The following is a 115,343-nucleotide window of genomic DNA, read 5'->3' as shown; positions in this document are numbered from 1 at the left end:
TTGGGGCCTGTGACGGCTACTTTGGGAAGAATGCATGAAATGTATTTCATGACCATTCAGTGGTTTTTGCACTTCCAGCTCAATGCTTGGTTTGTACTCGGTACGCTCGGCTTAATCGTTTTTTTTGCCGAAAAAAGAGGTATTAAGATCTTAATTTCCAGCATTCAACAAGGGCTTTTAATAGGTTCTGTATTCTTGACTTTTGCCTTGGCAATTACCTGGGCGGAACCATCGCCAATCTTCTTCTGGATCAATTCCTTGGCGGTTTTGATTCAAGCCTTGGCGTACTACCTTCTTCTTCAAAAAATCATAAAGATTCTTCCCGGGCTTTTCCTTCAGCCCTTTCCCAAAATGCTGATTGTTCTTGCTTTGGTAAGCTTGGTTGCAAAGGCAATTCTTCAGGTTCTTCTGGTATTTCCGGAGGTTGCTGTGATTTCTTATACCATCCGACTGTATGTCATCGGCTTCCTTCATCTGGTTATGCTGGGAGCAATGACTTTCGGAATAGGGGGCTTAGCCCTGGAAGAAGGCAGACTTCCTGCTACGCTTTCTTCCAAAATTGGATGGAGCCTCATTTTGGGAGGATTTCTGGGGACCGAACTTCTGCTCTTTGGGCAAGGCACTATGGTCTGGATGCAGTGGGGATACCTTTCGTGGTATCACTTGGGACTGTTTGTTTTTTCCGCCCTCTTCCCTTTAGGTCTTGCCTTGTCCTTTATCAGTCTGTTTTCTGAAAAATATGTCCAACCTCAATCAATCTTAAAGTATCCCAACTCTAATCAACTCAATGTCGAAACTATGAAAAAAGTAATGATTTGGTCAATGGGCATCATAGCGATGCTGATGACCTCCTGTGGTGGCGGAAGCGAATCTCAGTCTTCCTCTTCCGAATCGGGTTCCCCTGCTGAAGCCGCTGCGCCCGCTGCCGATCCCAAAGGGATAGGCGAAATAAAATCTGTTGATCTCGGATCGGGCGTCGACGCCTCCTTGGCTGACCAGGGAAAGGCTATCGTGGACATGAAGTGCACCGCCTGTCACCAGCTCAATGACAAGCGACTGGTCGGTCCAGGATTCCAAGGAGTGACCAACCGACGTCGTCCGGAATGGATCATGAATATGATTACCAATGTGGACGTGATGCTGGACCAAGACCCCGAAGCACAAAAGCTTCTGGAAGAATGTCTTACCAGAATGCCAAATCAAAATATCTCCATGGATGATGCAAGAGGTATTCTGGAGTTTATGAGAAAAAATGACGAAGAAAAAGCAGGCCAGCGCGATGCTGCCGTGAAATAACCCAGTTAAACTAAAATCCAAATGAAAACAAACAAATGGCTACTTGCTGCAGGTCTGATTGCGGCAGCAATAGCGCCCGGATGTAAGCCCAAAGGAGCCCAAAGTGCCATCACAGGTGATGCGGCTGCTAAGGTCTATGTAGCGCCAGGACAGCATGATGAGTTTTACAACATTGTCTCTGGTGGTTTTAATGGTCAAATGTCCGTCGTAGGTCTTCCCTCCGGTCGGGTATTGAAAATCCTCCCTGTTTTTTCCGTTCACCCGGAAAACGGCTGGGGATATTCGGAACAATCCAAGCCCATGCTCAACACCTCTCTGGGATTCGTACCCTGGGATGATTTGCACCACATCGCTATTTCTACCACCAATGCAGAACATGATGCTAGATGGGCATTTGGAAATGCAAACAATACCCCTCGGATTGCAAGGGTAGATTTGAACAGCTTCAAGACGGTGGAGATCATAGAAATCCCTAATTCTGCGGGTAATCACTCATCTCCGTTTATTACTCAAAACACCGAGTATGTAGTGGCAGGTACTCGTTTCTCTGTGCCCGTTGGGGATAATCAGGACGTGTCCATTGACTCCTACAAGGAGAACTTCAAAGGGTATATATCCTTTATCGGGGTGAATCAGGAGACAGGAGAAATGAATCTTTCATTCCAGATTGAAGCACCTCCTTTCAATTTTGACTTGGCCCGAGCCGGTAAAAATAAATCTCATGGGTGGTTCTTCTTCTCCACCTACAATACCGAAATGGCCCATACGCTTTTGGAAGTGAATGCTTCTCAAAAGGATAAGGACTTTATCATGGCGGTCAACTGGAAAAAAGCAGAAGAATATGTGAAGGCGGGAAAAGGGACCAAGAAAAAAGCAAGGTATGCACATAACAAATGGAATGAGGAAACCCATTCTGCTACCTCCACAATGATGGAGGAGGTGTTAACTTTGGACCCAACTGTGTTGAAAGACATTGTTTATTTCATCCCATGTCCAAAGTCTCCACATGGTACTGATACCGACCCAACTGGAGAATACATCATCGGTTCAGGTAAGTTGGCAGCGATCATTCCAGTTTTCTCATTCACCAAAATGCTGGCCGCAATCGAAAAGAAAGATTTTGAAGGAGATATCCAGGGCATGCCGGTTTTGAAATATGAATCAGTACTACATGGCGAAGTTCAAAAACCAGGTTTAGGTCCTTTGCACACGGAATTTGATGGAAAAGGAAATGCCTACACATCCATGTTTGTGTCCTCAGAGATCGTGAAATGGAATATCGAAACCCTTGAAGTGCTGGATAGAGCGCCTACCTATTATTCAGTAGGTCACTTGAGTATCCCAGGTGGACCTACCGGAAAACCTCATGGTAAGTATCTGGTGGCTTACAACAAAATCACCAAAGACAGATACCTACCTACAGGTCCCGAACTGGCCCATTCAGCTCAGCTCTACGATATCTCGGGAGATAAAATGCAGTTGCTTCTCGACTTTCCAACCATTGGTGAGCCTCACTATGCAGAAGCCTTTCCTGCCTCTTTGATCAAAGACCGTCAGGTGAAATTCTATCCTATCGAAAAAAATCACAGCCCTTATGCCCTCAAAGGAATTAATGACGCCCGAGTGGAGCGAAAAGGCAATCAGGTACACGTGTATATGACTTCCATCCGATCCAACTTCCGACCTGATAATATCGAAGGGGTACAGGTAGGGGATGAGGTTTACTTCCATGTCACCAACTTGGAGCAAGACTGGGATGTGCCTCACGGATTTGCAATCAAAGGAGCCAATACTGCGGAGCTCTTGATTATGCCGGGAGAGACTTCTACGCTGAAATGGATACCCGATCGCGTAGGGGTGTTCCCATTCTACTGTACCGACTTCTGTTCTGCACTTCACCAAGAGATGCAAGGCTATCTGAGAGTTTCGCCTAAAGGGTCGAATGTCTCGCTGAAATACTCCACCGGAGACTCTGAATAAAACTATCCACTTTCGCCGGTGGAGATTCCACCGGCGATTTTCACAAATTGATTATGAAATCCCTTAGCCTCACCAATCGGATATTGCTTTTACTGGCGGTATTGACTTTGATTCCTGCGTATTTCACTCCACTTTGGCAGATTAGCCTCTGGGCTCCTCAATATCCTGAGGGTCTGAATATGAAGATTTGGATCGACCAGCTTAGTGGTAATGTGGACCAGATCAACGGCGTCAACCACTACATCGGAATGAAGCATATCGGGGTAGAGATGTTTCCTGAATTCACTTACCTAAAGTATGTGATTGGTGCAATGATCGGACTAGGTCTGATCTTTTTCTTAGTGGGAAAAAGATGGTCGATTTACTCCTTTCTGGGGCTTCTTTCCGCCTTTGGTATTGCTATTCTGGTGGATATGTACCTCTGGGGCTATGAGTATGGCCATGAGCTTGACCCAAAGGCAGCTATCAAAGTAGAGGGAATGAGCTACCAGCCACCTCTAATTGGTTATAAACAACTTCTAAACTTCTTGGCGTATTCCGGTCCTGATACCGGTAGCTGGATATTGATAGGAGGAATGGGCCTCTTGGTATTGGCTGTTTACCTGGATTGGAAAGGAAAATAAATCTCATCCACCTGCTGAATTAAAAACTTTCATTTAACCCAACTGATCATGAAACGAATATTGATTGCTCTGATCCCAATTCTGATACTGATGGCTTGCAATGCAGACCCGCGTCCGATTGTACTAGGGCAGGACGCTTGTCACCATTGCAAAATGACCCTAATGGATCCAAAGTTTGGGGCAGAATTGGTTACAGAAAAAGGGAAAATATTCATTTTCGACGATGTCAACTGTATGCTTGGCTATATGGATTCTGAGGAGGGAAAAGGCCAGGTGTTTAAACATATACTCGTTATGGACTACCTGAATCCAGGCACCTTACTGGATGCCAATTTCGCCCATTACCTCAAATCTCCCGAATTTAAAACTCCCATGGCTTCTGAAGTGGTTGCTTTCCCGGACTACCAATTATTAAAAGAATATAAAGTCAAAAATGGTGGGGTGTACCTCGCCTGGGGAGAATTAACCACTCAATTTAAGTGATGCTCAAACTCAGAAAAGCCATGAACCGAATCTTTCCATTTATTTTGACTTTGTGCCTTTACGCCATCCATGCTGAGGCAGGCAAGATCATTCTCAAGCCCGGACAATCCATTCAAGCTGCGGTAGATCGCTCAGCTGCAGGGGATACTTTGATTTTCTCCCCCGGAACCTATCAAGCTTCGGCAGTGAAAATACGAAAGCCTTTGAGTTTAATCGGAAATAATCACCCGGTCATGGACGGTGAGAATAAAGGCAATATTTTTCTGGTAGCTTCCGAAAATGTACTGATCCGGGGCCTGAAATTTATCCGAACCGGGAAATCCAACATGGACGACTCTGCGGCAATCAAGTTCTTTGATTCCAAAAATTGCGTCATTGAAAATAATATTTTGGTGGATACTTTTTTTGGATTACACTTTTCCAACTCCTCAAATCTGACCATCCGAAACAATAAAGTGAATGCATCGGCTAGTCGGGAATTTGAAGTAGGAAACGGTATTCATCTCTGGAAATGCAAGGACAGCCTGATAGAGAAAAATGAGGTCTCTGGTCATCGAGATGGTATTTACCTCGAGTTTGTGACCAATACTCTAGCAAAGGAAAACTTCATCCAAGGCAATATGCGCTATGGGCTTCACTTTATGTTTGCTCATAACAATACCTATCTGAAAAACACCTTCAAAAGAAATGGAGCCGGTGTTGCGGTCATGTATACTAAAAACGTCACAATGCAGGAAAACCGATTTGAAGAAAACTGGGGAAGCAGTGCCTATGGAATTTTGTTGAAAGATATATCAGACAGCAAAGTGATCGGCAATGTCTTTCTGAAAAACACAGTTGGGATCTACATGGAAGGCAGCAGCCGAATCGATTTTAAAGAAAATACTTTTAAAGAAAACGGTTGGGCTCTCAAGCTGATGGCGAGCTGTGACCAAAATCTATTCCAAGCCAACAACTTCACAAGAAACACCTTTGATATCAGTACGAATGGCAACTTAGTACTCAACCAACTTAATGAAAACTACTGGGACAAATACGAAGGTTATGATCTCAATCGAGACAGAATCGGTGATGTGCCTTTTCGTCCTATTAATCTTTATAGTGTGATTGTGGAAAAAATTCCTGCATCAGTTATGCTTTGGAGGAGTTTTCTGGTGACCTTATTAGATAGGATGGAAAAAATCCTTCCTACCATGACCCCAGATGAAATGATTGATCATTCACCCAAAATGAGACCCTATGATTTCGGTACATAACATATCCAAAAAATTTGGCAAGCTGCAAGTGCTCAATGAATTCAATCTGGAATTTGAGCTCGGCAACAGCTATGCGCTCATGGGGCCAAACGGCTCCGGCAAAACTACCCTGATCAAAACCATCCTCGGTATGGTGATTCCTGATAGTGGGGATATTAGGGTGGGAAATCAGTCTATCAAAGGTGATGTGTCCTATCGGAAACAGATTGGCTATATGCCTCAGATTGGGCACTACCCGGCCAATATAAAAATCGGTCAGCTATTTTCGATGATGAAAGACATGCGTCCCGAAATCAAAAAATACGATTTGGAGCTTGTAGAAGCTTATGGCCTCGAAGAAATGAAAGATAAAGCTATGGGGACACTTTCTGGCGGTACTCGCCAAAAAGTCTCTGCAGCCTTGGCTTTTCTTTTCCACCCAAGCATTCTTATTCTCGATGAGCCTACTGCCGGGCTTGATCCCATTGCCGTTGAGGTACTTAAAGCCAAAATCAAAAAGGAACGGGATCAGGGGAAGCTGATTCTGATTACTTCCCATATTCTCAGTGATCTGGAAGAGCTGACCAACCGTGCGATTTACATTTATGAAGGGGAGGTGTTTTTCTCCAACACCATCGAAGAGCTAAAGGAAATCACCGGAGAGTGCAAGTTTTCTCCTGCCATTGCCAAGCTGATGGAGTGGACCCTGAAAAAGAAGTCAAAAAAAACGATACTGAATCATGTTTAAGTTACTCAAATACGCGCTATACGATATTCTGAAATCACGCTTTGCCATCATTTATACAGTTTTTTTAGCTTTGGTGGCGATTTCGATCTATCAGGTTTCGGACGATCTGAGCAAAGTCTCTCTGAGTCTGATGAACATCATGATTTTATTTATTCCGTTGATTTCGGCGGTTTTTGCTACTACTCATTTTTACAATAATCTGGAGTTTATCGAATTAATGCTGGCTCAGCCGGTAAAGCGGATTCATGTGTTTCTCAGCCAACTCCTGGCCGTTGTGATTATGTTGAGTTTATCTATTTTGCTAGGATTTGGACTTCCTATGCTACTTTGGGGCGCTGATAGCAGCTTAATCACGCTACTGGTTGTTGGAGTAGTGCTAAGCTCAGTCTTTGCAGGATTTGCATTTTTGGCGAGCGTACTTACTAGGGACAAAGCCAAAGCCATCGGTATAAGTTTGGCACTCTGGATTTACTTTTCCTTGGTCTATGATGGTTTAGTCTTGTACATCATTTACAGTTTTGCCGATTATCCTCTGGAAAAAGCCACCTTGGCATTGGTTATGTTAAATCCTGTTGACTTGGGAAGAATACTCATGTTGATGCAGTTGGATATTTCGGCCTTAATGGGTTATACAGGGGCATTTTTCCAACAGTTCTTTTCCAGTGGATCAGGCATTTTTATTGCCACATTTGCATTGTTGATATGGATGCTTGTTCCGAATTATCTTGCTACTCGGATTTTTAGAAAAAGGGATTTTTGATCTAATAGCTTAAAATTAAAACTCAACTGGTTATAAGTTGGGTTGTCTTATACTTTAAGTTTTTAGGAATTTGTTTTCAATTCGAAGGATGTTTTTCGGATGGACAATGCTTTCAATCATTAGTTTGTACATTTTTTTTATCTCCAATTCTCAACCTTCAAAGGTTTTTCTTACTAAAAGGGTTGATAATACATTTTTTTATCAACTGAGATGGGTTTGCGTCTGATCGATCATTAGATCAATTTGAAAAAAATATGGAGATAACTCTGAGATTTCTCAGCGATATCTGAATGAATACTTGGATCACCTGGAAAAGACCCAACAGTTTGGTGGGGGAAATAAGGAGGTGACTAAGCAATTGTTGGAAAATAGAAAGTCGGAGATGGAATAATCTATTATTTCACTCCCAAGAGTCGAAATGGAAGCATAAAAATGCCTCGGACAAAGTCAAATGAAATATCTATGGCAAGTCCCAGCAATTTGAATGGAAGCAAAAGCAACCAGACAAATGGGTAGAGAATTAAAGCTATGATCGCAATGGGCCAGCATAGGACAAGCAAGATTAACCAAAGTAGAAAGTTGAGCATGCTTTTATTCTATCAAGGAAAGTGCCTTTTATTTAAGTGTCTAATTTTTAGCTTCTTAAAATGTGAAGCTTTTTCGTAATGTTTCATTACCGAACAATTCTATGGACAAAAAAATAATTTAAAACATTGAAGTAATATCTTCTTTAAAGTACTTTTTTCGGACCTTTACGGAGCAGATGGAATTATTTAAGAAGCAAAGAAAAAAAATAATTATTTAACAATATGAATACGCCAACAGAGATTTTTGAAAAAGCAGAAAGGCTTATGGATGATTTGGGATTTGATATAATTAAATCAGACAGAAGTAGACCTTGGGGAGGATTTTTGGTAATCAATGAAAACCAAGCTAAAAAGTTTGCCAAGCAATTTTTTCCAGAAGAGGATTTTGAGGCCTTAAAACTTTCCGATAAGCTGAGCCCGAAAATTCTTTTGGTGGCACCCGAGAAAAGACTTAGCTGGCAATATCATTTTAGAAGAGCTGAAATTTGGCGTTGTATAGATGGGCAGGTAAATGTGGCAACCAGTATGACCGATGAACAAAAAGATGTTACTACCCTTCGAAAAGGAGATAAAATCAAATTACAACAAGGGGAAAGACATAGGCTAATTGGGATGAAAGACTGGGGAATGGTAGCTGAAATCTGGCAACATACAGATTCAACAAACCCATCTGATGAAGATGACATTGTTAGGCTTGAAGATGATTTCGGAAGGTAATTGTCTTTTGTTTATTTAGTGAACAAAGCTTAATTCTTGAAGTATAAATTTATGAAAGTGTTGTTTGACCCTCAAATGACACTTTTTTTCATTTGCTAGATACTATTCTTGAAAATGAGATTTTATATTCAGTTGTAAGCGATTTTGGATTTAAAGCTCTGTTGAAATTTTCAATACTTTATGCAGGTCTGAAGTTTTTATCCATGATTCGAAGAAAGAACCTTTAGAATAAAGGAGAACAAATTCCTTTGAATATTCAGCAAAAGTGTAATGAATATGAATTACTTCATTAACAAAGCCTAAGTCACATTCAGTTAGTTTTCTTATGTCCAAATAGAATTTATTAGCGTTTTGTAAAAGTAAAGAAGGAATAACCTCTCTGATTTTTTCAATTTGAGACCCTTTTGCATCTCCTTCCAATTCAATCCTTATAATAGGCTTATTTTCCTTTTCGTCATTATATTGATTAATAGTAACTGTCATTTTTTTATGTATTTGTATTAGTCCTTCAAAATAAAAGGTAATCCACCGAGCTTTCATTTACCTTGAAAGGTTAGTTCATGAGGGTTACGATCTTCCTACAATTGCTAAACTAAGTCATTCTATCCAATATTTTTTAAAGATTTTGGATATAGGCATTATGAGTACCACTTAAGTTAGAAGCTGGGCCGAGTTTATCAAGAGTCATTTACTGTGGAACATTTTAGGATTGGAATCCAGGTTTATTTTTTTTTTGTTCAATTCATAAATTCAATAACTCTTTTTGGCCTATTGAATTAAGGTGTCTTCTTACCCCAAACAAGAAGGATTAGGATTGATGAATTTTTCTCGATTGATTAAAATTAAATATCGCCTAGTTATATTTTTTAAAGAGAAAAATATAAATTTAATTAGACCAAACACCTTGCACTATGAAAATCCTAAAGTATGTGGGACTTATAGTCCTAATCATTATCGCGATTCCCTTGATCTCTGCTCTTTTCATCTCAAAGGATTATGAAGTTGTTGAAAAAATTATTATCGAAAGACCGATTGCCGAAGTTTACGAGTTTACCAAGTATCTGAAAAATCAGGATCAATTCAGCAAATGGGCGCTGATGGATCCCGAAATGGAAAAGTATTATGAGGGTGAAGACGGAACGGTTGGTTTTGTTGCAGGATGGAAAAGTGAAAACCCTGATGTAGGACATGGAGAGCAGGAGATTTTAGCAATCAAGGAGATGGAGAGGATAGATTATGAACTAAGATTCATCGAGCCTTTTGAAAGTACTGACAAGGCTTACTTGGCCTATGAACCTTTAGGCCCTAATCAAACAGAGGTCACCTGGGGATTTGAGGGACGCATGAGTTACCCCATGAATGTCATGATTCCCTTGATGAATATAGAAAATATGCTGGCTGAGGATTTTCAAACTGGTTTATCCAACCTTAAAAAGATTATGGAGAAATAGGTTGAATAAGAATAAGAAATGAAAGCTCAAGTCCATGAAGGATTTGAGCTTTTTATTTTGAAAGCTCGACCAGTCTGCCCACCATGATTCCGGATTGAGTTCTATTTCCTTGAAGATAATCATGTAGGGGAAGTGCAGAGATTTCCACTTCTTTATTTTTGGAGCTGGCATGTAAAAGATGAATTCTTCCATTTTTTTCAATGGCAAAACCCACATGCACCATATCCAAATTGGGGATTGTAGTGGTGATGGCAATGATGTCTCCTGACTGAATTTTTTCTTCCACTGAGTGGATTTGGTCCTTGGGAATAAAATAATAAGACCTTTTTGCTATTGCAGATTCTATTAAGCGCAATTGATCAACATTTGCTTTTTGACTCAATTGGGGATAAAACTGTGGATTTTCAGTCATAAATGAAGGCTTGTTGGTATAAGAAATCCCACCTATTGCCTGAGTCATATCCATGACAATTCCTTTTTGCTCATTGTCATAAATCCAATCTGAGAAATAATGAAGTCTACTGGTATAGCCTTTGTTTTCTCCTTGTCTGTATCGAATCTTCTCTAATTCTTCTTCAAAGTTTTTCATGCTGAATTTCCCCATTTGACTTATTCGGGTGAGCCCAAGGACAGTTTCCACAAATGTAGTGCAATCCACACCCATTAGATTGATAACCAATTGCTCAGGACCTGGAACCTCCAATGTTTTCTCCACATAGGGAGTTTTTAAAAAAGACTGACCTATCTCAATAGCTTGGAGATGGATGGGATTGTTTGGATTGTTTTCTTGAGAGAGGTTTTCAAGTGTGCTTTCTAATTTTTCCCTGCTTTGAAGGTCGCAGACAGTCTGAGCAGAGAGTTCAAATGATAGAATGAAAAAAAGTATAAAAAAGCGTTTCATTAGGAAAGGAAGTTTAGAATTATTGAATTGACCAGATTTGAATAGGCACTGCGCATTGAAGGTACAAAGTATTTTTTTTGACCACTTTTAATAGGAATTAGAATTTAGATCGACTTTGTGTTCCTTGAAATTAAAATAGCTCGTTTTCTATGACTTAAAGTGAAAGCTTAAAGCCCCCATTGATTACAAATCCATCCACAGGAGCATAAATGTCCCTGAATTGGGGATCACTGATATTTCCTGTGAAAATGGTGTCAAATCTGGTTTGTCGAGTATCTAAGAAGTTTTCGAAATTGAGAAATAAGGAAAAGGATTCCCCCAATTTTTTTTCTGTCATCAGGCCCATAATCCAAAAAGATTTGCCTGTTTCACCATCGTTCAAAAGCTGTGGACTGTAGTAATAAGCTTCCAATCCTATCCAAAAATTATCATGCTTCTCATACATCAACACATTATTCAGCCTATGCTTGGCTACTAGGGGATAGGGGCTGCTTTGATTTTGGAAGCTCTGGATTACATCTGCAAAGGTATAGCCCGTAAATAGCTTCAAATCCTTATAATTCCATTTTAAATTCAGCTCAAGACCTTGGGTTCGGAAGTAGCCTCCGTTTTGTTGAAATTCGAATACAGCGCCATTTCTGACTAGCAATAATGGGTCTTGAATTCGGGTATAAAATAGCAGGCTGTTCATCACCAGGGACAGTTCTTCACCTAATGAAACCTTGTAGTTAATATCAAAATTTGCTCCTCCAGACCTTTCAGCTTCCAGTTCCCTTGGATTAATTGGGAGAATATTTCTGAATTGGAGACGCTCAGCATCTTCCGTAAAGACTGTCGGGGACTTGTAACCCAATCCTCCTCCTAATCGAAAAGTCCATGCATTTGAGGGTTCGTACATGAATGAAATCTTTGGAAGGGGAAAAACGCCATAGTCTTTCTGATAATCCAATCTGAACCCAGACTCGATAGTCCATTTTTCAGATGTATTCCAGATGTTCTGAACAAATGCCCCTACGGTATTTAGCGTGTAATCGAGATTTTGATTCAAATTCCCTTGCTGCTGTGTAAAGCGATCTGTCCAGAGATTTAGACCGGTAATCCATTCAGTTTTAGAGTTGGCAGTGCTAAGATTGATCTCGCTGAAGGATAGCATTTGCCTTCCAGAAAATTGATAATCTGGAATGAAAATGCTCCTATCATAAAAGCTAAAAGTGTTTTTAAAAGTTAGCCTGGAGTTATCAGCGAATTGATTAAAATATTTCAGTTCGGTGGATATTCTTTCAGTCTGATTTTCTTCGAAATAAGGGTTTGCTACAGATTCGCCATGGATAAAGTCAACATTTCCACCCAATCGTTTTTCAGTCATCAAATTCAGTCCGGCTACGATTTCAGACCGTTCATTGACCTCCCAAAATAATTTTGGATTGAGCGTAAATCTATCAAATTTCGGAATTGCTGTCAGGCCAATATCTGCAGGATCATAGGCTGTACCCTTGTTGTAAGAAGTGAAAATAGTAGTCCCGAACTTTTCACCTTTGGCCGAATAAAAGGCGCTTGCATCCAGGCCAAGCGCAGAGGTTCCATTGAGCATCAAAGAAAGTTCTGGACTCTCTCCCGGAGTTTTTGAAATTAGGTTCACTAGCCCGGCAATAGCTCCCCCTCCGTAAAGGGTGGAAGCAGATCCTTTGATGACTTCCACCTGTGCCAAGTCCAAAGGCGCAATTTGCATAAGACTCAAGCCTCCGGAATAGCCTGAATAAAGTGGTAATCCATCTCTTAGCAGTTGGGTGTATTTCCCGTCCAAACCTTGGATCCGTATGCTGGAATTATAGCTGGTGGCAGATGTTTGTTGGGTTTGTATACCTGTACTTTCATTGAGAAGCATACGAATATCTCCGGGTTTCATATTGCCCTTTTCAGACAGTTCTTCGCCAGCGATAATCTCTACCCGGGTGGGTACATCTTCTATTACTCTACTGCTACGATTAGACTGAACGACCAATTCCTCCAGTTCTTCATCAGCATGTTTGAGGAAAAATATTTCCGGTGCACTTCCTGCTTCCAGTGGAATAGATCGCTTGAATTGTATGGGTTGGTAGCCTAAAAATCTGATTTCAAATAAATAGGTACCATCAGGAATATTGTCAATCTGAACCATCCCAGACTCATCTGAAATGTCTCCTATCCCCAATGTTGGAATTGAAATGCTGGCCCCAGGGAGAAAATCTTTGGTTTCGTAGTCTTTGATTTGAGCTCTAAAGCTATGTTGCGCCAGAGCCTGATTTATGCAGAAAAAAGTAATAGCCAGGGTTAGAAGTTTCATGCTTCAAATGTATCAATCCTGAGCCTGAGAAAATTGAATTTTTCCAAAAAGGGAGAAAATTAACTCTGATCTGTCTACCGCTAAGAGTGAAGGATAATTTGACGGAATTTTATATGTTATAACTAATTTTCTTAAACATTTTGGGTGTAAAAGGCTTTAATAAGTAAACCAACGTATTGATTTTAACATGAAAAGATTCACATTTTTATTTGTTTTTATGATGGCATGGGTTCTGGAAGTCAACGGACAAACAGCCACTACTGTTAAACTTCAGGAAACTTTGGAAGACCTGGTTAGCCTAGATAGATTGGTGAGACAGGTTCATTGGAATGCACGAGGAACTGCTGCCTATTCCTTACATGAGCTAACTGGCGAGTTTCACGCGGAATTGGATTCACAGCAAGATATTTTCGCTGAGCAGCTTTCAATATTGGGTGTTGATCCTGTAGTCTCTTTTGAGAAGTTGACCCAAAACGTACACGCAGTTCCCAATGCCAATCAAAAGCATATGAGAAAAGCCGGAATTGATTTATTGATTAAGCACTACCAACAAATGATTAATCAAGTCAAGGAAAGAATGAAAGGAATTGATGATCTGGTGGTTGAGGATCATTTTATCGGCTTAAGAGCCATGCTGGAATTACAGCAATGGAAACTGAAACTGGAACAAGAGATTTAAAAAAAAGCTGCCATTTGGCAGCTTTTTTTATGTTTAATTCTCAATGGTCACTATCAATTTTTGAATAACAATTAACTCAATAACTAATACCTATTCACTAATAACAAATAACTATTCACCAATAACTAACCCCCGTTTCACAGATTCTCAATAGCCTCCTGAATCGAATGCTCACCCTCCAAGATTTCAAAGGAAGAATTGCTTGCAATGTTTTTATTCAGCACATAAATAAGGGTTCCTGCCACATCTTCTCTGGAAATCTTTCCTCTTTTATTGAGAGCATAAGCCGCTTGAATTTTTCCCTTTCCAGCATCATCGGTTAAACCACCAGGCCTGACTATGCTGTAGGAGATACCGGATTTTTTCAAATACTCATCTGCCTCATGCTTCGCCTCCAAATAAAAATGAATAGGGGAGTCCGGGTCTGGATTACCGGCACCCATGGAGCTCAGCATCACATATTTTTCAATTCCGTTTTCTAGAGCTAAATCCACACTTTTTTTAGCGCCTTCCTGATCTACTGCTATGGTTTTATCTTTCCCTGTGGAGGAACCTGAACCCGCTGCGAATATTACCAAATCCATGTCTTCATAGGCTCTGGAAAAGTCTTCCTCCAAATCTCCCATTACTGTGGGAACTCCCAGTTCTTCAAAAAACTCTTTCTGAGATTCTTCTCGGATCATGGCTGTTGGCTGATAGTGTTGTGAGTTTACTAATTTTTTGCAAATCAGCCTTCCGGTAATTCCATTAGCTCCGATGATTAATACATTCTTTTTTGACATGTTAAAAAGGATTTAGATGAGAAAATTGATTTTATAGGATTTAAATCTGTTTGAGCAGAATTAGCTTTAATGCAAAAACCCCAAAAGCTTAAACTCATTTACTAAACCTCCAAAAAGAGGAAAAGTTACTTTTTTTCGTTTTGATAGGCTTTTTCATATTGATTGTGAATCACCATGATCACCAGACCAAAACAAATAGCAGCCAAAATCAGAAAATTATTCATCAATCCTTCCACTGAAAAAGAAAGGCGAATCAATATGGTCGATACGATGAAACCGGAGTTTCTCATGACTTTGTGAAACTGGTCCGTGTAGTAAAAGGAAGCCAGTAGAAGTATGACATCGACTACAATCAAAATCATAAAGAATTCGTCAAAAAATATGGCGTTGATATTTTTGAATGAAGTACCCAAACTGCCTTCAGGGAATAAAATATAGGTACTCCAGCTACCTAGGGTATATAGCGCAATGCCCAATAAAATAGGAACCAGAATGGTTGCAGTTAATTTCTTGAATTGAATGAAAGCTTTCAGTTCTTCTGATGGGGCTGTTTTGACACCTTCCGTTTCTTGCTTTTTACTGTTTTTGTAAAAGAGTAATAGCAAAAAGAACAATGCTACCGATGTCAGAAGGTCATAAGTGAATTGCAGATCATCCTTAATTTGAAACCAATCGGAAGAAAGCTCCAAAGTGGCTAGGTCTTTAAAAAGTCTACGGATTATGATGAGAGAAATGATCTCATACTGTTTGCCAATGTAGGTAGTGAATGACTTGGGTAAAAAATAGACGAGTAGATAAACTTCATAGACCAGAATAAACGAGAATGGAGTATAAATTGCTGAAATTGGATTTTCGAAGAGCTCGGACTCAACATCATAAAACCCTAAATCTGCCAGAAAAATTAAGATCAAATGGATGATAAAACTTCCAATAGCAATCCCTAAAATCCAACCTTCCCCTTTAGCCTTAGTTTTTTCAGAAAGCAGCTTGGTGTATAGACTATGAAAAAAACTTGGTACTTGCATTTAAGATGGATTTATCCCATTAACATAGACTTAATCCAAAAATGAATGAATTGTTTAATAGATTGATAATAAACAAATTGCTACTTGTAATGGGTTCTTCCCAAATGAGGATCTGTTTTAATTATTTCAAGAAAATAACTGTTTGCTTTCTTGTTTATCAAAATAACTCCCAATAGCTTTACGGCTTGTAATGAATAAGATGCTCCGATTTTTATTGGCCTTCGTGATTTTCCTATCCCTGGGAATAGGTCAAGTTGCATCCATATTTCTTATACCCGAGCATCAGGAGTATTCCTATAATGAGGAAGGTGTTCAATTGGATGAACCAATTCTTCCTTTGTCAGATCAGGCCATTTGGTTGGTACCTGATTCTTCCATAGAAAGAGGAAGTTTAAATCTGACTTCTGAGACAGTGGAAGAAGAAACGGAGGATAAAAACTCTCATTTCTTTTTACTGATTCAAGTTGCTCTTTCTTCTCTTTTCTTTTTCTTATTAATCGGAAGCTTCCGAGCTTATTTGACCAAGTTCTTGTTATTTAATAAGAACTTCTCTTTCACCCACCCCTGTAGAATACACCTGTCAAACTGTGTTTTGACGATATAGGATTTTTCGTCAATTGAGCAAACCTTGCTCAATTAGAGCATACCTCTATTGGAAATCAGAAACAATAAACCCTTGTGTCATTCCTTGGCATTGACTTGGGCTTAGTCTCATGTTTATGCGCGGAGTGGAATTTCCATCACTCAATTACTTACGAAAAATCATCATGAATAATCATAGATTAACTTTGATTGTGGGCTTGTTTGCGCTTTTATTTCAAACTGCCTGCAATTCACATCATCAATCCAAAGAAGAAGAATCTACTTTTTTGGTCACTAGTCCAATTGTTAAGGACACAGTTATTTACAAAGAATACGTCAGTCAAATTCATTCTATACAGCACATAGAATTAAGAGCTTTAGAGAAAGGTTACCTTCAAAACATTTATGTGGATGAGGGTCAATTTGTCAAAAAAGGACAATTGATGTTTCGCATCATGCCAACTATCTACAAAGCAGAGGCACAACGTGCGAAGGCTGAGGCAAATTTTGCGGAAATAGAATACCTCAATACCAAAAGCCTTGCAGACAATAATGTGGTTTCTCCCAATGAATTAGCATTGGCTCAGGCAAAATTTGAAAAGGCCAAGGCAGAACTGAATCTTGCCGAAACGCATCTTGGATTTACAGAGATTAGAGCTCCATTTGATGGCATCATGGGGCGTTTTCTGGTAAGACAGGGTAGTTTGCTTGATGAAGGTGAGCTTCTAACCACACTATCAGACAATAATCAGATGTGGGTTTATTTCAATGTGCCTGAAGCCGAATATCTCAATTATGTTTCTTCCAACACGCTGGAAAAGTTGCCTAATGTGATATTGCAGATGGCTAACAACAAGGAGTTTGAGGAAAAAGGAAAAATTGAAACTATTGAGGCAGATTTCAATAATGAAACAGGAAATATTGCCTTTCGGGCAACCTTCCCGAATTCTAAGAAAATCCTTAGACATGGAGAAACAGGGAATATCAAAATGCCTGTTATTTATGAAGATGCCTTAATAATACCTCAAAAGGCAACTTTCGAAATATTGGATAAAAAGTTTGTCTTTGTTGTCGACAAGGATGGTTTAGTCAACTCCAAACAAATCACGGTATTGACTGAACTTCCACATCTCTATATCATTGCTCCGGATTTAGGGGAGGATGATAAAATTCTGATCGAAGGGCTCCGAAAAGTTGAGAACAAACAGCGAATCAAATTTGATTTCGTGCATCAGGAGAAGGTGTTAGCTGAGCTAAACGGATTACATGCTGAGTAAAGTAAAATTTTAATCACAGGTAAAATGTTTAGCAAATTTATACAGAGACCGGTATTGGCGATAGCCATATCGCTCGCCATCGTATTTCTGGGTATTCTAGCCATAGCTACCAGACCCATCTCCCAGTTTCCTGAAATTGCACCTCCACGGGTAAATATTTTTATCGCTTATCCGGGATCGAGTGCTGATGTTTTGGTTCAGTCTACCCTCATTCCTTTAGAAAGGGCAATCAATGGAGTTCAGGGTATGCAATACTTAATTTCGGATGCTACCAGTGCCGGAGAGGCGACTATTCAGATTGTTTTTGAACCCGGAACTGATCCCAATGCGGCTGTAGTCAATGTCAAAACGAGGGTGGACCAAGTAATGAATAATCTCCCGCCTTTAGTGCAGCGGGAAGGAGTAATTATTACCCCTATTCAGCCAAGTATGCTGATGTATGTAAACCTTTTCAGTACAGATAAAAATGCTGATGAGAAGTTTTTGTACAACTATGCCAATGTGCACATACTACCAGAACTGCAAAGAATCAGCGGCATGGGTAGGGCTCAAATCCTAGGAAGTAGACAATATGCAATGAGGGTTTGGCTTAAGCCTGACCGAATGAGAGCTTACAATATTTCTACCGAAGAGGTATTGGCCTCCATAGATGAGCAAAGTGTGATCGGTAGACCGGGCCGCTTGGGTCAAGCATCCGGAAAAACGGCTCAATCTCTGGAATATGTTCTAACCTATAAAGGCAGATTCAATAAACCTGAGGAATACGAAGAGATTATTGTAAAAGCGAATCCTGAAGGCGAAATCATCAAACTGAAGGATATAGCCGAAGTGGAGCTTGGCAGTGAGTTTTTCGATATCTATTCCAATAAGGATGGTTACCCAGCTGCCTCCATCGTATTAAAGCAAAATATCGGAAGTAATGCCAGCAAAGTTATTGAGCAAGTGAAAAGCAAACTGGAGGAAATGGAATCTGACTTTCCTCCGGGGATGAGCTATGAGATTAATTATGATGTGTCCAAGTTTGTTAATGCATCCATTGATAAAGTGATGCATACCTTGGTGGAGGCCTTCATATTGGTTGCCTTGGTAGTCTTTTTATTCTTGGGGGACTGGAGGTCCACCTTGATTCCAGCAATTGCAGTTCCCGTTTCCTTGATCGGAGCCTTTGTGTTTATGCAGCTTTTTGGTTTGACGATCAATTTGATCACCCTGTTTGCATTGGTATTGGCTATCGGAATTGTGGTTGATGATGCCATCGTTGTAGTGGAGGCGGTACATGCAAAAATGGAAGAAGAACACCTATCTCCCTACAAGGCTGTGAAAAAAGTGTTGGGAGAAATCAGCGGTGCAATCATTGCCATCACCCTCATCATGACTGCTGTATTCGTGCCAGTGGCCTTTATGACTGGACCTGTGGGCGTCTTTTACAGGCAGTTTTCCATTACCATGGCCAGCTCCATTGTGCTATCAGGTGTGGTTGCATTGACCCTAACTCCGGTTTTATGCGCGATGATCTTAAAAAACAATCATGGCAAAGCAAGAAGAAAATCTCCTGTTGATCGCTTCTTGGATTGGTTCAATAGAAAATTTGAAAAACTTACCGGAAGATACGTTTCATTACTTCGCCTGATTGTGAATAGGAGAGTGGTGACTTGGGGAATTCTAATAGCATTTGGATTGGGAATTTTTGCAGTCAATGAAAAACTTCCTTCTGGGTTCATCCCTAATGAGGATCAGGGGATGATTTATGCCATTATTCAAACTCCTCCGGGATCTACCTTGGAGAGAACCAATGAGGTTTCCAGAAAGCTTCAGGAAATTGCAGAAGAGGTGGATGGAATTCAATCTGTTTCCTCATTGGCAGGATATGAAATCTTAACCGAGGGAAGAGGCTCCAATGCAGGTACTTGTTTGATCAACTTGAAAGATTGGTCTCAGAGACATCATTCTGTTAGGAAAATTATTCATGAACTGGAAGAGAAAACCAAAGATTTGGGAGCTGTAATCGAATATTTCGAACCGCCTGCTGTTCCCGGATACGGTTCATCTGATGGTTTTTCTCTGAGAATGCTAGACAAAAACAGCACGGTGGATTATCAAGAGTTTGATCAGGTTAATTCGGAGTTTATGACAGAATTGAAAAAAAGGCCTGAGCTCTCAGGGCTCTTCACTTTTTTTGCTGCCAATTATCCTCAGTATGAGCTGATTATTGATAATGAATTAGCCATGCAAAAGGGAGTGTCAATAGGTAAGGCCATGGAAAACCTTGATGTTTTGATTGGTAGTACCTATGAACAGGGATTTATCCGTTTTGGAAATTTCTTCAAGGTATATACCCAATCAGCTCCTGAGTACAGAAAACTTCCCAGTGATATTCTGAATCTTTTCATCAAGAGCGAGCATGGAGAAATGGTGCCTTACTCAGCCTTTATGAAAATGGAGAAAAAGCAAGGGCCTAATGAGATCACTCGATTCAACCTCTATACTTCTTCCTCTATCAAAGGAGTTCCTGCTCCAGGATACACCAGTGGGGATGCGATACAGGCCATTCAGGAAGTGGCGGAAAAAACTCTGCCAAATGGGTATGATATAGCATGGGAAGGACTTTCCTACGATGAGGCTAGAAGAGGAAATGAAGCACTCTATATTTTTATTGTAGTACTGATTTTCGTGTACTTGGTCTTAGCAGCGCAGTACGAAAGCTTCATAATTCCTTTGGCTGTAATATTCTCCCTTCCTGTGGGGGTATTTGGATCTTTCTTACTTCTAAAAATGATGGGTTTGGCGAATGATATCTATGCACAGATAGGCCTTATCATGCTAGTGGGCTTGCTAGGTAAAAATGCCGTCTTGATAGTGGAGTTTGCGGTGCAGAAGCATCAACAGGGATCATCGGTTTTAGAAGCAGCGATAGAAGGAGCTAAAGTCAGGTTTAGACCTATTTTGATGACTTCCTTTGCCTTTATAGCAGGTCTGATTCCTTTGGTGATAGCTACCGGCCCTGGAGCTATCGGAAATAGGACAATCGGCTCCTCCGCCATGGGAGGGATGTTGTTTGGGACAATTTTCGGGGTACTCATTGTACCCGGGCTCTACTTCTTATTTGGCAGCTTGGCCGAAGGTAGAAAGCTAATCCGGGATGAGGATGAAAACCCATTGAGCGAGGATTTTGTGGGCTCTGGAACCCGAAATTCTTTATTGAAGAAAATCAAAAAATTACTGTCTAAAAACAATATCAATCATGAAGAAGTCTAATTTCATTCAATTGTGGGCAGTCGTTTTTGTACTGCTCCTGAGTTTTGCCTGCAAAGTTCCGGAAGCAGCTTTGAGGCAAGAAAATAAGGAACTTCCTCTTGCTTACAATGCATCAGGAGACTCTATCAATTCAGCTCAAATTCCATGGAGATCTTTTTTTGAGGACCCCAATCTGAAAGCTTTGATCGATTCTGCTTTAAGCAGAAATCAGGAGTTGAATATTTTCCTGCAGGAAATTCAAATCGCCAATAATGAGATAAAGGCCAGAAAAGGAGAGTATCTCCCATTCGTCTCGATTCAAGGGGGAGCAGGTGTGGATAAAGTGGGCAGATATACCCGTTTTGGTGCACTGGAAGCTACGACCGAAATCAAAGAAGGGAAAGAGTTTCCAGAGCCATTTACAGATTTGATGGTTGGAGCTTTTGCTTCTTGGGAATTGGATGTTTGGAAAAAGCTCAGGAATTCCAAAAAGTCAGCTGTTTTTGAATATTTAGCAACTGTGGAAGGGAGAAATTTCCTAATTACAAATTTGGTGTCTGAAATCGCCAGTTCTTATTTTGAATTGATGGCTTTGGATAATCAACTGGAAATAATCAGTCAGACCATAGAAATCCAGAAAAATGCCTATGAGACTGTCAAACTTCAAAAAGAAGCTGCAAAGGCCACAGAGTTGGCGGTAAAGAGGTTTGAAGCCGAATTGGCTAAAAACAGAAGTTTGATTTACGCGATTCAACAGGAAATCACAGAAACTGAAAACCGGATTAATTTCTTAACAGGTAGATTTCCTCAGCCCATTCGGAGAAGTTCAGCTTCGTTTTCCGAGTCCAGTCCTAAGCTGGTGCAGGCTGGGATTCCTTCTCAGTTATTGATCAATAGACCGGATATCAGGCAGGCTGAACTGGAATTAGCTGCAGCCAAATTGGACGTGAAAGTAGCGAGAGCCAATTTCTATCCTTCTTTCAGGATTACAGCAGGTTTGGGTTTTCAAGCCTTCAATGCCAGGTATTTACTGACAAGTCCCGAGTCCATGCTTTACGGATTAGCGGGTGATTTGATGGCTCCTTTAGTCAATAGAAATGCTATTAAAGCTCAATACCAAACTGCAAATTCAAAGCAACTGCAAGCAGTCTACGAATACGAGCAACGTATTTTAAATGGATATTACGAGGTCTCCAATCAGATGGCAAAAATTTCCAATTTGGAGCAAAGTGCCAATTTGAAAGCCAGACAGGTACAAGCTTTAACGGAGTCCATAGCAATTTCTTCCAGCCTTTTCCGATCAGCTAGGGCGGATTATATGGAGGTGCTGCTCACTCAGCGAGACGCATTGGAGTCCAAAATGGAATTGATTGAAACCAAAGCCCAACAAATGAATGCTATGGTGCATTTATATCAGGCTCTGGGTGGAGGATGGAATTAGGTTGATAAAGATGCTTGGCGAAAGCATAACTGAGTGATGATTTATTCTAAATTCAAAAACCGTCCTACAGCGTTGTGGGATGGTTTTTCTTTTTTTGCAACTGTTCATAAATCTTTCCCCCTATGACTTAGCCAGTTGATCGATAAGTTGTGAAAAAACATTTTTGAGCATAGAAATTGATTGATTCTGCTTTGCCCGGGAGATTTAGAAAGTTCGGGTTTCAATGAAGCTAAATATTTAAATTGAATCGAATTTATAATTCCAAACACCATTGATTTTTAATCGGAATGAGTAAAGTTTTTATTCTTCTACAATCAACCTATCAAATAATTACTGTCATCAGTATCATTATTTCTTTGGGCTTTTTGATTAAGCTTAGGTTGGTTCGGAAGCGATCTTCATTTAAGACCAAGCTGGAACTTCTGATTTTTGCGGTCATATTTCTTCAGTCCTTTGAGTTGCTCTGCAGGGTGGCAACTGAAGAAGCCATCATCAATCAGTTTCATGATTTCTTTTATTTTTTCATCCTGTTTGTAGGTTATCTCTGCTATGATTTGGTCTATGCGTTGCTCTATAAAAACTCCGCTATTTACAACACGCTTAAGGTATCCTTAATCGTGGGAACAGTTCTGATAGCATTTTTATGTGTGAAATACGATGTGAAGGATTACTATATCTATACTGATTCTTATGGCTTTGTGACTGATTTTGAAGGTAACCCCATGGCTAAAATCTCAAGGTTATGGATAGGAGTGGGCTTTCTTCTAGCTGTTTACATGTTTTACCAGGAATTTCTAAAGAAACCCCACTTAAAGCAGGATTTTAGAAATTTCTTCATTGGCTTGGTGATCACAGGAAGCTTGGGCTTTCTCGGACAAATTGTGCTCCCTTTGATTGTCGGGTTTGAGATTCCCATGATCTCTATTTCAGTTCCTATCTTCATTTACTTTTCCTATTCCCTGCTTTCTAATAATATCCTAGTAAAGCTCAATCTTAGGGAATCTTCCAGTACCATTTTTGATTCCATCAATGCCTATATCTCTTTCATCGATAAGGATTATTCTATTTTATATTTCAACAAAAACTTTGCTTCTCTATTTGGTGGAGTGACTGTAGGAGATTCCTTGAATCAGAAAGAAATGTTTGGGGCCTTGATTTCTGAATTGGAAGAAAATAAAGGACCTCAATTCAACGTGGTCCATTTGGCAGTGGATGAAGTTCATTTGGGAATAAGGATTTCTCCTATTTATGAAAAAAGACAATTAAAAGGATACTTTCTATTCGGGATCAATGTGTCCCATATGGTGGATCAGTTTAATAAATCCAAGGTATCCTTACAGCAACTGTTGGAGTTCAGCAAAAACCAGAAATCCTACATTTTGGAATATTATCCTTCCAAAAAACTTTTCCAGATCAGTTCAAGGCTCTCTGTTTATCTGAACCTCGGTATGGATACGCTAGCCCCTCAAAGTCTGCTCTTTTATCTCCGAAAGCACCTGTCTTTTTCAGATTTGCAGAAGCTGATTACCTTTCTTCGGACACCTGATTTTTCTAAAGATTTTAAAATCACTTTCAAGGATGAAAATTCAGGCCAATATGACTTTAGAATTACTTCTTATGAGAATGAGTTCAGCAAGCATTTAGTCTTCTTTTTATTGGAAGAAAATCAGTGCGAGGAAATGAAAAATTGGTATCAACAGGATGTTTCCTGGATCATTTCCCACATTTTCAGAAAAAATGTTGCAAATGCCTTGGGGCTATTGGATTATCTCAAAGAAAATGATGAGCTCAATTCCAACCCTGTATATACTGACAAGGAATTGATCAAGCTCATCAATAAGGAGATTGAAGAATTGGATAATAATTTAATCGCTTATTCGAGGTTGAAATAAGGGCCTTCAAAATTCCCCCACGAATAGCCGAATTCATTCCTCATATTGAAATATTTCCTCAATGGAGAGTTCAAATAGCTTGGATAGTTTGAAGGCGGTGGGCAAACTGGGGTCAAATTTTTCTTTTTCTATCGCATTGATGGTCTGTCTGGATACCCCAATAATCTCCGCCAGATCCTCCTGAGTCATGTTTTTGGCGACTCTCAAATCCCGAATTCGATTTTTCATAGATATCGCTTTCTATTGATCATCATGGCTATCATATAGGTGACACCAATAAACATCACCAAATATCCTATTTCTGCATCGAAGGCGATGATTCCCTTTTGATGCATGAGCGAAAAGGTGAGTCCTACCACCACAGCCAGTCCTAGCGTGATTCCCATGGCTTCCAAATGGATTTTGCGTTCGAGTTCATCGAAGTGATTGAATAAATCCCTATTAGCCAAGATCATTAAAATTCCATTTACGAGATTGACCACAATGGCAAAAGGAGTGAGGAAGGGGTGATTATCCCAGATAAACTCTGGCCCAAAGGTGGCGATCGCCATAGTAGCAACCCAACTCCAAGTCCATATTGCCAGTTTCTTGGTCCTTTTGATTCGTTCTTCTTTCATTGATTCCATGATTTTTATGTAAAGTTGACTTTACAAATGTAAAGTAAGTTTTACAAAAGTCAAGTTTTATTTACAAAATGCTTTAAAATTTATCGAAATGGTTTGAATTGAAGACTTAATTAATGCAACTTTGTTGCAATAAAGAATTATGAAAACTTTATCTATTCTGCTCTTAGTTATAATTATGTCGGTGCCTGGGATAATTGGGTTTAGTCAAAGTTTACCGGTAAGGGATTTGTGGGCCTTATTTCAAAAAGTTCCTTTCAGAGAAAAACTAAACCGGGATTTTGGGCTTTACTTTTTCTATCCCGAATTCACTCAAGAGCTCAAAGCCCTAAAGGGAAATCAAGTGACTTTAAAAGGCTTTTATATACCTCTTTAACTTCAATCCAGTCAAGCACTCATCCTGTCCAAATACCCCATGGCGGAGTGTTTTTTCTGTGGAGCAGCCGGGCCTGAGTCTGTCGCTGTGGTTTATCTCAAAGCAAAGCCTCCCCGAATGAAAGTAGACCAAATCATTGAGGTGAGGGGCATACTTGATTTAAATGCCACCGATGTGGAAGAAATGACCTTTATTATTCGAGACGCTATTATAATTTAATTCTATATGAAAAAACTACCAGTAACTGTTTTAAGTGGATTTTTAGGAGCGGGCAAAACTACACTTCTTAACCATATTCTGCAGAATAAAGAAGGAATGAAAGTAGCTGTCATCGTCAATGATATGGGTGAAATCAATGTGGACGCACAGCTGATACAGCAAGGAAATACGCTTTCCCGAACAGAAGAAAAACTCGTGGAAATGAGCAATGGCTGCATCTGCTGTACGCTGAGGGAGGATCTGATGGAGGAGGTAGGCAAGTTGGCCCGAGAGGGAAGGTTTGATTATTTATTGATTGAGAGCTCGGGTATTTCCGAGCCGCTTCCGGTAGCCCAAACTTTTACGTTTGTGGATGAAAATGGAAAATACATTTTGGGAGAGGTCAGTGAGTTGGATACTTTGGTAACTGTGGTGGATGCCTATAATTTTCACAAAGATTTTGGAAGCGGGGATACCGTTTGGACCAGAAAGATGAATGACGATCCCGAGGATACGCGATCCATTGTCAATCTACTCACGGATCAGATTGAATTTGCCAATGTGATTCTTCTGAATAAATGTGATTTGGTGGCTCTTGACCAAGTGGAGGAATTGGAGGCAATCCTTCGCAAGCTCAATCCTCGCGCTCAGGTCATTCGAACAGAAAAGGGAAAAGTTCCTTTGGATAAAATTCTGAATACAGGACTCTATGATGAAGCTTTGGAATCAGCATCAGCTGCCTGGATGGAAGAGCTGGAAAAAGAACACAGACCGGAAACGGAAGAATACGGTATCAGCAGTTTTGTTTTTAGGGATAAAAGACCCTTTCACCCTCAGCGCTTTTGGAATTATATTCAATCCGACTGGCCAGGTTCGATTATCCGGAGTAAGGGGCTGTTTTATATAGGTTCAAGGATGAACGAAGCGATTTCCTGGTCACAGGCTGGAGGTAGCTTGAAAGCTGAACAGGCAGGAGTTTGGTGGGCATCCATGCCTTTTCAGCAGCGAATTCGCTATGCATCCTACTTGGACAATCAGAAATGGATCGAGTCCAGATGGGATAAGCGTTTTGGAGATCGAATGAATGAATTGGTTCTGATAGGGCAATATCCTGAGGTGGAAAAAATAACCCTCGAACTGAACGCTTGTCTGATGACCGAAAGAGAATTGGATTTACTTGAAAAAGGAGCAAAAATTCAAGATCCCTGGCCTTTTTAATGAAGTAATTTCTTTGAGGAAATTCATTGATGAATACCACCTTCTACTTCATCATATATCATAAACAGAGTGTAGGGACCCCTACTTCTATCAAACGATGATGCACGGAGCTTTAGGGATTTAAGCCTTTGGCCAGATAGGGGTCCTTATTGGTGAATTGCAGATCTACATAAAAATAATTTCGATTTTAGTATTTATTGCAAATCTTAGTACTTGATCGATAGGCTTCTGTAAAATTTTGTTCCGTAGATTTATTCTATGCTGATTGATAAGGTTATGAATAAATTGAACGCAAAAGAAAATTTTATACAAAAGCCTAGCTCCATCTCTTGGTCTGTAGGCTTCTTGGTTTGCTTTCTGCTTTTTCAATGCACCACTCAGAAAGTGTCCCGTGAACTGGTAGCAGTGGAAGAGGCAAAAAATATCAGCCCGAAAAAAGAATACCTTAAAATCCACATGAAGAATGGGGATTTGTATGTACTCAATAAGTGGGATGTCAACGAATCCATCCGATTTATTGAAGGAATGGGAACGCGCCTTGACCCCAATAGAAAGCCTATTCTCAGAAATCTCTCCGAAACTGATTCTGCCTACCCCAAGTCCAATTCGGGCAGTCAAAAATTCCGGGTGCCATTTGACGATATCGTGATCGTGGAAACCAACAATAAAAGCAACAATCCTGGAGTAGCTGCCATGGTCGTCACTTCAGTGGTGACAGTACCTCTTGCAATTTCCTGTATCATTAACCCCAAATCCTGTTTCGGATCATGTCCTACTTTTTATGTTCAAGAGAATGGAGAGGAAAAACTGGTGGCGGAGGGTTTTTCATCCAGCATCAGCCGATCTCTGGAAGAGACAGATATTGACAGGTTCCACTTTACTTTCCCTCCGGGACAGGTAAGTATTCAAATGAAAAATGAGGCGCTGGAAACCCATATGGTTAAGTCTATCCAACTCATAGTGTGCGAAAAATCTCCTGAAAATCAGGTTTTTGAATCTAAAAACAGCCGTTTTTTTGAAGTCGATAGGCTGGCACTTCCTCAAAAAGCAATGCATCACGCTACGTCCATCAAAGAGGAATTGAGTGATGTGGACGACTTGGAATGGTACAGCCTGGCCGATTCCTTGGATCTTTCCAGTCAAGAGGAAATTTTCTTGGAGTTTGAAAACCTTCAACAAGCCAAAGGTTTGGTCATCGATAAAAGGCAGTCTTTAATGACTACTTTTCTTTTTTATCAAATGTTAGCCTATTCCGGGAATGCCACCGGCTATTTGCTTCATGCCATGGAGACCCGTAAGCCTGGTTTTCAAAACAGAATAAAGAAAATGTATGAAAGATTAGGTGGGATTGAAATAGCGATGTTGGATAAAAAGGGAAACTGGAAGATCATCGAGGAAGTCACGGAATCCGGTCCCATTGCTTCAGACACTCATCTGGTTCTTTTGCCCGAATTGGATACTGACAAGATCTCCATACGGCTGCGATTCACCCAAGGGCTTTGGCGAATCAATCAGGTGAATCTGGCAAGCATAGTAAAAGAGGTCCTCCCAAAAAGAATTCTACCAGATCAATTGATTTCTGCCGGATCCCAGGATAGCCTGGCTTTGGAAAAGCTTCGGAATCCGTCGGCTTACCTCGTGACCTATCCGGGTGATGAATACCGAATCCATTTTCCGATAGAATCCAGTGTCAAGCATCAGTATTTCTTGGAGAGCCAGGGCTATTACATCGAGTGGATGAGGGAGGAATGGCTGAAGGAGGAAAACTTTTCCAAAGTGAAATGGGCCATGATTTTCCCGAGAAAATACTTAAAAAAAGCGGCTCCATTGTACAAGGAAAATGAAACTGAAATGGAGGCTATCTTCTGGAATAGTAAATACGCAACATCAGATCGATAATTAAAGATGAGAAAGCTGACACTCTTAGTAGGGCTAGTTTTGAGTTCCTGTGCTTCCAATTTGGTTTTGGCGCCTGATGGGAATGTACCCAAGCGTTTGGATTTGCCCTCTGATCCTTATGGTGGCTATATTACCATCATCGCATCCGGAGAAACTATTTCCGGAGAATTGATCGGCGTAAGAAATGACAGTTTGGTGGTATTGTATTCCAATCAAGCGATTTCAAAACCTTTAGACCAAGTTACCTACGGCCAATTGATTGCTCATGATCCCAACTCTTACCTTGCAGGAGCTTTGATTCCAATGATTCCCAATGCCCTCTTGCTTACCATTGGCGGGTATGGCGCCTCTCCCTTGGTGACTGCTCTGGTTTTTAGCGGAATCAATTTGGGCGGAATGGGAATTGCCTCTGCCACAGAAAACCGAAAGATCAATTATTTTGAGTGGGAGAAAGAAAAAGAGCAGCTGTTGAAATACGCCAGATTTCCGGGAGGAATTCCGGAAAAAGTAAATTTAGGGAGTTTGACCAATCGACCGATACCTGCAAAATCATCCAAAAAAGGGACTTAGAGAAAATGAAATTGGGAGCGTTCTTTCCATCACTCATTGGGTAAAATAGAACTCCTATGAAGGAGTTAAAAGTTCTTGGATTTAGCTGGAAAATAAATAGTTAACGACCGCTTTGATATCCAATTTTTTTAGCCAGATTTGGCGACATTTAACCCACTCCTTTATGAGGTTTACCCTTGCCTTTTTGCTTAGCTTTCTTTCCGCACAATTTCTTTATGCTCAGGATTATATAGATGGATATTATGTCCTTTCTGGTAAGGATACTGTTGCTGCAAAAATTAAAATTGGTGGTAAAAAAATATCCACCAATTACTATGCTTTGGTAGTGAAAGGGGAGGATGAAACTCCGGTAGTTTTTAAAGCCAAGGATAAAAAAATCGGAGCTTATGGATACCAAGTAGGCTGGAACCGATTCGACTATCGATTTATAGAGATCGAAAAGACCAATGATGGAGGCTTTTTCCGCCAGATCGTTTACGGGCCTCATTATCAGTTGTACCTACATATGGTCAGCACCAATGTCAATGGAGTGGTGACTACCTTGCCGCATTATGGGCTCTACAAATCCAACGGGGAATTTGTCTATTTGACGGTTCACCTGCTGGGCAATTGGAAAAGGAATCTTCGGAAGATATTAGCCGACAATCCAACTGCCTTGTCTGAAGTGGAAGAACTGAACAAGAACGATATTCCCGAATTCATTACCCGACTTAATAATCAATAGTAGGAAATTTTCCGACAATTCAGCTCGCCTGAGAGAATAGGGGACTTGATAATTCCTGCGCCATCTTTAGTCAGTAGAAAATCGGTTTCACACCCTTAGTTACTTAGAAATTAATTTTATGAAGAAGAAAATCGCATTATTAGTCATTGCTGCCATAGTTATGGCGATGCCCGTCCTAGCTCAGGAAAACAGCTCTGGGCCGAGAGTAAAACTGCTATTGGAAGGTGGCCTAGAGTACGGAGGGGATGAGTTATTGCAGATTTTTTTCACTAATGGGGATGATCAAATCATGCGAGCCGGTCAGGGGGGCTATTTATCCGTGGGTGGACAAATTGACTTTCCTCAAGTAAAGCAATTGATGTTTCGGAGCGGAATAGGATGGAAGTATAATACCACTGCTGCTAACAATGCCAATATTAGATTTACCCGTGTTCCAATTTATGTGATGCCCTTTTACAAATTCAATGAAGACTTCCGCTTAGGAGCCGGGATAGCCAACCATCAATTGGTTCGATTTAAAGGAGATGGATTTGTGTCAGACGAAAAAATGAAAAGCAATCTAGGGGCAAAATTTGAGTTTGGTTACCGATGGATAGCTCTGACCTATACATCAGTACAATATACCACATCCCGAGGCGAGCAATTGTCAGGAAGCTCTGTCGGATTGGTAGTTTCCCTATTGATCCCGCAAGATTGATATAAAAGGTCTGAGCCTTGTTTGATGGTTGTATTCGCTTTCATACTATTAAAAGGAAAACCATATTCAATAGCTTAGCTCAAAGACTTAGGTTTTGGCGGAAATTGAAAGCTAAATTAGGATTTTTTGTGCCCTAAAGAAGCGGGATATTTTGGGGTTTAAGTTTGGTATCGAAGTGGACTTTGATCTCCCGCAAAGGGTGGAAGAGGCAAAGAAGGGTAGGGGTTGAGTGTTATCGGTTATGAGCTATAAGGTCCTTGGTCAATTCCAGGGTCTTTGTGATTTAAGGTTTTTTCCAAAATATAATCACTAAGGTGTCTTTTGCGGGCTTATTGATGAAGTTTGGAAAAAAGTATGAAGGATCTCTAAGACTTCATTTCCCCATCAAAATCAACTTGAAAAACCCATGTTTCCATCACACAATTTTCCGAAACATTAGGAGTGCTGCAAACCTGTTTTTTGCCTTGGATTTCAATTAGGGTTCCGGATTCATCATAGGTGATGTTTTCAGCATAATCATTAAAGAATGTTCCGTATGTTTTCTGCCAAAGGAATTCACCATCCGAATCGGTCTTGATTAATAAAATGTCATAATTCCCCTGCCCAAAAGAACTGGTTGATCCCAAAATATAGACTCCTCCGTCTTTCGCAGCTAGAATTGCAGCAGCTTTGTCATAGCTATTTCCCCCAAAGATCTTTTGCCATAAAATCTCACCATTTTTATCCTTCTTTGTGACTTCTATATCGCAGGAAGTCTCTGTTTCGCAATTGACAGTTTTGATTTCCAAGCAGGTTTGATTTGGTAAAACACTCCTTTTAAATACTAAGTCTGGAATATCAATTGCCCAGATCGCAGACCAAGCGAGTAAGATGGTAGCCAAAGAAATTGAGATGATTTTGGATTGAATTAATTGAAATAAAGTGCTCATAATTTTTGATTGAGTGGAAGTTGATTTGTTTGTGAATTTTTCCTCTTCAATCTCCTGTCTAAACTCCAAGTCTAAAACCTCAAGTATTCTTGATTGAGTAAATAAACTTGGGTTGACATCCCCCTTTTCCAGCCTTTGTATGGTTCTCAAGGTAAGCTGGCATCTTTCGGCGAGCTCACCCTGACTCCATCCATTGGCGATTCTTCGGGATTTGATTTCAGTTCCGTAATTCACAGTTCAAAATTATGAGTTCATATTCTGCCAGAAAACGCCGATAGTATGACATTCATACGACATTCTCTTGGGCTTTACCTCAAATTGAGGATTTTCTACATGAAGATAGCTGTATATATTTTGAAAAGTCGATAGGATTGCACGGCGGTTTATTTAATTTGAGGTTTATAAAAATGAATTACTATGCATATCCATTTGTCCAAAAAGCTTGAAAAGCTATTAAAGAAATTCACCGATAAGAAATCCTCCGAGCTGGATTCTAGTCGCCTGGGTAAATGGAATGCCACTGTATTTTATGTAGACCGAAAAAAATGTTTATTCTTTTTAAATGCCCAAACTACCTATAGTTTTATTCTGGTTAACGTAATGGCGAAAGATTATCCCAACTTACACAAAAAAATAAAGGAAGAGTTGTACGAACAGTTAAGCTATGATGGGATTCTTTTGGGTCCTGATTTTTATTCAGAATTGATAGGAGGAATTCGGTTTTTACCTACAGATGCAGATCGAAGAGCATTGGGATTTATCAATTACAAATTGGACATTATTAATCATTTTCTTTCTATCGAAAGCATTTCGGTTGATTTGCTTTGCCATCGACTAAACTCAGATTTTTTTAATACCGGGCCAGGCCCCAGATATCAAAATATGACTACTCCGATCGAAGAGATGAAGAGGGTGGTTGAAGAAATTCAAGGAGATTAAGGTCTTTTAATTATTCAATAAAATTTATAGGCGAATAATCCCATCTACGATGTACTATCCACATCTCAAGCTTATAAATTGTTGATTTATTGGATGCATTAAACGAAGTGATGAATGATCCTATGGATTGTTTTTTTGGTGAGATTTTTTTGCCAATGATTTCTAGAAAAGCAAAGCTAATCAAAGGCTATGTTTAGCTGGCTCATGCCCGTTTTTCTAAGGAGGTTTTAATGTAACTCTTAAGTAAAAAAGAGAGTTTAATAAACATGCCCTAGATACCTAGGTGGGCAACTTTTATTTAAATAACTCAAAGAAATGACCATGCAGAAGCCTTTCTTCACGATTTTAATATGTATCATCTCCTTTAGCTACCTGTCTCATGCGCAAAGCGTGGATGGGGTGGCCCTTGAAGATATTAATTCTACTTATATCCAAATTGTAAGAATAGGGTCTCCTTTCAAATCAAAAATTAGAGTTAGTGTTGATTTTGGGCAGAGACTAAGGGATGACAGGTGGAAAGAATCTTTCATAGTAGATTCAGACGGAAGATCGATTGAATTTAACTCTATGATAGATGCTCTGAATCTATTTGATCTTCTAGGCTATGAATATATCGATTCCAATTGTGTTGATGAAGATTGGCCAGATCAGTATTTACTTCGAAAAAAGAAGCCAGAATTGGTTAAGGAAGAGGAGTGAGATTAGGCAGCGAAATTTATAATAAGAAGCCTTTTGGGCCCAGTCCATGTACATTTGAAAGAATATTTATTCTTGATAAAATTCGGATTTAAAAATCAGCTAGGTATAGAATAGGCTCCTGAAGCTACTTCTTTAGAAGTTACTCAAAGCCCGATTAACTAATTAAAAAAAGCTACCTATTTCTGAGTGGCTTTAGCTCTTAATCGCTCTAAATCAAAAACCTGCCAAAGTGATGGTTATTTTAACTCTTTGTCATCCTAGAAAGCCTATTCAATTTGCTATTGGCTTGACTTTTTTAAATTTTATATCAGGTCGGCAAAGTACGAATAGATTTAATCAAGTTGTTTCACTTCTAATGTCGGTAATAAGGGTCTTCGTTTCTTTTTCAAAACCGAAAAACTTTTACTTTTCCTTTTTTCTGTATTATTTAAGGAATTAATTCATTTGAAGATTTCTCTGACGCTTTTAGGATAAAATGACCTTTTCAAACTTTTCATTTCTAGAAACTGAATTCCCCATACTTTATAATATTGGGCAGGCGGCAGAATTCAATCTTCACCAAGACCCTGTGACTTGTCTTTTTAAACTCAGGCAATTCGGAGAGCGACTGACGGATTATCTTTTCGAGGAGCATCATTTGGACTTTCCTTATGACAACACGTTCCATAATCGGATAAAAAATCTAGAGTTGGAAAGGGTAATTCCATCTCAGGTCAAAGACCTTTTGAATTCCGTCAAGCATAAGGGTAATATTGCAGTGCATCAAAATAAGGCAAGTCAGAAAGATGCTGAAGAATTGTTGTTTACCAGCTTTAAGATTGCCCGATGGTTTTATCAGTCCTATTCTGAGGAAAATCAAAGCTTATCCACTGTCCAATTTCAGCTCCCAGCAAAACTTGATGCAAGACATGCCCTAAATGAATTGGAAAAGGAACATGCCGAATTGCAAAAACAGTTTGAAAAACTGCTTCAAGAGCGGGATAAATCAGCTTTGCCTGCTGAAAAGCAAGAAGAAATTCGGGTTCGTTCTGAAAAGGCTGCCAGTAAAATCGAAATGTCTGAGGCTGAGACTCGAACTCTGATTGATGAACAACTTAAACTGGCTGGATGGGAAGTAGATACTAAAACTCTAAATTTCAAAAAATGTAAAACCCTACCCCAAAGAGGCAGAAATCTAGCGATTGCCGAATGGCCCTGTGAAGAAAAGTGGGCAGACTATGCCTTGTTTATCGGGTTTGACTTATACGGAATTGTGGAGGCAAAACGCTATGCCTCGGATATTTCCACAGACCTTCATCAATCAAAAATCTATGCCGAAAAGGTGGGGGCCAAGCATGAGGCTTCCTTGGTAGGGAAGTGGGACAAGTATCATGTTCCTTTTCTTTTTTCAACCAATGGGAGACCTTTTCTTGAACAAATAAAAACTAAGTCAGGTGTCTGGTTTTTGGATGTTCGTAATCAATTCAATCGATCAAGAGTGCTTCAAGGCTGGTATAGTCCAGAGGGTTTGGTCAAATTATTCGAAAAAGATCGAAAGGAGTCTGAACTCAAGCTTCAAAGCGAACCCATTGATTTTTTAGAAGCAGAAACAGGCCTAGGCCTTCGGAAATATCAGATTGAAGCGATTAGAGCTGTAGAAAGGAAGTTGATAGCTAAACCGGAAGATCGGAGAACGCTGATCACGATGGCAACGGGGACAGGGAAAACCCGAACGATCATCGGACTTGCTTATCGCCTGATTCAATCCAATCGATTTCAGCGAATACTCTTTTTGGTCGATAGGAGATTATTGGCTCGGCAGGCCATCAATGCATTCAAGGATAACAAGATTATCGGACTCAATACTTTCGCTGAAATCTATGATGTCAAGGAATTAAAGCATTTGACACCTGAATTGGATACGCGTCTCCATTTTGCCACTGTGCAGGGCATGGTCAAAAGGCTCTTTTACAACGAAGGAGAAGATATTCCTGCGATCGATCAATACGACTGCATTATCGTGGACGAAGCCCATCGAGGATACCTCTTGGATAGAGAGCTGGATGAGGATGATTTGGAGTTCCGGGATCAGCGGGACTATGTGAGCAAGTACAGGATGGTTCTGGATTATTTTGATGCTCATGCGATTGGACTGACTGCCACACCCGCATTGCATACCACTGAGATCTTTGGGAATGCTGTCTACACTTATTCCTATCGGGAGGCAGTGATTGATGGGTATTTGATCGATCATGAACCGCCCATTTTGATCAAAACTCAATTGGGGGAAGAAGGAATCAAGTGGGAAAAGGGAGAAAAGCCCAAGATCTACGATAAAGAAAGCAACTCCATTGTGGAACTGGAGCAATTGGAGGACGAGTTGAAGATTGACATTGCCGGATTCAATAAGCAGGTTATTACGGAAAATTTTAACCGGACAGTCATCAAGGAATTGGTCAATAGGCTAGATCCGGACGGAGATGATAAGACGCTGATTTTTGCTGCCACAGATGAGCATGCAGATCGGGTGGTGCAATATCTGAAAGAAGAATTTGAAGCTATCGGAGTAGATGTGCCCGACGATTCCATTCAGAAAATCACCGGAAAATCCTATGATCCTGAAGAGCAGGTGGCTCGATTCAAAAATGAGAAATATCCCAATATCGTCGTTACGGTAGATCTTTTAACAACAGGGGTTGATGTACCTGCTATTTGTAATCTAGTTTTTCTCAGAAGAATTAAATCCAGAATTCTCTACGAACAGATGCTGGGTAGAGCTACCCGTAGATGCGATGAAATTGGGAAGGAGGTCTTTCAGATTTATGATGCGGTGAAGATTTACGAGACTTTGGAGGATTTCACTCAAATGAAACCCGTGGTCTCCAATCCCAAGGCCAGCTTTCAGCAATTGGTCGAGGAGCTGGATCAGATCGAAAAGGAGGAACGGACCAAGCGTCAGATTGAAGCCCTGATTGCCAAACTCCAGCGAAAAAGAAAATACCTCGAAAATGATCAAGAGGATGCCTTTCTCTACAATTCCAAAGGAGAAAGTGCCGATGGTTTTCTGAAAGATTTAAAATCGAAAAAACCTGCAGACGCGGTGACTAAGGTGAAATCCGTTCCAACTTTATGGAAATTTTTGGATGAGCTAAAACCTTCATCTGTTGGCACTTTGGTTTCAGAACATGAAGACAGGCTTCTTGGAATAGAACGTGGCTATGGAAAAGGTCAAAAACCAGCCGATTATTTGGATAACTTCGCAAAGTTCATCCAAGAAAATCAAAACCGCATCGAGGCACTGAAGATTGTGACGAGCCGTCCTGCGGAACTGGACCGAAAGTCTTTAAAAGAACTTATGTTGGCCTTAGACCAAGCTGGATTTAATACTCCTAGTCTGAAAGCAGCATGGAAGGAAGCCAAAAATGAGGATATCGCGGCGGATATTATTTCCTTTATCCGTACCCTTTCATTGGGGAGTTCCTTGGTCAGTCATGAGGAGCGAATCAAGGGGGCGGTGGAATCCATCCGTAAGCTGAAGGATTGGAATAAAATCCAACTGAAATGGATAGAGCGCTTTGAACTGCAATTATTGAGAGAGACCATCCTGAGAATAGAAGATTTGGATCAGCCACCCTTTAGTGAGAATGGTGGTTTTGAGCGATTGAATAAATTATTTGAAGACGAGTTGGAGCAGGTAATCAACCAACTCAACCAAAATCTATATGCGTAATAAACTATGAGTGCCGAGCAAATCGCCAAGAAGCTGTGGGAGCTGTGTAATGTCCTGAGGGATGATGGGGTGACCTATCACCAGTACCTGAATGAGCTGACCTATATCCTGTTTTTGAGATTATCCGAAATCAAAAAGTTTGATCAGGATATTCCAGAGCAATACCGCTGGACCAAGCTCAAAGAAATCAAAGACAACAAAGAACTCTTTGATACCTACCGGGATTTGCTGGCCAATCTGGGCACCATGTCCACGAATGAGTCCATTACGGAGATCTACACCAATGCTTCTACCACGCTTCGCAAGCCGGTCAATCTGCGAACACTGATCACCAATATCGACCAGATTGATTGGTTTGAAGACGAGGAGCAGGATAAAATAGCCAGTATCTATGAGGAACTCTTGGAGAAAAATGCCGGGGAGAAGAAAAGCGGCGCTGGCCAATATTTCACTCCCCGACCGCTAATTAATGTGATGGTCGAGCTGCTGGCTCCCAAAGTAGGAGAGCGATGGAATGATCCGGCTGCGGGAACCTTTGGCTTTATGATCGCAGCGGACGAATATCTCAGGCGAAAGACGACAGATTATTTTGCCCTAGACAGTAAAGAAAGAGCTTTCCAGGTGAATGAGGCTTTTTCCGGTTGCGAACTGGTACAGGATGCCCATAGATTGGCCTTGATGAATGCTAAGCTCCATGGCTTGGAAAGTAGAATTGCAATAGGAGATACCCTGACCGATTTGGGAAAGAGTTTCAAGAATTTCGATGGAGTATTGGCCAATCCACCCTTTGGCACCAAACAGGGCGGAGAGCGACCCACTCGGGATGATTTTACCATCAAGACATCCAATAAGCAGCTCAACTTCCTGATGCATATCTATCGATCCTTGCGAAAGGATACAGGGACAGCTAGAGCAGCTGTGGTGCTGCCCGATAATGTGCTTTTCGAAGATGGTGACGGACAAAAAATCCGTCGGGACTTGATGGATAAATGCGATCTGCATACCATCCTACGACTTCCTACGGGGATCTTCTATGCAGCAGGGGTCAAGACCAATGTGCTTTTCTTTACCAGAGGGAAAAAGGAAACTGAGAATACCAAGCGCGTATGGTTTTACGATATGCGAACCAATGCCCCAAGCTATGGGAAGCGAACGCCTTTTACTCGGGAAGCCTTTGCCGACTTTGTCAAGGCCTATACCGGAGGCATAGCACTCGATCAGGTAAAAGAGGAGTATGAAGGAGAAATCAATGATGAAAAGCGAAAAGCCATCCAAGACCCAAGATGGCAGGTCTTTACCCGTGAGCAGATCGCGGCCAAAAATGATTCTCTGGATATAGGATTGATTGAAGATGAAAGCATTTCCAAAAATGCAGACTTGGGAGATCCCATCGATATTGCCAAAGAAGCCGCGAGAGAATTGGATGCGATTAAAAAAGAGTTGGATCAGATAATCGGATTGTTGGGATGAGTGAGGAAAAATCTAAAAGATCCTGGAGTTTAGTCCCACTAAATAAATTGGCGACAATCAAAAGTGGAGGAACACCGTCAAGAGGGAACTCTTCTTATTGGGGTGGCAAAATTCCTTGGGTCAAAATTTCGGATATAAAATCGTTAAATGTTCTAGAAACCGATGAGTATATCACTGACCTTGGCCTAAAAAACTCTTCCGCGAGGATATTTCCCAAAGGCACCATACTCTTCACAATTTTTGCTTCGATAGGAAAAGTTGCGGTTTTAGGAATTGATGCCGCTACCAATCAAGCAATAGCTGGAATAACACCAACTGGCGAAATTGACAGGGGATTTTTAACTTATTCTCTATTAAACCTTTCCAATAAAATACAAGAATCAGGAAAAGGCGTTGCACAAAACAACATTAACCTTACCATTTTAAAAGAAACATTAATATCACTTCCTCCCCTCCACGAACAACAGCGGATTGTAGCCCGCTTGGATGCGATTTTTGGGCATTTGGATGTGTTGAGGGAGAAGCTGGATCGGATTCCGGAATTACTCATAAACTTCCGTCAGCAGGTGCTTACCCAAGCGGTAACGGGGGACTTGACGAGAGAGTGGAGAGAGGGGAAGGATTTAGGGGAGTGGGAGGAAACGACTTTTGGTGAAGTAATGGAGGCAACTCCAAAAAATGGAGCCTACTTTCCAAAAGACCTATATGGTGCAGGAATCCGAATAATCAGAATCGATGCATTCTATGATGGATTTTTAACAGATTGGACAAAACTTCAAAGGGTTAATATTTCCAAAAAGGATTTGGAACAATACAATATCCAAGTTGGAGATATCCTAGTAAATAGGGTAAACAGTATGGAATACCTGGGCAAATGCATGTTAGTTGACAAACTTCCTGAACCATGCATTTATGAAAGCAATATGATGAGGGTGAGGCTCCAAAGAGAAAAAATTACTTCTGAATATACGAGAGTCTTTCTTACCAGTCCAATTGGTCTAAAAGAATTACGAAAAAATGCGAAACAGGCCGTGAATCAAGCAAGCATTAATCAAAAGGATGTTATGCAGGTCCAAATTTCTATTCCAAACCAAAAAGAACAACAAGAAATTGTCTCAAGAGTCGATGCCCTCTTTGGTTTCGCCGACAAAATCGAATCCCAGTACCAAAGCCTAAAAGCCAAGATAGATCAAATGCCTCAGGCGATTTTGGCAAAGGCATTTCGTGGGGAGTTAGTCGGCCAGGAAGTGAAGGAGTATGTGAGGGAGGTTGAGGAATTGGGGATGGTGGCGGAGGAGTTAAAAACTTACGAAAAGAATTAGAATTTTTATAAAAGGTTTGATTAAATTAACCTATTGCTTAATTTTGACGTGAAAAGAAAAGCGGAACTAATCAAAATCTCCCAAGATGGCAAAAAGGCTTTCTACCTGGACGCTGAAAATTCAGGTGAGATAATGGCTTTTTTGAAATCAGATCCAGCGAATTTGAAGAAGTTCCAGACTACTATGGAGTTGATATTGAATCATAGAGCTCCCAGAGATTTGTATGATAAAGAAAATTTTGAAAAAGGATGTGAGCAGGTTACTGCCATTAAATTGTTTAAAGGGAAGAAAAATCCCAGAATCTATTGCCAGCAATTTACAGATGGCGATACGGAGCGTTTTGTAATTATTGGGATAGAACTTCTAGAAAAGAAGAAATCCCAGAAATTAACAGCAACGGAAAAAAGCATTATTAGAAGAGTGTCAAAATACGAATACGATCTTAACCCAAAACCATGACGAACTCAATTAAAAACGAATGGGATGCACTCATGAAGGAGATGTCCTATGAAGATCAGGTTACTTCCAAGGCTGATTTATTTGCTTTGCAGTTCCTCGGTCTAGTCGACCAGAAAATGGAGTCCCTTAAAATGAATAAAAAGGAATTGGCTGAAAAAATCGGGACCTCTGCTTCATTTATTACTCAGTTATTCCGTGGAGATCGCAAGCCTAATTGGAATATTCTGGCGAAGATGTCTTTGGAATTGGATTTGAATTTCAAAGTGTTCACAGAGGAGCTTTTGCAAGAAAAAGTTCAGGAGGAATTATTGGCTTACCATCAAAGATGGTCCAAAACACAAGAATATTTAAAATTAAAAGAACAAGTCACCAATCCTCAACTCGTCATGGCAGTCAGCCAAGCTGGAGAGGATGAATACGCTATGGCAGGATGAAAGCAAAATTTTCTCCCTTACAATTATTGGATTTCAAGCTTTTGGAGTCCCATTATGAATTTATAGTTCCGGAAGAGGATGAGGTGAATGTTTCGGATCTTTTTCAATCTTATCCGGTAGATATTGATTTTGGGATAGGCAAAACAGAGGTAGAAGGTGAAATCCAGCTATTTACCAAAATAGAGGTGAATTTTGCCAAGAAGAAGCCTTTGCCTGGATATAAGCTGATGGTCGAGGGCGGAGGAACTTTTCGAATCCAAGATCCCGAAAAAGTGGATGAGAACCTAAGAAATAATCTAAGTCAGTTCTCCACTTTGAACATGATGATCAATAACCTCAGAAACATCATCTATCAGATCACCAACCTTGGTCCGATGGGAGGGTATTTATTGCCTCCTATTGATATAAGTCAATTATTGAGGGATAAGGCTGGGGAATTGGAGAAAGAAGGTAAGTAATTTTCAAACCTTTAGTGTGCATGGGGAAAAGGAAAAAAGCAATTCAAGAATGGAGAGAATATAGATTGTCAATTCTCGAACAGAAGGCTAAAAGTGATGATGACTTTGAAAAATACATTACGTTCATATCCTCAGGAGCCCTTATTATCACACTTACTTTTGTGGAGAAAATCAGTCCTCTCGATCAATCTACCAATAAATGGATTCTAATAGCAGGTTGGGGATTTCTGGCTTCAACCCTACTGATCAACCTACTTTCCCACTATTTATCAAGTCGATTCAATGAGATGACTATTCAGAATTTGGACGAGGGGATGGTATATGAAAAACTCACTTGTAAAATAAAAGAGAGGAACAAGGTGATTTCAGTACTGAACATCATCTCAATTATTTCACTTGGAATTGGCATAGCAAGCATCTTAGTATTTGCAGCTATAAACGCATATAATCATGGCTAAAGAACACCGTCCACAACCAATTATCAAACCAGCCAATCCTGACAAAGGCAGCAAAGGCAGAACAATCCCTACTCCTCCGGCTAAACCTGCACCTCCGAAAAAGTAGCTAAACGGGTTCTTTCATTTGGCAATTATACTCCCCCCACTTCTTCACAGGCAATCTACTTCCAGCTTTTAGCACTCGCTGAATAAAATCGTCGCAGTCTGAATCGGTGAGTTGGCCAATTTTGACTGCTTGGCAGAGAAAATCGATGGTGGTGAGGTAGGTGATTTGGTGGACCTTGCAGAGTATCAGGCCCGATTTAAGTATTCTTTTCGAATGATTTCGGATCAATAATAGGAAGTACTGCTTGATGGAGGAATGTCCCTCTGAAAAAAGAGAACATCAGCCCTCGCATGGACGAGATCGTTACAGAATTCAGCGTCACCACAAAATCTTCAGGAAGATTTAGCTTATTGGTTTGCGGGTCGAAATAGTCATTAAGCTTTTCGACAAAGAAAATGCAGCTCCCTCGCAATTCACCAAATAAAGTTTCCTTGGACTCATTCCTGATTCCCACTTTACAGATTACAATCACCAGGTTATTTTCCAGATTTATCCGATGCTCAATTGCTAAATCGAATTGAAATTTTGGATTGGGAGGCAAAGGAGTTGTTGGAGCATTCAGACAAGAATCTAAAATTTCCATCCCCCTTATTTGAAAACCGATATTTTCTGCGTTCTGGACAGGCATATGCTTTAAGCTTGAAATTGAACCGTTTTGCTTTGCTCACTGACAAAGGTGGCCGTCAAAATTTCGTTGAAATAACTATTCTTCTCAGGCTTGTCAACCTCTTGGCTGATGTGCAGATGATATTCTACCACCACAGGATTCTTAACCTCCCGGTGAATCAGCTGAATGGATAAAGCCTTCTCTAATTCAACCAAAGTGTCGATCGTAAAATTATGAGTGCCTGATAGCCACTTGGTGATGATGGATGGATTATCCTTTCCCACAGCTTGAAGTAAATCCTTTTTTTTCCATTTTTTTACTTCCATTGCTTGCGCGATTTTAGCTGCAAGTTCCATTTTGGCATCTGTTTTGGCCTGGTTCAATGGGTCAATCTCGCTCAGAAGAGAGGCAAGTAGTGTATTTTTCCGTTCTTTCATAATTTAATTTCTACTCTTCAAAGATCAAATCACCTTCAAAATCCAGAAAATCTCTGGAGAATCTTATATCCTTTTCCCTAAGGGCTTTCATAATTTGTTGGGCTATTCCCCTCAGGCGATAATTCTCATCTTCTAATTTTTCGTCTTCCTGAAAGGCTCGTATCGACTTTGATTTGGGTCCTCCACCTCCAAGGATGATTAACTCATGCCCAAATCTGATACAGTATAAACGGAGATTGCTTCCCGGTTGATCATACAAGGCACAAATTCCATCTCCTGGCTTTCCTTCATTTAACTTGAAAAATCCTTCTCGTGCTCCAGTTTTGTTGGCAATGGTCCTTAATCTTGAAAGGATATCAAATATTTCATTTTTAAATGTATTTGAATTTTCACTTAGAAACCGCTCAAAAAGAGACTCATCTTCACCATCAAGTAGAATGCTGTAAATGGAAGCCTTTTTTCCGCTTAATTCTTCAATTTTAACTAGTTCGAATTGCATTTAAATGAAGAGGTTCAAAATTACATTATTTTACTTTAAAGTAAAATTTTAGCAGGAAAATGATTAGTACCTACTTAATGTGGTTAGGCTTTCGATCTTTTATCAAAAAAATCTATGAGCCAAACTGCACCTGAATGATTCAGTATGATTTTGCCATTCTTTTTCGTTCCTATCGATTCCCAAGACAGGTAAATTTAAGCCTAATGTTTTAGAAATATATTATGAAAAATTGAACTTCAAAACTTCATTCAGTTGACGTTTTTATTATTTCTTATAAATTTGTCAACCAAAGTAAATTAATAGATACACCAACTTGTAAATAGTTTGAAAAGTTTTTCTACTCGCCTCAAATCAGCCCGCCTGATGAATGGACTTTCTCTTCAGGGCTTGGCTGATAAAATTGATAATCGGATCACCAAGCAGTCCCTGAGCAAATACGAGTTGGGACAGGTTATTCCGGACAGTGAGATGATCGGAATTCTATCCGAAGCCCTGGGAGTACGACCGGATTACTTTTTCTCTGAACAGCAGCTAGAATTTGGTAACATTGAATTTCCAAAGCTGGAAAGCTATCCCGCCAAGGAGCGAAATCGAATCGTGGAGATTGCCAAGGACGAATTGGGGAGGTATCTGGAACTTGAGCAAATTCTGGGTATTGAGACTCGATTTGACAATCCGCTTAGCGGTATTCCCATTCAGTCTTTTGAAGATATTGATAAGGCAGCGCTAAAGCTCCGAGAGGCCTGGGGTTTGGGCACTGGACCGCTCTCGAACGTAATCGAACTTTTAGAAGATCATCATGTGAAGGTTTTGGAGATAGAGTCCACCGAGGAATTTGATGGCTTTTGTACTTGGGTGAATGGAAAAAATATTCCTTTAATAGTCCTTAATAAGACAAAGCTTAATGATGCTCCTGACCGAAAGCGATTTACCGCTTTGCACGAGTTGGCGCATCTGATTTTGGAGGTGAATCATCTTCCTGAAACCCAAAAGGAGAAGTTCTGCCATGCCTTTGCCACCGCGATGCTGATTCCCGAAGAACTGCTTCGAGTCGAGTTGGGAGGCAAGCGTAGCAAGCTTTCTTTCCATGAATTGGCCGCCATCAAGCAGCAGTATGGGATTTCCATGCAGGCCTTGGTTTATCGGGCAAAGAATCTAGGCTTGATCTCTGACAACTACTTCAGACAGTTTTATGCAATGTTTAATCAATTGGGCTATCGGAAAAACGAGCCGGTTGCTTATGAAGGGGCAGAGTATTCTAATCGCTTTTCCCAATTGCTTTTCAGGGCTTTGGCAGAGGATTTTATTTCCATGAGCAAAGCAGCGGCGCTGAAGAATCAGAAACTGGCGGAATTCAGAAAGGAAAACATGGTGATTTGATGCGAGTAGCAGTTACGGATGCCTGTATTTTCATCGACCTGATCGAGCTGGATATGATCACTTCGTTTTTCCAACTCGATCTTGAATTACACACCACTGTGGCCGTAATCAATGAACTCTATCCAGAACAAAAGCAAATTCTAGACGCCTACGAATCTATTGGCAAACTGCATATACACAATCTCCATGAGGATGACTTTCTGGAAATGGGAAAGATTGCTTTTCCCCGAGGGCTTTCACAAGAGGACCGTTCCGTTCTATATTTAGCCCAAAAACTCGGAGTAGCCATGGTCATTAGCAGCGATAAGCTAGTGCGAGACTTTGCAGGGAAACTCAACCTGCCATACCACGGGATTTTTTGGATTTGGGACCAATTGGTTTCAGGTGAATTAATTTCAAAACCCAAAGCACTGGATATTTTAAATAAGATGCCAAAAATCAACTTGCTGTATCAAGTAGCTGCAATGAAAAAGGAGATTGAGCGTAGAATTAACTATTTGAAAGATTAAAAAGGGCTTAAGCAAAAAAAAGCCTTGCATTTCTGAAAGGCTTTCGCTCCCCCTCTTGGGCTTCTCGATATCAATCGCTCCGCTCTTTCATCGGGACAGCCTGCCAGTCGCAGACCATAGCCGTCAGTTTAGCAAGCTAAAACCTTGTGGGTGAGTTTATTTATGAACAAAGCGTAGATCCCCATTGGGATCTTTCTTCCTTTTGCTCATATTTGTATAATGTTTTTTTAGTTTAAAAAGGCGGTTGGAATCACGGTCTACCGCCTTTTTTCTTCTTCTAATATACGGATTTTTGAGGGTTAAAAGATAGAAAATCAATGGTTTATACAGAAAAAAGACCAGATTTTAAAAGAAAAATTTCTCCTAAATTTCAACCCCAAATCCATCAATTCATTCGCCAAAGAAACCGGCTATTCGATCAGGAAATCGAAGCTCGATGGTTTCGGTTTCCTGTTGAGCCTCATGTTTTCTTATCAACGGGGGAAAGATTTCAGTCTCCTAGATATGGCTTCCTTTCTATTTCAGGAATTCGGGATTAACATCACCAAGCAGTCGCTTCATGAGTAGGTTTACTTCACCCGCTGTCGACTTTCTAAAAAGTGTCTTGACTGTCTTTTGACTCAAAAGATCAGCTATAGTGGCGAAAAGCAGGCACTCAAAACTCATTTCAACCGGATTCGGATTAAGGATTCCACCAAATTTGCCCTCCCAGATTCTTTTTCTGCAAAGTACAAAGGGTACGGAGGGGCGCTTCATCACTCTTCTTCGATGATCAGTGTCCAATATGAATATGATTTTCTCAGTGGGCAGAGTCTTGATCTCAGGCTTACTTCGGGGTGATGAATGATCAGTCTGACTCAGCCGATTTTACCCATGATATTCAGGAAAATGATCTTTTTCTCAGAGACATGGGCTATTGTACCCTGGGATTTCTTTCCAAGATTCACTCAGCCAAAGCCTACTTTATCAATCGGTTGACACCACAGGTTAATATTTATTCAGAACGGGACTCAAAAGATCCAGTGGAGATCAACTCCTACCTCAAGAAGCTCAAAAAAAATAAGTTGGAATATCTGGAAATGTCTGTTTTTCTGGGGAAAAAAGAAAGAGTTCCTGTTCGGATTGTGGTTTCGCTTGCCGATGAGACTACCTACGAGAAAAGACTCCGAAAAACCTCAAAACAGGCAAAATCTACGGGAAACAAGGTTTCGGACAAATTTAAGGCAAGGGCAAGGTTAAATATCATGATTACCAATGTTCCCGCTGAGATGCTGAAAGGAAAAGACATCAGGAAAGTATATTCCTTACGTTGGCAAATCGAGCTGATCTTCAAAACCTGGAAATCGCTGGTCACCATTGACGAGTTTAATACCAAAAAAATCCATCGGTTTGAATGCCAACTTTATGGAAAGTTGATCTGGATTATTCTTAATCTAAATATTTTCAATTGGTTACAAAATCAGGTATTACAAAAGAACAAGGTGTTATGCAGTGTTTGGAAATACTTCAGGCTGATCCAAAACATATCAAATCATCTAATCAATGCTTTGAAAAACCATAAAGAGTTGATATCCTTACTTGATCAACTCAAAGAATTTGCTCCTAAAATTTTATACCTAGAAAAGAAAAAAGGAAAACTAGCCTTAAATGAGATACTTAAAACCTTAACCTGACGGCTATGGCCAGTCGCAGACAGGGCTTCTCGCCCAGAAATGTATAAATGCAAAAAGCCGATAAAAATATCGGCTTTTCTAATTTAGCTCCCCCTCTTGGGCTCGAACCAAGGACCCCATGATTAACAGTCATGTGCTCTAACCAACTGAGCTAAGGAGGAATTTTTTCTGGTTGCGCCATCCCTTTCGGTTAACGTGTTGCAAATGTAGAGGCATCTTTGATTTTTTCCAAACCTAGAAATAAAAAATCTTTGATTTTTTAAGCCTATTGCCCTTTCTGATTCTTTCTCAGGGACTTATTTTTTTACTATTTCCTGTGTTGCTTTCCATTCCTATTAATGATAACAGGATTTGACAGAATTTTATCACTTTGAATCATCCAAATGCCATTTTCTTTTATTGGGGAGATGAGAAGGAATACTGAGACTACTGATTTACCCTAAACAAAAATAAAGAGTACGAGGAATTCGAATCGAAATTTGATAAATTGATATGGATATCCGTTTTCTTGCCAGTATTGATAAAAATATGGCTTATTGTATGCCAAAAGGATCAGAATCCGGTGACAATGCCTGAAAAAAGTTGACACATTTTGTTGGGACGATAAACCAAATAAGATGACAAAAAGATTTCAACTTAAAGCTCAGCGGATTTTCAGTGAGGATTTGCGTAGGCAGATTGTAGGTCAGATAGAACGGAAAGAGTTAACAGTTCTCCAGGCTGTTCGTGAGTACGGAATAGGCGGAAAACAGACTGTATATACTTGGCTTTACAAATATTCGACTACCTTGAAGAAGGGGACAAGAATGGTTATGGAAAAAGACAGTCAGGACAACAGGGTTCAGGTATTAAAAGGTAGGATCAAGGAGCTGGAAGCTGCTTTGGGACGTAAATCATTGGAGGCAGATCTGTACCGGATCATAGTAGAGCAGGCATCAGATGAATTTCGTGTGGATTTAAAAAAAAGTTTTGGCGACCCAGCATCAAAGTCTCAGAAAAAATGATCCATCCGTATTCTTTTGAGATCAGCTCAGCCTGTAAGATATTGGGTTACAGCCGTCAGTCCTATTATAAAGTTGCCGCTGGTAAGCCAGAAATTGAAGATGAGGTCATTCGGCTGGCAGAATTGAACCTGCGTAAAGTCCGTAAAACTTGTCCCAGCCAAGGCTGCCGGAGTATGTATGAAGAGTTTGGTGATCAATTGCCCATAGGAAGGGACAAAAGTATAGCGTTATTTATGGAGTTGGGTTACCGTGTCAAATATCCCAAACGTTATGGGAGAGCCACACAAACAGCTCACCGGGAGATTTCTAACCTGCTGGTTCAGAAAGATGTGAATGGAGTAAATCAAGTCTGGCAGGCAGATATGGCCCATTATCTATACGGAGACACTAAGCTTTACACGATCTATATCACCGATGTGTACAACCAAGAAATCGTAGGCTATGGAGCTTATGATTCCAATCATGCACTTAATTATAGAGCAGTGATGCGAAAAGCAATCAGCAGAGCCGTGGGCAATGGAGTAAAACTCAAAGGGATGATTCATCATAGCGATGGAGGCAAGCAGTATGAGAGCGAGGTATACAAGAAGTTGTGTAATCGACACGGAATTCTTCAAAGTATGTGCATGTACTCTTACGAGAACCCCTATGCAGAGAAAACAAACGATCTGATAAATAGTGGATACTTGAATTACTGGAAGCCAAAGAAACTTGAAGAATTGAGAAAATGTCAGAAAAAAGCAGTCGCTGACCACAACAAGAAAAGAAGAAAGAAAGTACTCAATGGACTTTCTCCCCTCCAATATAAATCAATGTTGCAAACTCAACCTTCAATGGCATATACCTTGAAATTGAAGCCCAGAAATCCTGAACAACCAAGAAAAAGAGTACCTCAAAATATAAACAAATTAACAGTTCACAAGACGGAATTGTGACAACCAAAATCAGGCAAGGTCACGGAAACTTCGGTCTTCTGTCATCGGTCTTCCAACCAGTCAAGCGAAGAAAATAAGGCAACTGGCATGATTGCGGATAATCAGATAATTTGATCTCAACCTGAAAAAAAACATCGCCATGCCTACTTATAATCTGACCATCAATGGGGAACAAAAATCGGTTGAAGCCCTGGAGGATATGCCCTTGCTTTGGGTAATTCGCGATTTGCTGGACCTGAAAGGAACCAAATTTGGCTGCGGTCAAGCGCTTTGCGGAGCCTGTACCGTTCACCTGGATGGCACTGCTATTCGCTCCTGCTCTTTGCCTATTTCTGAAGTAGGAAATGCCCAAATCACTACCATCGAAGGACTTTCAGAAAATGGAGATCATCCTTTGCAACAAGCCTGGGTTGAGCATATCGTACCCCAATGTGGCTATTGCCAAACCGGTCAGATCATGAATGCAGCTTCTCTGCTTCAATCGAATCCCAATCCTTCCGAAGAAGAAATCGAACAAAGTATGGCCGGAAATTTATGCCGCTGTGGAACCTACAATCGTATCAAAACAGCCATTCAGACTGCCGCCAAGAACTTATAATCATCCCTCCAAAACTCTACTCAGATGTTCCCCAAACTTCCTTTTCTCAAAAAGAACCCAAAAGACCAAAGTCAGGTTTTTATCCCCTCCAGAAGAGATTTTTTAAAACTCAGCACCCTAGCTACCGGTGGTTTTGTATTGGGTGTGAATTTCCAGTGTTCTGGTCCCAAGGGTGAGTCACTCACTTTTGCTCCCAATGCCTATATCTCCATCAGCTCAGATAATCAAGTCACTTTGGTGGCTCATAGATCTGAAATGGGAACTGGTATCCGAACTTCCCTTCCTCAGATTATGGCAGATGAATTGGGAGCTGACTGGTCAAGGATAAAGATTATCCAAGCAGAAGGAGACGAAGAAAAATATGGAAACCAAAATACGGATGGATCCTTTTCGGTTCGGATGTTTTACGAACCCATGCGTAAAGCCGGTGCTACAGCCAGAACCATGCTTATAGCTGCTGCATCCAACAAATGGGGAGTTGATCCAAAAGAATGTGATACTCAAAAGGGGAAAGTCTTTCACAGCGGGAGCGGAAAGGAAATTCCATTTGGGGATTTGGTAGAAAGCCTTCAGAATGCAAGTCTACCAGCCCCAGAATCCATTGAACTCCGGGAGTTTTCCAGTTACCAATTGATTGGAAAGGATGTGCCTATTTATGATCTAAAAGATATTACACGAGGCAAGGCCGTTTTCGGAGCGGATGTGAATCTGCCGGATATGAAAATCGCGGTAGTGCTCAGAGGCCCGGTCATTGGAGCAAAAGTAGTATCATTTTCGGATGGGAAAGCCTTGGCTGTACCGGGAGTAGAACAAGTAGTGAAGATTTCCGGTCCCAGTTTTCCCCCTGGTCTGGACAAGGCCTTGGAAGGTGTCGCTGTCATCGCCAGCAATACCTGGTCTGCTATCAAAGGTAGAGAGGCCTTGGAAGTAAGCTGGGATTTGGGTGAAAATCAAAATTACAATTCTGAGGCCCAGTTGGCGGAAATGGTAAAGAGCACCAGTCAAAATGGGAAAGTTAGAAGAGAAAGAGGGAATTTTGCTCAGGCAAAAAGTTCGGCAGCCAAAGTCATCGAGCGAACTTACGAAGCGCCCTTTTATGCTCATGCCACCCTTGAGCCTCCGGCGGCAATTGCCCATGTGAAATCTGACGGTTCCTGTGAAGTATGGTCACCATCACAGCATCCCCAGTGGGCGAGGGATGCTGTAGCTACGGCTCTGGATATAGATGCTTCCTTGGTAAAAGTAAATGTAACCCTTCTTGGAGGTGGTTTTGGACGTAAATCTAAGCCTGACTATGTGGTCGAAGCGGCTTTGCTCTCAAAGGCGGCCCAGGCACCCGTTCGGGTACAGTGGACTAGAGAAGATGATCTTCATTTTGATTTTTACCATTCCCACAGTGCTCAGCGGATTATCGCTTCCTTGGATTCTTCGAATGCCTTAACAGGGTGGAATCATCATACTGTTTTCCCTGCCATTGGTTCTACCGGTAGTAAGGATGAGTTGCATCCTTCAGATGGGGAGATGGGCCTAGGTTGTGTAGATTTTCCCTTTGATGTGCCAAATATTCGAATTGAATCTCATGAATCTACCGGGCATGTTCGGGTGGGTTGGCTTCGCTCTGTAAGTAATATCCATCATGCCTTTGCCATGCATTGTATGCTGGATGAATTGGCTGAAGCTAGAGGACTGGATCCGATTGAGCATGCTTTGTCTCTTTTGGGAGAAGACAGAGAGATTACTTTTCAAAGTGAAATGGTGGGAGGAGAATACGGGAATTATGGAGAGCCAATCGATGCTTATCCATGGAATACCGGAAGGATGAAAGCTGTGATCCGAGAAGTAGCAGAAAAATCTAACTGGAAGCAATCCATGGCAAATGGCAAAATCATGGGTTTTGCAGCGCATAAAAGCTTTTTGACCTATGTGGCCTGTGTGGTTAGCCTCGAAAAAGACAACTCGGGAAACCTTCGAGTAGAGGATGTCTATTACGCTGTGGATTGCGGTATTGCAGTAAATACCGATCGAGTTAGATCCCAATTTGAAGGAGGGTCACAGTTTGCCCATAGTTTGGCGACTACTTCTGCCATTACCTTTGAAAATGGAGTTGCGCAGCAGCATAATTTTGACACTTATAAAATTATCCGCATGCCGGAAGCTCCGCGAAACATCCACGTGCATATCATGGAAAGTATGGAGAAACCTACAGGGGTAGGAGAGCCGCCAGTTCCACCTTACATTCCTGCACTGGCCAATGCCATGTATCAAGCCAGTGGAAAGAGAATTTATAAATTACCTTTCCAGATTTAGGAGCGACGTAGGTTTGGGTGTGAATTATAGGATCATTGGTCCTTGGTGCTGAATTTTCGAGTGAGAGTTTTGATAAATTTGGTATTTCTAAATCGTAAGGCTGACCAGTCTTCATTGATGGCGATTTGCCTCACACCTTCGAAATCATACTTTCCTAATATTCCCCAGCCTGAATCTCTGTTGATTTTCACCTGGTATCTCTTGCTACTTCCTTTGGGATAGGCCATCCAAAGCAATTCGTCCTCTTGGGCTAATTTTTCCATTTCTGGAAAAACCCGCTCTATCTCTTCCTGACTTTTGACAAAAGCCAATAAAAATGCTGCTTTCTCATTTGCAGAAGCTAAATAGCCAGCAGCCATCCATTCCTGCTCTAACTTCTCAAGTTCTGAAGGAAGATTCCAAATCTTGATTTTCATCCCATCCTTCCAATTCATTTTCTTTAAAAGGGGATCCATCTTGACTTTTGACTTTGTTTCCTAACTAAAATACTGAATTCCCTGCTTTTTCCTGCCTTTTTGGCTAATTTCGATCTTTCTTATGGGTACACGCATTACTATTTTCTTTCTTTTTTTATTGGGATTAAGCCATAGCCTTTTCGCTCAGGAAATTCCTGTTTCTGAACGCTATTTTAGCATGGGTATTCCCGTAGACACATTAAAAAATCCCCGTTTGGAAGAAGTCAGCGGGATTGCATTTTCTCATATTCACCCTAATCTCATTTATGCTCATACCGATAGCGGGGGAGAGGCGGCAGTTTATATGTTGGATTCCCTAGGCAAAGAGATTGGAAAAATCATATTGAAAGGTCTCAAAAATAGGGACTGGGAAGATATTGCTGTTGGATTGGGGCCTGATGGAAAATCCTATATCTACATAGCTGAAATAGGAGATAATTTAGCTAGATATTCTTCTGTGTATGTTCATAGAATTCCAGAACCTAGAGTCATCCAATCTTTGATTGAGGAAAAGGCTGTCTCAGTAGAACTCAACTATCCTGGAGGAGCTAGGGATGCGGAAACCTTGATGCTCGATCCCTTGGATAAAAGACTGTATATAGTTTCCAAAAGGGATAAGAAGAACAATCTGTACAGTTTTTCCTGGGATCAATTTGGGAATAAGGAGGAAATTAAGTTAGACAAGCATCTGGAATTTCCTTTTTCATCCTCTGTGGCAGGAGATATTTCAAAAGATGGCTGTCAAATTTTGATTAAAAATTACTTTGCTGTCTATTATTGGATCAGAAAAGAAGGGGAGTCTTTAACTGAAACGCTGGCTAGAACTCCCATCAGTTTACCCTATGTTCCCGAGCCTCAAGGAGAGGCAATCGCATTTTCATCTTCCATGAAAAGCTACTTTACCATCAGTGAAAAGAGATTCAATATTCTCCCGGTTCTTTATCGATACCCTTCAAAAAAATAAGCCATGCAAACCACTTCTACAATTTTGATGGTGCGTCCCGCCAACTTTGGTTTCAATCCGGAGACAGCTGAGAATAATTTCTATCAACAGCAAGATGGGCGAAGTTCTGAAGAAATCAAGGCCTTGGCTCAACAGGAGTTTGACAGCTTTGTTGCCTTATTGAAAGACCAGGGAATGAAGGTATTGGTCATAGAGGATACAGAAAAGCCAATTAAAACAGATGCTGTATTTCCCAACAACTGGTTTAGTACACATCCTGATGGGAAATTGATTCTCTATCCCATGTATTCTCCAAACCGCCGATTGGAGCGGAGGAAAGATTTGATAGAGCAATTGATGGGATTGGGATTTAAAGTGGATGAAATTATTGATTTAAGCTTTTTTGAGCAGGATGGACAGTTTTTGGAGGGAACGGGCAGCATGGTAATGGACCATGATTCAAAAATGATTTATGCCTGTTATTCTGAACGAACCCATAGAGTACCTTTAGATTATTTGGCGAAAATACTGGGCTATCAAGTGATTGCTTTTAAAGCTCAGCAGGAAATTGACGGAAAGATGAGCAGCCCTATTTATCATACCAATGTAATGATGCATATTGGCTCTGATTTGGCTGTGGTTTGTTTGGAAAGTATAGTCAAAGCTGCCGATAGAAGAAAAGTACAGGAGACTTTGACATCAGCAGGTAAAAAAGTGATTCCCATTACGGCCAAGCAGAAATTTAATTTTGCTGGAAATATGCTGGAAGTGGGAAATGATGGGGGAGAGAAGTTTACAGTTATGTCCCAAACGGCCTATGATTCTTTAAACGTGGGGCAAATTCAGCTAATTGAGAAATATACTACGATTATCAGTCCTCAGATTCCTACCATAGAAAAACTGGGTGGAGGAAGCGCTAGGTGTATGATTGCGGAGATTTTTTTACCAAAAAGTTAGAAAGAAGTGGTTTGGAGATGAGGAATTTTTTTTAACCACAGAGAGCAAGGAGGATAATAGGGGAATTTAAGATTTTTGATTTACGAAGGGCAGAGAAACTTTAAATGTTTTTCAGTCACTGAATCTTTTTTATTTCCCGCAGATTTCCACAGAAAAAGTCACAGATCTGCACAGATTTCCCAGAACAAATCAGATCAACTTCTTTGCGTCTTCCACTCTTTGCGGGAGGCAATTAAAACACAGAGAGCACGGAGGATACACGGAGAACCACGGAGTTTTAATGAAGAGTCTAATCGTTTTTGTCAGGCTGAGTGCCTACCTGACGGCGGGTTAGGTAGTCGAAAGTATTGTCAGCCTGAGTCTTAAATATTCTTCGAACATACAAAAAAAGGGATGACAGGATAATCCAAAATGGATTTGTCTGTTGTTATTTCACAATTGAAATCCTTTCCTTTTAGAAGAACTTAATTAGTGAGGGCGCGGTGGGCTGACGCAGCAGCGGGCCAGCGTCCGGCCAAGTGCGGTTGGAGCTTTGCTGCGTCTTGAATTTTTGGTTCTTTTGCTTCAAGGCAAAAGAACAAAGAGAAAAAAGAAAATGCTTAAAAGAAGTAGAAGGATTTAAAGTTAGCTGAAGCATGCTTTCCATAACAAAGAATTAAATTCCGAAATAAGTAAAATTTCAGAATTTAATTTAATCTGTCATTGGTAGCGGAGTCGAAGCCCTTTTCGCAAATCACTCCAAAACCGTCTTTGCCTCTTCCACTCTTTGCGGGAGATGAAAACTACATAGCCACAGTAGTAAACATAGATCTGGTTATTATGATGCCACTGGAATAAGAGTCCAATAACCAATAACTATTTACTAGTCTTAGGCTTAAAGCAACTTTTTGCCTTAAAGCAGGCAGAGACAACATAGCTTTATAAATACTTGGCCGCTTGAATCCTTTGCGGGAGAATTAAAATCTGCGCCGCTGCGTCGCTGCGAGCTTTTGTGAAGCTACCTAGATTAAGAGGCGAATCCTTTCAGATTTCTGACTTCAGCTTTTACACTTTTAAATCCCCGTGTAATTAAACGGCGTAATTTTCTTCAATTCCGCTTTTAATTCATCAGCAATAGGCAAGCCATCCACAAAATCCGCTATGGAAGATTGGGTGATTTTAGTATTGGTTCGGGTAAGATCTTTCAGTGCCTCATAAGGTTTTGGGAAGCCTTCTCTTCGAAGAATCGTTTGGATCGCTTCCGCAACTACTGCCCAGTTTTCTTCCAAATCAGCATCAATGGCAGCTCTATTCAGTTCCAATTTACCCAATCCCTTTTTCAAAGACTCCAAAGAAATTAGCATATGTGCCAATGGAACTCCGATTACCCTAAGTACCGTGCTATCTGTCAAATCACGCTGCAACCTGGAAATAGGAAGTTTGGCAGCTAAATGCTCCAGCAAAGCATTGGCAATTCCTAAATTACCCTCTGCGTTTTCAAAATCTATTGGATTGACCTTGTGTGGCATTGCAGAAGATCCTACTTCTCCAGCTTTGATTTTCTGCTTGAAATAATTCATGGCCACATATTGCCACACGTCTTTGGAAAGGTCCAGCAATACGGTATTGATTCTTTTTAAGCCATCAAATACAGCAGCCAAATTATCGTAATGCTCGATTTGAGTGGTAGGATAACTTCTTTCTAAGCCTAAATACTTGGATACGAAGTTGAATGCAAAGTCATTCCAAGCCAGTTCAGGATAGGCTACATGATGCGCATTCATATTTCCGGTTGCCCCACCAAATTTGGCAGAAAATGGAACCTGCTTTAATAGCTCCAATTGCTTTTCAACTCTGACAACAAATACCTCAATTTCCTTCCCCAAACGAGTAGGGGAAGCTGGCTGTCCATGGGTTTTGGCCAACATTGAAACATCCTTCCAGTCAGATACATAGCTCTTCAGCTTGGATAGAACCTTTTCCAATTCAGGATAAATCACCTGCTCCAATCCCTCTTTCAGCATCAATGGAGTTGCTGTATTGTTAATATCCTGAGAGGTGAGTCCAAAATGGATAAACTCCTTATATGCCTCTAGCCCCAAAGCATCAAATTTCTCTTTCAGAAAGTACTCTACAGCCTTCACATCATGGTTGGTCACCTTTTCAGTGTCCTTAATGCTTTGAGCATCTTTCTCTGAAAATTCAGTAACAATAGCCCGTAACTTGCTGAAAAATCCGTGATCAAATTCTTTCAACTGAGGTAGGGGTAATTCGCAAAGTGCGATGAAATATTCTACCTCTACATGCACTCGATATTTGATCAGGGCAAATTCTGAAAAATAAGCTCTCAAGGAAGCCGTTTTTCCAGCATATCTTCCATCTACTGAACTGACAGCGGTCAGGGCATTCAATTCCATGTCTGTTGGTTTTGGGGTTGTTCCAAAATTTTGAAGGCGCAATTTAGCTCATTACCTTCAAAATAGCCCTTCCTAATTTATAATTATCGAATTTCTCCAAACTTACTTTCACGATTTGGAGTTTTCTTAGTGAATTTCTCAGGGATTAGGACAATTATGATTCCTGAGCGTTTAATTTTGCACCCGAATACAAAGAATCCCCATCTCGAATGTTCAATTTATTTAAGAAGAAAAAAGAGGAAGTTAAAAAAACCAATTATCTCCCTCTGAAGGTACGTGAAGTTGTCAAGGAAACTCCCGATACAGTGAGTATTTATTTTGAGCAGCCAGAACCATTTCTGGATTACAAGCCGGGTCAGTTTTTGACTTTGGTCATGGACTTTGATGGAAAAGAGCAAAGAAGATCTTACAGTCTTTGCACCTCCCCATTTGTGGACCCCTTTCCAGGAATTTCTGTTAAAAGGGTCGATGGAGGACTTTTCTCCAATTATCTGAATGAAAAAGTAAACCCCGGTAAAACTATCAATGTGCTAAAGCCATTGGGGAATTTCACCACCGACTTTCATTCCAAAAATCAGAGACATTTTATCATGGTGGCTGGAGGCAGTGGGATCACGCCAATCATGGGTATTCTCAAATCTGTCTTAGTTAATGAGCCGAACTCCATCATCACGCTGATATATTGTAGCCGAAGTGAGGAGCAGATAATTTTCAAAAGACAATTGGACCTTTTGGAAAAAGCCAATCCGGATCGATTGAAAGTCATTCATAATCTGAGTCAACCTTCAGAAGAGTGGAAAGGTCCAAAAGGTAGATTGAACCCTGATTCTTTCAAGGAGTTTGTTTCCCAAGCGGAATACGAGCAGAGATATGAGGAGATTTATTTCCTTTGTGGGCCTGACGGAATCATGGATACGGCGGAGAATGTCTTGGAAGAACTTGGTATTCCTGAAGAGAGAATTCATAGAGAGAGCTTTTTCTCAGCGGCAGCACAACAGGCACATGATAATGCCATGGCTGGAATCAACTCCGGAATTCTCACCCGAGATGTGAAAATCATGTTGGAAGGGGAGGAGTTTGATGTGACCGTTAATCCTGAACAAACTGTCCTTGAAGCCGGACTGGAGCAGGGCTTGAATATGCCTTATTCTTGTCAGAGTGGCTTATGTACGGCTTGTAGAGGTAGACTTTTGAGTGGAAAGGTGAAGATGGATGAGGATGCAGGCTTGAGCGAGAAGGAAATAGCGGCTGGATATGTACTTTGCTGTGTGTCCCGACCACTGACTGATGATATCAAAATCACCATTGAATAAGCTAGCCTCTTGAACTACAATCAGCTTAAAAAAGACTATAAAGGCCTGGAAATATTGGTATTGATCCTGATGGTGATCAGCTTGCCATTATTTGGCTTTGTGTATTTGTATTATAATTCAGGTAATTTGAATTTTGACCTGCCTGAGCTTCCAGACTTTGTCAATGGCTTGCTGATTGGATTGGCTATAGGTTTACTGATTGGTCAATATGTCATATTTCATAGAAAACTGAAATTATCCTTTGAATATGAGGAGCTGTTTGATAAAGTTCAGATTTATATTCAGGCAACTAGGCAGCGATTTTATTTTTTGTTTTTGATTTCTATCCTCAGCACTATCGGCTTGCTATTCTATGAAAATGCGACTTATGTGGTGATTTTTGCTTTGACTTTGATTTTTTATTCCTTAGCCAAACCTACACCGGATAGAATAAAACGGCTTCTTAAACTGAATAAAGAGCAGGCTGAAATTGTGAGGCAGGCATCCAGGCCGGAGTAGGGGGGAAGTTAGAAATTTGAAGTGAGATGGCTGAAAATTGTCAATTCGAGCGAAACGATCTCATAATCTCTCGCGGAGCCGCAGTGGCGCGGCGGTATAAATCTCCCGCAAAGGATGGAAGAGGCAAAGAAAAGTTTGCAGTGGTAGTAGGCAGTAGGCAGTAGGCAGTCCCGTCACTGCGAACCCGTCACCTTTTTTTATCATGAAGATTAACTTTGAGTTTTTAGGTAATCCCAAATAAAGGGAAAGCTTTGGATCGGGTGAAGCAGTCTCATGATCTCTCGCGGAGCCGCAGCGGTATAAATCTCCCGCAAAGAATGAAAGAGGCAAAGAAAAGTAGGCAGTGGCAGTAGGCAGTCCCGTCACTGCGAACCCGTCACCTTTTTTTATCATGAAGATTAACTTTTAGTTTTTAGGTAATCCCAAATAAAGGGAAAGCTTTGGATCTGGTGAAGCAGTCTCATGATCTCTCGCGAGGAACGAAGCGGTCTCACAAAGGCTGAAATTTAAAGTGAGAAGTCTGAAAAGTTTACAAGAAGCAATGCCGTAACTCCGGACCTACCTTAATTGGATTAGATGTTGAGCTCCAAAGGAGCGACAGATATTTTAGCCGTGGGTTTTAACCCACGGATTAAAATCGAAATTTTGAACAGCGCTGGCCCTAAAGCCAATTTTGAAGAAGATGTTTTTTGCCAGCAAGACGGAGAAGGGATATTTTTCAATTTGGTGAGGCCTATCTCCCGATGTTTATTTAGTCTCAAAGTTTATAGTTCGTGACAAAGGCTTCGACTCTCTAACTAGCCGTCAGCCAGGCGATCAGCCAGACAAAAGCTATAGGTCTTCTCATTAAAACTCCGTGGTTCTCCATGTAATTTTCAGTGCCCTATGTGGTTAAATTAATCATGGCGAAATTTTACCCAATCATTAAAAGTGAACCTCAGAGCATAAAAAAAGGACTGAATCTCAGTCCTCTTTATGATTAAAAATCCTATAAACATCAATTCTCAATGGTAATATTCCCGGAGCTAATCTGACCTTTGATAGTCGAGGAGGCTCCGTTATTGATTTCCAAAGTCTTTCCCTTACTGCTTTTTCCCACCTTTAAATTCCCTGAAGAGGCCTTCAATTCATAATTGTATGCATTCAGATTTGATGGTGTCTGTACTCTAAAATTACCGGAAGTGCCCGAAAAAGAGGTATTCGGTCCGAGCCCTGCATTCTCCGCACGGATATTTCCTGAGGTAAACTTCAAAGCTCCTAACTGACCTACATTGGATAGTTTGGCGTTTCCTGATGTAAGACTTACGCTTAATTCTCCTTCCACATTATTTGCGTCTAATGAACCGCTGGTGGACTTGTATTGCAAATCTCCTTTTACATTGAAAATATCTGCATTTCCGGAAGTCATACCGGCCAATACATTGCCATTCACCCCATCAACCCTGATATTTCCTGATGTAGCATTGACCATTAGATCTCCTCTGATTTGATTTGCCTGAATTTTGCCTGAGCTTACTTTGAGGCTAGTTTCATCAGAGCTTACGCGACTTACCTGCAAATCCCCGGAACTGTTTCGGATTGATAATTTGATGGATTCAGGCCCTGACATCTTGATCCAGCCTTTGGATTTGCTATTCCATGAATTCATCTGGGAAGATCTTTTGTAGGAAATCTTCAAAACATCACCAATTGTCACGAATACGATGTCTTGATTTTCATTTTCTGATTCTAGATAAGCTTCTACATCTACGGATGAAGAGCTTCCTCCATCATAGCTGACATCCAGCCAGCCTCCTTCTACTTCAATGGATCGGATCCCAGGGTAGGATTTCTGGGTGTCTACCAACACTTTCTGAGCAAAAGCATAGCTCTGCACCAATAAGAGTGCAAACAATAGATAAAGTCGGGTTAAGCTTTTCATGAGTTGAAGTTTTTAAGTTTTAATAAAGGATTGCGTGCAGCTTAATTGATGATAATTCCAAAGCTGATAGCATTTGTTTCAGGACCTCTGCCTTCTTCGAAAAAGGAATTCAAGTCATAATTGAAATACAAGTCAAAGTCTCCAATTCCAATTTCTGCACGAGCTCCATATCTGAGGTTATTTGCATAAAGATTGGACTTTTCGAAAATTTTATTTTTGTCTCCATCATTGTCCTCATAGACGAATTTCCCTCTGCCACCAATTCGTAAACCAGCATATCCTCCAAGTCCGATTCTTACTTTTTGATTGCTGGTCATCAAAGTAGGAACCAAGGAAAGATTTGCATAGGATGCTGATAACTTGGATTTGGTGCCTACGCCGTTTGTAAACTCATTGAACTCTATTCCGTTAGGAGATTTTTCAATGATGAGGTTTCGGTTTTCCAGTTTGTAATTATACCAAGAAACGCCTATTCCGGTTTTTAGGTGAAAGTTTTTAGCCGCTTTCCAATCTCCAACCCAGTTGAGTCCTACATTCCAGGAACCCCAAGCTTTGGTAGCGGGAAGATCATCTGAGGGAGTCCAAACATTAATACCCAGATCAATATTCAAATCCGAGTCAAACTTGGAAGGCTTAGGCTTTACATAGGTTTTGGTTTCTTGGTCATTTTCAAAATTCCACTCTTTGGTACCATCCTCAAATTTATTCATGGTCCATTCCATTCCAAGCATGGAAAATTCTTTGGTTTTAACAATGGATTTTGATTCGGTTTCTTGGGCAAAGGCCCAGCCAGATGCCATGAAAATGGCAAGTATTGTAGCTAGAAAATTTTTCATAATAAGTAGTTGGTTAGGTAATTGGGGGAGATGACTCTCCCCCTGATTAAAAGACTATTCCGAATGAAATTGGATTCAGTTCAGGACCTTTTTGATCCTGGAAAAGCGTATTTAAGTCGTAAGTGGTAAAGAAAGTTACTCTTCCTACACCGATCTCTCCCCGGATACCGTATCGGAAGTTTTGAAGGTAAAGACCGGTATCCTGTTTGTCTTTTTTCCTTCCCGAACCGTCAAGCTCTCGGTAAATGAATTTAGATCTACCTCCTAATCTATAGCCTGCATAAGGTCCTGCAGCAATGCGTAGTCCTTTTTTGCCATTGTCATTCATTTTTCCAAAATCCAGCTCCAGCATGGTCATGGCTGTGATATAGGATGCAGAGATCTTGCTTTTGAATCCATCCACATCATTTCTCTGAATAAATTCAATCATTTCATCCCCGCGAACTGCCTGGAAGTCCTTGTTTTCAAACTTGAAATTGTAGAATTGAAAACCTAATCCGAAATCCCAGTAGAAACCTTTTGAAATTCGCTGGGCAGCCATCCAGTTCAAACCCACATTCCAGCTTCCCCAACCTTTGACTGCATAGGGATTGTCAGATGTTGGAAACCCTCCTTCTGGGCTGAGATAGTTGCTGACACCGAGATCAATGTTAAAGTTGGTTTTGAAAGAAGGGTCAACTGTTTTCTTAGCTCCGGATTCAATTTTCACCTTGGTATTTTGGCCAGATTCATCTACAAGTACCCTCATCCGTCCGATGTTTACTTCAGTTTCAGCACCTTCTTCTCTAACTTTCACCACATCTTTGGTGCTGCCGTCTTTTTTCTGGATCTGAACGATGGTTAATTCTCCGGTCTCTTTGTTTTCCTGCAAGTCCAAGCTTTTGATGATTTCATCAATGTTCATCATTTTAAGCTTTTCGAAGTCTTCTTTGCTTTCTACAATGATGACTACCTTTCCAGATTTTCCGAATTCTACGATGACAGAGTCCTTATTGATTTCTGTATCAAGGGATGGCAGTTTAGCTGCAAAAGCGACTTGAACCATGGCCATCAGGCAAAATAATAGCAGATACTTTTTCATAGTTTTATTGTCTTTAAGCGATCTTTTGGATTCTCGGTACCGCTGCCTGATGCAGCGGCTTTGTTTCCGAGGACTCCATTGCTCTTTGTTAAATAATAGGTTGGTTTTTAATTATGGCTTTTCGGTCACTTTTTCTTTTTTGCTCGTTAGGGAGGTGAATAAGCTGTTTTTGGCATCTTGTAAGGTGGCAAATCCTTCATCCACTTTTCCCAATATTCCTTCTACCTGATCTACTTTTTTTCCGATTCCGGAAATCAGGTTTTTGTCTTCTTTAATTCCATTAGACACAATGGTCACTTTATAAGCAGGAGCTTCCTCAGTAGTAGGTTGAAGTTCTGCTACAGTTGCATTCAGATCTAAAGGTTTGATTTGGGGAATATCAGCCTCCAAACCTTTTAATGGTTCAGTAATTGGCTTTTCAATGATTGCTTCTCTTTCAGGAGCAGTTTCGTTTTGAGCGATCAATTGCTTGTTGGGTTCTAATTGCTTCTGATAAGATGAATTATTTTTCTTTTTGGGTTGAGCCTCTCTTTTAGGACTTTTATCAATTTTAGCTGACTCTTTTTCTTCAATGATTTCAATCGGATTCTCAGTCGTTTCAATCTCGACTGGAAATTGGTTAGTTGTTTCCTCTTCATTTGAAGAAGATTCCACTTTTTCCGCCAGAATTTCTTCTTCTAAGGGATTTTGAGCTGGCCAGAACAGAGAACCCACCGTAAATAAGAGAAGGATTGCTGCTGCAGCAGCCCACCAATAGGTAGAAAGCTTGGTTTTGCTTTGAGGGAGCTGGTTTTCCAGTCTCTCCCAAGCTAGCTTACTCGGTTTCACCTGGTGATTTTCCAGTTTATCCCGAAATAGCTGATCCATATTTTCTGTTTTCTTAGCCATTGATTCTCCTTTCTTTGAGTTGTTGGGTGGCAATTTTTTCTTTCAACACATTCCTTGCTCTATTCAGTTGTGACTTGGAAGTACTTTCACTGATGCCTAGCAGCTCGGCAATTTCCTGATGTGCATAGCCCTCAATTGCATAAAGGTTGAAGACGGTTCGATAACCTACCGGTAGGCTTTCTACTAATTCCATCAGATCTTGAGCTTCCAGATGTTTGGTTTCATAATGGTGATGTTCGTACTCCACATCCTCTTCCACATGAACTTCCATCATCAGATGACGATTGCTTCTCAAAGTCATCAAAGCCTGAGTGACTACAATTCGCTTCATCCAACCTTCAAAACTTCCCTTGGCTTGATACTGGGGTAGTTTTTCGAATATCTTCATAAAGCTCTCTATCATCACATCTTCGGCATGTTCCCGATTTTTAAGATATCGGATGCAGATGGCCAGAAACTTTCCGGAGTACACATCATAAAGATGTCGCTGGGCTGACCGATCACCCTTGAGGCATGCTTTAATCAATGTTGGTTCGTCTGAAAAGTTGGTTCTGCTGAACATTCCAAATAGCTTTCAAATAGGTAGATGTAGAGATGTTAAAAAACGTTGCATCAAGTTTGAAAAAAAATCAGATTTTTTTCGATTTATGTTTAAAAATATGATTTACAGTTAGTTATAAAATTGACCCAAACGATCAACGTTATTTAGGGATATACACCTTTCAGACTTCTGATTTTATATTTCAGGCTTCTCGGCTCTCGCTTCTCGCTTCTCGCCTCTACTATTTCAGACTTCTAACTTCAAATTTCTTACTTCAAAAAACTGCTTTATAATTAATCACAATGTCCAGCAAGGTCCATTCTCCTTTTTTTACGGTAACAGGCTGAATATTTCCATCCCCATCAAAAATATTAGCAAAGAGGCCATCTTCTTCCCGTGTGAAGATGGAATATCGACCTGGAGCCAACTCCAGTAGGTAGCGTCCTTCTTCATCGGTAGTTACCGTGGTGATTGGTTCTCCAGAAATGGATTGAAATAGGGTTCCTTCCACTTTGGCATCAGCCAAATTTGTCAGTGGATAAATAATCAAGGTTCTTTGTACCGGGACGCCTTTGGGATTTACTTCGGGTTTTTCGCCGTCTTCTACAATCATGGGCATTTGATTCCCTTCCAACCAAGTCACTTTTCCTGTGATTCCCTCACCCTCTGGTTTGATGGGTTTGCAAAATGCAAGTATTACTAAAAGCATGATAAAAAGGCTGGATAACATTTTATTTTTCATCTTTCTATGATTTGTTTCTCAAAGGTCACTACCTGTCCCGAAAATCGGGATGGAATCCCTGCCTTCGGCAGATCGCATATTTTCACCGATAAATCGGAGTATCCCAGTGTTTATCGACTCCAGCATGCTCGATTTCATCAGATTAAAATTGTTTTTTATGGATACCCGCTTTCTTACAAGTAACAATAAAATATGGCTTATTGTCAGCTAAATGGATCAGAATCCCGAAGCTTCGGTCACCGGTCTTCCAACTGTCAAGCAAAGAAAATATGTTAAGTGGCAAGATTGCGGATAATGATATAGGTTTAAATGCCTTCAAACAAAACTACAGATTCCAGATAATTCGGTATAGTTGTATTCCAGCTATATTCATTTTTCAATTTATCAGCCAAAACTTCAGCACTTTTCTCTTCCCCATGAATTATAAAGGTCATTTTGGGTCTTTCTGTGAATCCCTCGGCCCATTCCATGAGTTCTTCCTGGTCGGCATGTGCAGATAACCCGTCGATCTGGTAAACTTTTGCATTGACCGGAACCTGATTTCCGTAAATGGTGATGTATTTTTCTCCTTCTACCAATCTTCTTCCCCTTGTTCCTTCCGCCTGAAACCCTACAAAAATGACCCCATTTCTCTCATGAGGTAGATGGTGGAATAAATGGTGTAAAACCCTTCCACCAGTAGCCATTCCGGAAGCGGAAACGATAATGGCATTGCCTCTGTATTCATTGAGAGACACAGATTGCTCTTGTTTTTGGAAGTAGCGTAACTGCCTGTGATTAAAAGGATGCTGATCCTCTTCCAATGCAGCAGTTAATTGATGGTCTGTGGAAAAATCCAGGTAGAGTTTGGTGGCATCAATAGCCATGGGTGAGTCCAGGAAAATCGGAACCTTTGGAATTTTTCCTTTTTCCATCAATTTAAACAGGTAATACAGAACTAACTGGGTTCGACCTACAGCAAATGAAGGGATAATAACCAATCCACCGCGATCAAAAGTATCACGAATTGCCGACCCTAATTCTTCTTCAGGCTTGACCTTAGGTGCTATCCTATCCCCATAAGTTGATTCTATCCAGAGAATATCGGCTTTAGGGATGAGTGTAGGAGGGAAAAGCAGTGGATCATGAAAGCGTCCTAAATCTCCGGAGAACACCAATCTTTTCTCCTGACTAGTCCCCTTGATGAGGATTTTGGTAATTGCTGCGCCTAATATATGACCAGCATGAAAATAGGTGACCTTCGCTTTGGGATGAATTTCAAAAGGTTGGTCAAAGGGCATAGGTACCAAAAGTGGAAATACGGCCTCAGCATCCTCTACAGTATACAGGGGTTGTGGGTTTTCATGTCTGGAATAGCCCTTTTTTCTGGCAAATTCCGCTTCTTCTTCCTGCAATTTCCCGGAATCCAGTAAAAGGATTTTAATTAACTCTGAGGAAGCCTCAGTACAATAGATTGGACCTTTAAATCCTTGCTTGACCAGTCTAGGGAGGTAGCCTACATGATCCAAATGAGCATGGCTGATAACTACCGCCTCGAGTTGCTCCAAAGGCATGGGGAATTTATCCCAATTTCTTTCCCGAAGTTCTCTTCTTCCCTGAAAGAGACCACAGTCCACCAAAAATTCAAATTCTCCTAAATCAATTAAATATTTTGAGCCGGTAACGGATCCGGCACCTCCCAAAAATTTTACGGTTACATCCATGGGTTGATTATTTAGTTGTGAGAAGTTACAAAAAAAAGAGGCATCTGTGGGGATGCCTCTCTTAAATAATTAATGATTTTATTCATTTTTTTGCATAAACTTTGCTTTGGAAATGCTATCCAATTTTGCCCGGGTCAGGGAGTCAGCTACTTGCTTTTCTTCCTCAAATAACTCGTCCTCTGACTCATTATTTTCATTGCAGGTAAGGCAGACAAGTCCAGCTTCATTAAATGCCCAAACTGTATTGGACCTTACATCTGAGGATCTATAGCCATTTCTGTTTATAGTATTTCTGATGATTTCCAAAATGGATCTCTCGATAATAAATGGCTTATCATAAGGGATTTTCAATACTAGCCTTAATTTTTGATCTCTGAATTTATCCAAATTGCTGATGTCAAATCCCTCACTGAAAGTTAAAACTGAATCCATAACCTGCACTTGGTAAGGAAAGGCTTTTGCATTTTCCATTGCCTCTGCTTTCGTTCTTCCACGCGAGAAATACTCTTGATCCAACACCAGAAGAGAATCAGAAGTGCCTTCCAATCTTAGGGAAACTTCATTGAAAGTTGCCTCTTCACTTAAGGGATCAAGTTGAAGGATTAAAATTCCCGGACTTGGATTCAAAGTTTCAGAAGTTTTATACTTGTTCTCTTCTTTGAATTGAGCAACAATTCTAGGGATTTGGAAGGCACATACTCCAACGCAGAATATCCAAGCCGCAAAGGCTACCAATCCAAATCTGTTTCCAATCAGATTCTTTTTCACCAAGACACTCAGGCCTGAAAGGATCAGAAGAATACCTGGAATAATCAGAAGAAAAGATGCGCCCACAACCAACCATACAGGAATTACATTGGAGATCAATTCTATGGGAAGATTATCCATCATGATCTGATATTCATCTGTGGTGAATACTCCCAGATACACTGACAAGGCAATGATAGGAGCAATAGTCAGGGATAATCCTATGAAGAATACGATCAAACCGAAAATCACACGGATCACAGCCAGAAAGAATAATCCCAAAGGACCTAAAGCTTTGCCCAGGGCATCAATCACTTGGCCTAACACACGAAATGGCGCCAAAAGAATCTTTCTGGTTTGAGATTCAGGTTTGGGTGGCTGCGGGTTCAGGTTTTCCTTTAGTGTAGAATCAATGTTATCCAAAGTAATTTCTCCACCTTTCATCCTGATTCTTTCAGTGATCGATGTTGCTACTGGAGTAATGATCCATAGAATCAAATAAATCAATACGCCAGATCCTCCTGCCAAGGTTAGGACTACAAAAGCCAATCTAGTCCAGATAACTTCTACGCCAAAGTAGGCTGCCAATCCACTGGCTACCCCACCCAAAGCTTTATCATCGGGGTTTCTATAGAGTTTTTTGATGTTTTTATCTTCCTCTACATCATAGGAAACTGGGAGGATAATCCACAATACTATGTAGGCAACAATGGCGAAAAAGCCCAGACCTAAGTTAAATCTGAAATTATCCCATGGGAAAATATCAAAGGCATCGAATCTTAAATTAAGATTTCCTGAAAACAGCAAAAGGATAGCTATCAATCGAGTCCAAAGGGGGTCGATTGAGAAATAATTTGCTAATCCGGCGCAAACTCCACCCAAAATTTTCTTGGGCTCATTTCTCATGAGTTTCTTATAGCCTTTCTTTTCTGCATTCGGAGGAGTTACATATTTGTAAAAATCCTCCTGCTTGGAAGATTCCTTTTCCTCATCTGTTTCTTCCAATGTTTCCTCCACTGATACGAAATCAGCTATAGTTCCCATTTTTTCGATGAGTTTATCTACGTTCTCCGCCGTGATTACCTGCTTGTTGTTTTTCAGGTTGCTTAAGAAAATCTCCGCGATTCGGTTTTCTATATCCGAGATGATTTCCTGATTGTCTTTGTAAGAAGAGAAATGTTTATTGATTGCATCCAGGTATTTTCTGAGCGTATCATATCCGTCTTCTTCTATGTGGAAAAGGATTCCACTAATATTGATGCTGATGGTCTTTTTCATTGTCTTTTCAATTTAGGGTCTGCTGATCGGTGCAAAACTTTAATCAATTCTTGGAGGTGATTTCTTGGGTTGAATTGACTAGAGATGCCCAAGTTTCGGTGAGTGTTTGGAGAAAGTCTTTTCCTTTTTCTGTAATGGAATAATACTTTCTGGGCGGGCCGGACTCTGACTCCACCCAACGATACTCTACCAAAGCAGCAGTTTTGAGCCGATTGAGTAGGGGATACAAGGTTCCTTCCACCACGATCATTTGAGCTTGGGTAAGCTCATCGATCAGGTCAGAAGTGTAAACTTCCCCTCTGGAAATTATATGAAGAACACATAACTCCAGAAGTCCCTTTCGCATTTGAATTTGTGTGTTGGCGACGTTCATGATTAGTGGTTTTTTTCGGGAATTCATTCTCCCGACACTTTTATATGAATGAAAAATGATACCAATCTTTTCTAAGCTACCTTGTATAACCTAATTCCTTGCTTTATTGATGCCCTAGGTGATGCATTATTGAAATAAAACATCGATTTTGAGCTGTATAAGCAAATTTTGAATTAATTTTTTAAGTTGAAAAAAATAAATTATTTTCGGACGATGATTTTAAGATTATTTGATTTGTTAATATGCGTACATTTATGTGTCCGACTGCGAACAGATACAGGACATTTGTATGCTTATTTTCCAGGACTATAAGCTTCTAAAAGAATTTGGTTATTTTGGGATTGTGAAAGGAGATAGTACTATTCAATTTATTTTTTTCTTCCTGCTTCTGGCAATCAGTTGTCAGAGTGAAATGGCGTTCTCCCAAGACCTCACCCCCAAATATTCCAATGAATTTTTGAACATAGGAGTAGGAGCCAGAGCATTGGGCATGGGTGGAGCACAAGTGTCTGCCACTAGAGATGTGACAGCAGCTTATTGGAATCCCGCAGGATTGATGGGTGTCACTCATCAATATGAGGCTATGCTCATGCATGCTGAATATTTTGCAGGAATTGCCCAATATGATTATCTGGCTTTCACAACACCCCTCAAGAATGATAGTCAATTAGCAATTTCTTTGATCAGGTTTGGAGTGGATGATATTCCTGATACCCGATTTCTTTATGATGCTAATGGGGCGCTGAATTATAATAATATTCAGTTTTTTAATGCGGCGGATTATGCTTTGCTCCTGACTTATGCGAGGGATTTATCTGATCATTTCAAAGTCGGCGCCAATGCAAAAGTGATTCATAGAAATGTAGGAAAATTCGCAAATGCCTGGGGCTTTGGTTTGGATTTGGGTGGAATGTATGTGAAAAAGAACCTGACTTTAGGTTTAATGCTGAGGGATATCACTACGACATTTAATGCCTGGTCCCATAATGCGGAATTGGTGAGAGACATTTACTCCCAGACTAATAATGAGATTCCTGTGAATTCAGTCGAGCTTACCTTGCCTCGAGCAATTAGTAGCTTTACCTATAGTTTTGCAGTTGGGAAACAGTTCAGTCTCTTAACTGCCGTGGATTTGGATATGACCTTTGATGGGCAGAGAAATACGCTAATCTCTACCTCTCTTTTGAGCATAGATCCAAAGATGGGTTTGGAATTAGGCTATAAAAAGCTGGCCTTCTTGCGAGCGGGTGTCAGCAACTTTCAGTATATCAAAGATTTTGATGGCGAAAAGTCTATGAGTATGATGCCAAGTGCAGGTTTGGGAGTTTTGCTGAGTGAAAAATTCCAAATTGACTATGCGCTTTCTGATATAGGAAATGTTTCAGAGACACCTTATTCCCATGTGTTTTCCGTAAAAGTTTCCCTGGAAAAAATGAAGGACGATTTTCGAAAATTTAAAGGATGGACCTATTGAAAAAGCTGTTCCTTACATATCTCCTGAGTTGCCTGGCATTGGGACTTTTTGCGCAGCAGGGTGTCTGGTACTCCTATGATCAAGTCTATTATAAGATTCCGACTGCAAAGGATGGGATTTACAGAATCAGCCCTGCAACACTTCAAAGTGCAGGAATAAATCTTAGCACCACAGACCCACGAAATATTCGGATGTTTCATCGTGGAAAAGAAGTGGCAATTTATATAGAAGGTGAGCAGGACGGAAGACTCAATGAGGGAGACTATATTGATTTTTATGGGATTAGAAATGATGCTAAGCTAGACTCCATCCTTTATAGAGACGTCAAGCCTATCCCTAATCCGTATTTTAATACCCATACCGATACTACCGCTTACTTTTTGACTGTTGCTAATTCACCAGGTAAGCGAATGGCTGTAAGGGGAACTCCAGCAGCAACTGCCCCACAGATTCAGTCTTATCAATCTGAAAGACTTCAGGTATTTAGCGATCAGTATTCTCTTGGAATCAGTTATACCTTGGGCTTTCGCCTTTCTAGCTATGATCAGGGTCAAGGCTGGATGAGTTCAGTGATTTCAAAAGGAGCTACCCGCCAGGTTCCTTTTGGGGAATTAGGCGTCCCAGCATCATCAGGAGATCCTTATTTGGAAATTGGTTTGACAGGAAGATCGGCAAATGCTCATCGGGCCAGAATAACGGCTGGAGTTAGCGGGACCAGTCAGAGGCAGGTTGGGGTTCAGGACTTTTCTGGTTTTAATACTGTTTTTGCCAGAATTCCACTCAGAATGACGGATTTCAATGCCAACGGGAGTATCGTAATTTCCGTAACTCCGATTGGTCCTGAAGCTGCGGATAATATATCTATTACTTATGCTAAAATCCGCTATTCCAAAAATAAAGGAACTGGTGATTTTGGATCAGAGTTGCTAATCAATCCTGCAGGGAATCAACAGATTCAATATTCTTCTATTGCCGGGAATTATGCGGCAGTTGAAATATCAGATCCTTCTAATCCGGTACGGGTTTCCTTATCGAAAAATTCAGGAAATCTGAGCTTACAAGCTGCTGTAGAAGGAAAAGAAAGTAAAATCTGGCTTGAAAATGAAGATGTAATCCAGAAAGTAACTGAGGTAAAACCTATCAAATTCAGAGACTACCTAGGCCAAGCCGCTGATTATATTTTGGTAGGAAGTAAAGCTTTACAAAGACCTTCCAAGAATTTTCAAAATCCCTTAAAAGCATATGCGGAACATAGAGCTTCCCCTCAAGGCGGTGCTTATGATACCCTAACCTTAATCATGGAGGATATCTACGATCAATTTGGTTATGGTGAAAGATCTCCGATTGCACTTTATGAATTTTTGAAGGCCTATTATCCTGTACATAAACCTACCCATATCTTGATGGCGGGAAGAGGTTTGGCTATCTACAGTACTGCTCGTGTGGGTGGTATTACCTATTTCTATCGAAATAATCCGGCAGTGTTTACTCAGCAAGATTTAGTGCCGGTAGGTGGTTATCCTTTTTCTGATGTGGTCTTTACACTCAATTTAGATCCAGCTAACCCTGAGCTACCGGCCATGGCAATTGGGAGAATACCTGCGAAGGACTCTCAACAGCTGGAAGATTATTTTTATAAAGCGATTGAAAAGGACTTGCTGGGCTTGGAGGCTCCATGGCAAAAAGAAATCCTTCATTTGGGTGGAGGGGTCTCTGAGTTCGAATTGAACCGATATTTTAATTTTTTGAACGGGTTTAAAGGAATTGCTGAAGGACCATTTCTAGGAGGAAATGTGACCACTTATAGAAAGCGATCCAATAGTGTGGTAGAGGTTATAGATATCACAGGAGATTTGAATGAGGGAAGGTCTTTGGTGACTTTCTTTGGACATGGATCTCCGACTATTTTGGATATTGATATCGGTTTCGCTTCTGACCCAACAATCAATTATCAGAATAAAGGAAAATATCCTGTAATGCTGTTTAATGGCTGTGATTACGGTAGCGCCTTTGGCACCAATTATACTCAGGGTGAAGATTGGGTCATCACTCCTAATAAAGGAGCTTCTAATATCATGGCGAATTCAGCCATTGGGGTAGATGTGTATTTAAGAAGGTATTCTGATGCCTTTTATTTGAATGCCTTTGCCGACAGTACCAAGATCTACCGTTCTGTAGGAGAAATAAAAATGGAGGCGGAAAGGTTTTTTGTGAGCAGGTACGGTACAGCTCCGCTAAACTATTCTCACATGGAACAAATGATTCTAATGGGAGATCCAGCAGTGCGCTTATTTCCGGCGGATAAACCTGATTATTTTGTCACAGAATCTGAAGCTAGGATTGAAAGTTTTGACGATGATCCCATCTCAGCTCTTTCAGATAGTCTGAAATTGAATTTTGTATTAAGAAATATAGGAATCGTTGGTTTCGATTCCATTTCTTATCAAGTTCGAAGAAGACTTCCCTCCGGAGAAGAAATTACCTATCCAATAGTAAAAACTTCAGCTGTCAGTAGGGTGGATAGTCTTTCCTTTTCTATTCCTAACATAGGGGTTGCATCAGCTGGAGAAAACACAATTATCTTAGAAATTAATCCTTCCAGAGAAGTGGAGGAAATGTCTTTTTCCAATAATCAGATTTCCATTTCTCAATTTGTTCCTTTGAGTGGAACCCTCAATCTATACCCTCTGGAATATGGGATTGTCAATCAAAAATCCATTGATTTAATCACACAGTTGCCTGGTAATAATCCTACCGACCGGACCGTAATCATGCAAATGGATACGACTTCCAATTTCAACTCAGCTTACCGCAAAGAGATTAGATTGAGTTCTAAAGGTTTGGCAACTTGGAAAGTTGACCTTTTGCCGGGTACTGATTCAGTCACTTATTTTTGGAGAACAAAATTCCAAGAGCCACGACCGGGAGAAACCGATTCTTGGAGCAGCTCCAGCTTTTCCTTTATTCCAAATGGGCCAGAAGGCTGGACGCAAAGAACCTTCCAGCAAATCGCAGAAAACCAGTTGAGTAATCTAAACATCGATGAAGCTGAAAGAAAATTGGTTTACAAGGATGTAAATCTTGGAGTAGAAGTATTTACAGTTGGTTCTGCAGTTGATACTCTATCTTTTAGAAATACTCAGTTTTATCTGAATAACGTTCCTCAGATTATTGATAACGTCAATAATGCAAATAGTCGACTTTGCCCGAATGGATCCCTCGGCTTAGTGACCTTCCAGCAAAAAACACTTCAACCATACCTGCCTATACCAGTTCCTGGATTTGATATTTTGGACGGTCGCTCTTGTGGAAGACCACCTCAATTGATTCAAAGTATTCAAAATGCCTGGATTACCTCACCTGGGCAAACTATTTTAAGAGAGTTTACCAATAATGTGGAGCAGGGAGATTTCGTCATCATTTTCTCCGTTGGTAATGTAACATTTGATAGTTGGCCGGAGGAGGCTTATCAATTGATCAAGCAATTCGGTGCAAGTGAAGCTACACTTCGTGCCCTCAAGACTGGTGATCCTTATATCCTTTATGGAAGAAAGGGGATGAAACCAGGGGAAGCTTTGGAAATAGTAGGGAATCCAAATATGGAAGTGCCATCCAATAAGCAGACTCTTTCTTTCAAATCTCAGCTGAAAGGCTATCTGACGGAAGGCTATATTTTCACACCTAGAATTGGACCTGCCAGTTCATGGGAAAACTTTTTCCAGGCAGTGAAGGATAGACCTTGGATCAATGAGCAGGAAAAGACCTATTTTGATATTTTGGGAGTTAAAGAAAACGGCGAAGAAGAGGTGTTAATCAGCAATGAGAATTCCTCCCAATTAGATCTTTCATTTATCAATTCCCAGTCTTATCCATATTTGCGCTTGCGGTATGAGATGAATGATCCAAATTCAACTGCTCCAGCCGACCTAAAAAGATGGCAGGTGAATTATCAGGGCGTACCTGAAGGAGCGCTAATCTTAAAAAACAACCAAGATCGAGTAAATCTTAGAGAAGGAGAATCAGGTAGTTTTAACTTCGAGTTTAAAAACGTCTCTATTCACGACTTCCCGGATTCCATTCAAGTTGACTGGAAGCTGACCAATCTAAAATCCAGAAAGGTTGAATCCTTTTCCAAAAAGTTTGCCGCTTTGAAGGCAGGAGAAAGTTTTACTCATACCATAGAATTCAACTCTATAGGAAAAGGTGGGGAGAATACTTTGGAGATTTTTGCCAATCCTAGAATTCTTCGAGAACAAACTTATAGAAACAATCAAATCGAGGTGGGAACATACTTTGTTGTTCAGGAAGATGATTCTCAGTCCTTGTTGGATGTGAATTTTGACGGGATATATATCATGGATGGGGACATAGTATCTCCGACTGTTTTGATCAATGCGATATTGAAAAACGACCAATCGTTTTTGCATAAAACAGACACGGTGGGACTGGATATTTTCCTGAAAAAGAACTGTGATACCTGTGATTTTGCCAGAATAAATTTCTCCAATCCTAACTTGACTTGGACTCCAGCTAGTGATGAAAACGACTTTAGAGTTTCCTTCCAACCAGGTCCTTTAGAAGATGGAGTCTATACCCTCAAAGTTCAGAATCAGGACTCACCTATGCCTTATGAGGTTACTTTTGAAGTGGTCAATGAGTCACAGATTTCAAACTTCTATCCTTATCCAAATCCATTCAGTACCAGTGTCCGGTTTGTGTTTACTGTGACTGGTTCGGAAGTTCCGGATCAAATCAAAATTCAAATCATGACTGTGACCGGAAAGGTAGTCAGGGAGATTTTGCAGGATGAGTTAGGGCCCATCCGAATCGGGAATAATATTACCGAATACGCATGGGATGGGAAAGATGAATTTGGAGATCAATTAGCCAATGGCGTGTACATTTATAGGGTTTTGATCCGAAAAAATGGACAATTCATGGAGCACAGACCTACTGCTGGTGATCGTGGATTTACCAAGGGTTATGGCAAAATGTACTTGCTACGTTAGGCTTTAGATTTTTTCCAATTCACCCAAATTCCCCAAATACTGATTAGGAGAAAAACGAGGACAAAGCCTATTTGAATGGGATCATTCAGCTTTTCTCTCGCTCCTAAGAAGTCATTGGCTAAAATTCCTGCCAAAAAGGCCAAGATGGTCCTTGGAAGCATTCCTGGAATCCCATAAATCAACACTTTGCGAAGGGGAACCTGAAGGGAGGCAAATAGGAAATTAGAAATGGCGAATGGAATCACAGGACTGATTCGAATGAAGAAAATCAATTTGCCCTCATTGCTTTTCCTTTTTTCTAATTCGTATAAGAATTTAGGGTTTTTGGCCTCCAATAGCTCCATGAGACCGGAGTTAAATAGTTTGCCTAGATAATACCCAATGACATTCGCCATGGAATATGCGAGGATAATGGCGGGTAATCCAGTCCAGCCCAATAGGAAACCGCTAATAACAGCACTTAGAGTAGTAGGTAAAAGAGCCAGTCCCATTACCAAACTTGCAATCAAGATAAAGAAGAAATAACCAATCCAGGAAAGGGAATCAAAGGTTAGCAGCAGTTGGTAATTTTTTAGGATCCATGCGCTGCCCAAAGCAGGACAAACTACCACCCATAACCAGCTTAAAGTTGCTAAAGGATAAATTTTTAGGTAATCGGGAAAGAAGTTGAAAATACTGCCCTTTTTTGTCATATTTGGTTACCCTTAATGAGAGTTATCTCACATCAGTACAAGTATACAGGAAGGAATTTATTAAAGCCTAAGCCTGTTCGGATATTGTATCAACGAATAAAAATAATCTAATGAAATCCAGCACGACGAGAATGACACACACAGGGATGACCCCATGTATCGGGGAAACTGTGCGACCTGCCTGCCGCAAGCAGGGATTCCATATGGCCATTAAAGAACAAATTATAATCATATGAAATTCGGTACCAAAGCCATTCATTCCGGTGTGGAGCCTGATCCCTCTACCGGTGCTATAATGACTCCTATTTATCAGACCTCTACCTATGTGCAGCGGTCTCCCGGCGATCATCAGGGATATGAGTATTCTCGTACACATAATCCTACGCGAACAGCCCTTCAAAATAATTTAGCGGCCTTGGAAAATGGAAAACATGGAATTTGTTTTTCTTCCGGCTTAGGGGCAATAGATGCTGTAATCAAGCTGTTTAATCCAGGGGATGAAATTATCAGTACCAGTGATTTGTATGGTGGTACTTACCGCTTGTTTACCAAGGTTTATGAAAAGTATGGGATCAAATTTCACTTTGTACCCATGACAAATGTTGATTTGGTTGCCGAAAAAATCAATGAGAATACCAAAATGATTTGGGCTGAGACTCCTACCAATCCCATGATGAATATTGTGGATTTGAGAGCACTGTCTAAGTTGGCTAAAGGGAATAATTTGTTATTGGGTGTGGATAATACTTTCGCTTCCCCGTTTTTGCAAAACCCACTGGACTTGGGAGCTGATATCGTAATGCATTCCGTTACCAAATACTTGGGAGGTCACTCTGATGTAGTGATGGGAGCCTTAGTGGTGAATGAGGATGAATTAGCTCAGAGATTAATTTTTATCCAAAATGCATGTGGTGCCGTTCCTGGACCTCAAGATTGTTTTCTGGTATTGAGAGGAATCAAAACCTTGCATATCAGAATGGAGCGACATTCTCAAAATGGAAAAACTATCGCAGCTTATTTAAAAAATCATCCGAAAGTAGAAAAAGTATATTGGCCTGGATTTGAAGATCATCCTAATCATGATATCGCAAAAAGTCAAATGAGAGATTTTGGAGGTATGATTTCATTTTCACTTAAGGGCAATAAACTGGAAGACGCCAGAAAAGTGATGGAAAGCTTCAAGCTTTTTTCTCTAGCAGAATCACTGGGAGGAGTAGAGTCTTTATGTGGTCATCCTGCAACCATGACCCATGCCAGCATTCCTAAAGAGGAAAGAGAAAAAGTAGGATTGGTGGATTCTTTAATTCGTTTAAGTGTGGGAATTGAAGATGCTGAAGATCTGAAAAATGATTTGGCTTTTGCCTTGTCAAGAATCTGATTAAGCTAAAATTTTCTGAAACAAGCTTTGAGCCTGCTTTTCAACTTTGGAAGTCAGGCTCTTTTTTTCTGCGTGGAGGTCTTTCACCCATGCGATGTATTTTTTAGACACATCTTCTTTATCTGAAAGAAAATGAGTCAGGGATTGTAACTCCAAGTGGTTGGCATACCAGGGTTTGAGATTTTCTTTCAATCCTTCCATCTCTGCATGAATACTGTCTATAAAAATGGAATTGAAGCCCAAATACAGTAATAGATTCTCCAGCATGATAATTTTTCTCAAGCCTTCAAAAAGATCTTTCAAGGCCTTGCTGTCCAGTCTTTGTCTTTGATTGATGTGGAAAAACTCCAACTCTTCCTCAATTAACTGATTGATAGCAGTATTGATGGTCAAAGGCTTGATTTGTTTACTGGCTTCCTGAGATTTTGCCAAAAACTCATCCCAGACTTTCAGGGAACTGCCAACTACCATATCAAAGGTTTCGGAATAAAGTCCCTTTTTGTGCTTGTCAACAAATGTAGAATAAGAATTATAGGTCAGATCCTGGTTCAATTCTCTTTGCCTTAATCCTTTTTCAACCAGCTTTAAATGATTGATTTTTCTCAGGTTCTTTTGAAGCTTGCTGAAGGGTGCGAAAAAATCAAATTGCAGGCTTTCCTTTTCAAAATGAATTTTAGCCAAAAGATCACCATACACTTCCAGAAAACTTAATTTTCCGTAAAGTTCTATGGCTTTCTTGGACTTAATTTGTTTTCCAAGCGTCAGAAATAGCTCCTTAGCCTCGGCATGTTGCTGCTCAAAAGCCTGGAAAATAGGAGAGATTTTCACCTGCATGAATTAGGAAATTCTTACTAAAGTTGCTCCATAACCCCACTGATCTTTCTGTGTGTCTTGAAAGTACTTAATATTTCCCAATTGACTCAATCGCTTATGAATTTCTTTTCTCAAGACCCCATTTCCTATTCCATGAATGAAGGTGATTTCATCCATTCCGGATTGAATAGCTTGATCCAATTTCCTTTCGAATGTTTCTAGCTGAATCCGTAATTTCTCAGAATTACTCATGGAATGATGATCTTCCACCAGCTCTTCAATATGAAGGTCAATGCTTCTTGCAGGCTTCGTTACTGGTTTTTCCTCCGGCTTGGGATTAAGCTGCTCCAACTCGTAGTTCAAGGAACGAATATCCAGTTCTTTGGTAGTCTGTTCCAAGTGGAATAAATAAGCGGATTTATTCAAAAAAGGAGCTGTACTTAAATGCTTGAAAAATTGGGTTGGCTTGATTTTTAACTGCCTTTCAAAAGGAGGAATTCCTTTTTCCAGTTTTTGTTGAATAGGAATAAAACGCAGCAAAAATGCCGGCCATTCGTCCATTTCTTTCAACAGTCTATCGTCAAATTTTTTGGCAATCCCAGGTTTAACTTGTTCTGCCAAAAGAGTTCTCTGATTATTACCGAATACCTCAGACACATGAACCAAATAATCTTGCTTCGAATCATTGATCAGATATAAGCTGAGGTTTTGATCATTGACAGGAACAAATGCTAAATAAATTCCCTGATCTTTGGGAGCGGAAATAGCCTGAGGTATTTCCGAAAAATCTTCCTGAACTTTACTCTCACCAAAATAGGATTTTTCTACTTCAGAAATGACGACCGCTTCAGATTTCATGGCGGGAATTACAAAACCATCCTCAATTTCAACCTCTATTCTCCCACTTGAGGATATTTTTCTGATTATCCCTTCTTCTTTGCCATGTAGTAATCTTACTCGGTCTCCGATATTCATTGATCCAATGCTTTTTTATAAGTGTCCAGTGCTCTTTGCCTGGCAAATTTATGGTCTACAATCGGTTTTGGATACTTATCAGTTCCAAATTCCGGTACCCATTCTTTAATATACTTCAAATCTTTATCAAACTTTTCAGTTTGCGACTCTGGGTTGAATACCCTGAAATAAGGCTGTGCATCTGTTCCGGTTCCTGCAGCCCATTGCCAGCCCCCATTATTAGAGGCCAATTCATAATCCAATAATTTGGCAGCAAAGTAAGCCTCACCCCATCTCCAGTCAATCAACAAATGTTTGGTCAGGAAAGATGCCACAATCATTCGTACCCTATTGTGCATGTAGCCTGTTTGATTCAATTCCCTCATTCCGGCATCGACAATAGGATATCCAGTTTTCCCCTCACACCAGGCCTTAAATTCTTCCTCGTTATTTCTCCACGGAATTTGATCATAAGCGGGTTTGAATGCTTTATCAACTACCTGAGGATTATAGGCCAAAATAGTCATATAAAACTCTCTCCAAATCAATTCATTGAGATAGGTGTCATTTAGCTTTGCAGCATCCAAAGCCAGCTTTCGAATGGAAATAGTCCCAAAACGAAGATGAATTCCCAATCTACTAGTACCATCTTTTGCAGGATAGTTTCGGGTTTTGTCGTATTCAGAAATCAAATCCTTATCAACTGTATTGGAAGGAATTGGGATATCAGTTTTTTCAAATCCAATATCTTCCAAACTCGGAAGTGAAAACGGTTTTGTTTCATAGAGATTTTTCCAGTGAAAATAGGAGAGAGGCTCTATTTTCTGTTTTTTGAATTCCTCCAGCCAAACTTTGCTGTAAGGAGTAAAGACTTTATAAAACTCTCCCGATCCATTTAACACCTCCCCGGGTTCAAAGATCATTTGATCCTTGAATGTGTAAAATTCAATGTCTTTTTCCTTCAAAAATTTCTCCACCTCCTGATCGCGTTCCTTAGCATAAGGTTCATAATCTCGATTGGTATACACAGAGGAAATCGAATATTCTTTGCAAAGCTCTTGATAGACCTCTAATGGCTTCCCATGTTTTACCAAAATGGAGCTTCCTTTGTCCTTTAATTCATCTTGAATTAAGGTGATTTGCTCATGGATAAACTGAACCCGGGCATCTTGTTTATCTTCCAGCTTGTCTAAAATATTGCTGTCAAAAATGAAAAGGGGCAATACATTTTCTTCCTGCTGCAAAGCATAATACAAGCCCGTATTGTCTTCGAGTCTCAGGTCTCTACGAAACCAGAAAATTGTGATTTTTTGCATGGATGTACTTTTTTAGAAAAGTAAGTCTGAGGGGAAATTGTTTATTGATCCTCCTCTTCTTTTCTGAAATATTGCCTGGTTCTGTCTTCTTTCAAAGAATCAAGTCGCTCTTCAATATTGTCTAAATTGATGGGTTTCCAGTTTTCCTCCGAATCTTGATTATATCTCAAATAATTGTCAGAATCTTCATATAAGGGATCTGCTTTCTGCTTTTTTCGGGTGATTTTTTGAAATAATTCAGAGAAGGAGTTGAAGGAGACGTTTTGGGAAATTGAAACACCATAAGTATTCACATTCTTGGAAAGGGACAGTGAGGTAAAGGTGTTGAAATTATTCCGGTTGAAAATTCTGATTCTATAGACCCCATCATCTGTCAATAAGTACTCAGCTTGCCAATCTCCAATAATGGAAGCAGCATCTGCGTTTCCTGTATTGTCCGTAAATCCGCCGTCTCGAGATACCCGAAGTCTTCCATCGAGGAAAGTATAGGCAACGCTCAATTGGAAAGTTTCCAGCGCATTTTGATCTAAGGATGCCAAATCAAAATTGACTTCCAAATTTTTGTCTACCTGACCCAAGAATGAGTTGAGTTGGGAGGAAAGTAATTGTCCCAAGCTATTGGAGAATGAATTAACCCCTGCAAACTGGCCTTCAGGAGAGAAAGAACGGGTCATAATCACAGAGAAAACCTGACGGTTCATCTCCTGCTCATCGTTGTTGATCCTAGACTGAAAAGATGAAATTGCTGTTTGTACGTCTCCCGTGTTAGGGAACTGGGAGAAGTCAAACCCAAAATTGATATCCGGTGAAAGGAGCTCTCCATTTAGATTCATGATTACTTCTACCGGAAATCTTCTATTGCTTGTGCTTTGCTGATCCTGAAGGGAGTTTCTAGCCAGTAGAGGAGCGATAGATACAGTCTCTGTATATTTTGCTTTAAGGTTCATGACGCCTTCATATGGATCTCCATACCAAGTGATTCTTCCGCCCGGTTCTACGGTAAACTCTTTTTTCAAAACATTGTAAAGGGAGAAATTATAGGTCGCTTCGGTGATTTCATAACTTCCACTCAAAGAGAAATTTCCCTGTGTATCAATATTCATGGTTAGAAGTCCTCTTCCTCTACCGGAGATTTTTTCTTCTGTCCTTGGGTCAATGATGATTTCGGTGTAAGCATCAGGAGTTACATCCAGCACAAAATTCATTCGGACATTTTCTATATTCAGTCTATTAATGTCATCGGATAAACCCTGCATTCTTACGGTATCCCGAATATTGATAATGTGGATATACTCTTCACTCACCTGCTCATTGCTACTGGTCAGAGGAATGAAAATTCGTGTATTGGGTTGACTAGTCGCTCTCGCATTGATATCCAGATTGGAAGTTGAACCCAGAATATCTATGGTACCGCTCACATAGGCTGTTCCATAAAACACCTCATTATCTCGTGAAGTAGTATTCAATACTTGGAAATTATTGAGTCTGGCATTGATGTCCAGCGTGATATTATTGAGGCTTTGGTATTTAAGACCTCCGTTTAGATTGGCAGTGTTGCCATTCACATCCCTTGCCACCAAACGATCAAAGCTCACTTCTCCCGGTTCGAAAATGATGCTTCCATCCAGTTGATAAAGAGCGTTTAGATAATTTACACGTAGTTTGCCCTGATTAATTCTTCCCTGCCCCAAAAGCCTAGGTTTGGTGACGTTTCCGGTTAATTGGATATCTCCCGAAACTGTCCCACCCATATTGGATAAATAATTGGATAAGAAGGGTTCGAAAATCGCTAATTCAGCATTTCGTAATTCCCCCGCCAAATCAAACTCTTGAGAGTCCAGATCAACAGTACCACTCATTTGAATTGATTTTTTCTTACTTAAGTAATTTTCCAAAGTAAGATTGAGAATATTCTGCTGCAGATCTGCACTGGCTACAAAATCACCTACAATAATTTCATTGATGCTTAAAGAATCAATTTCAATTTGGGCTTTCAAAGTCCTATCAAATTCCTCACTCGCAGAGATAGTAACCGATCCATTGATGGCTCCTTCGTAAGCTTGGGGAGTTAAGGTGTTGAGGATATTGGCATTTACATTTGAGATAGTTAGATAAAATTCATCTTCAGGATTTGAGCTGAATATACCTTCCAAATCTATTTCTTGATTTCCAGACTGTATCCTTACATTATCAAAAGCGATTTTTTCTGATTCAATCCTGATCTCATTATTGGGGTCAAATTTCCATTCACTATCCAGCACTATTAGCTGAGATGGTTCAAAATTGATACTTGTCTGGGTAGGAGTAAATTGAGCCAAGGCTTTGATTCTAGCCTTGCTCCGGGTTGAGTCCTGATCTAAGGCAAAGTCCAAATTCAAAGCTTCATTACTCCAAATTGCCTCGAATCCAAAATTGCTGAAATCTAGAGACTGCCCAATTTTCTGGGATTTAGAAAAAACGTAGAAGGAAGCCAATACATCCTCGCTATTGATAAGTTTGGATGTATTGAAGTCAATATTGACATTTCTGGCTATGTTGTTTTTGTATTGAATCGTGTCAATACTGGTAAAAAAGTTGAAAATCGTATTCTCCTGTGTTTGATAAAACGCTCCTTCAATCAGCGTATTTTTGGAGATTCTGTAGTCCGGCTGAAAGAGTTTTAAAAGGGGATTAATATCGATTAAACGAATATTCAAATCCAGTTTATACTCCTTGTTGAAGTATTCTTCAATATCTGCAACGGGAGGCTTTTGCTTGAAAAGTATAGCTAAATATTGGTTAAAAAGGACCGGTAAATCTTTTGCCATTTGCTCCAATTCAAATCTTCCAGAAGCACCAGCCACAATGTAATCTGAGTTGAGGGACATGGTTCGCGTACCTCCCGCAAATAAGGATTGAAAGAAAAAGTCGCCTAATTCCAGAGATCTGCCATCATACCCTATAGCAATATCTTTAAAGCGCATGATTCCCGTCAAAACATCAATATTGATTCCTCTGGTATCAATTTCAAAATCTCCGGATAAGGAAGTTGCTACATCTGCAAAACGCATCTGGTCCAAATTGGCGGTGTCTAGTTGCATTCGGATATTGATAGCCTCAGAGGTATCTCTCAGGTTGATGGTTCCTGAAGCTTTCAGTTTCAAATTTGGATCGGATATGGATAAGTTTCCCTCAAAAAGGTCCAATCCATAATTCGCATCTGTTCGAATATTGGAATAGGTGTATCCATTAATTCCCAATTTTGAAATCACGGCATCCAAGCCGATCAAGATATCCTCTTTGCTTTTACCCTTTAGGTTCACATTTCCTTCTAAGCTGATTTTTTGCAGCAATTCTGGATTTTCAGCCAAGACACCCAGATCCAGATTTTTGATGGAAACTTTTGAGACTATCGAGTTTACACCGTCTTTTTGATCATAATTGACACGCCCGTTTAATTCGCCTATGCCAGTACGAAATAGTCCATCTGTAGTGAATCTGCTTGGCAAACCTGCAAAATCAGCACTGAGTCTTATCGTTTTAAATTTGCGAATCTCTTTCTCAATTTCAGCACTTAAATAGGGGCCTAAATCATTAGCTTCTATGGTGGAGTTTTGAAGAGAAAGATTGATATAGGTTTCCTCAAAATTGGGGAGGCCGTCCAATTGGAATGAACCAAATATTTCCGTTTTCTTTCCTAATCTTAGGAGGAATTCCTCGGATCTTATATCTGAAACAGGTCCTTGTACCTCTCCTGTCAGGATGATGGCATCCTCAATATCTGGAAGTGTGGGAGCAAAGAAACGCAAATCTTCCAGACTGAGTACTGTTTCTTTCATTCGGGTAATGACCACCACCTTATTGATGAAATCTGAGAAAGAACTTGGACTAGCATATTCGAATCTTAAAAAATCCTTGATATGACTTTGGTTGGTAATCAGATTTAATTTATCAAACTCAAGAAATTCGGAAGAATATGTGAGTTGAGTTTGCAATTCTTTGATCGTCAATCCTGAGCCCTGCTCTACACCGGTTAGAAGACCTATATTAACTCCAATTTCATCTCCATCCACATAAAATTTAGAGGCACTGATGGCAATATCAGCGAAGCGCATGTGGTTATAGTCCAGTCCTTTTTCTATGACTGGTAAGTTGTAATTGACCAATGAAAACCTGGAGTTCCTTAGGTCAATTTGACCAATTCCGAACTTGGTAGATCCTCCGCTTTTACCTGATCCGAAGAGTTCATTTAATTCTCTGAGCCATAAATTAATATTCATGGATGAGTCTCCCTCATGGGTAAAGAATTGTACTGTAGCTCTTTCCAATCTCACCTCATCCAAAGAGGGATTGTTTGGAGGAAGTAGAGATTTTAGTTGAAAATCAATAAATGAACGATCAGCAGACAGCATGATGCTGTCTCGATGGTCTTTTACTTCCAAACCAGTAATTTCCAAGGCATCCCACCAATTGAGATCGATCCTTCCAATATTGGTGGTGAATTGGGAATTTTTATTGAGATATCCTGTTACTTTATCGACAGCCCAATTTTGAACCCCGGGAGTCTGGAGAAGCAAAGCCAGTGCTAGGACACTGATCACCAGCATTAAGATTACCCAAAGGAGTATTCGAAAGGCTTTGTATAAAAAATCCGTAACTTTCGCGTTCTTTTCCAATGGATACCAACGATATTTCTATTCTAGCAATTGAGTCCTCGTGTGACGAGACTTCTGCCTCTATAATCTTAAATGGCAAAGTACTTAATAATATTGTGGCCACACAATCAGTCCACGAAAAATATGGGGGTGTTGTTCCCGAATTAGCCTCTAGAGCGCATCAGGAGAATATTATTCCTGTGGTGCACGAGGCCTTGGAGTCTTCCGGGATCGGTAAAAAAGATCTCAGTGCAATTGCCTTTACCCGTGGTCCAGGTCTCATGGGAGCTTTGCTCGTGGGAGTAAGTTTCGCCAAATCCATGGCGTATGCTTTGAAGATCCCTCTGATTGAGATCAACCATATGCAGGCTCACGTATTGGCGCATTTCATAGAGGACCCTAAGCCTAATTTCCCTTTTATTTGTCTGACAGTCAGTGGAGGGCATACGCAATTGGTCTTAGTCAAAGATTATTTGGATATGCAGGTCATTGGAGAGACAAGGGATGATGCGGTAGGGGAGGCATTTGACAAAACAGCCAAATTGCTAGGTTTACCTTATCCGGGTGGGCCCTTGATCGATAAATATGCCCAGTCAGGAAATCCAAAAGCTTTTGAGTTTCCCATCACTCGCATGCCTGAATTGGATTATTCTTTTAGCGGAATAAAAACTGCGGTTTTATATTTCTTGAGAGATCAACTGCAGCAGAATCCTACCTTCATTGAGGAAAACCTGAATGATCTATGCGCCAGTATACAGCATAGTCTAATTGAAATGTTGCTGATTAAATTGAAGGCAGCGGTCAAACAATATGGCGTGAAGGATGTAGCTATAGCAGGGGGCGTATCAGCAAATTCAGGTTTGAGAAATGCTTTGACAGATTTGGCCACAAAAAGAGGCTGGAATATTTTTATCCCGAAATTTGAATATTGTACAGATAATGCAGCCATGATTGCCATGGCAGCCCATTACAAATACTTAAAAGGAGATTTTTCATCTATGGATGTGACTCCTTTAGCAAAAATGAAAATCTAATATGGCTACCAAAGTCAATAAATTTGAGAAGCATATCAATATCAAAAACAGAAAGGCTAGCTTTCAATTTGAGTTTATAGATACCTACGTGGCTGGAATGGTGCTGAAAGGCACTGAGATCAAGTCCATCCGAGAGAGTAAGGTGTCTTTGACTGAGGCCTTTTGTATTTTTTTGGATGGGGAGCTGTACGTGAGACAAATGCATATTGCCCCATATTCTATGGCTTCAAGCTATAATCATGAGGCTGTGAGAGATAGAAAGTTGCTTTTAAGTAAAAAAGAACTGGAAAAACTCGAAACTAAGTCGCAGGAAAAAGGTCTTACTATCATTCCGGTTCGTATATTTATCAACGACCGTGGAAAAGCAAAAATGGAAATTGCTTTGGGTCGAGGTAAAAAATTACACGACAAGAGACAGGATCTGAAGGAAAAAGATGCCAAAAGAGAACTCCAGCGAATGGCCCTTAAATGATATATTCGGAATTTGCCGGCAAACCATCTTGCCGGTTTATCGAAAACCTACAGTAGACTCAGCACTCCAAACCCAATTGCTTTTTGGTGAGTGTTATCAGGTGTTGGCAGTGAATTCTGGCCGAACTTGGTATCGTATTTTTCATGAAGATTCCCGAATGGGTGGCTGGATTAGCGCCAAATCATTAAAAGAAATTTCAGGAGGTGATTATCAGAATTTCCTCAATCAGGATTATCAAATTGTAACTAGCCCCATCGCTGCCATTGAGTATCTGGGCACAAACCTATACCTACTTCCCGGAAGCAGGCTCCATTTTTCTGATTTGGAATTATTCAATTGGCAGGATCATATTGGCTTTACCGGAACCACCAGGAGTCATGCTTTGAAAGCAGATCGGGAACAGTTGATAGATATTGCCTTGAAGTATGTCAATGCTCCTTGGCAAGCAGGAGGGAGAAGTATTTTTGGGCTCGATGAGATGCTGGGCTTTGCCTTGATTTATTCCATTGGTGGGTATAACTGGTATTCAGACCATTTACCGGGAAGAATCATCCCATTTAATCATGCGATGCCGGGAGATTTATTTATTTTTCATGATGAAAAAACTGCCAAAGACTCATTTGCAATCTACTTGGGAATGGAAGAGGTCCTTTGGATGGATAATCGGATTAAAGTTTCTGATTTGGACGAGTGGCAGGCTTTTTTAAAAAACAATCAATCTCATCAAGTGGTTTTGGAGGCAAGAACGGTAGTTGTATAGGTATGGAAAAGAGAGTTTTGGTGTTGAATTTGGATCATTCTCCCGTTGCGGTGGTAACTGTGCAAAAAGCATTGGTCTTAACCCTTTTGGAAAAGGCAAATGTGCTTTCTACCTATGAACTCCTGGAAATCCGGACAGTAAGTCGATCTTTTGCCTATCCTGCTGTCATTCGGCTAAATCAATATAAAAATATTCCCTACCGCGGGGTTTTATTAAACAGAGCCAATCTATTTAGAAGGGATAGAGGGGAGTGTCAATATTGTGGAAGTCAGCGCCACCTTACAATTGACCATGTAATTCCAAAATCCAAAGGAGGAAAAACCAATTGGACCAATCTGGTAACGGCCTGTAATCGCTGTAATGTCAACAAAGGAGACAAGACTCCGGATCAGGCAGGTTTGACCTTGAAAACTGCTCCATTTAAGCCTACACTAGCTTATTTTCTGGCAGATTACGCAGAGCGACAAGCTTCCGAATGGATTCCATTTTTAAATGTTAATGTGCCTCAATAGGAGGAAATTTAATTTTGGCAACAAAATTGTACGGATGAAGACATGAATAGTCTTACCCTGATCCCTGCATTGATTCTTTCTTTTTTTCTGAATATCAATCAAATCCAAATACAGGAGCTCTTTGGAAAGTGGCAATTGGTCTATTTTGATGGAATAGAAAGAATTAGAAAATCCCCACAATTTTTAAATGCAGACTCGGCAACTCAAGCCAATATGCAATACAGAATTCAGTATAGACTTGAAAGCACTGTTTACCAGTTTTCCGCAGGCGATTCATTGAAATTTACAGATTTTGAAAATCAGCAATTGGTACTTAAAAAGGCCAAAGTCAAATTGGATGATCAAAATATCCTGACAATCTATGAGGGTAATGAAGTTAGGCAGGCAAAAATTGTAGAGTTTGACGCCAATAAGCTGGTGCTTCAGCCTATCAGTCAAAATCCAGGAGCAGGTAAATTAGTCTTTGAACGAATTATAGAGAAAAAAGAAAAGTAAAATCACCCTTAAAATAAATAAAGCCAGCAGTTTATGATTGCTGGCTTTTTCTTTTCATTGGAGTCCCAAATCCAATTGTCGGGGTAGTAGTTGGAAACTTTTCCTATGCCAAGGACTTATTCCATGCTTTTGGATTCCTTCTCTGTGTGTCTTGGTCGGGTATCCTACGTTGCTTTCCCACCCATAATGAGGAAATGAGGTAGCTAAGTCTTCCATCATTTGGTCTCTATGAACTTTTGCCAAAATAGATGCAGCGGCAATACTGGCGAATTTGCCATCCCCCTTAATGATGCATGAGTAAGAGTATTCCAATTTAGATTTCCATCTGTTGCCGTCAATAAGTAAATGTTCAGGCTTTACCTTCAGCATTTCTATTGCACGGCTCATCGCAAGAAAAGAGGCATTCAAAATATTGATCTGATCTATTTCGGCGACGGTTGCTTCTGCAATAGCCCAGTCTAAGGACTTTAATTTGATTTCCTCGATCAATTCCTCCCTTTGGGATTTCCCCAGTTTTTTGGAATCATTGATCCAAGGATTTTCATAATCAGCAGGTAAAATTACTGCTGCAGCTACAACCGGACCAGCCAAGCACCCTCTTCCCACTTCATCGCAACCCGCTTCTATTCTATTAGCTTCTAAATAGGGTAGCAGCGCCATATTTTATTGGTGTTTTCTCTTTATAAAATTTATGGATCATCTCCGCAACTAATCCTGTCCAGCCTGTTTGATGGGATGCTCCCAATCCTTTTCCATTGTCTCCATGGAAGTACTCATAAAACAGGATATAATCTTTGAAATGAGGATCGTTTTGGAATTTCTGCTGATTCCCATAGACTGGTCGGTGCCCATTTTCATCTTTGGTAAAGATCTTGATACAGCGCAAGGAAAGTTCCTTGGCTATCAAATCCATGGTCATGAAATTCCCTGAACCGGTTGGATATTCAATGGAAAAATCTCCTCCATAATAGAAGTCAAACTTTTTCAAGGATTCTATGATTAGGTAGTTGATCGGAAACCAGATCGGACCTCTCCAATTGGAATTACCTCCAAACATTCGGGTATCTGATTCTCCCGGAGTGTATTTGATTGAGAAAGTATCCCCATTGATTTTCATGGTATATGGATGCCTTTGATGGAATTTAGATAGAGATCTAATTCCAAATTCACTCAAAAACTCCTCTGAGTCCAGCATCTTATGAAGAACGCTCTTCATTCTGTGTCCTCTCAATAGGGAGAAAAGCCTTCGCTTATCGTATCCAGGTTGGATCCAGCTAGAAACCAAGGCTGCTAGCTTGGGTTTTTCCCTTAGAAAGAAGTCCAGTCTTTTCTTAAACTCCGGTAATTGATCGAAGAGATCTTCGCGGATAGGTTCAACTGCAAATAATGGAATTAAGCCTACAATAGAGCGAACCTTCATTTTTTTGGATTCTTTGCCAGGCACGTGGAAAATATCATAAAAGAAGCTGTCATCATCATCCCATAAGGATATATGTTCAGCGGAGATATTATTCATGGCCCCTGCTATATACAAAAAGTGCTCTAGGAATTTGGTGGCCGTGAACTGGTACACCTTGTTGAATTCACACAGGTCCAAAGAAATACGGAGCATATTTAGCGAAAACATAGCCATCCAAGAAGTGGCATCAGCCTGCTCTAATTTTCCCTGATAGTGTTGGGCATGGCTTCTGTCAAAAAGGGAGATATTATCCAATCCCAGGAAGCCACCTTCAAAGATATTTTTCCCATCGGAGTCCTTTTGATTAACCCACCAGGTAAAATTCAGCATCAGCTTGTGGAGGGCTCGCTCCAAGAATTCCTGATCACCCTTGCCTCCATTGGCTTTTTTGTCAATTTGGTATACCCGCTGTACCGCATAAGCATGCACAGGAGGGTTTACGTCTGAGAAATTCCATTCATAAGCAGGAATTTGACCATTGGGATGCATGTACCATTCATTCAGCAGCAGGAGTAGCTGATCTTTGGCAAACTCCGGGTCAATTCTGGCAATGGGAATACAGTGAAAAGCCAAGTCCCATGCTGCGTACCAGGGATACTCCCATTTATCAGGCATGGAGATGATATCATAGTTTTGAAGATGCCTCCAATGATGATTTCTCCCTTTTTTTCGTTCTTTTGGCGGAACATACCTTCCGGGATCGCCTTCCAGCCAGCGTTCTACATCATAGTAGTAAAACTGTTTGGACCACATCATCCCGGCAAAAGCCTGACGTTGAATTCTTTTAAGATCCGGGTCAGTTACACGATGCTGAAGTTTTGAATAGAATTCATCCGCTTCCTTTTTTCTTTGTTCCAAGCAGGGATCACAGGCTTCTAATGGATTATCATCCAGTTGATGCTGCATGCGTAGATTCACCACGGCACTTTCTCCTGCAGGTATCTCCAGTTTGTAAATGGCTGCTGCCTTGGTGCCATGGAAAGCTGGATTCAGTTTGCTTTCATCTCCATTGACTACAAAGTCATTGATAGCGTCTTTGGTGAAATTCCTTTCATTCGGGATGCCATATAAGCGCTCCCGGTTGGTTTCATTATCGCAAAAACGGATATCTGGATTTCCCTCAAAGGAAACAGAGTAGTTTCCTGATTTTGGGCTAAAAGCCTTAATTCTGTTAGATTTGGTCAAGCTGATTTTAGGCATGAAGGGTTCATGCCCGGTAAACCAGGTTTTTCTAAACCAGAAGGTAGGCATCACCCAAATGGTGGCTTTTTCAGGACCTCTGTTGTAAATGGTAGCTTTGGCGATGATATCCTCAAAATCATGTTTGGCATATTCGATAAATATATCGAAGTACCTGTCATCGTCGAATACTCCAGTATCTATAAGTTCAAATTCAGGGTCAGTTTTGCCCCTTCTTTTACTTTCTTCAATGAGTTTTTGATAGGGAAATTCTGCTTGAGGATACTTATAAAGCATCTTCATGTACGAATGAGTGGGAGTTGAGTCAAGGTAATAGTAGATTTCCTTGACATCTTCTCCGTGATTTCCCTGATTTCCGGTAAGTCCAAAAAGGCGTTCTTTAATAAAAGGATCTTTGCCATTCCAAAAAGCCCAGGCAAGACAAAGCTTCTGCTTGTAATCGGAGATTCCGGCTATCCCTTCTTCTCCCCAGCGATAGGCTTTACTTCTGGCATCATCGTGGGTCACGTTTTCCCAGGCAGATCCATCGGGACTGTAATCTTCACGAACGGTTCCCCACTGCCTCTCAGTGAGATAGGGTCCCCACTTTTTCCAATGCTTTATAAAATCCCTATCCTCTTTTAATCGTTTATGTTCGGCTGACATGTAAGTTCTCTAGGTTGAGCAAGTTTCGAAATTAGAATAATTCAGAGACTTAATTTCAAATTTAGCTTTTCTGTTTTGTATCTGGTAGTTGAATTGATTTTTCTGAGAAAGTCCAAGCACTACTTCCTTTCAAATTCAATTCAATTAGCTTCTGTAAGCCAAATGTTTTTAAACCTGAATTTTATTTGTTTGAAGTTTAGATCATTATAAATAATTGTTAAAATTCAATTCTACACTTGTAGAAGTTAGTTTTAATTCTACATTTGTAGAATAATCTGAATAATTCTGATATGAAACTATCTAAGAGTGAAGAAGAACTGATGAGTTATCTATGGCAGTTGGGTAAGGCATTCATGAAAGATTTGCTTGAAGCTTATCCAGAACCGAAACCTGCTGCAACAACTGTTTCCACGCTTTTAAAAAGAATGCAGGACAAAAAGTATGTGGCTTATAAAGCTGTGGGTAATAATCGGCAATACTTTCCTCTGGTTTCTAAAGAGATTTATTTTTCCAAACAGCTCAAGGGTTTGATCAAAAATTTTTTCAATGATTCTCCTGGGCAGTTTGCCTCATTTTTTACTCAAGAAACAGATTTGTCTAAAAAAGAGCTCCAAGAGCTAAAATCCCTGATAGAAGATCAATTAAACCAAAAGGACTGATGGAATACTTGCTCAAATCGATACTTTGCTTGCTGCTCTTGCTTTTGTTTTATAGGCTAATTCTACAGCGGGAGGTGCTCTATCAATTCAATCGTTTCTTTTTACTAGCTGCGATCGTTGCCTCTTTTTTGATCCCTCTATTGACCATTGAAGTGAAACAGGAAGTTCCTGTAGAACCTTTTGTTATTTCCGAATACGAGATGGAAAATCCTTATCTAGAATCCATTATTCAAGAAGATGAAGGCATTCAGCTAAACTCAACCATTCCAGATCAGACAAAAAAGGTCGAAATCTCTTGGATTACCATATTGTGGGGAGTTTATTTCTTGGGAATGATAATTTTTCTGTTGAGGTTCATCCAGAATATTTACCGAATTCAAAATCAGATTCGCACCAGCCCCAAGATAGTGTACAGGCAGGAAAATTTAGTATTGTTGAAACAGTCAATATCTCCTTTCTCCTTTTTGAAATACATTTTTTATCCCAAAGAGCCTTTTGAAAAGGAAGGAATGCCAGAGGCAATTTTTCTGCATGAGCAATGTCATGTTCGTCAAAAACACAGTTGGGATACACTCTTCGTAGAAGCTTTGCTGGTTTTGCTTTGGTTCCACCCAGGGCTTTATTTAGCCAGAATGGCTATTCGACTTAACCATGAATTTATAGCTGATCAACAGGTGGTTAAGAAAATGCCTGTTTCAGATTATCAAAACTTGCTCTTAGCTATCCTTTCGGGTCGACAAAGCTTTGCTCTCGGAAGTAATTTGAATTTTTCCCTCACCAAAAAACGATTCGACATGATGAAAAAGTCTTCAAATCCCGGAATAAAAATCCTGAAATTGACCTCCTTGGTTGTCTTTTTAGGTGCCATGATTTGGCTATTTGCAGAAAAAACTGTGGTTAGCTCTTTAGCTCAAGAAAGTGTAGAGGATAGTAATAATTCCTTAAATCAATCTGTTACGACAGTTTCGCTTCAGCTGAATGAGGAGGGTGAAATTTATTGGGAAGGAAATAAAATTAGTAAAGAGCAGCTTACTCAAGAGTTGGTAAAATATGATGCTGAAAGGCTAATTGTTGAATTAAAATCTGCTCCAAAAGTTAAAATGGGGGAGGTTGCTGATATTCAGAATTTGCTGGCAACAAATAATATTAGAAAAATAAAGTTTCAGGGAGGCACAAGTTCTAATCAACCTGAACCTATGGAGATTGAAAAAGAGCGATACTTCAGAGATGCTGTCTTTCTAATTGAAAGTGAGCAAATGGATTATACTCAAAAAAGATATTTTGAGCTCTCTGAAAATGAAAAAGATCGATTACAGTTTTCGAGTAAGCCCCAACAAAAGAAAAGTCCAGATAGCGAAGCATTTGAATCGTTTAAAAACAAAGATGAATATGCAGTTTGGATTGATGGTCAAGTGATTTCCAACCAAGAGCTCGAAAATTACATACCAGAAGATTTTGTGCTGGTATTTCAATCCAGAGTTTTCCCCAATGCAAGATCTGAGCGCTTCCCTCAGCCTTATCAGGTGCATCTATATCGAGAAAATTATTTCCAAGAGCAATTTGGTCCAGATTCTGAAATGTTCCGCCCGCGTTCAAATCAAGATACTATCACACTTACCCAGCGGAGAGTCACTTGGATGAAGGATATTTCCCGGTATCCTGATCCCACCACTGCCTTTCTTCAAAAGAATGCCCGCTATGAAAAACTTAAATTATCTGATAAAAAGGATGAACCTGAAGTAAAGAAAGAAATAGAAAGGCTGTATTTGGAATTGGAGAAAGAGTATAATCAGGCTAAAGAAAACAGGAAAAAACAATTGCCCAAGCCACTTCCTACTGATACTATTTCTCCTGTTTTTAAAAATAAAAGCGAAAGTAATTCTAGGCAGATTAGCTTTTCATCAAGCAGCAATTCGACAAAAATTAATGTAGTCCATGCTGTTCAAAGCAATGAAGTTAGAAGCTATTTGAGACTTTATAGCGAGTATCAAGCTATGGCTAATGAGAATCGGATTTTTGCAAATTGGACTTACTCGAATATTCAGCAGATGGAATCCAAGTTTAAAGAACTAGAAACTCGATACATGGGTCTTTCCATCATTGAAAGAAGAGGCATTGATCGTGCTAAATTTCCTTTCATAAGGCTTCAGAAGGACGGAATTACTATTTATAAAAGGCCCGAAGATTTAAGTGCTGAAGAAAGAAAAAATTTAGCTTGTTAGGAAATTATCCAAATGCATGATTTGAGTTAGGGAAGGAGCCTTCAGGCCAGATAACCTGAGAGCTCCTTTTTTCTAATGTCAAATTCTCAATAATCTCAGACCAGCTTTCCACCCAGCTTTGATATTTTTTCACAGCTTCCTTATCCTTAATACCTGTTTTTTCTAAAAGCTTGAAATTAAACTCTGATGCTGCTATCCCTATCTTTCTTTCCTGAATTTCAATGGCATTGCAAGCTTGTTCGTATTGACCTTCTACTGGGATGACCATGATTTTCTTCCCCAGGTACATTGCTTCGCAAATTGACTCGAATCCTGCTGTGCACACCAAACCTTTGCAAGCTGCCATATCCTCCAAAAACTTCTGATCATTTACTTGTTGAAGGCTGAGATTAGGGCGGGGATGGAAAATTTCATTTTCTCCTTTCTTATCCCAATAGGCCTTAATTTTAATCTGAGGATTGCTCTTTGCAAATGCGATCAAGTCTTCAGCATAGCCGGGGTTTACCATGTAAGCGAGGTAAAAGTCACCTGGATGAGGGTTCAAATACTTTAACTCTCTTCGTAGAAGCGGGGGAACAACTGTAATTTTACCTTTTGCCTCCAGTGGTTCAAAAGACAAGGCTAGAATTTTATTGGCTGTCCAAGCACTTAATCTGGTGTTGAATTGGTACAGCAGCCGATCTAATTTTCTTTTTTTGGGGAAGAGATAATTACTGTGATTAATCAAATATTGATGGCCAATTACCCAAAACTCAGCTTTTGGTCTAAAAAATCCGGCATACAGTCCCCCCAATAAGTCATAAAAATTTAGAATCACATCCGGCTGATGCCTTTGATTGATCAAATGGATCTCGCGAAGGCTATTTATGAAAATCGGTGCTTTCAAAAAGTTTTTTCGAAGGGTTTTAGACAGGCTGATTTTTTTATTTTTCCCATCTGTTTCAAAGTTTGGACTGGGAATCCAGTGGATAGGGGCATTAATTTCTCTTTTAAAAAAATCAGGTATGGCTCTCCGCTTGCTTTTTCCTAGGATCACAGCGCATACTTCATGGCCTTGGGATCTGATAAGCTGAGAAAATGAGATAGCCTGAGTCATATGGCCGCGACCTTCTCCCTGAACGATGAATAGAAATTTCATGATCGAAATGCTGGTGGATTTAGGTCGTCTTTTTTATTCTCAAAGGAAACTTGCCTAAGCGGAATAATACCTTCTTGACTTTCACCTTCGAAAAAGCTGGTAATTTGATGATCTCTGATTTCTTTGAAATCTATTTCGTTATAGTAGATCAACTGCCAATTCCCCTCATGATCCTCAGCCAGAGCTGACATTGTCTCAACCCAATCACCGGAATTCAGGTAATGAACTCCATCAATTTCCCGATTCTCAGCCTTATGAATATGACCGCAAATAATGCCATCGCAGCCTTTAGCCCTGGCCATTTTGGCAAGCTCTTTTTCATATTCATCGATGTAAGAAACTGCAGACTTTACCTTGGATTTGACATATTGAGAAAGTGAAAAGTAGGGTAGACCTCTTTTGAATCTATAATGATTGACAATTCGGTTAAGCCATAGCAAAAAGGTATATCCCACATCACCCAAATAGGCAATCCATCTGAGATTGGTCGTTATGCTGTCAAAAATATCTCCATGTGTGATAAAATATTTTTTCCCCTGGCTTTCATAAATCATATCCGTTTGGATCGATAAATTTCCAATCTGCAAGGGGAGAATTTGATCCAAAAAATCATCGTGATTACCCCGTAGGTAGTACACCTTGGTTTGATGATTTTCTATCATTTTAAGGATTCTATTAAAAAATCGCGTGTGTTTTCTTTTCCATGTTCCTGATTTTTTAAGCTGCCAACCATCTATGATATCTCCATTAAGTATAAGATTCTCACAACGGTATTGCTTAAGAAATCTCGCTATTTCTTTGGCTTTGGATCCTCTGGTACCCAAATGCACATCGGATACAACAATGGTTTTGAAATGGGTCTTCACGCTTTTGTTTTGATCGAAAGGTAGTCTCCCAATTTGAATCCAGCATGTTTAGGTTGTTAAGTATTTACTATGAATCCAGAAGATTATTTGGTGAATATGAAGTGCCCGTTAAGTGAATATGAATTATCTGTATGACTGAAGCTCAGAGAGATCAAAAGGCTTTTCTTTCCCCTTTTTACGCAAGCGGTAAAGTAGCTTAAAGTCCTGTTTTTTAGTTTCGTCAGAAAATAAACTATAGAGATTATGCGTAGAATTTTACTCGCTTTTGGGTTCTTTTTGGCTTTTGCTACAAGTCATGCCCAAGAGCCTGTTTACTCTGGTAATTATGAACTGGCATCTCGTTTTTCACCTGAGAAGCTAAAGAAGATGATCTTTTCCACCAGTGTTAACCCACATTGGATGAAAAAATCAGATCGTTTTTGGTACGAATACGAAACCAGCGAAGGGAAACGCTGGTATGTGGTGGATCCGGTTAGAAGAAGCAAGTCCGAAATGTTTGACAGGGATAAGCTTGCAGCTGAGATCACCCGTGCGGTTAAGGATCCTTTCGATGGGCAGCATCTGAAATTGGATGATTTGAAACTGATGGATGATGAAAATACCATCCGATTCAAAGTGAAAAGTACAGCGGATGTCCTCAAATCAGACTGGGCTGAAATCAAGGAAAAGAACAAAAATTCCAAGGACTCCTTGGAGAAAAAAGTACACACTTTTCTATACAACATTTCAACTCAGCAGTTGACGGAAATTGAAACGGAAAAAGATCCGAAAAGGCTTTCATGGGCCAATATCTCTCCTGATTCCTCCAAAGTGGTGTATATGAAAAATTACAACCTCTACTGGATGGATAAGGAAAATTTCCTCAAAGCGGTGAAAGATGAAAAAGATTCAACAATAGTTGAAAATCAACTCACAGAAGATGGAGAAAAGGATTATGAATACGGCTGGGGTGGTCGTGGTGATGACAATGTAGAAGAGGAAAAATCCAAAGATGACCGCAAAAGGGCAGGTGTACTTTGGAGCTCTGACAGCAAGCAGTTTGTAATGACTCGAACAGACCAAAGAGATGTGAAAGACCTTTGGGTGATTCATAACACCCGAAATCCTCGTCCAACTTTGGAGACCTATAAGTATGCTATGCCGGGTGAAAAGGAACAGCCTCAAACTGAACTTTTACACTTCTCCTTTGATCAGATGGAAATGAAGAAACTTCCAATTTCCACCTTCAAGGATCAGACTGTTTCACTATGGTCTACTACTCCTCCGGCAAATACTAGAGATGATGATTTCAGACCAGCGACATGGTTGGGTAATCTCAACGAGTTTTACTTTGCTATCACTTCCCGGGATTTGAAAAAAGTGGATGTGGTAAGATGGAACTTAGCTTCCAATCAAAAAGAAGTAGTGATTGAGGAAAGAAGCAATACTTATATTGATTTTGAAAAGCTGGAATTGGTAGGAAATGAATTGATTTGGTGGTCTGAACGTGATGGTTGGGGACACTTTTACCTGTATGGAAAAGACGGAACTTTGAAGAGACAATTGACTTCCGGTCCTTACCATACCGCTGGTGCAGCACGAGTTGATGCCAAAAACAGAAAACTCTACTTTGTAGCCAATGGACGCGAGAAAGGGGAGGATCCTTACTACGAGCATCTTTATTCCGTGAGCTTGGATGGTGGTGCAGTGAGCCTTTTAAATGCCGGTGATTTCAATCATGATATCGACATCAATGACAATGCAAGCTTCTTTGTAAATACTTATTCCCGTGTGAATACTACGCCGGTTTCTGTGTTGAAAGATAGAAATGGGAACAAGGTGATGGATCTTGAAACAGCAGATTTGAGTCAATTATTCGCAGCGGGCTATCAGTTTCCTGAGCCTTTCAAATTCAAGGCAGATGATGGAATTACTGATTTGTATGGTGTCATGTTTAAGCCTTTCGATTTTGACTCAACCCGAAAGTATCCGATTATCGAATATGTGTATCCTGGACCTCAAACGGAAGCAGTGAATAAGTCTTTCGGCAGAAGTATGGATAGAACTGATAGGTTGGCCCAGTTTGGTTTTGTGGTGGTTACCTTGGGTAATAGAGGGGGACATCCAGCACGCTCTAAGTGGTACCATAATTATGGCTATGGAAACCTGAGAGATTATGGTTTGGCTGATAAAAAAGCGGCCTTAGAGCAATTGGCAGACCGTCATGACTTTATTGATAGAAGCAAAGTAGGTATCCATGGGCATTCAGGAGGAGGCTTTATGTCTACAGCCGCCATGCTGGTTTACCCAGATGTATTCAAAGTGGCTGTTTCTTCGGCTGGAAATCATGAGAATAATATCTATAACCGTTGGTGGTCAGAGAAGCATCATGGAGTGAAAGAACAAATTTCACCTAAAGGTGATACAACCTTTGTTTATCAGATTGAAAAGAACCCTGACTTGGCTAAAAACTTGAAGGGGCATCTGATGCTCTCAACCGGTGATGTGGATAATAATGTGCATCCTGCGGGCACTATCCGCATGGCTAATGCTTTGATCAAAGCCGGAAAGCGTTTTGAATTTGTGATTCTACCTGGTCAGAGACATGGCTATGGAGACATGACCGAGTATTTCTTCTGGAAAATGGGAGACTACTTCGTTCGCCATCTATTGGGTGATAATACTCCGCCACCGGTGGACATGATAGAAATGCAAAGGGATAAACCTAAGGATAAGTGAGAAAGCTGAAATAAGAAAGCTAAAAATGGCTTAGAAATTAGTGGTGTTTGTTGATTGCAGCAAGCACCACTTTTTTTTATGTTGATATTTTCAAGAAAATACAAAAGTTTGCCCCATTTAGTTTTATGAAGTTATGGAAGGGCGTTTTACTTTTCGACGGATTGCAAACGTGGTTATTGAGAGATTCAATCCTTTCAGGATTTTTTCATTAGGATGGAATTGGTCAAATGATCAAATAACCACGAAGTGGTTTAACTCTTCAATAGCCCCCAGTGAAACTGGGGGGCTTTAGTGCGCCACAACTCTGAAGGAGTTGAACTCAAAGATTAAGCTATTATTAGACAGTTTATTCAATCGGTTTAACCCCCGGATCAAATACTCCACGAACCCAAGGTTTTGATTGACTTCTGCCATTTGGATTGACATTTGTTGGTAAAAAATACCCTAAATCTATTGTGGATCTCATTTTATTGACTTGATCTAAGGTGAAACTATTACTGACACTGGGGAAGTAGTCCATCACGTTAGTTGGGTAAAAATATTCTCCATTACAGTTAGTCTTGAATTGGCCCTTGATTTTCTTTGTATCTTCGTTATAAGAATCTGTATCCATAAACCCATCTCTATTCAAACAGTGTTTTCCAACAGAAAAGGTATGAGGCAAACCCAAAAAGTGTCCTATCTCATGAAGCATTGTAAAAGTATCTAAACGCTTATCGATTGTAAATCCATAAAACCTAGATAGCTTTTCATCTGATAAAGGTGGATAAAATGCAAACCCTCCAGCGCCGTCAATGTTCATTATAAATACATTGGCATAATTATTTGGGTCCCACATGTTATCAAATAAGTATTTATGAGTTGTTACATCTCCACTTCGGAAGGAATTTCTTTCCGAAAAAACCCGATTGATTCCTGGTTCAAGCAAAGGAAAACCATCTGGTCCAATTAAGGCTGGAAAGAACTCTAAATTGGGGTCCACTTGATTATGTCCTTTCCTCGACCCAGAACTTTTTCTGCCTTGTAGCCATTCATTTGTTTCATGCAAAAGCTCGATAATTTTTTCTTGTGAGGGATTTTCTGTAGTTCCTTTTTCTTGTCCTGAATGGATAATATGGAAAATGATTGGTAAAGAATATTTCCTAGAAAGATCAGGCAGTTCTCGGGAGAAAAGTATTTCAACTTCACTTTTTTTATCCTCAATTTCTACCCAAAACGGAATTTCACCTGATCTTAGAACTGGAACTCTATGGAGACTCTCCAAGACCTTACCATCAAAAAAGAATTTATAATCAGGCTTTTCATTTTCAGGAAATTCCTTTCCCCTATAATCATAAATGCTCGCATTGAAATCCACAAAAGATCTACCGGAAATTGCATATGGAGCCTTTGTGGAATCAGCCATTGAAGCCTTAAACTTTGAAACATAAGTCTTTGGGTCAACATCAATTACTCTGATTTTTAAGGTTTTACTTTTTATTCGACCGATTTTCCCATAAAGTTCAAATTCTTTTTCTTGATGAAGTGGTATTCTTGGAGGGTTTGAACTTTTTTTTCCATCAATGAAATATTGAATTGAAGGATTGAATTCCAAAGTTATTTCATCTCCAAATGCTCCAAAAAACTTTGGTGTAAGGTTCAACTCGTGAGTTCCCTGCCAAATCACGAAAACCGAGTCATATGGTATTAATTCAAAGTCGGTAACAAAGTCAAAACCTTCAGGAAGAGGATCCTCTTTTTCTCCACATGAATTCAGAAATAACAGCCCTAAAGAAATAAAAACCCCGAAAATGATTTTTTGAATTTTTCGGAAATAGAAGAAAAAATCTAATTGTTGAATCATAACAACGAATAGTTTTTGTTAAAAAAGTAAACTAAGAAAAAATTTAATTTAATCTTATAATTTTTCTGATTCTTTATAGAGCAAATTCATGAATTTAGATATATGGGGTCTGTAATATCAAAATCTCGACCTTGTCTTCGATTTCAATAAAGAGGCTTTATTAGTAGTGTCGGATTTTCTGAATAATCTAATTTCTGAAGCGGCATCTTGCTATTGGTGTCGGGTAATGGAACCGCAAGCAATGAAAAATTCATTTGGGGCATTGGGTTTTCATTATACCCAATAATTCTTTGAGTGGGGTCTTTAGAATAAAATTTAGGCTTTTTTACTAAATCAAATTCCTCAACTTGGAAATCAAGATAGCTATTGGAAGTTTTTTTATTCAATCCATAGCCATATGTTGAAAATGGCTCAATTGGAACTCCTAAATCAATATTGTCTCGAATCTTGAAAGATTCAAAATCTTGGGCTTGTCCGTTTCGGGCCTGTCCATTTTGGGCCTGTCCGTATTGGGCATGGTTATCTTGTGCCTTTCCAAAATTCAATAAAAATAGAAAGCTTGCAATGAAGGCTAATATTGGTTTCATAGTTTACTTTTTTAGACCTATGAAAAATAATTTAATAAGCAGTTGATTACTAATTTTTTAACATCTTTTCATGGTTGGCTATTTCCTAAAAAAGTATTTGCTCATAAAGGAGTACTTCGAATAAGATAGTGTTCAAAATATTATTGGGAATGCCCATTGTAAGCTTCAGTCTTCTTTCTTCCAGCCTACTAATGAAAAAAGATTTGGTTAGGGTAGAAGAGATTCAGGATTATCAAGGTTCAATTCCCTTCTCTTTCCCACATTTTTTTCTCCTCCTTTATCTCTTCTTCCAAAATTGGGTTGACAGGGATTTTAGCTCCTCGAAGATAGTGTACAGTCGTTCCTTTCTCTCGTGCTAAGGGATGATTAACTGTACCAATCAATCTATGTTCTTCAAAAAAATTGATCTCTTCCTCAGTTAGTTTTTCAAAATCACTTCTCACCAAAATCAAATGATCCACCGGCTCTTCCAAATCAAACCAATACAAATAATCCGCATTCATGGTGAAGGCTTTTAACCCTGGTGTTTGGGTGTAAAAATTAATCGCTCCAGCCTGTCCGTAATTGGTGCAAATCACCATTGTCCGACCTTTTTCAGGCATTTGAGCAAAAGCTTCATCTACCAAGGTGGCCATCTCCTTCCATCCCAGCATATCGGCAAAATCCTGAGGTAAAGGATACTCTTTTCCATCTTCCCATCGGTTGAGACCAAGCTTGGAATAAGCAGGAGGAGAGTTAAGAACTCTTTCAGGAGAGTAAAAAGGATGGATCAGGGGAACAGCTGGAAAAAATAAGCCAATTGGTAAAATAAGTAGGGCTGAACGAAGTAAATTTTGCCTGATTGTTTGTTTGAATAAGGATGAATTTCGGATAAATTCAGATAGCTGAAATGCTCCAAAAGCAACGATTACAGGATAAAGCCCGATGGCATAATAGGCTTTGGCTTTGAAGAAGGTAAATAGGGCTAGGGTCAAGACAAAAGTCCATGGGATAAGTCTGTAATCCCTGAATTTTTTTGAAAATGCCAATGCTCCAAATCCGATGATCCAGATAAAAAGTGATGGATAAAAAAATAGCAATTGCTCCATCAAAAAGCCGATTCTGGAATTATTGGCCAATTGATACCGACTGAGATAGTCCATATGGGTGAGTACAGGCCAGCCATTCTTCCATTGCCAAAGGAGATTTGGAGAAATAAGAAGTATGAAAATTAATATGGCAAATAAGACCTGCCTGCTGCCGAGCAATTTTCTTTGGGGAGTGGCTAGGATTCCTAAGAGAAGCCCCAAACCTAAAAAGGCGATGGAATATTTATTCAGAAAGCCAAAAGCAAAACTGAGTGCAATTCCATACCAGTTTTTAGGATCCTGATCCCGAATTAACCTCACCAAAAAGTAAAATACCAAAGTCCAGCAAAGGATATCTACCGAGTTAGGCTGGTAGAGTATATTGAGTCGGATCAGAGCTGAACATAATAAGGCCACAGCACTAAGACTCTTGGCGAAAAGATCTCCTCCTAATTTCCCGACCAAGTTCCAAATCACCCAAATAGTCAATGCCCCATAAAGTGCGGGGAAAAAGCGAACCCAAAATTCAGTATTTCCCAACCATCGAATTACTACAGAATTCCAAGAAGTGAAAGGCGGAACAGAAAGGTATCCCCAAGCTAAATGATCCGCTTGATCCAAGTGTAAAAACTCATCTCGGTGGAGTTCAAAATCCGGATGAACTACCAGCCATTGGAGGATGAATTTCAAACAAATAAAAAATGATAATATTAGGTAATCCCTTCTCATTCAGATATTTGAAATATTTTTTACTAACTTAATAAATGGTGAGTGATTTTTGGAATAGGTAATTTAAAAAACTCTTTAATCGTGGATCAATCAATCAACCGTTATTCTCATACCCATCTTTGGCTTCTTATTCCATTTTTTATAACCGTTTTAGGGTTTAGCAGGTATTGGCTGGGCTTCTCTGAAGCGCCATTACATTGGCATTTACACGGTTTAAGCGCTATGACTTGGTATGGGGTTTTGATAATTCAGCCTTACCTGATTTCAAGAAAGAAAATCTCTCTCCATCGAAAGCTTGGTATATTCGGTGTTTTTGTAGCTGGAGCGGTATTTATTTCAGCCATTCAGGTCATTTCTGGAAATATGAATATCAATGAAGGACCAAGAGTAGCAATCAAATACAGTACTTCCTTATCCGAATTGATGACCATGATCGGCTTTGCATTTGCCGTTTTAGCTGGTATTTATTCGGTCAGAAAAACTGATTTACATGCAGCCTGGATGATTTCTACGGTATTTTGGGTACTACCGCCTGCAACAGTCCGACTCATGTTTCTTGTCTTGATGATGATCTACAAAAGCCCTGAAAATCTACCTTTACCACCGGTTATTTTGAATGTTCTAAACATCGGACTCCTCCTTTTAATTATTTGCTTTTTGATTTTCAGGCATTACCGAAAGCAAAAAGTTATTTTAATGCCCTATGTGGTAGTTGCATTTTTTTCTGTTCTGAGGTTATTTATAATTTTTGGATTGAAAGATTCTCTTTGGGTAGAGTCCTTTATAAAGAGATTTTTTGAAAGTTAATTATCCAATCTCGGCATCAAACCTACCTGATCCAATACCACTACTCCTGCTTCCGATTGATCGAAAATAAAGTGGATTTCCTGAAGTTTTGAAGGGTCAAAAAAGGGATTTTTTAAAGCATATTTATTCAAGTCAAACTGATAAAACTGAAATATACTTTCTGTCTCATCCTCCTTATCCAAAAACTGAATTTTCAATACTCTAGACTTGATCAATCGCTGTAAAGGAGAATAATCACTCAAAAGAAACCTGATTTTTTCTCCTTCGCTATCAATCAATTCAATACTGAAATCCAATGGTTGAAGCGGTTTCTCATCATCCTTTTCTTCTTCTTCTTCTTCCTCATCTTCTAGATCAGTTTCTTCACTATTTTCTTCAGTATTTTGATTTTCATTGTTAGACTCATTTTTCACCCATTTTCCGGAGCTTTTGGGATTGGAACTCTCATCTGATTCTGCCAATGAGAAAATCAAAACCGAGCTGGAATCCGGCCGGAAGCTGTTTTGATCCAAAATCATAGAATAAACCGAAAGTACAGAGTCAGGAAGTTTAGGCTTTTCCAAGCCTTCCCAGTCCAAAGTATCTCCACCAAATTCTTCATAGTTCCAGCCTAAAAATACCGCTCTCGTGCCCTTCAAACCATATTTAGGAATAACTTCTCCTTCTCTCCACACGCTTAGGTTTTTACCAACAGCTTGCCTTCCTTTTGTAAGGGTCTTCACTTCAAAATCCTCATCATAGCCAGCCCAAAATCGACTTCGTGAATCTTCAAATTGGCTCAAATAAATACTTTCAGGTAACCAATTTCTTCCCTTTCTAGCATCTGCAAAAAGTGGTAAATATTCCATTTTTTGATTCAGGGTAGTTTCTAAAAAAGCAGAAATAAACACCTCAGCTACCCGCTCCTGATCTTCAACATCCATTAATTGCTTCTTATTCAAGATACCTGAAAAAGTAGCTAGAATATCATTGTCTCCCCAGCTGCTGTTGAACTGCCCATGGTTGGCCCCAGAGATATAGATGCCTGCTTTAAATCGATAAGCCGAATCAGTAAATGCAATGCGCTCATATTGTTTGGCCCCATCGAATGATTCTACATCTGCATCCTGTGCACCGTGAATTCCCAAGTAGCTCACATTTTCAAACTTGGTCAAACTGCTACCAGGCTTGTATTGCCCATCTACCGGAGCTATTGCAACGATAGACTGGATATTGAAATGATAGTCAAATTTGATGCTGGCATCATCAGGATAGTAGTCTAGCTGATTTAACATAGCAGCATGGCCCACTGCCTCTCCACCTCGGGAATGCCCGATCAATGCCAACTTATCTAAATCTACTTTTTGATATAACTCATGCTGAGGATTTGTGGACCAATCCTTCCATTGTCTTAGATGCTCAAGTAAGATCCATCCTCTTGCATCATTTTCTTTATCCAATCCTTTAGGAAAGTCGGACCAGGATCCATTTAGGAAATTTTCGTCAACAGATACCAGAATAAAACCTCGGGAAGCCAATAATTCACCTAAATAATCATAGCCCGGATCAGAAAAATCTTGCATGGGATGATTACCATGCACTACCAAAACCAAAGGAAATGGTCCATCTCCTTCAGGCATCCAAACTCTTCCATTGAGCGGTAATTCCTTAAAATCAAAGCCCCAATAATGAGTTCTGTACTTGCCCGAAATTCCCTCCCAATTGTCCAGAAAGGCCGTCCCATCCACGGACTCAGTTTGATAGCTCACCCCTTCTGCAAATTCTTCTCTCCTGATATCCTTTCCCGAACCATAGGTAAAATAGTTAATTCCATATTTACCTTTTTCAGCTGGTGAAGGTGCTTCGATTACCGGAATATTATCTTCAGCTAGCTTTCCAGCATTGATAATAGGTTTCATCTCCAAACCACGGATACTCAGGAAATAAATAAATGCAATTGCTCCCGCTAAACCCACAATAGTGCCCAAAAAAACAACCACTTTCTTGGGAGTACTAAGTTTGGGAAAGTAACCCTTTTTCAAACTCGCCAATCCTGCACCCAAAAGAGCGAATACCAGTATCAAGAAAAGGAGTACCCTTTCATCCCCTAATCTTGTGACCAGTAAAAGAGGGGCAGCAATGAAAAGTCCAATTTTGAAAAGGCGGGGAAGTTCATTCCATTTATTAAGCAACCAGTTCGAAAGGAATGCAGCTAAAGTTGCAGCTAAAATGATCACTAAACCCAGTAATAAGATCCAAGGATCCCTGAAATTTAAAACCATCCCGACTGTTTCTATCAGGAAAAAAATCATTGAACCAAAGATCAATCCAATCCCAGCTCCTTTGAAGGCATGATCGCCAGGGCTTATTTTTTTGAGTTGTTTAAGAATCCAGTCTTTAATAATGAGAAAAGTGCTTTTGATTTTGGCAAGCATGGGAGGTTAGGGTTAGGTTAAAAATCATTTTATTAAGGCAATTCTCCAAGTTACATCAATGGATGAAAGATGATTTTGAATCAACTTTTTTAAACTAGATGATATTTCAAAACAAATCAGATTCTTACCCATTGAATATCAGTTTGAAGACTGTTCCTTCTCCGATCGTAGAGCGCACTTGAATATTGCCCTTATGTCTTCTCATAATCTGCTTGGAGAGGGAGAGACCAATGCCCGAGCCTTTCTTTTTGGTAGTGAAAAACGGAATGAAAATTTTACCTAGTGCTTCTTCCTCTATTCCTTTTCCGGTGTCACAAACCTCAATAATTATTTTTCCTGCCTCATCTATAAATGCCCTGAGACGGATAATTTTCTCATCAGAATCCTCAACTGCCTGTATAGCATTTTGAGTCAGATTGATCATCACCTGCTCGATTTGGGTTTGATCTCCAAATAGAATTAATTCTTCAGGATCAATTTCTTTGATAAGATGGATTTCGCCTGCCTGTATTTGATGGTGAAGCAGGGTTTCCAATTGCTCAAAAAGGTTAGAAATTCTGATACTGGAAAATTTTGGAGCTGGGATATGAGCCAAGCTTCTAAAGTCCGAAACAAAGCTGATTAATCCCTCTGAGCGCTTCTCGATGGTAGTGATTCCCATCAAATAATCTTCCAGATCCGAAGGATTCAATCCCTCATTTTTTTCTAATTGATTTTCCAATTCGCCCTTGAGTGTGCCGGCTAAGGAAGAAATAGGAGCAATGGAATTCATGATTTCATGAGTTAGAATCTTGACCAAGTTCTGCCATGCTTCCATTTCCTTTTCCTCCAATTCAGATTGAATGTTTTGAAGGGAAACCAACTTGAATTTTTCTCCCCGCATCAAAAGTTCAATGACGTAAACAGACAGCTGCATGATCCCATCGGGATGAGCGATTTTGATCAATTCACTTCCTCCAGTACGCAAACTTTTAATCGCCAGAAAAAGCTCTTTATTGAGGTTTTCTATTTGATTAACATTTTTGAGCTCATCCACATTCAAAATTCTCTTGGCGGAGGTATTCATGATTTGGATTTCTCCATTTTCACCAAAAGTGATCAGGCCTATGCTCAAGTGCTTAAAGACTGAGCGGAAGTATTGGTAATTTGCCTCTTTTTCTGCCTGATCTTCCTTGAGTTTGGCCAAAATCGCATTGAATTCAATATGAAGGTCATCAGTTTCAGTTCCGTCAAATTTTACCGGATAAACCTGCGAATACTTATCCTGCTTAATGTTGTCCAAAAAGGTCCTTACTTTTTTGAATGAACTCTCAGAATATCGAAGTAAAAAAATGATTTGAATAATCACCATAATGATGAAAAGGGAAATCATGAAGACTCCCCATTCATCAATAATGGTATAGGCTAAAAAAAAGAGTGATCCGGCTAAAAGGGCGATTCGCCCCAGTAAGCCTACTTTATAATCCATATTTTTCTAATCGTCTGTACAAAGATGCACGGGTCAAGCCCAGCTCTTTTGCTGCTTTGGAAATATTACCTCCGTTTTTATCAATTGCACGCTGAATCGTACTTCTTTCCATATCATCCAGATTCAGGGTGTTGGAAACTGGAGCTTTTTCTGAGGCAGGTTTGGCAGAAAGGAAGAAGAAATCTCTTGAGTCTAATTGATTTCCTTCTGCCATAATGATAGCCCTTTCTATGGCATGCTGAAGTTCCCGAATATTACCAGGCCAAGGATAGCGCTGAAGTAACTCCATAGCAGAGGAAGTAAAGCTGCTAAACTCCTTTCTATACTTTTGACTGTATTGCTTTAGGAAGTGATTGGCTAATTGTGGTATATCATCCTGTCTTTCTCTCAAAGGCGGAAGGAAAATTTCAACTGTATTGATCCGATATAGCAAATCCTGTCTGAATGTATTCTCCATGACCATTTCATGCACATGCATATTGGTAGCACAAATGAGACGGATATCAACCGGAATGGCCTTGTTGGTTCCAATTCTAGTCACCTCTCTTTTTTGCAAAACAGTCAATAATTTAGATTGAAGAGGCATGGATAAATTCCCGATTTCATCCAGGAATAGGGTTCCTTTATCCGCAATCTCGAATCTACCTGCTCTATCATCTTTTGCATCCGTAAATGCGCCCCTTTTGTGACCGAAAAGCTCGGATTCAAACAAGGTTTCTGTGATGGCTCCCATGTCTACTCCAACGAAGATTTCGTCCTTTCTCAGAGATCTTTCGTGAATGGCTCTGGCAATCAATTCTTTACCAGTACCGTTTTCGCCTAAGATCAAGACATTGGCATCAGTTTGTGCTACCTTATCTATGATGGAAAAGATGTTTTTCATCGAAGCACTGCTCCCGATGATATCTGTGTAAGGTTTTTTGAGATCGGACTGAAGCTGCTTTTGCTTTTTCTGAAGCTTGTCTACTTCATTGTAAGATTCTTTTAATCTAACCGCTGCAGAAAGTGTGGCCAAGAGTTTTTCATTTTGCCATGGCTTCAAGATAAAATCTGTAGCACCTTCTTTGAGTGCCTGAACAGCCATTTCCACATCTCCAAATGCCGTGATTAAAATTACGACAGCTTTGGGGTCTATTTCTTTGATTTGACTTAGCCAGAAAAATCCCTCTTTTCCAGAAGTGGTGTCCTCCCGGAAATTCATGTCCAAAAGAATTACATCGTAGTTGTTATTATTGATCAAAAATGGAATTCTTCTCGGATCCTTTTCAATAGTCACTTCCTTCGCATGCTTTTTTAAAAGCATTTTGGCAGCAAATAATAAGTCCTCGTTATCGTCAATAATTAATATTTTGCCAAGATCTTGATTCTCCATGATTGTCTGTTTTGCCATGTAATAGGGGAAAATGATGCCAATACGCTTCTAAGCCTAATTTCAGCATTTTTCATTAAAAAGTGTTCGCAAGTGTACATATTTATAATGATTTCGGACACTATGCTTCGGAACTGTTCGGCTTTCCTTCCCCAACTATAATTTGTACCTTTGTCTTTTAACAAAAACAATAAATTATCATGCAAGCAAAAAAAGGTGACAATGTGCAAGTGCACTACACCGGAAAACTAGAAGACGGGAGTGTGTTTGATTCTTCAGTTCAGAGAGAGCCACTTGGCTTTACTGTAGGTGGAGGACAAATGATTCAAGGATTCGATGCGGCTGTTCACGGGATGGCTGTGGGTGATAAAAAAACTGTAACTATTCCTGCCGCTGAAGCTTATGGCGAGCGTAGAGATGATATGATGATTGATGTGCCAAAAACTCAGGTGCCTGCTGATATCAAACCGGAAATTGGAATGCAGTTAAGCCTACAGGGGCCTAACGGTCAACCAATGCCAGTGATTGTAACTCACGTAGATGAGGAGAAAATCACATTGGACGCGAACCATCAATTAGCTGGAAAAGATTTAATCTTTGATATTGAATTGGTGAAAATCGGATAATTATATCCCACCAAATCCAAAAAAATCCCCTTAGAGCTATTCTTTGGGGATTTTTTATTGCTTTTGCTTAAGTTCTTGTGGTACTCGGAAGACCTGAATCCTGTTTTTATGAGTCAAAGTCATAAATTCTTGTCCAATCTGTATACCTTCAAATTCAGCATTTGGTATTTGAATTGCCGGTCTTTTCTCTAAAGTCTGTAGGTTTAAAGTCCAAATAATGCCATCTTCCAACCAAAGCAACTGTTCCTGAAAGTAGCAGAGTCTTTCCTGATTTTTTAAATCAAATTTCTTGATAAAATTCCCTTGATTATCAAAAACGTATACGCCCGAACTGGAAATATTCATGAAAAGGCGATTCTTAAATTCTCTGATTTCGGTGACAGATAAGCTTTCCGAATTGAGAATTAGGTTCAAAGGCTGGGAATCTAGTATGGTATTTCTCAGGTAGTCTAATCTCTTTAAGCTAAAATCAGATTCATCCCAAATCCATATCACATTGTTATTCCCTAAAGTTGCTGCTTTGGCTAAGGTGACGTTGACTTGCAAAAAACCATTTTCGGCCAGGGGATTTAAAAACCTATCTAGGATTCTATACTGCTGCAAGTCTGAAGAAAAGGTGAAAATATTCACAGTCCAAGCAGCTTCGAGTTGATGCAGTTGTCCCTGACGAGGAGGAGAAAAGTAATTTTTTTGTGTTCCTTTCGAATCAAAAAGGAAAATATCTCCCTGAATATTGCTTGCAAAAATCTGATCCTTGGTATCAAAGGAAACCAAACTCAATTGATTGACTTCCCAATCGGCTATCGGGCTGGATAATACTGCCTCCTGAGCAAACAGTCTCAGAGGTAATAGAAAAAAAACTATCCAGCAATATTTCATGGCTTACCCTATTTCAATGCAATTTCAGGAATTTAGCATGCTTTACTCAAAAACTAATATTCTGCAGGTGCTTTGAATTTTTTTAGCTCAGCCTTTCTACCGTCAAACTCAAGATAGGTGAACTGGCTGACCCATTCTCCTAAGTTGAAATATGTCGCATGATCGCCAACTTCAAGTTCTAAAGGAAGATGCCTATGTCCAAAGATGTATAGATCATGATGTCTCTTGGATTCCAAGTCTTTGCAGTATTGCCAAAGCCATTCTTCTTCTCCCAAAAACCGATCTTCCCCTTTTTCAGAATTGGTTATCCTGCTTTTTCCTGACCAGGCTTTTGCTAGCTTGATTCCTAAATCTGGATGAATCCATCTAAAGAGCCATTGTGCAACAGGATTGACAAATATCTTTTTCAAGAATTTATATGAATGATCTCCCGGTCCCAAACCATCACCATGACCTACCAATAGGGTCTTATCATTGACCATGAGCTCAATGGGGTGATGATAAACGGGGATTCCAAGTTCCTTCGTAAAATAGTCCTTCATCCATAAGTCATGATTCCCTGTGAAAAACAGGATAGGTATTCCAGCTTCTCTCAGTTGTTGGATTTTTGAAATGAAGGGGATAAAGCCTTTGGGAACGACTTCTTTGTACTCGAACCAAAAATCAAAAATATCACCTACCAGAAAAATAGCAGCAGCATCTGATTGAATGGAATCAAGCCATTGAATAATCTTTTTTTCACGGCTTTTGCTTGCTTCAGAAGACGGTGCTCCCAAATGAAAATCAGAGGCGAAATAGATTTTTTTCTCTTTGAGGGAAAAATTCTGCAGATGGGAAAACATTCGGAAAGATAGATTTCAGAAACAAAAATAAAAAGCCCCGTCTAAAACGGGGCTTTTGTTGGAAATCATTTTTCAGTTTTTGTATCCGTTTCGGAAACTGTGACTGAATCTGTTTCATTTGATTCTTTTTCCTCTGATTCTTTTTCCTCCGATTCAGAAGCTTTGACTTTAGGTTCGGAATCTTTGCTTTCAGGAGCTACCACATCTTTTTTATTGGTGTAAGCCTGATAGGTGGTTTCTTTGGCAAATGGTCTCTTTCCGATTAGTTTTTCAAGATCAGACTGGAATAAGATTTCCTTTTCCAAAAGTTCTTTAGCCAAAGTCTCCAATTCGCCTTTCTTCTCTCTCAATAATTCCAAAGTACGCTGATAAGCAAATTCTATCAGTTTGTGCACTTCCTGATCAATCATCTCAGCAGTAGCTTCAGAATAAGGTTTGGTCATCTTATAGCCATCACTCTTGCTATCGTAGAAGGAAATATTACCCAGTTTCTCATTCATTCCATAAACAGAAACAATAGAGTAGGCCATTTTGGTGATTCTCTCCAAATCGCTCAAAGCTCCAGTAGAGATCTTTCCGAATATGATTTCTTCGGCAGCTCTACCTCCCAAGGTCATACACATCTCATCAATGAGTTGCTCGGTTTGATATAGGAACTGCTCCTTAGGAAGGTATTGTGCATAGCCTAAAGCAGCTACACCTCTTGGAACGATACTTACCTTCACCAATGGGTCTGCATGCTCTAAGAACCAGCCTGCAACAGCGTGACCAGCCTCGTGATATGCCACAATTTTCTTCTCTTCCGGAGAGATAATTTTATTTTTCTTCTCCAAACCTCCGATTACACGATCCACAGCATCTTGGAAATCCTGCATGTCTACTGCAGTTTTATTCCTTCTTGCGGCGATCAAGGCAGCCTCATTACAAACGTTGGCGATTTCTGCTCCGGCAAAGCCCGGAGTCTGAGCAGCCAGTTTTTTAGGATCCACATCATCGGATGTTTTGATAGGCTTCAAGTGAACTTTGAAAATCGCTTCTCTACCTACAATATCCGGCTTGTCAATGGAGATTTGTCTGTCAAATCGTCCAGGTCTCAATAAGGCGCTATCCAATACATCCGGTCTGTTGGTTGCTGCCACAACGATTACTCCTGTGTCAGTTCCAAAACCATCCATCTCCACCAATAGGGAGTTCAAGGTATTTTCACGCTCGTCATTCGAACCTGGCATTTGACCCTTTCCTCTGGATCTACCGATTGCGTCAATTTCATCTATGAAAATGATACATGGTGCCTTTTCTTTGGCTTGCTTAAATAAGTCTCTAACTCTAGCTGCACCCACACCGACGAACATTTCGACAAAGTCAGAACCAGACAATGTAAAGAAAGGAACACCAGCCTCGCCTGCTACGGCTTTTGCTAATAATGTCTTACCGGTTCCAGGAGGTCCTACCAATAAAGCACCTTTAGGAATCTTACCCCCGAGTTTGGTGAATTTGGAAGGGTTTTTTAGAAATTCTACAATCTCCTGAACCTCTTCTTTGGCCTCATCCAATCCTGCCACATTATCAAATGTGATTTTGACTTTATTCTCTGCATCAAAAAGTTGTGCTTTGGATTTTCCAACATTGAAAATCTGTCCACCCGGTCCTGATGGTCCAGCCATTCTTCGCATCATAAACCAGAAGAAAACGAATAAAAGAATGAGGAAGCCGAAGCTTCCAAACCAGCTGCTCCAGTTCTCTTCCGTAGTTACTGAGTATCCAATTCGCTCCTCGTCCGGTCTCTGCTCTTCCATGGCACCAAAGTCAGTAGCAAACTTATCCCAAGAAACAACCTGTAGGGAATAATGAGGCCCGTTTGGATTGAAAAAAGTGGAATTCGATTCAAGTTCACCTTTATATTTTTCTTTAGACAAAGCGGCTGGCTTCAGGGTAATGTCTACTCTGTCCATATTTTTGACGATCATGACCTTGGCTACGTCACCAGCCGTGTACATGTCTTCAAAACGCTTTTGAGTGATGTCCACCATAGCACCTCTCTGATTGATCCAAGTAAGTCCAATCAGGACCATGACTGCCACCACAATTAACCAAAGCTGGAAGTTTGGCTTCTGAGGCGGTTTGGGGACAAATTTTTTGCTTTTATTATTTTCGCTCATTGATTGATAAGTAATTCTCTAAACTTAAGGTAAAACGGTTTGATCTGGTTAAAGTTTGAGGGATTTTAACCAACTCGGGTAACTTTCGCATCTCCCCATAATTCCTCCAGACCATAATATTCCCTTTTGTCCTTCAGAAATATGTGAGCTACTACGTCCACATAGTCCATCAAAATCCATTGTTTACCACTTTTGCCTTCCACTCTGAAAGGGCTGGATTCTCCCGCTTTGAAAGCCATTTCTTCGATAGAATCGGAAATTGCCTCGATTTGAGTGTCTGAGTTGCCGGAGCAAATCACAAAAAAATCGCTTACGGTATTCTTAATTTTTCTTAGATCCATCACCACGATATTGGAGGCCTTTTTTTCCTCCATACCTTTGACGATGATTTTGCTCAGCTGTTCTGCTGTCATATTTATATTTTAATTTTGCAATGCCTGTAAATCTAATCGGTATCAGGCAAACCAAAAACATATGTATAAAATTCTTGCCAATACCATTTTTTTGGGAAAAGATGTGCATTTCCTGTCAGACTGTCACTCAACCAATGACATTGCATTCCAATTAGTCAGGGAAGGCAAAGCCAAAGAAGGGAGTATAGTCATCTGTGAAAACCAAACACAAGGGAAAGGACAAAGGGGAAATATCTGGAAAGTAGAGCCAGGTAAAAACCTGACTTTTTCTCTCGTACTATGTCCAAATTTTATGGATGTTTCAGAACAATTTTTTTTAAATATGGCTGTTTCAAATGGGATTAGGCAAGTTTTAAGTGAGTATTTGCCTTTTATTCAAATCAAATGGCCCAACGACTTCATTGTGCCCGGAGAAGGTAAAATAGGAGGGATGTTGATTGAAAACTCTTATAGTGGAAAAGGATGGGAGTTTGCAGTGGTTGGGGTAGGGTTGAATATCAATCAATTGAACTTTGATATACTAGGTCCTAGCTCCTTGAGAAAAATTACGGGGTCAGAATTTAATCTGGAGGAGATTTTTAGGCTATTGATCACTCAAATAGAGCAGTCTTACATAGCCTTAAAAAAGAGAAAGTGGGCTGAATTGAAAACAGAATATTTAAACCATCTGTTTCTATTTCAAGAGAAAGCAGTTTTCAACCATAAAAATGACTCTTTCTCAGGAAAAATTGTCAATGTGCGGCCAAACGGGCAGTTGGAAATGGAGTTGGAAAATAGTGAAAATCAATATTTTGATTTCAAAGAAATTCAATTTCCGGTTTATCATACCTAATTTTAATTTCCGGGTTTTAAGCGGTACCTTTGCAAAAGTTTTTGAAAACGTCTTGTATTAAATAACTATATCACTATGTCAGAAATTAAGTCTGAAAAATTTATTCAGTATAAAGTAAAAGACATTTCTCTTGCCGATTGGGGGAGAAAAGAGATCAAATTAGCGGAAGCTGAAATGCCTGGTTTGATGGCATTGAGAGAAGAATTCGGTGCTTCCCAGCCTTTGAAAGGAGCTAGAATTGCAGGTTGTCTTCACATGACAATCCAAACTGCGGTCTTGATCGAGACTTTGGTTGCTCTAGGAGCTGAAGTTACTTGGTCTTCTTGCAACATTTTTTCTACTCAGGACCATGCTGCAGCGGCAATCGCAGCAGCTGGAATCCAAGTTTATGCTTGGAAAGGAATGACTGCTGAGGAATTCGATTGGTGTATTGAGCAGACTCTTTTCTTTGGAGAAGATCGACAGCCATTGAATATGATCTTAGATGATGGAGGCGATTTGACCAACATGGTGTTGGATCAGTATCCTGAGCTTGTAGCTGGTATCAGAGGTCTATCTGAAGAAACCACTACAGGTGTTCACAGATTGTATGAAAGAATGAAGAATGGTACTCTTCCAATGCCTGCAATCAACGTTAATGACTCTGTTACTAAGTCTAAATTTGACAACAAATACGGCTGTAAGGAATCATTGGTAGATGCTATCAGAAGAGCAACTGATGTGATGATGGCTGGAAAAGTTGCTGTTGTTGCTGGATACGGTGACGTAGGTAAAGGTTCTGCTGCTTCTTTGAGAGGTGCTGGAGCAAGAGTTATTGTTACTGAAATCGACCCGATCTGTGCGCTTCAGGCTGCTATGGATGGTTATGCTGTGAAGAAAATGGTTGACGCTGTGAAAGAAGCTGATATCGTTGTAACAGCTACCGGTAATAAG

Annotated in this window: 98 protein-coding genes and 1 tRNA gene (2 of these 99 running past the window's edge); 56 read left to right on the top strand and 43 right to left on the bottom strand. The window is 40.1% G+C overall.

Going from position 1 to position 115,343, the window contains the following annotated elements; translation table 11 throughout:
• The 7 genes in view from GYM62_RS12080 to GYM62_RS12050 are tightly spaced (at most 53 nt apart) and all read left to right on the top strand, a layout consistent with a single transcriptional unit that may run on beyond the window.
• Positions 1-1,296, top strand: the 3' portion of a protein-coding gene (locus GYM62_RS12080; RefSeq protein ID WP_091649259.1) for a c-type cytochrome. Its footprint begins 480 nt before the window's first position; only the last 1,296 of its 1,776 coding nucleotides appear in the window; the start codon falls outside the window, past its left edge; the stop codon is at positions 1,294-1,296.
• A 21-nt stretch (positions 1,297-1,317) separates the two neighbouring features.
• On the top strand, positions 1,318-3,276 hold the full coding sequence (nosZ, locus tag GYM62_RS12075; RefSeq protein WP_091649262.1) for a Sec-dependent nitrous-oxide reductase: 1,959 nt from the start codon (positions 1,318-1,320) through the stop codon (positions 3,274-3,276).
• A gap of 53 nt (positions 3,277-3,329) precedes the next feature.
• Positions 3,330-3,899, top strand: coding sequence for a hypothetical protein (locus GYM62_RS12070; protein ID WP_091649265.1), 570 nt, complete (start codon positions 3,330-3,332; stop codon positions 3,897-3,899).
• 48 nt (positions 3,900-3,947) lie between these two features.
• Positions 3,948-4,382, top strand: coding sequence for a nitrous oxide reductase accessory protein NosL (locus tag GYM62_RS12065; RefSeq protein WP_091649268.1), 435 nt, complete (start codon positions 3,948-3,950; stop codon positions 4,380-4,382).
• Between the two features lie 20 nt (positions 4,383-4,402).
• Positions 4,403-5,638 carry a nitrous oxide reductase family maturation protein NosD gene (locus GYM62_RS12060; protein ID WP_219956587.1) on the top strand — a complete coding sequence of 412 codons (1,236 nt, stop codon included), beginning with the start codon at positions 4,403-4,405 and terminating at the stop codon, positions 5,636-5,638.
• Positions 5,622-6,365, top strand: coding sequence for an ABC transporter ATP-binding protein (locus GYM62_RS12055; protein ID WP_219956586.1), 744 nt, complete (start codon positions 5,622-5,624; stop codon positions 6,363-6,365). Before GYM62_RS12060 ends, GYM62_RS12055 begins: the two co-directional genes overlap by 17 nt.
• Complete coding sequence (locus GYM62_RS12050) at positions 6,358-7,125, top strand: ABC transporter permease subunit (RefSeq protein ID WP_091649275.1); 768 nt, start codon at positions 6,358-6,360, stop codon at positions 7,123-7,125. The genes GYM62_RS12055 and GYM62_RS12050 overlap by 8 nt, the downstream gene beginning before the upstream one ends.
• Positions 7,126-7,520: 395 nt before the next feature.
• Here GYM62_RS12050 and GYM62_RS12045 read toward each other — a convergent pair whose 3' ends face one another.
• Complete coding sequence (locus tag GYM62_RS12045; RefSeq protein WP_091649278.1) at positions 7,521-7,712, bottom strand: hypothetical protein; 192 nt, start codon at positions 7,710-7,712, stop codon at positions 7,521-7,523.
• Between the two features lie 222 nt (positions 7,713-7,934).
• Here GYM62_RS12045 and GYM62_RS12040 point away from each other — a divergent pair, with 222 nt between their 5' ends.
• Positions 7,935-8,429, top strand: a complete 495-nt coding sequence (locus GYM62_RS12040) for a phosphoheptose isomerase (RefSeq protein ID WP_219956585.1) — start codon at positions 7,935-7,937, stop codon at positions 8,427-8,429.
• Positions 8,430-8,579: 150 nt separating this feature from the next.
• On the opposite strand, the gene GYM62_RS12035 is transcribed toward GYM62_RS12040, so the two are convergent.
• On the bottom strand, positions 8,580-8,912 hold the full coding sequence (locus tag GYM62_RS12035) for a hypothetical protein (protein ID WP_219956584.1): 333 nt from the start codon (positions 8,910-8,912) through the stop codon (positions 8,580-8,582).
• 428 nt (positions 8,913-9,340) lie between these two features.
• Here GYM62_RS12035 and GYM62_RS12030 point away from each other — a divergent pair, with 428 nt between their 5' ends.
• On the top strand, positions 9,341-9,880 hold the full coding sequence (locus GYM62_RS12030) for an SRPBCC family protein (protein WP_219956583.1): 540 nt from the start codon (positions 9,341-9,343) through the stop codon (positions 9,878-9,880).
• A 52-nt stretch (positions 9,881-9,932) separates the two neighbouring features.
• Here GYM62_RS12030 and GYM62_RS12025 read toward each other — a convergent pair whose 3' ends face one another.
• Together GYM62_RS12025 and GYM62_RS12020 are read right to left on the bottom strand one after the other, a co-directional pair.
• A complete protein-coding gene (locus GYM62_RS12025) occupies positions 9,933-10,781 on the bottom strand; it encodes an N-acetylmuramoyl-L-alanine amidase-like domain-containing protein (RefSeq protein WP_219956582.1) in 849 nt (282 codons plus the stop codon).
• A 154-nt stretch (positions 10,782-10,935) separates the two neighbouring features.
• Positions 10,936-13,104, bottom strand: a complete 2,169-nt coding sequence (locus GYM62_RS12020; RefSeq protein ID WP_219956581.1) for a TonB-dependent receptor — start codon at positions 13,102-13,104, stop codon at positions 10,936-10,938.
• A 187-nt stretch (positions 13,105-13,291) separates the two neighbouring features.
• On the opposite strand from GYM62_RS12020, the gene GYM62_RS12015 reads away from it, so the two are divergent.
• Positions 13,292-13,783: a ferritin-like domain-containing protein gene (locus tag GYM62_RS12015; protein ID WP_091649322.1), complete on the top strand. Its 492-nt coding sequence runs from the start codon at positions 13,292-13,294 to the stop codon at positions 13,781-13,783.
• Between the two features lie 137 nt (positions 13,784-13,920).
• Here GYM62_RS12015 and GYM62_RS12010 read toward each other — a convergent pair whose 3' ends face one another.
• Together GYM62_RS12010 and GYM62_RS12005 are read right to left on the bottom strand one after the other, a co-directional pair.
• Positions 13,921-14,565, bottom strand: a complete 645-nt coding sequence (locus tag GYM62_RS12010; RefSeq protein WP_219956580.1) for an SDR family oxidoreductase — start codon at positions 14,563-14,565, stop codon at positions 13,921-13,923.
• Between the two features lie 125 nt (positions 14,566-14,690).
• Positions 14,691-15,590 (bottom strand): hypothetical protein, encoded by a 900-nt coding sequence (locus GYM62_RS12005; RefSeq protein ID WP_219956579.1) that lies wholly within the window; start codon positions 15,588-15,590, stop codon positions 14,691-14,693.
• A gap of 199 nt (positions 15,591-15,789) precedes the next feature.
• On the opposite strand from GYM62_RS12005, the gene GYM62_RS12000 reads away from it, so the two are divergent.
• The 5 genes from GYM62_RS12000 to GYM62_RS11980 all read left to right on the top strand — a co-directional run bounded on the left by GYM62_RS12000 (position 15,790) and on the right by GYM62_RS11980 (position 24,016).
• A complete protein-coding gene (locus tag GYM62_RS12000; RefSeq protein WP_219956578.1) occupies positions 15,790-16,194 on the top strand; it encodes a hypothetical protein in 405 nt (134 codons plus the stop codon).
• Positions 16,195-16,357: 163 nt separating this feature from the next.
• Positions 16,358-17,449 carry an efflux RND transporter periplasmic adaptor subunit gene (locus GYM62_RS11995; protein WP_219956577.1) on the top strand — a complete coding sequence of 364 codons (1,092 nt, stop codon included), beginning with the start codon at positions 16,358-16,360 and terminating at the stop codon, positions 17,447-17,449.
• A 24-nt stretch (positions 17,450-17,473) separates the two neighbouring features.
• Entirely contained in the window at positions 17,474-20,704 is a 3,231-nt protein-coding gene (locus tag GYM62_RS11990; protein WP_219956576.1) for an efflux RND transporter permease subunit, read from the top strand.
• Positions 20,691-22,124, top strand: coding sequence for a TolC family protein (locus GYM62_RS11985; RefSeq protein WP_219956575.1), 1,434 nt, complete (start codon positions 20,691-20,693; stop codon positions 22,122-22,124). Before GYM62_RS11990 ends, GYM62_RS11985 begins: the two co-directional genes overlap by 14 nt.
• A gap of 287 nt (positions 22,125-22,411) precedes the next feature.
• Positions 22,412-24,016 carry a hypothetical protein gene (locus tag GYM62_RS11980; protein ID WP_219956574.1) on the top strand — a complete coding sequence of 535 codons (1,605 nt, stop codon included), beginning with the start codon at positions 22,412-22,414 and terminating at the stop codon, positions 24,014-24,016.
• A 33-nt stretch (positions 24,017-24,049) separates the two neighbouring features.
• Here GYM62_RS11980 and GYM62_RS11975 read toward each other — a convergent pair whose 3' ends face one another.
• Positions 24,050-24,244: a helix-turn-helix transcriptional regulator gene (locus GYM62_RS11975; protein ID WP_219956573.1), complete on the bottom strand. Its 195-nt coding sequence runs from the start codon at positions 24,242-24,244 to the stop codon at positions 24,050-24,052.
• Positions 24,241-24,633, bottom strand: a complete 393-nt coding sequence (locus tag GYM62_RS11970) for a hypothetical protein (protein WP_255590366.1) — start codon at positions 24,631-24,633, stop codon at positions 24,241-24,243. The genes GYM62_RS11975 and GYM62_RS11970 overlap by 4 nt, the downstream gene beginning before the upstream one ends.
• A 421-nt stretch (positions 24,634-25,054) precedes the next feature.
• Here GYM62_RS11970 and GYM62_RS21050 point away from each other — a divergent pair, with 421 nt between their 5' ends.
• The 6 genes from GYM62_RS21050 (at position 25,055) to GYM62_RS11940 (ending at position 30,321) form a co-directional block, all read left to right on the top strand.
• Positions 25,055-25,234: a hypothetical protein gene (locus GYM62_RS21050; RefSeq protein WP_255590365.1), complete on the top strand. Its 180-nt coding sequence runs from the start codon at positions 25,055-25,057 to the stop codon at positions 25,232-25,234.
• A 6-nt stretch (positions 25,235-25,240) separates the two neighbouring features.
• Positions 25,241-26,431 carry a GTP-binding protein gene (locus GYM62_RS11960; protein ID WP_219956571.1) on the top strand — a complete coding sequence of 397 codons (1,191 nt, stop codon included), beginning with the start codon at positions 25,241-25,243 and terminating at the stop codon, positions 26,429-26,431.
• Positions 26,432-26,707: 276 nt separating this feature from the next.
• A complete protein-coding gene (locus tag GYM62_RS11955; protein WP_219956570.1) occupies positions 26,708-28,330 on the top strand; it encodes a hypothetical protein in 1,623 nt (540 codons plus the stop codon).
• 6 nt (positions 28,331-28,336) lie between these two features.
• Complete coding sequence (locus GYM62_RS11950) at positions 28,337-28,900, top strand: hypothetical protein (protein WP_219956569.1); 564 nt, start codon at positions 28,337-28,339, stop codon at positions 28,898-28,900.
• Between the two features lie 163 nt (positions 28,901-29,063).
• Positions 29,064-29,624 (top strand): hypothetical protein, encoded by a 561-nt coding sequence (locus GYM62_RS11945; RefSeq protein ID WP_219956568.1) that lies wholly within the window; start codon positions 29,064-29,066, stop codon positions 29,622-29,624.
• A gap of 118 nt (positions 29,625-29,742) precedes the next feature.
• The gene (locus tag GYM62_RS11940) at positions 29,743-30,321 is read left to right on the top strand and encodes a hypothetical protein (protein WP_219956567.1); all 579 of its coding nucleotides are present in this window, start codon (positions 29,743-29,745) and stop codon (positions 30,319-30,321) included.
• Positions 30,322-30,686: 365 nt separating this feature from the next.
• Here GYM62_RS11940 and GYM62_RS11935 read toward each other — a convergent pair whose 3' ends face one another.
• On the bottom strand, positions 30,687-31,484 hold the full coding sequence (locus GYM62_RS11935) for a helix-turn-helix domain-containing protein (protein ID WP_219956566.1): 798 nt from the start codon (positions 31,482-31,484) through the stop codon (positions 30,687-30,689).
• 183 nt (positions 31,485-31,667) lie between these two features.
• On the opposite strand from GYM62_RS11935, the gene GYM62_RS11930 reads away from it, so the two are divergent.
• The 9 genes from GYM62_RS11930 to GYM62_RS11890 all read left to right on the top strand — a co-directional run bounded on the left by GYM62_RS11930 (position 31,668) and on the right by GYM62_RS11890 (position 41,198).
• On the top strand, positions 31,668-32,189 hold the full coding sequence (locus GYM62_RS11930; protein WP_219956565.1) for a hypothetical protein: 522 nt from the start codon (positions 31,668-31,670) through the stop codon (positions 32,187-32,189).
• 315 nt (positions 32,190-32,504) lie between these two features.
• Positions 32,505-32,888 carry a hypothetical protein gene (locus GYM62_RS11925; RefSeq protein ID WP_219956564.1) on the top strand — a complete coding sequence of 128 codons (384 nt, stop codon included), beginning with the start codon at positions 32,505-32,507 and terminating at the stop codon, positions 32,886-32,888.
• Positions 32,889-33,363: 475 nt separating this feature from the next.
• Positions 33,364-36,597 (top strand): type I restriction-modification system endonuclease, encoded by a 3,234-nt coding sequence (hsdR, locus tag GYM62_RS11920; RefSeq protein WP_219956563.1) that lies wholly within the window; start codon positions 33,364-33,366, stop codon positions 36,595-36,597.
• A gap of 6 nt (positions 36,598-36,603) precedes the next feature.
• A complete protein-coding gene (locus tag GYM62_RS11915; protein ID WP_219956562.1) occupies positions 36,604-38,067 on the top strand; it encodes an N-6 DNA methylase in 1,464 nt (487 codons plus the stop codon).
• Complete coding sequence (locus GYM62_RS11910) at positions 38,064-39,389, top strand: restriction endonuclease subunit S (protein ID WP_219956561.1); 1,326 nt, start codon at positions 38,064-38,066, stop codon at positions 39,387-39,389. The genes GYM62_RS11915 and GYM62_RS11910 overlap by 4 nt, the downstream gene beginning before the upstream one ends.
• Before the next feature lie 48 nt (positions 39,390-39,437).
• A complete protein-coding gene (locus GYM62_RS11905; RefSeq protein WP_255590363.1) occupies positions 39,438-39,848 on the top strand; it encodes a hypothetical protein in 411 nt (136 codons plus the stop codon).
• Complete coding sequence (locus GYM62_RS11900; protein WP_219956559.1) at positions 39,845-40,282, top strand: helix-turn-helix domain-containing protein; 438 nt, start codon at positions 39,845-39,847, stop codon at positions 40,280-40,282. Before GYM62_RS11905 ends, GYM62_RS11900 begins: the two co-directional genes overlap by 4 nt.
• A complete protein-coding gene (locus tag GYM62_RS11895; protein ID WP_219956558.1) occupies positions 40,279-40,740 on the top strand; it encodes a preprotein translocase subunit SecB in 462 nt (153 codons plus the stop codon). Before GYM62_RS11900 ends, GYM62_RS11895 begins: the two co-directional genes overlap by 4 nt.
• A gap of 20 nt (positions 40,741-40,760) precedes the next feature.
• Positions 40,761-41,198, top strand: coding sequence for a hypothetical protein (locus tag GYM62_RS11890; protein ID WP_219956557.1), 438 nt, complete (start codon positions 40,761-40,763; stop codon positions 41,196-41,198).
• Between the two features lie 302 nt (positions 41,199-41,500).
• Here the strand turns inward: GYM62_RS11890 and GYM62_RS11885 are convergent, their stop codons facing one another.
• The 3 genes from GYM62_RS11885 to GYM62_RS11875 are packed head-to-tail and all read right to left on the bottom strand — an operon-like array spanning position 41,501 to position 42,847.
• Positions 41,501-41,887, bottom strand: coding sequence for a hypothetical protein (locus tag GYM62_RS11885; protein ID WP_219956556.1), 387 nt, complete (start codon positions 41,885-41,887; stop codon positions 41,501-41,503).
• 50 nt (positions 41,888-41,937) lie between these two features.
• Complete coding sequence (locus GYM62_RS11880; RefSeq protein ID WP_219956555.1) at positions 41,938-42,348, bottom strand: hypothetical protein; 411 nt, start codon at positions 42,346-42,348, stop codon at positions 41,938-41,940.
• Between the two features lie 10 nt (positions 42,349-42,358).
• Complete coding sequence (locus GYM62_RS11875) at positions 42,359-42,847, bottom strand: hypothetical protein (RefSeq protein ID WP_219956554.1); 489 nt, start codon at positions 42,845-42,847, stop codon at positions 42,359-42,361.
• Between the two features lie 324 nt (positions 42,848-43,171).
• Here GYM62_RS11875 and GYM62_RS11870 point away from each other — a divergent pair, with 324 nt between their 5' ends.
• The 3 genes from GYM62_RS11870 to GYM62_RS11860 all read left to right on the top strand — a co-directional run bounded on the left by GYM62_RS11870 (position 43,172) and on the right by GYM62_RS11860 (position 46,409).
• Complete coding sequence (locus GYM62_RS11870; RefSeq protein WP_219956553.1) at positions 43,172-44,227, top strand: ImmA/IrrE family metallo-endopeptidase; 1,056 nt, start codon at positions 43,172-43,174, stop codon at positions 44,225-44,227.
• The gene (locus tag GYM62_RS11865) at positions 44,227-44,736 is read left to right on the top strand and encodes a hypothetical protein (protein WP_219956552.1); all 510 of its coding nucleotides are present in this window, start codon (positions 44,227-44,229) and stop codon (positions 44,734-44,736) included. The genes GYM62_RS11870 and GYM62_RS11865 overlap by 1 nt, the downstream gene beginning before the upstream one ends.
• Positions 44,737-45,575: 839 nt before the next feature.
• On the top strand, positions 45,576-46,409 hold the full coding sequence (locus GYM62_RS11860) for an IS4 family transposase (protein WP_219956551.1): 834 nt from the start codon (positions 45,576-45,578) through the stop codon (positions 46,407-46,409).
• A gap of 87 nt (positions 46,410-46,496) precedes the next feature.
• Here GYM62_RS11860 and GYM62_RS11855 read toward each other — a convergent pair.
• Positions 46,497-46,570 (bottom strand) — tRNA-Asn (locus tag GYM62_RS11855).
• A gap of 456 nt (positions 46,571-47,026) precedes the next feature.
• Between GYM62_RS11855 and GYM62_RS11850 the strand changes: the two genes are divergently transcribed.
• The 4 genes from GYM62_RS11850 (at position 47,027) to GYM62_RS11835 (ending at position 51,253) form a co-directional block, all read left to right on the top strand.
• A complete protein-coding gene (locus GYM62_RS11850) occupies positions 47,027-47,413 on the top strand; it encodes a hypothetical protein (protein ID WP_219956550.1) in 387 nt (128 codons plus the stop codon).
• Entirely contained in the window at positions 47,410-48,348 is a 939-nt protein-coding gene (locus tag GYM62_RS11845; RefSeq protein WP_219956549.1) for a DDE-type integrase/transposase/recombinase, read from the top strand. Before GYM62_RS11850 ends, GYM62_RS11845 begins: the two co-directional genes overlap by 4 nt.
• Positions 48,349-48,487: 139 nt before the next feature.
• Entirely contained in the window at positions 48,488-48,946 is a 459-nt protein-coding gene (locus tag GYM62_RS11840) for a (2Fe-2S)-binding protein (protein ID WP_219956548.1), read from the top strand.
• Positions 48,947-48,970: 24 nt separating this feature from the next.
• Complete coding sequence (locus GYM62_RS11835) at positions 48,971-51,253, top strand: xanthine dehydrogenase family protein molybdopterin-binding subunit (protein WP_219956547.1); 2,283 nt, start codon at positions 48,971-48,973, stop codon at positions 51,251-51,253.
• Between the two features lie 32 nt (positions 51,254-51,285).
• Here GYM62_RS11835 and GYM62_RS11830 read toward each other — a convergent pair whose 3' ends face one another.
• Positions 51,286-51,708, bottom strand: a complete 423-nt coding sequence (locus tag GYM62_RS11830; RefSeq protein WP_219956546.1) for a hypothetical protein — start codon at positions 51,706-51,708, stop codon at positions 51,286-51,288.
• 82 nt (positions 51,709-51,790) lie between these two features.
• Here GYM62_RS11830 and GYM62_RS11825 point away from each other — a divergent pair, with 82 nt between their 5' ends.
• Positions 51,791-52,672: a hypothetical protein gene (locus tag GYM62_RS11825; RefSeq protein WP_219956545.1), complete on the top strand. Its 882-nt coding sequence runs from the start codon at positions 51,791-51,793 to the stop codon at positions 52,670-52,672.
• A gap of 3 nt (positions 52,673-52,675) precedes the next feature.
• Positions 52,676-53,608 carry a citrulline utilization hydrolase CtlX gene (gene ctlX / locus GYM62_RS11820; RefSeq protein WP_255590362.1) on the top strand — a complete coding sequence of 311 codons (933 nt, stop codon included), beginning with the start codon at positions 52,676-52,678 and terminating at the stop codon, positions 53,606-53,608.
• 1,052 nt (positions 53,609-54,660) lie between these two features.
• Here the strand turns inward: ctlX and purB are convergent.
• Positions 54,661-56,004 carry an adenylosuccinate lyase gene (gene purB, locus GYM62_RS11815; RefSeq protein WP_219956544.1) on the bottom strand — a complete coding sequence of 448 codons (1,344 nt, stop codon included), beginning with the start codon at positions 56,002-56,004 and terminating at the stop codon, positions 54,661-54,663.
• Positions 56,005-56,213: 209 nt separating this feature from the next.
• On the opposite strand from purB, the gene GYM62_RS11810 reads away from it, so the two are divergent.
• Both GYM62_RS11810 and GYM62_RS11805 read left to right on the top strand, forming a co-directional pair.
• Entirely contained in the window at positions 56,214-57,317 is a 1,104-nt protein-coding gene (locus GYM62_RS11810; protein ID WP_219956543.1) for a ferredoxin--NADP reductase, read from the top strand.
• Positions 57,318-57,326: 9 nt separating this feature from the next.
• On the top strand, positions 57,327-57,815 hold the full coding sequence (locus tag GYM62_RS11805) for a hypothetical protein (RefSeq protein ID WP_219956542.1): 489 nt from the start codon (positions 57,327-57,329) through the stop codon (positions 57,813-57,815).
• Positions 57,816-58,812: 997 nt separating this feature from the next.
• Here the strand turns inward: GYM62_RS11805 and GYM62_RS11800 are convergent.
• The 9 genes from GYM62_RS11800 to GYM62_RS11760 form a co-directional block, all read right to left on the bottom strand.
• A complete protein-coding gene (locus GYM62_RS11800; RefSeq protein ID WP_219956541.1) occupies positions 58,813-59,736 on the bottom strand; it encodes a DUF4097 family beta strand repeat-containing protein in 924 nt (307 codons plus the stop codon).
• A gap of 41 nt (positions 59,737-59,777) precedes the next feature.
• The gene (locus GYM62_RS11795) at positions 59,778-60,572 is read right to left on the bottom strand and encodes a hypothetical protein (RefSeq protein ID WP_219956540.1); all 795 of its coding nucleotides are present in this window, start codon (positions 60,570-60,572) and stop codon (positions 59,778-59,780) included.
• Between the two features lie 46 nt (positions 60,573-60,618).
• Positions 60,619-61,653, bottom strand: a complete 1,035-nt coding sequence (locus GYM62_RS11790; protein ID WP_219956539.1) for an outer membrane beta-barrel protein — start codon at positions 61,651-61,653, stop codon at positions 60,619-60,621.
• Between the two features lie 111 nt (positions 61,654-61,764).
• Positions 61,765-62,541, bottom strand: coding sequence for a hypothetical protein (locus GYM62_RS11785; RefSeq protein WP_219956538.1), 777 nt, complete (start codon positions 62,539-62,541; stop codon positions 61,765-61,767).
• Complete coding sequence (locus GYM62_RS11780) at positions 62,534-63,103, bottom strand: RNA polymerase sigma factor (RefSeq protein ID WP_091649385.1); 570 nt, start codon at positions 63,101-63,103, stop codon at positions 62,534-62,536. The genes GYM62_RS11785 and GYM62_RS11780 overlap by 8 nt, the downstream gene beginning before the upstream one ends.
• Positions 63,104-63,356: 253 nt before the next feature.
• Positions 63,357-63,824 (bottom strand): carboxypeptidase regulatory-like domain-containing protein, encoded by a 468-nt coding sequence (locus tag GYM62_RS11775; RefSeq protein WP_255590361.1) that lies wholly within the window; start codon positions 63,822-63,824, stop codon positions 63,357-63,359.
• Between the two features lie 305 nt (positions 63,825-64,129).
• Positions 64,130-65,527: an MBL fold metallo-hydrolase RNA specificity domain-containing protein gene (locus GYM62_RS11770; RefSeq protein WP_219956537.1), complete on the bottom strand. Its 1,398-nt coding sequence runs from the start codon at positions 65,525-65,527 to the stop codon at positions 64,130-64,132.
• Positions 65,528-65,605: 78 nt separating this feature from the next.
• Positions 65,606-67,552: a PspC domain-containing protein gene (locus GYM62_RS11765; protein ID WP_219956536.1), complete on the bottom strand. Its 1,947-nt coding sequence runs from the start codon at positions 67,550-67,552 to the stop codon at positions 65,606-65,608.
• 43 nt (positions 67,553-67,595) lie between these two features.
• On the bottom strand, positions 67,596-67,925 hold the full coding sequence (locus GYM62_RS11760; protein ID WP_091649714.1) for a PadR family transcriptional regulator: 330 nt from the start codon (positions 67,923-67,925) through the stop codon (positions 67,596-67,598).
• A gap of 412 nt (positions 67,926-68,337) precedes the next feature.
• Between GYM62_RS11760 and GYM62_RS11755 the strand changes: the two genes are divergently transcribed.
• Together GYM62_RS11755 and GYM62_RS11750 are read left to right on the top strand one after the other, a co-directional pair.
• On the top strand, positions 68,338-69,399 hold the full coding sequence (locus GYM62_RS11755) for a PorV/PorQ family protein (protein ID WP_091649718.1): 1,062 nt from the start codon (positions 68,338-68,340) through the stop codon (positions 69,397-69,399).
• Positions 69,387-74,408, top strand: a complete 5,022-nt coding sequence (locus GYM62_RS11750) for a C25 family cysteine peptidase (RefSeq protein WP_219956535.1) — start codon at positions 69,387-69,389, stop codon at positions 74,406-74,408. Before GYM62_RS11755 ends, GYM62_RS11750 begins: the two co-directional genes overlap by 13 nt.
• On the opposite strand, the gene GYM62_RS11745 is transcribed toward GYM62_RS11750, so the two are convergent.
• Positions 74,405-75,100: a TVP38/TMEM64 family protein gene (locus GYM62_RS11745; protein WP_219956534.1), complete on the bottom strand. Its 696-nt coding sequence runs from the start codon at positions 75,098-75,100 to the stop codon at positions 74,405-74,407. The two genes, GYM62_RS11750 and GYM62_RS11745, sit on opposite strands and share 4 nt — an antisense overlap.
• 232 nt (positions 75,101-75,332) lie before the next feature.
• Between GYM62_RS11745 and GYM62_RS11740 the strand changes: the two genes are divergently transcribed.
• Entirely contained in the window at positions 75,333-76,478 is a 1,146-nt protein-coding gene (locus GYM62_RS11740; RefSeq protein WP_219956533.1) for a cystathionine gamma-synthase, read from the top strand.
• Here GYM62_RS11740 and GYM62_RS11735 read toward each other — a convergent pair whose 3' ends face one another.
• From GYM62_RS11735 to GYM62_RS11720, 4 genes are read right to left on the bottom strand one after another with little or no spacing between them, the layout of a single operon-like run.
• Positions 76,479-77,312 (bottom strand): hypothetical protein, encoded by an 834-nt coding sequence (locus GYM62_RS11735; protein ID WP_219956532.1) that lies wholly within the window; start codon positions 77,310-77,312, stop codon positions 76,479-76,481. It lies immediately after the preceding gene.
• A gap of 3 nt (positions 77,313-77,315) precedes the next feature.
• On the bottom strand, positions 77,316-78,266 hold the full coding sequence (locus tag GYM62_RS11730; RefSeq protein ID WP_219956531.1) for a DUF2027 domain-containing protein: 951 nt from the start codon (positions 78,264-78,266) through the stop codon (positions 77,316-77,318).
• Entirely contained in the window at positions 78,263-79,561 is a 1,299-nt protein-coding gene (locus GYM62_RS11725; protein WP_219956530.1) for a deoxyribodipyrimidine photo-lyase, read from the bottom strand. The genes GYM62_RS11730 and GYM62_RS11725 overlap by 4 nt, the downstream gene beginning before the upstream one ends.
• Before the next feature lie 41 nt (positions 79,562-79,602).
• Positions 79,603-84,141, bottom strand: a complete 4,539-nt coding sequence (locus GYM62_RS11720; protein ID WP_219956529.1) for a translocation/assembly module TamB domain-containing protein — start codon at positions 84,139-84,141, stop codon at positions 79,603-79,605.
• 74 nt (positions 84,142-84,215) lie between these two features.
• Here GYM62_RS11720 and tsaD point away from each other — a divergent pair, with 74 nt between their 5' ends.
• Genes tsaD through GYM62_RS11695 form a run of 5 tightly spaced genes read left to right on the top strand, consistent with a single transcriptional unit; the run spans position 84,216 to position 87,468 of the window.
• Complete coding sequence (tsaD, locus tag GYM62_RS11715) at positions 84,216-85,229, top strand: tRNA (adenosine(37)-N6)-threonylcarbamoyltransferase complex transferase subunit TsaD (protein WP_219956528.1); 1,014 nt, start codon at positions 84,216-84,218, stop codon at positions 85,227-85,229.
• A 1-nt stretch (position 85,230) separates the two neighbouring features.
• The gene (gene smpB / locus GYM62_RS11710; RefSeq protein ID WP_091649416.1) at positions 85,231-85,701 is read left to right on the top strand and encodes an SsrA-binding protein; all 471 of its coding nucleotides are present in this window, start codon (positions 85,231-85,233) and stop codon (positions 85,699-85,701) included.
• Entirely contained in the window at positions 85,664-86,461 is a 798-nt protein-coding gene (locus tag GYM62_RS11705) for a hypothetical protein (protein WP_175557825.1), read from the top strand. Before smpB ends, GYM62_RS11705 begins: the two co-directional genes overlap by 38 nt.
• Before the next feature lie 2 nt (positions 86,462-86,463).
• Positions 86,464-86,973 (top strand): HNH endonuclease, encoded by a 510-nt coding sequence (locus GYM62_RS11700; RefSeq protein ID WP_219956527.1) that lies wholly within the window; start codon positions 86,464-86,466, stop codon positions 86,971-86,973.
• Positions 86,974-87,015: 42 nt separating this feature from the next.
• The gene (locus GYM62_RS11695) at positions 87,016-87,468 is read left to right on the top strand and encodes a hypothetical protein (protein ID WP_144604205.1); all 453 of its coding nucleotides are present in this window, start codon (positions 87,016-87,018) and stop codon (positions 87,466-87,468) included.
• Positions 87,469-87,522: 54 nt separating this feature from the next.
• Here the strand turns inward: GYM62_RS11695 and GYM62_RS11690 are convergent, their stop codons facing one another.
• Both GYM62_RS11690 and GYM62_RS11685 read right to left on the bottom strand, forming a co-directional pair.
• Complete coding sequence (locus tag GYM62_RS11690; RefSeq protein WP_219956526.1) at positions 87,523-88,128, bottom strand: ribonuclease HII; 606 nt, start codon at positions 88,126-88,128, stop codon at positions 87,523-87,525.
• The gene (locus tag GYM62_RS11685; protein ID WP_219956525.1) at positions 88,100-90,772 is read right to left on the bottom strand and encodes a glucosidase; all 2,673 of its coding nucleotides are present in this window, start codon (positions 90,770-90,772) and stop codon (positions 88,100-88,102) included. Before GYM62_RS11685 ends, GYM62_RS11690 begins: the two co-directional genes overlap by 29 nt.
• A gap of 290 nt (positions 90,773-91,062) precedes the next feature.
• Between GYM62_RS11685 and GYM62_RS11680 the strand changes: the two genes are divergently transcribed.
• Together GYM62_RS11680 and GYM62_RS11675 are read left to right on the top strand one after the other, a co-directional pair.
• Positions 91,063-91,431, top strand: a complete 369-nt coding sequence (locus GYM62_RS11680; protein ID WP_219956524.1) for a BlaI/MecI/CopY family transcriptional regulator — start codon at positions 91,063-91,065, stop codon at positions 91,429-91,431.
• Positions 91,431-93,653, top strand: coding sequence for a M56 family metallopeptidase (locus GYM62_RS11675; RefSeq protein WP_219956523.1), 2,223 nt, complete (start codon positions 91,431-91,433; stop codon positions 93,651-93,653). Before GYM62_RS11680 ends, GYM62_RS11675 begins: the two co-directional genes overlap by 1 nt.
• A 4-nt stretch (positions 93,654-93,657) precedes the next feature.
• On the opposite strand, the gene GYM62_RS11670 is transcribed toward GYM62_RS11675, so the two are convergent.
• Both GYM62_RS11670 and GYM62_RS11665 read right to left on the bottom strand, forming a co-directional pair.
• Complete coding sequence (locus GYM62_RS11670; RefSeq protein WP_219956522.1) at positions 93,658-94,791, bottom strand: glycosyltransferase family protein; 1,134 nt, start codon at positions 94,789-94,791, stop codon at positions 93,658-93,660.
• Positions 94,788-95,657 (bottom strand): UDP-2,3-diacylglucosamine diphosphatase, encoded by an 870-nt coding sequence (locus GYM62_RS11665; RefSeq protein ID WP_219956521.1) that lies wholly within the window; start codon positions 95,655-95,657, stop codon positions 94,788-94,790. Before GYM62_RS11665 ends, GYM62_RS11670 begins: the two co-directional genes overlap by 4 nt.
• Positions 95,658-95,900: 243 nt before the next feature.
• On the opposite strand from GYM62_RS11665, the gene GYM62_RS11660 reads away from it, so the two are divergent.
• Positions 95,901-98,375 (top strand): DPP IV N-terminal domain-containing protein, encoded by a 2,475-nt coding sequence (locus tag GYM62_RS11660; RefSeq protein WP_219956520.1) that lies wholly within the window; start codon positions 95,901-95,903, stop codon positions 98,373-98,375.
• A 346-nt stretch (positions 98,376-98,721) separates the two neighbouring features.
• On the opposite strand, the gene GYM62_RS11655 is transcribed toward GYM62_RS11660, so the two are convergent.
• The 3 genes from GYM62_RS11655 to GYM62_RS11645 form a co-directional block, all read right to left on the bottom strand.
• A complete protein-coding gene (locus tag GYM62_RS11655) occupies positions 98,722-100,218 on the bottom strand; it encodes a M43 family zinc metalloprotease (RefSeq protein ID WP_219956519.1) in 1,497 nt (498 codons plus the stop codon).
• A 143-nt stretch (positions 100,219-100,361) separates the two neighbouring features.
• Positions 100,362-100,805, bottom strand: coding sequence for a hypothetical protein (locus GYM62_RS11650; protein ID WP_219956518.1), 444 nt, complete (start codon positions 100,803-100,805; stop codon positions 100,362-100,364).
• 239 nt (positions 100,806-101,044) lie between these two features.
• Positions 101,045-102,562, bottom strand: coding sequence for a glycosyltransferase family 39 protein (locus GYM62_RS11645; protein ID WP_255590360.1), 1,518 nt, complete (start codon positions 102,560-102,562; stop codon positions 101,045-101,047).
• 120 nt (positions 102,563-102,682) lie between these two features.
• Between GYM62_RS11645 and GYM62_RS11640 the strand changes: the two genes are divergently transcribed.
• A complete protein-coding gene (locus GYM62_RS11640; RefSeq protein ID WP_219956516.1) occupies positions 102,683-103,408 on the top strand; it encodes a hypothetical protein in 726 nt (241 codons plus the stop codon).
• Here GYM62_RS11640 and GYM62_RS11635 read toward each other — a convergent pair.
• The 3 genes from GYM62_RS11635 to GYM62_RS11625 form a co-directional block, all read right to left on the bottom strand.
• A complete protein-coding gene (locus GYM62_RS11635; RefSeq protein WP_219956515.1) occupies positions 103,405-105,822 on the bottom strand; it encodes a hypothetical protein in 2,418 nt (805 codons plus the stop codon). The genes GYM62_RS11640 and GYM62_RS11635 overlap by 4 nt on opposite strands.
• A gap of 124 nt (positions 105,823-105,946) precedes the next feature.
• Positions 105,947-107,290 (bottom strand): PAS domain-containing sensor histidine kinase, encoded by a 1,344-nt coding sequence (locus GYM62_RS11630; protein ID WP_219956514.1) that lies wholly within the window; start codon positions 107,288-107,290, stop codon positions 105,947-105,949.
• Positions 107,280-108,662: a sigma-54 dependent transcriptional regulator gene (locus tag GYM62_RS11625; protein WP_091649723.1), complete on the bottom strand. Its 1,383-nt coding sequence runs from the start codon at positions 108,660-108,662 to the stop codon at positions 107,280-107,282. The genes GYM62_RS11630 and GYM62_RS11625 overlap by 11 nt, the downstream gene beginning before the upstream one ends.
• A 194-nt stretch (positions 108,663-108,856) precedes the next feature.
• Here GYM62_RS11625 and GYM62_RS11620 point away from each other — a divergent pair, with 194 nt between their 5' ends.
• Positions 108,857-109,285 carry a peptidylprolyl isomerase gene (locus GYM62_RS11620; protein ID WP_091649466.1) on the top strand — a complete coding sequence of 143 codons (429 nt, stop codon included), beginning with the start codon at positions 108,857-108,859 and terminating at the stop codon, positions 109,283-109,285.
• 54 nt (positions 109,286-109,339) lie between these two features.
• Here GYM62_RS11620 and GYM62_RS11615 read toward each other — a convergent pair whose 3' ends face one another.
• From GYM62_RS11615 to rsfS, 4 genes are all read right to left on the bottom strand, one after another.
• A complete protein-coding gene (locus GYM62_RS11615) occupies positions 109,340-110,164 on the bottom strand; it encodes a hypothetical protein (protein WP_219956513.1) in 825 nt (274 codons plus the stop codon).
• Between the two features lie 53 nt (positions 110,165-110,217).
• On the bottom strand, positions 110,218-111,006 hold the full coding sequence (locus tag GYM62_RS11610) for a UDP-2,3-diacylglucosamine diphosphatase (RefSeq protein ID WP_219956512.1): 789 nt from the start codon (positions 111,004-111,006) through the stop codon (positions 110,218-110,220).
• Positions 111,007-111,071: 65 nt separating this feature from the next.
• Complete coding sequence (gene ftsH / locus GYM62_RS11605) at positions 111,072-113,165, bottom strand: ATP-dependent zinc metalloprotease FtsH (protein ID WP_091649475.1); 2,094 nt, start codon at positions 113,163-113,165, stop codon at positions 111,072-111,074.
• A gap of 65 nt (positions 113,166-113,230) precedes the next feature.
• Positions 113,231-113,578, bottom strand: coding sequence for a ribosome silencing factor (gene rsfS, locus GYM62_RS11600; RefSeq protein WP_091649477.1), 348 nt, complete (start codon positions 113,576-113,578; stop codon positions 113,231-113,233).
• A gap of 61 nt (positions 113,579-113,639) precedes the next feature.
• Between rsfS and GYM62_RS11595 the strand changes: the two genes are divergently transcribed.
• Together GYM62_RS11595 and ahcY are read left to right on the top strand one after the other, a co-directional pair.
• The gene (locus GYM62_RS11595; protein WP_219956511.1) at positions 113,640-114,410 is read left to right on the top strand and encodes a biotin--[acetyl-CoA-carboxylase] ligase; all 771 of its coding nucleotides are present in this window, start codon (positions 113,640-113,642) and stop codon (positions 114,408-114,410) included.
• Between the two features lie 75 nt (positions 114,411-114,485).
• Positions 114,486-115,343, top strand: partial view of an adenosylhomocysteinase gene (gene ahcY / locus GYM62_RS11590; RefSeq protein WP_091649483.1) — the 5' portion only. 462 nt of this gene lie beyond the right edge of the window; 858 of the gene's 1,320 nt are visible here — the first part of the coding sequence; the start codon lies at positions 114,486-114,488; the stop codon falls past the right edge of the window.

Source organism: Algoriphagus sp. NBT04N3 (genome assembly GCF_019443765.1).
GTDB lineage: Bacteria > Bacteroidota > Bacteroidia > Cytophagales > Cyclobacteriaceae > Algoriphagus > Algoriphagus ornithinivorans.
This window is presented reverse-complemented; position numbering and strand designations above follow the sequence as displayed.

Excerpts from the sequence above, each read along its gene's own strand:
- nosZ (WP_091649262.1), top strand. The coding sequence starts at position 1,318 with ATGAAAACAAACAAATGGCTACTTGCTGCAGGTCTGATTGCGGCAGCA.
- GYM62_RS12070 (WP_091649265.1), top strand. The coding sequence starts at position 3,330 with ATGAAATCCCTTAGCCTCACCAATCGGATATTGCTTTTACTGGCGGTA.
- GYM62_RS12065 (WP_091649268.1), top strand. The coding sequence starts at position 3,948 with ATGAAACGAATATTGATTGCTCTGATCCCAATTCTGATACTGATGGCT.
- GYM62_RS12060 (WP_219956587.1), top strand. The coding sequence starts at position 4,403 with ATGAACCGAATCTTTCCATTTATTTTGACTTTGTGCCTTTACGCCATC.
- GYM62_RS12055 (WP_219956586.1), top strand. The coding sequence starts at position 5,622 with ATGATTTCGGTACATAACATATCCAAAAAATTTGGCAAGCTGCAAGTG.
- GYM62_RS12050 (WP_091649275.1), top strand. The coding sequence starts at position 6,358 with ATGTTTAAGTTACTCAAATACGCGCTATACGATATTCTGAAATCACGC.
- GYM62_RS12045 (WP_091649278.1), bottom strand. The coding sequence starts at position 7,712 with ATGCTCAACTTTCTACTTTGGTTAATCTTGCTTGTCCTATGCTGGCCC.
- GYM62_RS12040 (WP_219956585.1), top strand. The coding sequence starts at position 7,935 with ATGAATACGCCAACAGAGATTTTTGAAAAAGCAGAAAGGCTTATGGAT.
- GYM62_RS12035 (WP_219956584.1), bottom strand. The coding sequence starts at position 8,912 with ATGACAGTTACTATTAATCAATATAATGACGAAAAGGAAAATAAGCCT.
- GYM62_RS12030 (WP_219956583.1), top strand. The coding sequence starts at position 9,341 with ATGAAAATCCTAAAGTATGTGGGACTTATAGTCCTAATCATTATCGCG.
- GYM62_RS12025 (WP_219956582.1), bottom strand. The coding sequence starts at position 10,781 with ATGAAACGCTTTTTTATACTTTTTTTCATTCTATCATTTGAACTCTCT.
- GYM62_RS12020 (WP_219956581.1), bottom strand. The coding sequence starts at position 13,104 with ATGAAACTTCTAACCCTGGCTATTACTTTTTTCTGCATAAATCAGGCT.
- GYM62_RS12015 (WP_091649322.1), top strand. The coding sequence starts at position 13,292 with ATGAAAAGATTCACATTTTTATTTGTTTTTATGATGGCATGGGTTCTG.
- GYM62_RS12010 (WP_219956580.1), bottom strand. The coding sequence starts at position 14,565 with ATGTCAAAAAAGAATGTATTAATCATCGGAGCTAATGGAATTACCGGA.
- GYM62_RS12005 (WP_219956579.1), bottom strand. The coding sequence starts at position 15,590 with ATGCAAGTACCAAGTTTTTTTCATAGTCTATACACCAAGCTGCTTTCT.
- GYM62_RS12000 (WP_219956578.1), top strand. The coding sequence starts at position 15,790 with ATGCTCCGATTTTTATTGGCCTTCGTGATTTTCCTATCCCTGGGAATA.
- GYM62_RS11995 (WP_219956577.1), top strand. The coding sequence starts at position 16,358 with ATGAATAATCATAGATTAACTTTGATTGTGGGCTTGTTTGCGCTTTTA.
- GYM62_RS11990 (WP_219956576.1), top strand. The coding sequence starts at position 17,474 with ATGTTTAGCAAATTTATACAGAGACCGGTATTGGCGATAGCCATATCG.
- GYM62_RS11985 (WP_219956575.1), top strand. The coding sequence starts at position 20,691 with ATGAAGAAGTCTAATTTCATTCAATTGTGGGCAGTCGTTTTTGTACTG.
- GYM62_RS11980 (WP_219956574.1), top strand. The coding sequence starts at position 22,412 with ATGAGTAAAGTTTTTATTCTTCTACAATCAACCTATCAAATAATTACT.
- GYM62_RS11975 (WP_219956573.1), bottom strand. The coding sequence starts at position 24,244 with ATGAAAAATCGAATTCGGGATTTGAGAGTCGCCAAAAACATGACTCAG.
- GYM62_RS11970 (WP_255590366.1), bottom strand. The coding sequence starts at position 24,633 with ATGAAAGAAGAACGAATCAAAAGGACCAAGAAACTGGCAATATGGACT.
- GYM62_RS21050 (WP_255590365.1), top strand. The coding sequence starts at position 25,055 with ATGGCGGAGTGTTTTTTCTGTGGAGCAGCCGGGCCTGAGTCTGTCGCT.
- GYM62_RS11960 (WP_219956571.1), top strand. The coding sequence starts at position 25,241 with ATGAAAAAACTACCAGTAACTGTTTTAAGTGGATTTTTAGGAGCGGGC.
- GYM62_RS11955 (WP_219956570.1), top strand. The coding sequence starts at position 26,708 with ATGAATAAATTGAACGCAAAAGAAAATTTTATACAAAAGCCTAGCTCC.
- GYM62_RS11950 (WP_219956569.1), top strand. The coding sequence starts at position 28,337 with ATGAGAAAGCTGACACTCTTAGTAGGGCTAGTTTTGAGTTCCTGTGCT.
- GYM62_RS11945 (WP_219956568.1), top strand. The coding sequence starts at position 29,064 with ATGAGGTTTACCCTTGCCTTTTTGCTTAGCTTTCTTTCCGCACAATTT.
- GYM62_RS11940 (WP_219956567.1), top strand. The coding sequence starts at position 29,743 with ATGAAGAAGAAAATCGCATTATTAGTCATTGCTGCCATAGTTATGGCG.
- GYM62_RS11930 (WP_219956565.1), top strand. The coding sequence starts at position 31,668 with ATGCATATCCATTTGTCCAAAAAGCTTGAAAAGCTATTAAAGAAATTC.
- GYM62_RS11925 (WP_219956564.1), top strand. The coding sequence starts at position 32,505 with ATGACCATGCAGAAGCCTTTCTTCACGATTTTAATATGTATCATCTCC.
- hsdR (WP_219956563.1), top strand. The coding sequence starts at position 33,364 with ATGACCTTTTCAAACTTTTCATTTCTAGAAACTGAATTCCCCATACTT.
- GYM62_RS11915 (WP_219956562.1), top strand. The coding sequence starts at position 36,604 with ATGAGTGCCGAGCAAATCGCCAAGAAGCTGTGGGAGCTGTGTAATGTC.
- GYM62_RS11910 (WP_219956561.1), top strand. The coding sequence starts at position 38,064 with ATGAGTGAGGAAAAATCTAAAAGATCCTGGAGTTTAGTCCCACTAAAT.
- GYM62_RS11900 (WP_219956559.1), top strand. The coding sequence starts at position 39,845 with ATGACGAACTCAATTAAAAACGAATGGGATGCACTCATGAAGGAGATG.
- GYM62_RS11895 (WP_219956558.1), top strand. The coding sequence starts at position 40,279 with ATGAAAGCAAAATTTTCTCCCTTACAATTATTGGATTTCAAGCTTTTG.
- GYM62_RS11890 (WP_219956557.1), top strand. The coding sequence starts at position 40,761 with ATGGGGAAAAGGAAAAAAGCAATTCAAGAATGGAGAGAATATAGATTG.
- GYM62_RS11885 (WP_219956556.1), bottom strand. The coding sequence starts at position 41,887 with ATGGAAATTTTAGATTCTTGTCTGAATGCTCCAACAACTCCTTTGCCT.
- GYM62_RS11880 (WP_219956555.1), bottom strand. The coding sequence starts at position 42,348 with ATGAAAGAACGGAAAAATACACTACTTGCCTCTCTTCTGAGCGAGATT.
- GYM62_RS11875 (WP_219956554.1), bottom strand. The coding sequence starts at position 42,847 with ATGCAATTCGAACTAGTTAAAATTGAAGAATTAAGCGGAAAAAAGGCT.
- GYM62_RS11865 (WP_219956552.1), top strand. The coding sequence starts at position 44,227 with ATGCGAGTAGCAGTTACGGATGCCTGTATTTTCATCGACCTGATCGAG.
- GYM62_RS11860 (WP_219956551.1), top strand. The coding sequence starts at position 45,576 with ATGAATGATCAGTCTGACTCAGCCGATTTTACCCATGATATTCAGGAA.
- GYM62_RS11850 (WP_219956550.1), top strand. The coding sequence starts at position 47,027 with ATGACAAAAAGATTTCAACTTAAAGCTCAGCGGATTTTCAGTGAGGAT.
- GYM62_RS11845 (WP_219956549.1), top strand. The coding sequence starts at position 47,410 with ATGATCCATCCGTATTCTTTTGAGATCAGCTCAGCCTGTAAGATATTG.
- GYM62_RS11840 (WP_219956548.1), top strand. The coding sequence starts at position 48,488 with ATGCCTACTTATAATCTGACCATCAATGGGGAACAAAAATCGGTTGAA.
- GYM62_RS11835 (WP_219956547.1), top strand. The coding sequence starts at position 48,971 with ATGTTCCCCAAACTTCCTTTTCTCAAAAAGAACCCAAAAGACCAAAGT.
- GYM62_RS11830 (WP_219956546.1), bottom strand. The coding sequence starts at position 51,708 with ATGGATCCCCTTTTAAAGAAAATGAATTGGAAGGATGGGATGAAAATC.
- GYM62_RS11825 (WP_219956545.1), top strand. The coding sequence starts at position 51,791 with ATGGGTACACGCATTACTATTTTCTTTCTTTTTTTATTGGGATTAAGC.
- ctlX (WP_255590362.1), top strand. The coding sequence starts at position 52,676 with ATGCAAACCACTTCTACAATTTTGATGGTGCGTCCCGCCAACTTTGGT.
- purB (WP_219956544.1), bottom strand. The coding sequence starts at position 56,004 with ATGGAATTGAATGCCCTGACCGCTGTCAGTTCAGTAGATGGAAGATAT.
- GYM62_RS11810 (WP_219956543.1), top strand. The coding sequence starts at position 56,214 with ATGTTCAATTTATTTAAGAAGAAAAAAGAGGAAGTTAAAAAAACCAAT.
- GYM62_RS11800 (WP_219956541.1), bottom strand. The coding sequence starts at position 59,736 with ATGAAAAGCTTAACCCGACTTTATCTATTGTTTGCACTCTTATTGGTG.
- GYM62_RS11795 (WP_219956540.1), bottom strand. The coding sequence starts at position 60,572 with ATGAAAAATTTTCTAGCTACAATACTTGCCATTTTCATGGCATCTGGC.
- GYM62_RS11790 (WP_219956539.1), bottom strand. The coding sequence starts at position 61,653 with ATGAAAAAGTATCTGCTATTATTTTGCCTGATGGCCATGGTTCAAGTC.
- GYM62_RS11785 (WP_219956538.1), bottom strand. The coding sequence starts at position 62,541 with ATGGCTAAGAAAACAGAAAATATGGATCAGCTATTTCGGGATAAACTG.
- GYM62_RS11780 (WP_091649385.1), bottom strand. The coding sequence starts at position 63,103 with ATGTTCAGCAGAACCAACTTTTCAGACGAACCAACATTGATTAAAGCA.
- GYM62_RS11775 (WP_255590361.1), bottom strand. The coding sequence starts at position 63,824 with ATGAAAAATAAAATGTTATCCAGCCTTTTTATCATGCTTTTAGTAATA.
- GYM62_RS11770 (WP_219956537.1), bottom strand. The coding sequence starts at position 65,527 with ATGGATGTAACCGTAAAATTTTTGGGAGGTGCCGGATCCGTTACCGGC.
- GYM62_RS11765 (WP_219956536.1), bottom strand. The coding sequence starts at position 67,552 with ATGAAAAAGACCATCAGCATCAATATTAGTGGAATCCTTTTCCACATA.
- GYM62_RS11760 (WP_091649714.1), bottom strand. The coding sequence starts at position 67,925 with ATGAACGTCGCCAACACACAAATTCAAATGCGAAAGGGACTTCTGGAG.
- GYM62_RS11755 (WP_091649718.1), top strand. The coding sequence starts at position 68,338 with ATGGCGTTCTCCCAAGACCTCACCCCCAAATATTCCAATGAATTTTTG.
- GYM62_RS11750 (WP_219956535.1), top strand. The coding sequence starts at position 69,387 with ATGGACCTATTGAAAAAGCTGTTCCTTACATATCTCCTGAGTTGCCTG.
- GYM62_RS11745 (WP_219956534.1), bottom strand. The coding sequence starts at position 75,100 with ATGACAAAAAAGGGCAGTATTTTCAACTTCTTTCCCGATTACCTAAAA.
- GYM62_RS11740 (WP_219956533.1), top strand. The coding sequence starts at position 75,333 with ATGAAATTCGGTACCAAAGCCATTCATTCCGGTGTGGAGCCTGATCCC.
- GYM62_RS11735 (WP_219956532.1), bottom strand. The coding sequence starts at position 77,312 with ATGCAGGTGAAAATCTCTCCTATTTTCCAGGCTTTTGAGCAGCAACAT.
- GYM62_RS11730 (WP_219956531.1), bottom strand. The coding sequence starts at position 78,266 with ATGAATATCGGAGACCGAGTAAGATTACTACATGGCAAAGAAGAAGGG.
- GYM62_RS11725 (WP_219956530.1), bottom strand. The coding sequence starts at position 79,561 with ATGCAAAAAATCACAATTTTCTGGTTTCGTAGAGACCTGAGACTCGAA.
- tsaD (WP_219956528.1), top strand. The coding sequence starts at position 84,216 with ATGGATACCAACGATATTTCTATTCTAGCAATTGAGTCCTCGTGTGAC.
- smpB (WP_091649416.1), top strand. The coding sequence starts at position 85,231 with ATGGCTACCAAAGTCAATAAATTTGAGAAGCATATCAATATCAAAAAC.
- GYM62_RS11705 (WP_175557825.1), top strand. The coding sequence starts at position 85,664 with ATGCCAAAAGAGAACTCCAGCGAATGGCCCTTAAATGATATATTCGGA.
- GYM62_RS11700 (WP_219956527.1), top strand. The coding sequence starts at position 86,464 with ATGGAAAAGAGAGTTTTGGTGTTGAATTTGGATCATTCTCCCGTTGCG.
- GYM62_RS11695 (WP_144604205.1), top strand. The coding sequence starts at position 87,016 with ATGAATAGTCTTACCCTGATCCCTGCATTGATTCTTTCTTTTTTTCTG.
- GYM62_RS11690 (WP_219956526.1), bottom strand. The coding sequence starts at position 88,128 with ATGGCGCTGCTACCCTATTTAGAAGCTAATAGAATAGAAGCGGGTTGC.
- GYM62_RS11685 (WP_219956525.1), bottom strand. The coding sequence starts at position 90,772 with ATGTCAGCCGAACATAAACGATTAAAAGAGGATAGGGATTTTATAAAG.
- GYM62_RS11680 (WP_219956524.1), top strand. The coding sequence starts at position 91,063 with ATGAAACTATCTAAGAGTGAAGAAGAACTGATGAGTTATCTATGGCAG.
- GYM62_RS11675 (WP_219956523.1), top strand. The coding sequence starts at position 91,431 with ATGGAATACTTGCTCAAATCGATACTTTGCTTGCTGCTCTTGCTTTTG.
- GYM62_RS11670 (WP_219956522.1), bottom strand. The coding sequence starts at position 94,791 with ATGAAATTTCTATTCATCGTTCAGGGAGAAGGTCGCGGCCATATGACT.
- GYM62_RS11660 (WP_219956520.1), top strand. The coding sequence starts at position 95,901 with ATGCGTAGAATTTTACTCGCTTTTGGGTTCTTTTTGGCTTTTGCTACA.
- GYM62_RS11655 (WP_219956519.1), bottom strand. The coding sequence starts at position 100,218 with ATGATTCAACAATTAGATTTTTTCTTCTATTTCCGAAAAATTCAAAAA.
- GYM62_RS11650 (WP_219956518.1), bottom strand. The coding sequence starts at position 100,805 with ATGAAACCAATATTAGCCTTCATTGCAAGCTTTCTATTTTTATTGAAT.
- GYM62_RS11635 (WP_219956515.1), bottom strand. The coding sequence starts at position 105,822 with ATGCTTGCCAAAATCAAAAGCACTTTTCTCATTATTAAAGACTGGATT.
- GYM62_RS11630 (WP_219956514.1), bottom strand. The coding sequence starts at position 107,290 with ATGGATTATAAAGTAGGCTTACTGGGGCGAATCGCCCTTTTAGCCGGA.
- GYM62_RS11625 (WP_091649723.1), bottom strand. The coding sequence starts at position 108,662 with ATGGAGAATCAAGATCTTGGCAAAATATTAATTATTGACGATAACGAG.
- GYM62_RS11615 (WP_219956513.1), bottom strand. The coding sequence starts at position 110,164 with ATGAAATATTGCTGGATAGTTTTTTTTCTATTACCTCTGAGACTGTTT.
- GYM62_RS11610 (WP_219956512.1), bottom strand. The coding sequence starts at position 111,006 with ATGTTTTCCCATCTGCAGAATTTTTCCCTCAAAGAGAAAAAAATCTAT.
- ftsH (WP_091649475.1), bottom strand. The coding sequence starts at position 113,165 with ATGAGCGAAAATAATAAAAGCAAAAAATTTGTCCCCAAACCGCCTCAG.
- rsfS (WP_091649477.1), bottom strand. The coding sequence starts at position 113,578 with ATGACAGCAGAACAGCTGAGCAAAATCATCGTCAAAGGTATGGAGGAA.
- GYM62_RS11595 (WP_219956511.1), top strand. The coding sequence starts at position 113,640 with ATGTATAAAATTCTTGCCAATACCATTTTTTTGGGAAAAGATGTGCAT.